This is a genomic window from Alphaproteobacteria bacterium (genome assembly GCA_005883305.1).
Lineage (GTDB): Bacteria > Pseudomonadota > Alphaproteobacteria > Sphingomonadales > Sphingomonadaceae > Allosphingosinicella.
Genome location: VBAC01000001.1, coordinates 564,015 through 671,130, shown reverse-complemented (window position 1 = coordinate 671,130; position 107,116 = coordinate 564,015). Strand labels below are relative to the sequence as shown.

Sequence of the window (107,116 nt, the reverse complement as noted above, 5' to 3'; positions counted from 1 at the left end):
GGATTTCGCTACGTCCCGAAACGCTCGCCATGCTACAGGAGCGCCATGGAGAAGCTCTCGACCAGCTCTGGCGAAGACATTTCGGTTACGGACTCGACTGCCTCACGGAAGCCGAGGCCCAAAACCTATGTCGTCAACCATCCGTTGTCGCCATCGAGGATTTCCTGGCTCAAGCGGCAATCGAAGCACGTGGCCGAGGTCTCGAAGCGGCGGTTGGGGACGGCAGCTAAGGGCTAAGCGCACTCCCGGCATTCCGGCGAAGGCCGGGTCGTCCCGGCGCAAGCCGGTAATTCCCCTCTTCGCGTCCTTCTTTGCGTCTTCGCGCCTTCGCGTGAACCAAATCACCTAGCGCTCTCCTCCGGCGCGGGCACGCCCGCATCGCGAAGGCACCTGGCAAGCTTCCTGTAGAGGTTCGGATGATAGCGGCGGCTCGCCGGGTCGTTGCTCGCGGTCGACGCGGTCAGCCCCGGGCCGGCCAGCTTGATCTGCTTCGAGACAGGATCGAACCAGACGCGCAGCTCCAGCGTGATCGATTTTCCCGCCATCCCGCCGACTCCCCAAACCTAGCCGTCATCCTGATTTCTCGGCAATTCGCTCCCCGAGAGTCTAAGGAACACCTGCCTGATCTGGCCGTCGGGACCTTGCACTGTCGCCATAATCCTCGTCAGGGCGGCCACTGCCCGATTCTTATTCCCGCCAGCGATGCGAGAAGATCGACAAGATGGTCGCTGGTTGCCAGCAACACTCCTTGCCGAACATGGCGGACGTCGAGCGCGTATTCCGCCTCAGCCGGGCCTAACTGTCGCCGCTCCCGCGTTAGGAAAGCGTCGAGCCTGGCGATCGCGTCGCGCGTCAGCCGCCGGTCGCGGATCGCCTGCTCGACCGCGGCGCGGGCTTCGAGCCAAGCCGACGTCCCCGGCGCGACAGGCACACTCGGCCGGGCTCGGTCCGGATAGATGGCGCGGCGAGCCACATCGACCGAGCGGCCAAACGCCGCATGGCTCTGCGCCACCTCGCGCTCAAGCCGCCAATATTGCGCATCGCGGGCGGGATCGGAGAAGTGGAAATCGGGACTTGGAAACGGCGTGGGGATCGGCGGCATGTCCGGCTGTTGGGGAGCCGCGGCGCAGGGCGTCATAACGAGTAGAATCGCGGTACAAGCTGCGAAGGTTGAACGCGCCGCGAACACAGAAAGTTTGCCCGTCATATTATTCGTCCCGATTGGCGAACCCGAATGTGCGGAGCTAGCCGTGCAGACCGGTATAGTCATATCCACCGGGCGGATGTGGAGGAGGATCGATGTGGACTAGATTCTCTAGAGCGGCAGCGATGTTGTTTGAATAGGACTCACTGCGCCACAGGGCGTCCGAACCATTGAACCCATTAGTTCCGATATAAGATTCTCTCGTATGGCCGCTGTCGAGCCAATTCTGGAACTGGGTATGAGTATAGCTCAACGCATTCGACAGCATATGGCCAACCTCGTGAAGAATTAGAAAATCCAGTTGATGGAACGCCGCCGTTTCATAGGCCACGAGCTGGGCACGATTGATCTCTGTGACCCAACCGCCGTTGCCATCCGAATGAACCATCCCCGCGCCGCCTGAAATGTTTGTATAGGTCCCGTTCGTGGCCACAATGTGATAATGGTCGAGGATATTGACCAGCTCGGCAAGATCGAAGGTTTCATTGCCATTAGGCCCCTTAAACGTAATGGTCGCGTGACCCCCACTCTGATCTAAGAGTTGGTGAAGCTGGGCAGAAAGGGCTTGGCGATGGGCTTCTGCCACGCCTTCCGGATTTGCCGCTGCCGTCGCCGCATCGGCGGAAGGATCGACCTGTGGCGCTGGAGGAGGTGGGGGATTTCCATTGTAATGTGATGCGTCGAAGCCGGTAAACTGGAACGTCCAGTGGCCACCCGTTACGACAATCGTCTGCCCGTCCATGGCCGTTGGCGCCCCGGCGTGCCAGGTACCGAAGACCGTGATGCCGTTCAGGGTCATGGCAAAGGTCGAGCCATCACTCAGTTTTTGAACGTCCACTTGGCCGTGGCCAAAGCTCGCCACAAAGTGGTTTCCGCCATAAGCGGTCAGCAGGAATTCTGGGTCGACATCGCTGGTAAGGTAATCGAAATAATGGACGCTAGGCTGGCTCTGAACGTGAGGCATCCACCCAAATTTCTCAAGCCACATTGAGTCCATGGGAGCTGTGTCGGAATGATCATCGTAATAGCTGTTCTGGTCGGCGCCGTGAGAGATAACGGGCGCCTCGAGATCATCGAAGAAGATGCTCAGGTCGTCTAGAACCGCCTGCCACAAAAGGGGAGGGCCAAACGGGGGGTCTTCATTCGGCGGAGGCGAGCCGCCGCCGTCGCCTGGATAGTTTGAATCCTGATAGTTCGAATCTTGGTAATTCGATTGCTGGTATGGCATTGGATCGCCCCCTATCCATTTGATTGCGATACAATACGCTACGAGACAATGACTTCAAGAACAGAATCGCACCCAACCTGGAACTGCCCGCCACTTCGTCCGATGACGTCGAATGAAGTAGCCGTCGCAGACGGATTCTACTCAAGCATCTCCGATAATGCGACATGGCCAAGTGGTGCGATGGAAACCGCTGGCCTCGAATTGAGAGTTGCTTTGATGCTTTTGGAGAAGGGAGGCTCATTCCCAGCCGCTGACAATCCGTTCTGGAAGAGGAAGTGCCGATCGCTTTTCTTGCGGCCGGCCATGGAACCGATTGCCAGCACCTATTGGGGGCGATTTGGTGTCCTTGATGTGGATGCATCAACTGCCCTAAAAATGGCATCAGCGCTGGCTGGTCGGCCGCTGGTATATCGAAAGGGGCCGGCCATTGGCCAATCGGCCACGGGGGACGTGCATTTCGGGCCCTTGGTGTCTGTCGATGATTGGCTTCAGAATATGCAGAGAGTCGCTCGAACGCCGGAGTTGCTTCCCGGGCTGCCCGTCTATTGCTTTGCCAACACGATAATGACCCACCCGTTTTCCGACGGCAACGGCCGGGTCGCAAGAGTGATGGTTCACGCGGCCCTGGCGCGTAATTTGGGTTTGGATTCTCCAAAGATTGCTCTTGCACCCGCCTTTTATCGACGGGGAGAAGCCCTGGCCTCGGCCCTCAATACGCTGAACGAACACGGCGATTGGTCTAAAATCAATCGCGTGTTTTTCTCCGTCCTTGATGAGGCCGCGCTGCTAACGCGCGCATTACACTCCCGTATCTGTCGCTGACGAATTGCGCGGCCACTTCTCTTGCCCCTCCCCTCTCTCTCCTCTATAGGCGCGCCCGTCCGGCGGGCAGTGGCCCGGCGGTAAGCCAAGAGGCGCAGGCGTTTTGGAGAAGGCTCGAAAGCCGGCTCCTACCCCGCGTTTCGGCCTGCCGCCCCACCGCCCCGATGGACGCCTCCCCGGCATTCGGCCGGGCGGGGCAACACCCTCTGGCCCGGCCCGCGCTCTCTCCTGAGTCCGCGGTGCGGTCCGGTAAGTTATCGAAGGACTCTCTACAAATGGCCACCACGGCAAACCCCACGCGCGACGATTTCGCCGCGATGCTCAACGACTCCCTCGGCGGCGAGGACCAGGGCTTCGAAGGCCGGGTCGTCAAAGGCATCGTCACCGCGATCGAGAACGATCTCGCGGTCATCGACGTCGGCCTCAAGTCGGAAGGCCGCGTGCCGCTGCGCGAATTCGCCATGCCCGGCCAGAAGGCCGAATTGAGCGTCGGCGACGAGGTCGAAGTGTTCGTCGACCGCATCGAGAACACCCATGGCGAGGCGATGCTGAGCCGCGACCGCGCCCGCCGCGAGGCCGCCTGGGACAAGCTCGAGACCGAGCACAATGCCGGCAACCGGGTCGAGGGCGTGATCTTCGGCCGGGTCAAGGGCGGCTTCACCGTCGATCTCGGCGGCGCCGTCGCCTTCCTTCCGGGTTCGCAGGTCGATATCCGCCCGGTCCGCGACGTCGGCCCGCTGATGGACCTCGCCCAGCCGTTCCAGATTTTGAAGATGGACCGCCGCCGCGGCAACATCGTCGTCTCGCGCCGGGCGATCCTCGAAGAGACCCGCGCCGAGCAGCGCTCGGGCCTCATCCAGAGCCTCGAAGAGGGCCAGATCGTCGACGGCGTGGTCAAGAACATCACCGATTACGGCGCCTTCGTCGATTTGGGCGGGATCGACGGCCTGCTCCACGTCACCGACATCAGCTACAAGCGCGTCGGCCACCCGAGCGAGGTCATCAACATCGGCGACACCGTCAAGGTGCAGATCATCCGCATCAACCGCGACACCCAGCGCATCAGCCTCGGCATGAAGCAGCTCGAGAGCGATCCGTGGGAGGGCGCGGGCGCCAAATATCCGGTCGGCGGCGTGTTCAAGGGCCGCGTGACCAACATCACCGAATATGGCGCCTTCGTCGAGCTCGAGGCCGGGATCGAGGGCCTCGTCCACGTCTCCGAGATGAGCTGGACCAAGAAGAACGTCCATCCGGGCAAGATCGTCTCCACCTCGCAGGAGGTCGACGTGGCGGTGATCGAGGTCGACGAGGAGAAGCGCCGAATCTCGCTCGGGCTCAAGCAGGCCCAGGCCAATCCGTGGCACGCCTTCGCCGACAAGCATCCCGTCGGCACCGAGGTCGAAGGCGAGGTCAAGAACGCGACCGAGTTCGGCCTGTTCATCGGCCTGGACGGCGACGTCGACGGCATGGTCCACATGTCGGACATCGCCTGGGGCGTGACCGGCGAGGAGGCGCTGAACCTTCACCGCAAGGGCGAGAGCGTCAAGGCCGTGGTGCTCGACGTGGACGTCGAGAAGGAGCGCATCTCGCTCGGCATGAAGCAGCTCGAGCGCGGCGGGGTCGCCAAGGGCGGCGGCGCGGGCGCGGGCGCGGGCTCGGGCGCGAACAAGGGCGAGACGGTCACCGTCACCGTGCTCGACGTCAAGGACGGCGGTTTGGACGTTCAGATCGGCGACGACGGGGCGACCGGCTTCATCAAGCGCACCGATCTCGGCCGCGACCGCGACGAGCAGCGCCCCGAGCGCTTCCAGGTCGGCCAGAAGTTCGACGCCCTGGTGATCGGCTTCGATCGCTCGAAGAAGCCCAATTTCTCGATCAAGGCGCTCCAGATCGCCGAGGAAAAGCAGGCCGTGGCGCAATACGGCTCCTCCGATTCCGGCGCCTCCCTCGGCGACATCCTCGGCGAGGCCTTAAAGCAGAAGAACAGCTAACCTGGCTTTGACGGGCGGGCGCCAGGGCGCGCCCGCCCCCTATTTTTTCGCGCTTGCCGGCTAGGTGTTTGAATTTGTCGGCTTTTCGCTTTCTCCCCGATATTGATTTTTGTTGCTTTCGGTGCGACTGTCGGTCCTACGAGTTGCGTGGGGGCGCGCTTAGGTATGCCGGCGCGCGCGGCCGGCCGTGATTTCCTGAGGAGGGGGACGACGTGATCCGATCAGAGCTGGTTCAGAAGCTATGCGACGACCATCCCGATTTGACCCTCAAGGAGGTTGAACGGGTCGTCACCGCATTCTTCGATTCGATCATCGAGCAGCTCCAGACCGGCGGCCGTGTCGAGTTGCGCGGCTTCGGCGCCTTCTCGACCCGCGGTCGCGACGCGCGCAAGGGCCGCAACCCCCGCACCGGCGAGGCGGTGGACGTCTCCGCCAAGAGCGTGCCCTATTTCAAGCCAGGCAAGGAAATGCGCGAGCGCTTAAACGTCTGAGCCGAGCCGGCGCGCGGCAAGGCGCGCAGAGCGGAGCGAGCGCGACTTACCGCGAGACTCGGCGAAGGCCGGCCCGCCTCAACTGGTTGAGGACCGACGTCACGCGATTCACTCGCGTGACGGCACGACGCTGATATGATGCACACCGTGCGGACGTGGCGGAACCGGTAGACGCTGGAGACTTAAAATCTTCTGCCCCATGGGCGTGCGGGTTCGAGTCCCGCCGTCCGCACCAACGAACGGCTCACCAACCCTTCCTACCGCTTCGGCGAAGGCGCTCGTCGGCCATCGCGCCACGCGGGCGGATCGCCGCAGAGGGCGCAGCCATTTCTGAAACGGGCGGTTCAGCGCTGCGGAGTCAATTCGTCAGCGGGAAGGAAAAATCTCCATGTTGCGTAAGAGTATAGCATTCGGCGCCGCGCTCGCCCTTTCGGCCAGCCCGGTCGTGGCCCAGCCGTCCGCTCAGCCTTTGTCGATCCAGCCATCGGTTCAGCGCGCCGGCGCGCCGGGAGGCGGAAGTCAATTGGAAGGCGGCAGCTGGTTTCCGCCGGCCTTGTTCGCGCTGATCGTCATCGGCGGAATCCTGATGGCCACGGGCGTCCTGTTCGACGACGACGACGACCAGCCCTTCAGCCCGTAAGCAGCCGCGGCTCAGGCGGGAGCCTTTTCCCCGGTCCATTCGCATCGCGCAAGAGTGATGGGATCGAGGAACATGCCTCCCAGCCGGCTGCCGATCTGCCAGCGCACCTGCGCCTCGACCGTTCCGATGCCGGGGATATCGAGGTTGATGTAGGATCCGATCCGAACCGGTTCGGCGCATTCCGCCATGAAACCGGCGCTGGACATGTTGCGCACGGTGACGGCGATTCCACCGCGGTTTTCGTCGGCCAGGCTCGCCTGTCCTCCACCCTCGACCCGCCGGGCGCGGCGCGGCGTCAGGTCGTGGCCGAGCTCGTGGGCGGGGCGGTCTTCGGGGTTACGGTCCATCCTACGGAGGTAATCGAGGTTGGTGAAGGAGGGGTAAAAGCGGAGGAGATTTTGGGGGGCGGCATAGGGTATCGTCGTGCCTATGGCGATTCGCGTAGTGGCCCGTGCGGCGCTCATGGCGACCGCGCTGGCGCTTGCCGGCTGCGGCGGGGAAGAGGCGGGTCCGGTCCGGATCAGCGCGATCGGGGCGCCCCCCGCCCTGGCCAACGCCAACCTCCAGCCGCTCGACGCCCCGTCCGCTTTCCTCGCCGAGGCGGTGGCCCAGGGCCTCGTCCATTTCGACGCCCAAGGCGAGATCGAGCCGGCGCTGGCGCAAAGCTGGGTCGTGTCCAACGACGGCCTGCGCTACACCTTCCGAATTCGCCGGGCCTCCTGGGCCGACGGAACGCCGGTCACCGCCGAGCAGGTCGCCAGCCGCCTGCGGGCGGCGCTTAGCCGGGCCAGCCGCAACCCGCTCAAGCCCGTCCTGGGCGCGGTCGAGAATGTCGTGGCGATGACCGATTTCGTGCTCGAGATCACGCTTCGCGGGCCGCGCCCGAACTTCCTCCAGCTCCTCGCCCAGCCCGAAATGGCGATCCTGCGCAGCAATGGCGGAACCGGGCCCTACCGGCTGGCCCGGATGGAGGGGGCTGCGGCGCGGCTGGAGCTTCCGCGGGGCGAGGACGAAGAGGCCGCGCGCGAGGGTCCGGACATTCTCCTGCGCGGCGAGCGCGGCGCCCTCGCGGTGGCCCGCTTCGCCCAGGCCCAGGCCGACATGGTCGTCGGCGGCACCGCGGGAGACCTGCCGATCGCCCGCGCCGCCGACCTTGCCGCCAGCCAGCTCATCTTCGATCCCGTCAACGGCCTGTTCGGCCTCGCCTTCACCCTTTCGCCGGCGCTCGCCGACCCGGCCATTCGGCGGGCGCTGGCGATGGCAGTGGATCGCGACGCGCTGGCGGCGGCGATCGGCGCTCCGCGACTTGCCCCCCGCGCGGCGATCGTCCCGCCCGGCATCCAGGAGCTCGTCGCCCCTTCGCAGCCGGATTGGGCGGCGCTGCCGCTCGACGCCCGACGGGCCGCGGCGGCGCAGGCGATCGCGGCCATGCCGGAGCCGCTGCGGCTGCGCGTGGCCATGCCCGCTGGCCCCGGCTACCGCCTCGTTTTCGCGCATCTCAGGCGCGACTGGCGAATGATCGGGGTCGAGGCCGAGGCCGTGATGCCTGGAGCGCCTGCCGACCTCATCCTCATCGACCAGGTCGCGCCGGCCAATCTCGCCAGCTGGTACCTGCGCCATTTCGCCTGCGACGCGAGCGCGATCTGCGACCCCGCGGCCGATCAGGCGCTTCTCGCCGCCCGGGCGGCACCCAACCCGGCGGAGCGCCAGGCCCGCTTCGCCGAGGCCGACCGCATCCTTAGCGCCCTTGCGCCGTTCATAGCGCTGACCGCGCCGGTGCGTTGGTCCCTGGTGTCGCCGCGGTTGACGGGCTTTCGCCCCAATCCCTTCGCGCGCCACCCGGCCACCACCCTGATCGCGGAGCGCGAATGATGCCGATCAATCCCCAGGACTTCCAGGCCGGAATGAACAGGCTGCCGCTCGGCCGCGACGCCGCCTCCGTGCGCCGCCGGGTCGAGGCGATGGAGAAGCTGCTCGAGCGCGGCTTCACCATCCCCGGCACCAACCAGAATTTCGGGCTCGACGTATTGCTCGATCTCGTTCCGGTGGTCGGCGACGTGATCGGGGCCGGCCTGGGCGCGTGGATCGTCTGGGAGGCGAGCAACCTCGGCATGTCGAAGTGGCAGATCGCGCGGATGAGCGGCAATGTCGGAGTCGATTTCCTGCTCGGCGCGATCCCGTGGATCGGCGCGATCCCCGATCTCTTCTTCCGTTCCAACAGCCGCAACGTGAAGATCGTGCGCAAATGGCTCGACAAGCATCACCCGGAAACGGCGGTGATCGAGGGCCAGGTGATCGGGCGGAGGGAGCTTTAGAGGTAGAGCCGTTCCCCGGCGAAGGCCGGGGTCCAGGAGCCGGAGGCTTTTCTTTCGCGTTCGAGCCCGGCGAGTGCCGGGCCTGGACCCCGGCCTTCGCCGGGGAACGTCAAAGCGACGGATGGCTCAACTCGAAGTCCAGCCCGATGTCCGCCGCGGGCGCGGACTGGGTGAGGCGGCCGACCGAGACGTAGGTCACGCCGGTCTCGGCGATGCCGCGGATCGTCTCCAGCGTGACGCCGCCGCTCGCCTCGGTCGGAACGCGCCCCGCCACTTCGGCGACCGCCTCGCGCAGTGCCGCTTGGCCCATATTGTCGAGCAGCAAATGGGTGGCTCCGGCCTCGAGTGCGGGCGCGATCTGGTCGAAGCGGTCGACCTCGACGATGATCCGCTCGATCCCCGCCGCGGCGGCGCGACGAACCGCCTCCCCCACCGATCCGGCGACCGCGACATGATTGTCCTTGATCATCGCCGAATCCCACAGGCCCATCCGGTGGTTCCGCGCGCCGCCCGTGCGTGTCGCGTATTTCTCGAGCGCGCGAAGGCCCGGGATCGTCTTGCGCGTGTCGAGCAGGATGGCGCCGGTGCCTTCGATGGCATCGACATAGCGGCGGGTTAGGGTGGCGATACCGGAGAGGTGCTGGAGCGTATTCAGCGCGGAACGCTCGGCAGTGAGCAGGGCGCGAGCATTGCCGTGCAGGGTCAGGAGGACCTCGCCGCTCTCCGCATGGGCGCCGTCCTCAATCGCACGTTCGAGCCTTACCTCCGGATCGAGCGCGCGAAAGAAGGCCTCGGCGACGGGAAGGCCGGCAAGCACGATCGCCTCGCGAGTCCGCATGACCCCGTCGAAGCGCGCGTCATCGGGGATGACGGCCGCGGAGGTGATGTCCCCGCCCTCGCCGAGGTCTTCCGCCAGAGTGGCGGCGACGAAGCGGTCGAGATCGAAGGCGTCGAGCTGGAAGGCCATGACGGCGGCTTGTTCCCGAAACCGCGCCGCGGCTCAAGCGCTTGTTTCCCATTCGGAACGACGCCGCCGCCTCGGGGTTGAGCGTGCATGCCACGCGCCTTCCCCGCCCTGATCGTCCTGGCTTTGGCCGCTGCGTGCAGCGACTCGAAACGCGAGCTCGGGCAGGCGAGGACGAGCCGCTCCGTGCTCGCCGAATGGGCCCTGCTCGCCGAGATGAACGGCACGCTGCCGGGCACCTACGCCCGGCAAATGCGCGATGAGGCCCGAAGCGAGCTCGACGCGACGGCGGCGGCCGCGCGGCGCTCACCGAGTCCCAATTCCGCAGCCATCCTCGCCCTCGCCGAAGTGAAGGGCGATCCGCCCGCCGCAGCGCTGCGGGCCCGGGTTCGCCGGGCGCAAGCGCTCGAGCAACGCCTTGAAGCCCGCTGAGCTTGCCCTCGGCATCCTGACGGCGGTCGGCGGCTTCGTCGACGTCAGCGAGCTGGTCTTCGTCTCTCAGGCCGGATCGCAGTTCGGCTATGCGCTCGTCTGGGTGATCGCTCTCGCCACGGTCGGGATCATGGTCTTCGGCGAGATGAGCGGCCGGGTCGCGGCGATCGCCAAGCAGCCGGTGTTCAACCTGATGCGCCACCGGCTCGGCCTCAAATGGGGGCTGATCACCCTCGCCGCCTCGCTCTTCGCCAACACGGTCACCTGCGCGGCCGAGATCGGCGGAGTGGCCCTGCTCGCCCATCTCTTTACCGGGCTTCCGACGGCCCTGCTGGCGGTGGCCGTCACTCTGGTCTTCGTCGCCTCGATCTGGTTCCTGCCCTTCAAATGGATCGAGCGGGTCTACGGGCTGCTGGGATTGTTCATGCTCGTGTTCGGCGCCGCTCTGGTGGCGATAAATCCACCGTGGGCGGAGATCGCCGGCGGGCTTGTCCCGCAAGTCCCGCAGGGCAGCCCCTCGCACCAATTGGCCTATGCCTATTTCGCCGTGGCGATCATCAGCGCGGTCATGTTTCCCTACGAAACCTATTTCTACTCCTCGGGCGCGATCGAGGACGAATGGGGCGAGAAGGATCTCGGCACCAACCGGGTGACCGCGATCATGGGCTTCGCGCTCGGCTCGCTGCTGGCCGTTTCGCTCCTGGCGCTTTCGGCCCAATTGTTCGGCCCGCGGGGCATCTCCCCGGAGATGCTCGGCACCGTGGCTCTCGAATCCGCGATCCCGTTCGGATCCACCGGCCTGTTCATCGCCCTGCTCGGAATGCTGTTCGCGATCAGCGGCGCGGCGATCGAGACGTGTCTCGCCAACGCCTATTCGGTCAGCCAGTTCTTCGGCTGGCGCTGGGGCCGGCATCGCCCGCCGAGGGAGGCGCCGCGCTTCACCTTGTGCTGGATCGCCGTCTTCGCGGTGGCGCTCGTTCTGGTCCTCACCGGAATCGAGCCGATCCAGCTGGCCGAATATGCGGTCGTCAGCTCGATCCTCGTCCTGCCCCTCACCTATTTGCCGCTGCTTCTTCTCGCCGGCGACCGGCGCTACATGCGCCGGCACGCCAACGGGGCGCTGAGCAAGGTCCTGGGCTGGGGCTATTACGCGCTGATCGTCGCCGCAGCGCTCGCCGCGCTTCCGCTCTACCTGATCACCTCGGGGGGCCAATCGTGAAGCCCGGCGGCGACATGGATCTGGCGGCGGACGTCCGCGACCTGCAGATCGTCGATTGCGACGGCGAATATTGCGGTGTCGTCGACGACCTCGAATTCGACGGCGGCCCCGGCAAGGCGGCGAAGGTCGCCGCGATCCTGGTCGGCCCGGGCGCCTATCGCGCGCGCCTGCCGGGGTGGATGGCCTGGATCGCCCGGCTGGTCGCCGGAGACAGGATCGTCAAGGTCGACTGGAAGGAGGTCGACAGCATCTCCAGCGCCGTTCACCTCAAGTGCAGCGCCGGCGCCGCGGGCCTCGGCTGGGCCGAGCGCCGCGCGCAGAAGATATTGGACCGGACGGGAATGCCCGATGCGGTTGTCTGATCTCCACAATGCCCGAGTGCGCGCCGATGACGGCAAGATCCTGGGGCGCGTTCGCGAGGTGCATTGCGCGAAGGGCAGGATCACCGCCCTCGGCATCGGCCCGGGCGCCCTGCGTCGCCATTTCACCGGGCACGGCGGCGGGCGGCGCATTGCGTGGGAGAAGGTGGTGGCGGTGAAGGCCGGGGAGGTGATAGTCGAGGGGGTCAAGCAGACTTCGAAACGATCACGCTCATCCTGAGGAGGGACTGAGTTTGTCCTTCGAGACGGGCCTTCGAAGGGTGCTTCAGAATCGTTCCCCGGCGAAGGCCGGGGCCCAGGAGCCGGAGGCTTTTCTTCGCGTCCCAAACCCGGCGAGCGCCGGGCCTGGACCCCGGCCTTCGCCGGGGAACAAGTTAACGCGGCGGATGGCTCAACTCGAAACCCAGCCCGATATCCGCCGCCGGGGCCGATTGGGTGAGGCGGCCGGGCGAGCGGTTATTACTCGATCCCCCCTGATCAGCGGCTTGCCGACGTCGCCCTTGCCGACCGTGCTTGCCGCCATCTCAAGCATCCGGTCGAGCGACGCCTTCGCCCGGAGGCGCAGGCCCTCCTCGATCTCGATCCTCGGCTGGAGGTCGCGAAGCGCGACGTAGAGCTTCTCCAGCGTGTTGAGTGCCATATAGGGGCACGCATTGCAGTTGCAGTTGCCGTCCGCTCCGGGCGCTCCGATGAACGTCTTGTGCGGGGCGTCCTTCTCCATCTGGTGGATGATGTGCGGCTCGGTGGCGACGATCAGCAGGTCGGCTGGCGATTCCAGCGCATATTTGAGGATTCCCGAGGTCGCGCCGACATAATCGGCATGGTCGACGATGTGCGGCGGGCATTCGGGGTGGGCGAGGACCGGAGCGCCCGGATGCTTCGCCTTGAGCTTCAGCAGCTCCGTCTCCGAAAAGGCCTCGTGGACGATGCACACGCCCGGCCAGAGCAGCATCTCGCGCCCGAGCGTCCGCGCGAGATAGCCGCCGAGATGCTTGTCGGGGCCGAAGATGATCTTCTGCTCCTTCGGGATCTGGTCGAGGATCGTCTGCGCCGACGAGCTGGTGACGATAATGTCGCTGAGCGCTTTCACCTCCGCCGAGCTGTTGATGTAGGTCAGCGCGATATGGTCCGGATGCTGGGCGCGGAAAGCCGCGAACTGATCGGGCGGGCAGCTGTCCTCCAGGCTGCAGCCGGCGTTCATATCGGGCAGAACGACGATCTTGTCGGGCGACAGGATCTTCGCCGTCTCGGCCATGAAGCGAACGCCGCAAAAGGCGATGACGTCGGCGTCGGTCGCCTGCGCCTTGCGCGAAAGATCGAGGCTGTCGCCGACGAAATCGGCGAGGTCCTGGATCTCCGGCGCCTGGTAATAATGGGCGAGGATCACCGCGTTGCGCTCCGTGCGCAGGCGATCGAGCTCGGCGCGCAGGTCGAGGCCCTTGAGGCTGATATTCGGTGCGTTCATCTCACTCCCCGGGGGCTCAGCGTGTGGCTTGCCGGTCGCGCACGGCTTCGTCGATCCGCCGCGGCCGATCAAGGAAATAGGCTTCCTCCCGGCCGTTGGGCCCAAGGAATTCCACCGCCACGCTGGCGTCGATGCCGCTTGCGCGAAGCGGCATGGCGAAGCTCCTCGCCACGCTGCGCATCGCCGCGCCCCGCGCCAGAGTCATCGGAGCCGGCTCGCGCGCCTGGCGCATGAGATCGTCCTGCGCGCTTCGTGAATTGGCCTGGTCGATCGTCCGCTCGGCGCCGGTGAGAGCCATCACGATGCCCCCTTCCGAATATTGCTGCACATTGCCCAAATCGATCTCGGGGCCGGCGATTTCAAGGGGCGGCATAGTCACGGTCAGCGTGCGCATCGCGCCGTCCCAGGCGAGGCTTCGGCGCGTGAGCCGGGAGAGGTCGACGCCGTAGCGGACGCTCCCCGGCATGATCAGGGTCTTGCGCGCGGTGAGGCCGAGGCGGGTCTCGCTGGCGGTGACCACGGCGACGAAGCGGCCGACGAAAACCGTCATCCGCCCCTCGTCGCGGATCGAGAGCATAGCGGAATTGGCGATCGCCTCGGCGTCCGACCCGGGCGCGGTCGCCGCCGGCCGGAGCAGGAGCGCGATCAGGCCGCCGACCGCCAGAGCGAGCAGCAGCGGGCCGACCAGCAGCGCGAGCTTCAGGCGGCGAGAGTCCATCGCCCCTCCTCGGTGCGGACCAGGCCGCGCGCCTCCATGTCGATCAAATGGGCGAGAACCGAGCGGCCGGCGGCGGGATAGAGCCTCGGATCGGTGCCGGCATACATCGCCTCGACCATCGCCGGGATCCGCCCCTCCCCTTGGCCCAGCAGCTTCGTGATCTGCTTCTCGCGCATCCGGCGGTGGACGATCAGGGCGCGCACGTGCGCCTTGGGCTTCTCGACCGCCGGGCCGTGGGCGGGAAAATAGATCCGGTCGTCCCGGGCCAGGAGCAGGTCGAGGCTCTTCATGTAGGCGGCCATGTCGCCGTCGGGCGGGGCGATGACCGTCGTCGACCAGCCCATGACATGGTCGCCGGTGAAGAGCACGCCCGATCCTTCGAGCGCGAAGCAGAGATGGTTGGAGGTGTGGCCCGGGGTGGCGACCGCGCGCAGAGTCCAGCCGTCGCCATTCAGGGTCTCGCCGTCGGCGAGCACCCGATCCGGCCGATAATCGAAATCGAACGCCGCGTCCGCGCGCGGGCCGTCGTCCTCGAGCGCGAGCGGGGCGCAGCCAACGATCGGAGCGCCGGTCGCGGCGGCCAGGGCGCGGCTCGCCGGGCTGTGGTCGCGGTGGGTGTGGGTACAGAGGATGGCGACCACCTCGGCCCCGCCGACCGCTGCCGTCAGCGCCGCGACATGCTCGGGCGAATCGGGTCCGGGATCGATGACCGCCACGGGACCGGCGCCGACGATATAGGTCTGCGTGCCGGTATAGGTGAAGGGCGACGGATTGGGCGCCAGAACGCGGCGAACGCCCGGCCCGGCCTGTTCGACAATTCCCGTCGGAAAATCCTCCATGGCCGGCATGTGGCACTGCCGGCCATGGAAGTGAAGGCGGCGGCTTTATTGGCCCCTCAGCCGGGCGATCTCGCGGTCGAGCGCGGCGGTGACCCGCGCCTTGGCCTCGGCGCTGAGCTCGCTGTTTCCGGCCAGCCGGTGGCGAGCGCTCTGGAGCCGCTCGGCGCGCTCGGCCGGAGTGGCGTTGCCGCGGCTGCAGAGCACGACCCGAGTGCGGTCGTGGGCGTCGCCTTCGTTGACTTCGGTCGCCTGGCCGCCGGCGCAGTCCGCCATCGCCATATGTTCGGCATGGATGCCGGCCGAGTCGCCGCCTTCGCCCCGGTGCAGGGTGAAGGTGTGGACCTGCGGATGATCGCCCTGGGCCGCATGGCCGCCTGCGCGATCATGATCGTCGGTCATGATGACGATCCGGCGCTCGTGATGGTCGCCGTCGGCGTGGGTCCCGGAGGCGGCGCCCGGGGCACGATCGCCATGCTCGATACGGTGGACGATGACGCGCTCCTCGCGCCGCTCGGCCGGCGGCGCGGCTTCGCCCTGCCCGGGCGCGGCCTGCGGGGCCGTCTGCTCCGCGGCGAGGCCCGGAGCACCCAGCGCGAGGCTGATCGCGGCGAGGCTCCCTACGGCCGCCGCGCCGCCAAGCAGGCGCAGCCGGCTCGCTTTGTGGGTCTTCATCATCTTCAATCTCCGTTTCAGTTGGTCTGCATGGTTGAGCGGGCAGGTGGCGATGAGCCCCGGCCGGCTCGCGGATTTGATCAGCGCCCGGGCGTAATCGAGCCGGGCGTCGGGCGTTGCGGAGGCGGCGACCGCGGCGTCGCAGGCCAGCTCCTGGTCGGCGCGGAAGGCGCGGAAGGCGAGCCATGCGACCGGGTTGAACCAGTTGGCGGCGAGCACCAGCAGTCCGAGATGGTTCCACCACAGGTCGCCGCGGTGGTGATGGATCGCCTCGTGATCGAGCGCCAGGCGCTGCTCCTCGGCCGTGTAGCGGGCACCGAAATCGGGCGGCACGACGATCCGCCGATCGAGGAGGCCCAGAGCGACGGGGCCCTGCACCGCGGCGCTCTCGATCAGTTGGAGCCCGCGATGCAGGCCGAGCGGGCGCGCGCTGCCGTCGATCTCGGCGCGGAAGCGCAGGTAGGCGAGGAATTGCCAGGCGAGCAAGGCGAGCGCCCCGGCGGCCCACAGGCCGATCGCCATCGGCATCCAGGGCGAAGGGCCGGAGGCGCCGGGGAGCGGCGAGGCGTCGCCGGCCCAGACGATCAATGTCTCCGGCGGCGCGAGCGCGGGCAGGTCCGGCGCGAAGGACGGCAAAGGCGGAACGACCAGCCGAAGCGCCGGCAGAAGCCACAAGGCATAGGCGGCGCCGGCGCCGAACCAGGCCGCGACCGGCCGGCGGACCGCCAGGACCAGCAGCATGACGAGGCTTGCCCAGCCGAGATTGGCGAAGAACCAGCCGGTCACGACTTGAGCGCCTTCAACAGCGCCTCGATCTCGGCGATGTCCGCCTCGCTCAGCCGGTCCCGCTCGGCGAGATGGGCGACCAGCGGCGTGACCCGCCCGCCGAACATGCGGTCGATCAGCCGGCCCGATTCCTGAGCGACATAATCGGCGCGCGCGATGGCAGGGCGGTAGAGGTAGCGGCGTCCGTCCTCCTCGTGGGTGAGGACGTTCTTGGCCAGCAGCCGGGCGAGCATCGTCTTGACCGTGCGGATGCTCCAGCCGCGCTCGCCGGGGACTCGCTCGGCGACCTCCGCGGCGGTCAGTGGCGCGTCCTTCCAGAGCACCTCCATCACCGCATATTCGGCCTCGCCGATCCGCTCCATTCCGATCGCTCCCGATGTGTGACTACACGAGTAGTCATTCCGGTGCTGAATGGAATATGAACGACAGCCCAGTCTGTCGGCCCGCTTTACATCGAGGGTGGCTGGTTAATTCCCGTTCACCGTGGAGAATGACGGAATTCCGCGCTTTTCGCGCTCTGGCACGGAGAGTGAAAGGATAGATGCGTCCACACGGTTCCACTCTCGAGGGCGGGCCTGGCGCACTTTCCGGTCGCGCTGCCCGCCCTTTCCTTTTGGCGAAACCTCACGGCGCCGGCGAAGGCCGCCTCAGGCGCGGGCGACCTGCTTCTCCTCGACCAGCTGCTGGAGCTCGCCGGCCTCGTACATTTCCATCATGATGTCGGAGCCGCCGACGAATTCGCCCTTGAGGTAGAGCTGGGGCACGGTCGGCCAGTCCGAATAATCCTTGATGCCCTGGCGGATCTCCGGGTCCTGGAGCACGTCGACGGTATCGAACTTCACGCCGAGATGATCGAGGATCGCGACCGCCCGGCTGGAGAAGCCGCATTGCGGGAAGAGCGGCGTGCCCTTCATGAACAGGACGATGTCGTTTTTCTTTACAATGGCGTCGATGCGCTCGCGGACGTCGGTCATGGTGTAGCTCCTTATTCGGGCGCGGCGGTGCTGAGCTTCAGCGCGTGCAGCTCGGTCCCCATCCGCCCGCCGAGCGCCTGATAGACGCGCTGGTGCTGGCGGACGAGCGGCAGGCCGCGAAAGCTCTCGGACACGACCCGCGCCTCGTAATGATCGCCGTCGCCGGCCAGATCGACGATCTCCACCCGCGCGTCGGGAATGCCCTCGCGGATCAGCGTCTCGATCTGTTCAGCCGGCATGGGCATCAGCCCTGGGCCTCGATGAAGTGGCGGCGGGCCTCGACCGTCTTGTGGTCGAGCGCGGCGCGGATGGCGGCCTCGTCGATCTCGACGCCCGCCGAGGTCAGATCGCCGAGGAGCTTGCGCACCACGTCGTGATCGCCCGCCTCCTCGAAGTCGGAGCGGATCACGTCCCTTGCATAGGCGTCGGCCTCGGCCTCGGTCAGCCCCATCTTCTTCGCGGCCCACTGGCCGAGCAGGCGGTTGCGCCGAGCGACGATCTTGAACTGCATTTCCTGATCGCGGGCATACATATTCTCGAATGCCTTCTCGCGGTCGTCGAACTGGGTCATGGCGGTCCTAGCTGCTGAGGGTTCGCGCTCCAGATAGGCCGCGGCAAGGATGGGCGCAACCGATCCTCCCCTGCATTTGCAGGGGAGGGGGACCGCACGACGTGCGGTGAAGGGGGCCCCCTTCCGGGGCGAGAGGCCCCTCCACCAGGCTTCGCCTGGTCCCCCTCCCCTCGAAATCGAGGAGAGGAAAAATCACTCCATCGTCACGACCAGCTTGCCCACCGCTTGGCGCGCGGCCATGTGAGCGATCGCCTCGCCGCCCCGCGCGAGCGGCCAGGTGCGGCTGATCCGGGGGGAAATCCTGCCCTCCTCCCACAGGCGGAACAGGGTCTGCACGTGCGCCGCATTGGCGGCGGGATCGCGCGCGGCGAAGGCGCCCCAGAAGACTCCGCGAACGTCGCAGCTCTTGAGCAAGGTGAGGTTGAGCGGAAGCTTCGGGATGCCGGCGGGGAAGCCGACCACAAGCAGCCGCCCCTCCCATGCGATCGCTCGAAGCGCCGCCTCGGTATAATCGCCGCCGACGGGATCGTAGATCAGGTCGGCGCCCCCCGGCCCCACAGCATCCTTGAATTGCTGCGCGAGGGCCTTGCTCCCCTCCTTGTCGAACGGGCCGCGCGGATAGACGATCGTCGAGTCCGCCCCCGCCTCACGCGCCGCTTCGGCTTTCTCCTCCGAGGAGACGGCAGCGACCACGCGCGCTCCGAAGGCCTTGCCGAGCTCGATCGCCGCAATGCCGACGCCCCCTGCCGCGCCGAGCACGAGAAGGGTCTCCCCTTCCCTGATCCGGCCGCGGTCGAGCAAGGCGTGGATGGTGGTGCCATAGGTCAGGATCAGGCCCGATCCTTCCTCGAAGCTGCGCCCCTCGGGCAGCCGAAGTGCTGTCGCGGCCGGCACCGCGACCTTCTCGGCAAGCCCGCCATGGCCGAGCATGGCGATGATCCTGTCGCCCTCCCGCCAGCCGGAGACGCCCTCCCCGACGGCCTCGACGGTCCCGGCGATCTCCCCGCCCGGGGCGAAGGGCCGCTCGGGCCGGAACTGGTATTTGTCCTCGATGATCAGCACGTCGGGATAGTTGATCGCGCAGGCCTTGACCCGGACGAGCAGCTGGCCCGGTGCGGCAACGGGATCGTCGATTTCCGCCAATTCGAGCGTGGCGGGACCGCCCGGCGCACGGGAAAGCAAGGCTTTCATGTTAATCCCTTCCGATAACGGCGATGCCGACCGACGCCGCCGCTTTCGCCAAGGCATTGTCGAGCGTTGCGAGAGGGACGCCCCGGCGTTCGGCAAGCTCGAGGTAGAGCGCGTCGTAGATGGTCAGCCGGTGCGCTCGCGCGAGCGGGAGCACCCGTGCAAACACAGCGGTCGCGCCATCCTCGTCGACCTCCATTTCAAGCGTGTCTAGAAGATCGAACAGCCGGCTGATCTGTGCTGCCGCGGCCCGCCCACGCCTTTCGGCGACCAAAATCCCGTTGCCTACCTCAGCTTGCCAGTGAACGGGAACGAGGATCTTCTGGTCAACCAGTTCGCGCAGAATAAGCGTGCCTGCCTCGTCTTCATCTTCGAAATACCAGTTGAGAATGACCGAAGCGTCGACGACGGCCCCCATCAGGGCCGCCCCTCGTTGATCCATTGCTTCAGATCGTCTCCGGGCTGGAGCCGAGGACCGTGCTCCTTACGCCAGGCGAAAAACTCTTCGAGCTTTCGCCGCCGCTCCTCAACGCTGAGGACTGGTTTGACCGGCGTCAGCTTGGCTATCGCATTGCCATGCCGGCGAATGGTGATGGTTTCGCCCGCTTCGACTCTGGCAAGCAGCTCGGAAAAGCGGGCTTTGGCTTCGGCGGAGCCAAATTCGGTGGCGCGAGCGTCCATTCTGACCTCTTTTCCCAGCTTTCAGGTCATAATAACCCATGCGCCCGGAGAGGACAAGTCACCGCGCCGAGGCCGGAAAAGCGGGCAGCTTGGCGACGTCGGCCGGCTCGTGCTGGATGATCACCCGCGCGTGGAGGTTCCGCCCGAGCCGGTCGAACCGGTCCATCGAGGCCAGCGAATCGGCGCGATCGGTGTTGAACGGCGGCACGCCGCGATGCGCGACCTGCTCGGCGAAATGATAGACGTCGCCGGAGAGCAGGACTAGTCCCGAGGCCAGGCGGACGAGAAGGCCGTGATGGCCGGGCGTGTGGCCGGGGAGGCCCAGCATCGTCACGCTGCCGTCGCCGAACACGTCATGATCGCCCCGCACCTCCGTCACCTGCCCTCCGCCGCTCAACCAGTGAGCGAGATCGGCCTGCCCTTCCGCGGGCCGGGTACGCATCGCGGCGATGTCCTCTGCGCCCATCAACAAGCGCGCGCCCGGAAATGCGCGCGCCTGACCGGTATGATCGCCGTGATAGTGGCTGATGCCGATCATCGCGACCTGCTCCGGGCGGACACCGATCCGGGCCAGCTGGTCGATGATGCTCGAACGCAAGCTGACGGTCATCGTCGGATTGACGTCGGGATGGCCGACGAGCGCAGCGGGCATGCCCGAGTCCCAAAGCAAATACTGGTCCCCATGCCTGATGAGGTAGCAGCTGCCCACAAGGCGCTTCGGCCGCGCCGGATATTCCGATGTGTCCGACATGAAGGCATTGATGTCGTTGATCTGGAAATCGCCGCAATCGAGCCGCCACATCTCCAGCCGAGGCGCCGGCGCCGCCTGCATGCCCGTCAGTGTGGCCCAGCCCAGAACGATCGCCAATGCCCGTTTCAGCATGTTGCCCTCCTCAGCGTTCCTTGGGCGAGACATAGGAGGGATCGTGGACGAAGGGCAATTGCTGCCCGCCGGCCAGCGCCGCCAGGATCGCGGCGAAGTCCGTCCGGCAACGGAAGCCGAGCCGCCGCTCGGCCTTCGCCGGATCGTAAACCCGGTCGATCCGGGCCGGCAGCGACCAGCCGGCCTCCGCGTAGAGGGCCGCGGCCGCCGGATAATGGCGCGAGATGACGGCGCGCGCGTCGCGCGCCAGCTCCCCGCATTCCTCCCGCAAGAACGGCGTCGGCGCCGAGAGAATGAAGGTCTCGCAGCCGAGGCCCGGCGCCTTGTCGAGCGCCACGACATGCGCTTCCGCAGCGTCCTCCACGGTCAGACGGCGGTTCAGGAACTCGTTGGCCTTCCTGTTCGGCCCGGAAAGGTCGCGATGCGTGTCGTCGTCTTCGGGAAAGAACCGGCCGGTGCGCAGAATCGCGATATCGAGCCCGTGGGCGCGGTTGGCCTCCCGACACAGCGCCTCGGCGGCGAGCTTGGTCAGGCCGTAAATGTTGCGCGGCGCCGGCGGCGAATCCTCGTCGAGCCAGGCGGCTTGCGCGAGCGCGCCGGAGCGGAGCGATTCCGAGATCATCAGCGAAGTGGTCGAGGTAAAGACGAAGCGGTCGTTGCCCGCCGCGACCGCGGCGTCGAGCAGGTTTCGTGTCCCCTCGACGTTGACCGCCTCGAACGCGCTTTCGGGGTAGCGGACGATGTCCGGCTTGTGCAGAGCGCCGGAGTGAATCACCGCTTCGATGCCGTTCTCGCCGAACGTGCGCTCGACCAGCGCCTTGTCGGCGACCGATCCGATCACTGCCGTGTCCGCGCCCGCCGCGACGTCCAGGCCGGTCACCTCATGACCCACCGCACGCAGCCGCGGCGCGAGAAAGCGGCCAAGCCACCCGGATGAGCCGGTCAGGAGGATGCGCATGGCGGCCGGCTCAGGCCGCGGCCCGGACCGGCGAGGCGAGCGGCTCGGCGGGATCCGCGGCGTCGGCCCATTGGGTGCGCCGCTTCAGCCGCGGGTTGAGGAAGAGGACCGGCAGCTTCAGCACCAGCAATTCCGAATGGATGAACGAGTCGATCGCCCGCTCCCACCATCTCGGCTCGCGCCGCCCGTGCGCCTTCAGCCAGCGATCGTAGGGGGCCCAATGGCCGGGCTCGTCCTTCTCGATCACCCGGAAGATCTTGATCAGAATCTTGTCGCGCTTGACGATCGGATGGTCGAGCAGGACTTCGACCATCTTGTAGCCGCGCTTCTCGGTGAGCGAGATCACCCGGCAGAGCCGCTCGAACAAACGGTCGTCACAGATCACCTTGTCGGTGTCCAGATCGTCGATGCCGCGGCGGAACATGATCTCGACGAAGCGGTCGATATGCCCGCACGTGCGGCCGACCTCGAGCGGCATCTTGCCCTGAAGCTCGAACCAGCGCTTGAACATCACATAATGCTTGCGCTCGTCGGCGCGGTGGCGCTCGATCGCCGCGATGAACGCGGTGTCCTCGGGCGTGCGCCTGCGGACGGCGTCGAGGATACGATCGATGCTCGTATAGCCGCGATGCTCGTTATAGATGTAGATCGACCCAAGCAGGTCGAGATAGCGGCGCCGAAACCACTCCCTCATTGCCGTCCGATTTCCGACCCTTGGCGCGCCCCGTCAAGCTTTTTGAGGGGGTGCGCGTCGAACCGGACGGATCCGGTGCCCGGTGGAACGCGGCGTCGACAGTCGTCCTTCCCGCTCAGATCGAGGGCACGGTGGCGGGAATGGGCAAAAAAAGGCCGGGCTGCCCGATACGCTGGCGGCCCGGCCGTAATTTTCCGCGGCGCCCGTCCGGTGGAGGCGGGGGCCGCGGGCGAATGTCGGCGCGTTACAATCGCGCCTCGACTCGTCGGGCATCAGGAGAGCAAGGGCCGTGCCAGAACGGATTCCCGCGGCTTTCGATGGTTAACGGCCGTTCCTCGCTGTTCCAGGGAGGGACTGGCGGGTCATTTGAGCCTGGTTTGGGACACCCACCAGCCGGGCCTGCCGGCGGCGATGCGTTTCGCGGCGGAGTTTCGCGCCCCCTCGTCGTCATAGAGCCCGAAGCAGGTCGCGCCGGAGCCCGACATGCGCGCGATGCGGGCATCGCCGAGGGCGCCGAGCACATCGGCAATGATCGGGACCAGGGCGATGGCCGGCGCCTCGAGGTCGTTGCGGCCTTCCTCCCACCGCTCCAGCGGACCGCGGTCGTTGCCGTCCCAGGCCGAAAAAACTGCGCCGGTGGAGAGAGGGACGCCGGGATTGACGAGCAGGATCGGCGCTCCCGAGAGCCCCTCGATCTCGACCGGCTCGATGTCGTCGCCCCTTCCCTCTCCCCGAGTGGTGCGGCTCAGCAGGCAGGCGGGGACGTCGGCGCCGAGCGCGCGGGCGACGGCCTCGCCGCCGCCGTAGAGACGCAGAAGCGCCGCCGCGTCGGCCGAGCCGCCGCCGAGGCCGGCGGCGACCGGGAGGCGCTTGTCGAGCGTAAGCGCCGCCGACAGGCCGAGCGCGCGGGCGGCCTTCAGCACCAGATTGTCGGTTTCGCCGGCCAGCCGCCCGGCGAACGGACCGGTCACCTCCAGCGTGAGCTCCTCCGCAGGACGCGCGGTCAGGATATCGCCCTCCTCGCAGAAGGCGAAGATCGTCTCGATCCGGTGATAGCCGTCCGCCTCCCGCGCCCGCACGTGAAGCGCGAGGTTGAGCTTGGCGTAGGCGGTTTCGCCGCGGGTCATATTCCTCCCCGGAACGGGGAGGGGGACCGTCCGCCAGGACGGTGGAGGGGCCGAGGAGGTGGACGCGCTTCGGCCCCTCCACCACGCGCTTCGCGCGCGGTCCCCCTCCCCGTTCCGGGGAGGATTTTCACCGCGCCGCCAGTTGCGGCGTGAGTCCCGTTTCGATCTTGGCCGCGATCCGGGTCGCCGCATCCCCCTCGGCGTAGACCGAGGCGGCCATCCAGGCGAAGCGGGCCTCGACCCGGCGGCCGGCGGCGAAATAGGCGTCGCCGAGATGTTCGTTGATCTCCACGTCGGCCGGCTCTCCTTGGGCAGCCTGCTCCAGCAGGGTGATCGCTTCGGGAAGCTCGCCCTTCAGATAGAGCGCCCACCCCAGCGAATCGGTGATCGCGTTGCTGTCCGGCGCGCGACGGTGCGCCTCACGGATCAGCCGCTCGGCCCCCGCCACGTCTTCTCGCCGGACGAGCTGGGCGTAGCCGAGGTAATTGAGCACGAACGGCTGTTCGGGCGCGAGGGCGTAGGCCTTGCGCAAGGCCGTCCGCGCCTCGGGCCAGTTGCCCGCCTCGTCGAGCGCGCCGCCGCGCATCAGCCACAGCACCCATTCGGCCTCGGCGCCGTCGCCGTCGCGGCGGATTTCGATCGCGCGCGCGAAGGCGGAGGCCGCCTCGTTCTGCCGGTGCATCGCGGCATAGACCTCGCCGAGGCGAACCCAATCGGTCGCTCCCGCCCCGCCCGCGCCGGTTGCGGCAAGCGCCTCGGCCAGCGCCGCCTCGCGGTCGCCGCCGTCGAGCAGGATCCGGATGCGCTGGTCGCGCGCGGCGATCGCGAAGGGATCGCCGGCGGGCACGTTGGCCAGCATCGGAACGGCGATCCGCTCCTTGTCCTGAAGCGCGAGAAGCTCAGCGGTGACCATCCAGGTCTCGCTGTTGTCGGGCGCGAGCCAGGTCGCGACCCGGGCGAACATCGAAGCCAAGCCGGTCAGCTCCTGCTGCTGGAGATCGAGCGAGAGGCGAACGAGCAATTCGGCCATCGCCGAATCCGCGCCGTCGATCGCGCCGGGCAAGGGCTGGCCCGCGCCGACCAGAGCGCGCGCGGCGACGATCGGCGCGCCATTGCCTTCGAGCAGGGCGAGCGCCGCTTCCCGCTCGCCGCGCTTCGCGAGCAAGGCGGCGCCGGCGATTCGCAGGCGCTGCCCGCGCGCTCCGGCCGAGGCGGCGGCGCGGACCAGCTCGGCGGTGGCGCCGGGACGATTGAGCGCGAGCATCAGCAGCGGGCGGTGCTCGGCGGCATAAGCGGCGGCGACGCCCTGCCCTCCGGGCGCCGGCAGAGCGGCGAGCGGGTCGCCCTGGCGCGAGCCGTAGGCCAGCCAGGCGCGCAGCACCGGTACCATGAAGGCGAACAGCTGATCGCTCTGCACGGCATCGATCCGGGACTTGGCCGCCGTCCAGTCGCGCTCCCGGAAAGCCTCGGCGACGAGCAGCAGCCGGGCGTCGGGAGGCAGGACCCGGCGGCTCTCGAGCCGGTGGGCGGCATCCAGCGCAAGGCGCCAATCGCCGGCGGTGACCGCGTGGGAGAGCGCCTGGGTGGCGATCATGTCGTTTTCGGGCGCCGCGGCGAGCGCGGCGACATAGCCCTGGCTGGCCCGGTCGAACGCGCCTGCGGAGGAAGCGGCGCGCGCCTCGACATAGGACTGGAGCGGGGAGCGCTCGACCCGGGCCTGCGCGGCGGAAGAGAGCACGAGCGCGCCGAGCAACAGCGCGCCGAGGCTGAGCTTACATGTTGGGGTAATTGGGGCCTCCTCCGCCTTCCGGCACGACCCAGTTGATGTTCTGGGTGGGATCCTTGATGTCGCACGTCTTGCAGTGGACGCAATTCTGCGCGTTGATCTGCAGCCGCGGTCGGGCCGCCTCCTCGACGAACTCGTACACGCCGGCCGGGCAGTAGCGCTGCTCGGGCCCGGCATATTGGGCGAGATTGACCGCTACGGGAACGTCCGCGTCCTTCAGCGTCAGGTGGACCGGCTGGTCCTCCTCGTGATTGGTATTCGAAAGGAACACCGAGGAGAGCCGGTCGAAGCTGATCGCGCCGTCGGGCTTGGGATAGGCGATAGGCTCCGCCAAATCCTTGCGCCAGAGCGTCCCGCTGTCGGGATGGTGGCGCATCGTGAACGGCAGGCCGATGCGCAGCTGGCGCATCCACATATCGGCGCCGGCGAGCAAGGTGCCGAGCGTTCCGCCCCATTTGGCGACCAACGGCTCGACGTTGCGAACCATCTTCAATTCACTTGCGATCCAGGAGCTTCTGAGCGAAGGTTCATAATCGCTGAGAAGATCGCCGGAGCGCTCCGCGGCGATCGCGGCGAAGGCGGATTCGGCGGCGAGCATGCCGGACTTCATCGCCGTATGGCTGCCCTTGATCCGCGGCACGTTGACGAATCCGGCGGCGCATCCGATCAGCGCGCCGCCCGGGAAGGCCAGCTTCGGCACCGCTTGCCAGCCGCCCTCGTTGATCGCGCGAGCGCCGTAGGAAACGCGGCGGCCGCCCTCGAGGAAGTGGCGGATCGCCGGGTGCTGCTTCCAGCGCTGGAACTCCTCGAACGGCGACAGATACGGGTTCTTGTAGTTGAGCGCGACGACGAAGCCCAAGGCGACCTGGCCGCTCGCCTGGTGATAGAGGAAGCCGCCCCCCCAGGCGTCGTCGAGCGGCCAGCCCTGGGTGTGGATCACCCGGCCGGGCTCGTGCTTCTCCGGGGCGATGTCCCACAGCTCCTTGAGGCCGATGCCGTAGACCTGGGGCTCGCTCCCCGCCTCGAGCTCGAAGATGCGCTTGAGCTCCTTGGTCAGGTGACCGCGCGCGCCTTCGGCAAAGAAAGTGTAGCGGCCGTGAAGCTCCATTCCGGGCTGGTAGTCGGCCTTGTGCGTGCCGTCGCGGGCAACGCCCATGTCGCCGGTCGCCACCCCCTTCACCGACCCGTCCTCGTTGAACAGCACTTCGGCGGCGGCGAAGCCCGGGAAGATCTCGACTCCGAGCGCCTCGGCCTGCCCGGCGAGCCAGCGGCACAGATTGCCGAGGCTCAGCGTGTACGTGCCCTTGTTGGACATGAAGGGCGGCATCAGGATGTGCGGGAAGCCGTATTTCTTTCGCTCCGTCAGCACCCAATGCTCGTTGCTGGCGACCGGGACGGTGAGCGGGCTGTCGAGCTGCTTCCAGTTCGGCAGCAGCTCGTCGAGCGCACGCGGATCGACCACCGCTCCGGAGAGGATGTGAGCGCCGACCTCGGAGCCCTTTTCGAGGATGCAGACGGAGAGCTCGCGCCCGGCATCATTGGCTAGTTGCTTGAGCCGGATCGCAGCGGCAAGCCCCGCGGGTCCCGCTCCGACGATCACCACGTCGTAGGGCATGGACTCGCGTTCAGCCATTCACCGCTCTCCCCTCGTCGCAAAGCGCCAACGACTGGCAGATAAACAGCCGATAAGTGATTGACCAGCCCGGCGGACCCTGACTCAAAGGCCGGGGCAGAACGGGGAAAAGACGGCATGGCCGTAAGCTGGGCGGCGAGCACGCTCTTATGGTGGAAAGAGGCCGGCGTCGACACGATCGTCGGCGAGGAGCCGCGCGACTGGCTCAGCGCGAAGACTCCCGTCGCCGCGCCGACCGCACAGGCGGCCGAGGCATTGCCGGTCGATCTCGATGCTTTCCAGTCCTGGCTGCTCACCAGCGAATCCTTTCCCGCCGGCCCGCGCGTCGGCCCCTCGGGCGATCCGGCTTCAGGGCTGATGATGCTGATCGACATGCCCGCGCAGGAGGATGCGCAGGCAGGCACGTTGCTCTCGGGCGAGCTCGGGGCGATGTTCGACCGGATGCTGGGCAGGATCGATCGGAACCGCGAATCCATCTACCTCGCCTCGATCCTGCCGGTCAGGAACCCCGCCGGCCGCTTGCCGGCCACCGATATTTCGCGGCTCGCCGAGATTACGCGACGGCATATCGGCCTGGTCGCCCCGCGCGCGATGCTCGTGTTCGGCGACGAATGCTCCAAGGCCCTGCTAGGGATGCCGATGACGGCTGCCCGCAAGCGCGTCCACACGATCGATACGCCCGCCGGGCCGGTCCGGGCGATCGCCACGATGAGCCTCCAGTTCCTGCTCGGCCAGCCCAAGCGGCGGAACGACGCGATGGAAGACCTCAATTTGCTGAAAGAGGAGCTGAAGCCATGAAAAGGCTGAAAGCGAGCCTTCTGGGCCTGGCTCTGGCGCTGGGCGCGGCTCCGGCCGCCGCGCAGGGCATTTCGGCCCCGGCCCAGCTCACCGCGTCGGAGCGCGAAAATTATCGCGCCGTCTTCGCCGCCCTGCGCGCCCAGGATTGGGCCGGAGCGGCGGGACGGCTGGACGGCATGCGGCAGGGGCCGCTGCACGACATCGCCCGGGCGATGCTCTACACCATGCCCGGCTCGCCCCGGGTCGAGACCCAGCCGCTCGTCGAGCTGATCGGGCGCGCGCCCGAGCTGCCCCAGGCCGACGACCTCGCCCGAATCGCCCGCGCCCGCGGCGCCGAGAGCCTGCCCGCTTTCCCGCAGGAGCACAGCCTCTACGGCCTCTCCGGCCAGCCGCGCCGGGCCCGGCCGCGCCCGATCCGCGGCGATACCGTGGCCGACCAGCTCGAGCCTTTGATCAATCCCCTGCTCGTCGCCGACCAGCCCCATGAGGCGGAAGCCCTTCTGGGCACGCGCATCCAGGAGCTTTCCGACGAGGCGCGGACGGCCTTCCAGCAGCGCATCGCCTGGGTGTTCTACCTCAACGGCCAGGATGCGGAGGCGCGGCGGATCGGCGACCTCGCGCGGCGCGGCCCGACCGAACATGCGATCCACGCCGAATGGGTCTCAGGCCTCGCCGCCTGGCGGATGGGCGATTACGCCGCGGCCGCCGAGCATTTCGCAGGAGTCGCTCAGCGATCGAGCGACGTCGAGCTCGCCGCGGCGGGCCATTATTGGGCGGCGCGCGCGGACACCGCCGCGGGCCATCCGGAACGCGTCCAGGCCCGCCTTCGCACCGCCGCCCGGGCCGGGGAGACGTTCTACGGCCTTCTCGCCCAGAGCGCGCTCGGAGTCAGGACCGCGCCCGCCGACATGACCACGCTGACCGACGCGGACTGGCGCGCGCTGGAGGGGCTGAAGAACGCCCGAACCGCGGTCGCGCTGAGCGAGATCGGCGAGGACGACCTGGCCGCTTCGGTGATCCGCCACCAGGCCCTGATCGGCGCGCCTTCCGGCCACGAGGCGCTGATCCATCTCGCCGCCCGGCTGAACCTCACCGCCACCCAGATGTACCTCGCCCATAACGGCCCGCGCGGGGCGCGCTTCGGGCCGGAGGAGCGCTATCCCACGCCAAGCTGGCGGCCGATCCGCGGCTGGCGGGTCGATTCCTCGCTGGCCTTCGCCCACGCGCTCCAGGAATCGCAGTTCCGTGCCGACGCGGTGAGCCCGGCCGGCGCACGAGGGCTGATGCAGGTGCGCCCCGGCACGGCGGGCGACATGGCCCGGGCGCGCGGCGAGCCGTTCAGCGCCGCCGCGCTCAACATCCCCCAGGTCAATATCGAATACGGCCAGACCTATCTCGAGCAGCTTCGCGACATGCAGAGCACCGGCGGGCTGCTGCCCAAGGTGATCGCTTCCTACAACGCCGGCCCGGCCCCGATCGCCGAGTGGAACACACGCTACGACCAGAGCGATCCTTTGCTCTACATCGAATCGATCCCCTATTGGGAGACTCGCGGCTACGTCCCGATCATCCTTCGCAATTACTGGATCTACGAGGCGCGCGGGGCCGACCGTTCGGCGAGCCGGCGCGCGCTCGCGCAAGGCATGTGGCCGCGTTTCCCCGGCCTTCCGGGACCGAGTGCGGTGCGCATCCCTTCGCGCACGCGCCAGACGGCGATGGGTCAGGACTGATCGTTCGTTCTTGATCTGTTCTCATCGGCGCATTATGTTGCGCCGATGCGACCCGATGCCCGACCAGGCCGCGGCGCGCCGGAGAACCGGACGCCGACCCGGTTCAACCTGCCCGAGCGCGAGGCGGACGGCGACTGGCTCGACGAGCGCGAGGCGCTGGACGACGGCCCGCGCCCGCTACGCACGACGGTAACCGTCGAGCATCCCAAGACGATCATCACCCGCAACCGATCGCCGGACATCGGCTTCGACCGTTCGATCAACGCCTATCGCGGCTGCGAGCACGGCTGCATCTACTGCTTCGCGCGGCCGAGCCACGCCTTCCACGATTTGTCCCCGGGTCTCGACTTCGAATCGAAGCTGTTCGCCAAGCCCGACGCCGCCAGGCTGCTGCGCGCCGAGCTGGGCAAAAAGGGCTACCAAGTCCGCCCGATCGCGATGGGCACCAACACCGACCCCTACCAGCCGATCGAGGCCAAGTGGCGGATCACCCGATCGGTGCTGGAGGTGCTCGCCGAGACCAGGCATCCGGCCACGATCACCACCAAGTCGGACCGGGTGCTGGCGGACCTCGATCTGCTAAGCGAGATGGCCAGGCTGAACCTGGTCAGCGTCGCCCTCTCGGTCACGTCACTGGAGCCCAAAATCTCGCGCACGCTGGAGCCGCGGGCGCCGGCCGCGCGCAAGCGGCTGGCAGCGGTGAAGCGGCTGAGCGAAGCGGGCGTCCCCGCCTGGGTGGCGATCGCTCCGGTCGTTCCGGGGATCACCGACCACGAGCTCGAGCATATCGTCGAGGCGGCGGCCGAGGCCGGCGCGATCGGCTGCTTCTATTTGCCGGTCCGCCTGCCCCACGAGGTCGCGCCCTTGTTCCGCGCCTGGCTCGACGAGCATTATCCCGAGCGCGCGGCGAAGGTGATGCACATCATCAACGACATGCGCGGCGGCAAGGACAACGACCCGCACTGGTTCAGCCGGATGCGCGGCCAGGGCGCCTGGGCGGACCTGCTCAAGGCGCGGTTCGAGCGCGCGATGAGGAGGCACGGTCTCAATGTCGAGAAGCGGCCGCTGCGGCGGGATTTGTTCGAGCCCCCGCAGGGCACGCAGATGCGCCTGCTTTAGCCCAGCGCCTTCCTCAGCAGTTCGTTGACCACCGCCGGGTTAGCCTTGCCGCCCATCGCCTTCATCGTCTGGCCGATGAAGAAGCCGAACAGGGCCTCCTTGCCGCCGCGATATTGTCCGAGCTGGCCCGGATTGGCGGCAAGCACCCCGGCGATCACCACCTCGATCGCGCCAGTGTCGCTGGTCTGTTTGAGGCCGCGCTCCTCGACGATCGCGGCGGCGCCCCGGCCGGTTTCGAGCATGATCTCGAACACCTGCTTGGCCAGCGTTCCGGAGAGCGTTCCGTCGGCAACGAGGCCAAGCAGCTCGGCCGCGCCCTCGGGCGTGACAGGACTGTCCTCCAGGGTGCGGCCGAGGCGATTGAGGGCGCCGAACAGCTCGGAAGCGACCCAGTTGGAGGCGCGCTGGGCGTGCTCAGGGCCGAGCTTCTCGAGCAGGACCTCGAACCAGCGGGCGGTGGTGACGTCGGCGGTCAGCACCGAGGCATTGTAGGCGGAGAGGCCGAGCTCGCTCTCGTAGCGGGCGCGCTTGGCGTCGGGCAGCTCGGGCAAGGAGGCGCGGCACTCCTCCAGGAAGGCGTCGGTCAATTCGAGCGGCAGCAGGTCCGGATCGGGGAAATAGCGGTAATCGTGCGCATCCTCCTTGGACCGCAGGCTGCGCGTTTCGCCCTTGTCGGGATCGAACAGGCGGGTCTCCTGGACGATTGTGCCGCCATCCTCGATCAGATCGACCTGGCGGCGCGCCTCATGCTCGATCACCGCCTGAATGAAGCGCACCGAATTGACGTTCTTGGTCTCGGTGCGGGTGCCGAACTCCGCCCCGGGCCTGCGCACGCTGACATTGACGTCGGCGCGCATCGAGCCCTGTTCCATATTGCCGTCGCAGCTTCCGACATAGCGTAGAATCGCTCTGAGCTTGCGCACATAAGCGCCTGCTTCCTCGGGAGAACCCATGTCGGGCTTTGATACGATCTCCATCAGGGCGACGCCGCTGCGGTTGAGGTCGACATAGGAGAAAGACGGGTGCTGATCGTGCATCAGCTTGCCCGCATCCTGCTCGACATGGATTCGCTCGACGCCGACGGTCTTGGTCGCCCCGCCTTCGAGATCGAGGTGGATCTCGCCCGCGCCGACCAGCGGGTGATAGAGCTGGCTGATCTGATAGCCCTGCGGCAGATCGGCATAGAAATAATTCTTGCGGTCGAAGCGCGACCATTTGTTGATCTTCGCCTCGAGCGCGATGCCGGTGCGCACCGCCTGGCGGATGCATTCGCCGTTGAGCACCGGCAGCATTCCCGGGAAGGCGGCGTCGACCAGGGCGACCTGAGTGTTCGGCTCGGCGCCGAATTCGGTCGAGGCGCCCGAGAAGAGCTTGGCGTTGGACGTCACCTGTGCGTGGACCTCGAGGCCGATCACGACCTCCCATTCGCCGGTGGCGCCGTGGATTCGATAGTCAGACACCCGACGACCTCCCGACCGTTCGTCCCGAGCGAGGTCGAGGGACCCCGCCGAGCGTAGCCGAGGCTCTTGATCTCGACTTCGCTCGATAGGGTGTCTCGACTTCGCTCGACACGAACGGGTTTGTTTCGTTGTCCAGGGCGCTCACCACCACGCCTCCGGTCTGGCGACGAAGCCGGCCCGCTCCTCGAAGGCGAGGGCCGCGTTGAGCACGCCCTGCTCGTCGAGCGCCTTGCCGATGATCTGGAGGCCCAGCGGCAGGCCCTGGCCGTCGAGGCCCGCCGGGACCGAGATTGCGGGGAGGCCGGCGAGGCTTGCCGGGACGGCGAAGACGTCGTTCAAATACATGGCCAGCGGATCGGCCATCTTCTCGCCGAGGCCGAAGGCGGCGCTCGGCGCGGTCGGGGTGAGGATGAGGTCGCACTCGGACCAGACCCGCTCGAAATCGCGGGCGATCAGCGCGCGGACCTTCTGCGCCTGGTTGAAATAGGCGTCGTAGAAGCCCGCCGAGAGGACGTAGGTGCCGATCATAATCCGGCGCTTGACCTCCGGGCCGAAGCCAGCGGCGCGGGTCGCCTCGTACATGTCCTGCAGTCCGCCTTGCTCGGGCTGGACGCGAAGGCCGTAGCGCACGCCGTCGTAGCGGGCGAGGTTGGACGAAGCCTCGGCCGGGGCGATGATGTAATAAGCCGGCAGCGCGTATCTGGTGTGCGGTAGCGAGACCTCGACGATCTCGGCGCCCGCATCGCGCATCCAGGCGATACCCTGCTCCCAAACCGCGTCGACCTCGGCGGGAACGCCGTCGATGCGGTATTCCTTGGGGATGCCGATCCTCTTGCCGCGAACGTCGGCGTCGAGATTCTCCTCCCACTTGGGCACGTCGATCTGGAGCGAGGTCGAATCCTTGGGATCGAAGCCGGCCATCGCCTCCAGCAGGATCGCGCAATCGCGCACGTCGCGGGCCATCGGCCCGGCCTGGTCGAGCGAGGAGGCGAAGGCGACCATGCCGTAGCGCGAGCAGCGCCCGTAGGTCGGCTTGATGCCGGTGATTCCGGTGAAGGCCGCGGGCTGGCGGATCGAGCCCCCGGTGTCGGTGCCGGTGACTCCAGGGGCGAGCCGCGCTGACACCGCCGTAGCCGAACCGCCCGACGATCCGCCAGGCGTCAGCGCGACATTGCCGCCGTCGTTGCGCCGCCAGGGCGAGAGGACGCTGCCATAGGCGCTGGTCTCGTTCGACGAGCCCATCGCGAATTCGTCCATGTTGAGCTTGCCGAGCATTCCTGCGCCGGCGGCGAGGAGGTTGCCGGAGACGGTGCTTTCGTAGACCGGCTCGTAGCCTTCGAGCATCTTCGATCCGGCAGTGGTCTGCACGCCCTTGGTGCAGAACAGGTCCTTGATCCCGAGCGGAACGCCTGAGAGCGGCTTGAGGCCGCCCGAGGCGCGCGCAGCGTCGGCCGCGTCGGCGGCGGCGAGGGCGTGCTCCGGAGTTTCGACGACGAACGCGTTGAGCGCCCGGCCTTTTTCGACATTCCCGATATAGGCCTCGGCAACCTCCCGCGCCTTGAACTCGCCTGCGGCGATTCCATCGCGGATCGCCGCCACGCCGAGATCGGTCAGCGCGCTCATTCGATCACCTTCGGAACGGCGAAGAAGCCGTGCTCGGGCACCGGCGCGTTGGCGAGGATGTCGTCGCGGATGCCGCCGGCGGTCACCTCGTCTTCGCGCAGGCGCAGAATGTTGGGGATCACCGCGGTCATCGGCTCGACGCCGGAGACGTCGACCTCGCCGAGCTGCTCGATCCAGCCGAGGATGTTGGAAAGCTCCGGCGCGAGCGCCTCCACCTCGGCGTTGCTGACCGCGATGCGGGCGAGCTTTGCGATATGACGGACTGTGGCAGTGTCGACGGACATGGGGCGCGGCTAGCAGCCTCGCTGCACTGCATCAACTCCGCTTGCATGGGACCCGCGCTTCGGCTTGAGGAGCGCGGTGGCGAAGAAGCGATCTCATCCGGCGGTGAAGTTCCTGTGGGTCGTGGCGGGGCTCACCGTCCTGTTTCTTGCCGGGGCGATCGCCTACCGCCTGTTCGAGAAGGATCTGATGCGCTGGGCGATGGTCCCGACCGTGGCGTTCAAGGCCGTGCCGATGCCTTCGGGAGCCGATTACCGGCAGGCGCGCATGTGGATCGCGCGCCCGGACATCGCCGGCAACCCGTCTTTGTGGGCGCCGCCCGGCTTCGCCCCAACGAACAGCCCGCGAGCGGCGGTCTTCTTCGTTCACCCCACCAGCTTCCTCGAATCCGGCGCCTGGAACGCCTCGATCGACGACCGGGAATCGCAGGATCGGGCGGCGCTCTTCGTCCGCAGCCAGGCGAGCGCGTTCAACGGGATCGGCGCGGTCTGGGCGCCCAAATACCGCCAGGCGACGTTCGGCGCCTTCCTGACCGGCAAGGAGAATGCGCGGCGGGCGCTCGACTTCGCCTATCGCGACGTGATCGCCGCCTGGGAGGAGTTCCTTCGCCAGGCCCCCGCAGACAGGCCGATCGTCCTCGCCGCCCACAGCCAGGGGAGCCTTCACCTGATGCGGCTGCTCCAGGACCATATGAGCGGAACGCCGGCGGCGCAGCGAGTCGCCGCGGTCTACATCATCGGCTGGCCGGTTTCCGTCACCGCCGACCTGCCCGCCATCCCCTTCCCGGCCTGCGAGCAGCCCGGCGATTCGGGGTGCGTCGTTTCCTGGCAGAGCTTCTCCGAGCCCGCCGACCCGAGCCAGGTCACCGACGCTTACGACTCCAGCGCCGGGCCGGGCGGCGTGCCGCGCGCGGGATCGCCGATGCTCTGCACCAACCCCCTCACCGGCGCGCGCGGCGGCGCCGCGCCGGCCGCGCGCAACCTAGGAACGCTGGTTCCGAACGAAGACATGAGCGCCGCCGAATTGCGCCGCGGCGCCGTGCCCGCGCGCTGCGACATTCGCGGCTTCCTTTTGGTCGGCGACAACGACGCCCTGCCGAACATGGGGCCCTATGCCCTGCCGGGGAACAACTATCACGTCTACGATTACGCCCTGTTCTGGGCCAATCTTCGGGCGGATGTCGAGCGGCGGCTGGCGGCGTTCGAGGGCCGCCGGTGATCGCCGCGAGCACGGCGGAGTTCCGCGCCGCCTTGCCCGGCGGCGGCCGGCTGCTCGGGCTGGACGTCGGCACCAAGACGATCGGCACAGCGCTTTGCGACTCAGGCTGGACGATCGCCAGCGCCGCCGAGCTGATCAGGCGCACCAGATTCGGCGCCGACCTCGCGAAGATCGAGGCGTTGATCGCGACTCAGGCAGTGAAGGGGGTGGTCGTCGGCCTGCCGCTCAATCTCGACGGCAGCGACAGCCCGCGCACCCAATCGATCCGCGCCTTCGCCCGCAACCTCGACCCGCTCGGCCTGCCGGTGCTGCTGTGGGACGAGCGCTGGTCGACCCAGGCGGTGACCCGGGCGCTGATCGCCGCCGACGCCAGCCGCGCCCGCCGGTTCGAGCTGGTCGACAAGATGGCCGCGGCCTACATCCTCCAGGGCGCGATCGACGCCCTGACGATGGCCTGAATCGGCACGGCGCCCGCGCCGCGCGGGGATTGCCAGCCCGCGAAAAGCCTTTAAGTCCCTACGCTCCAACAAAACGGGGGAAATCATGAAGAAGCTTTACCTGACCGGCGCGATGCTTGCGTCGGCGCTGGCGATCGCCGGCTGCAACAAGGCGGCGGACACCGCGCCGGCCAACACGACCTCGAACGCGACCGCTCCCGCGGCTCCGGCCGAGGGCAACGCCGCCGGCGGCGAAGAGGGCGCCGCTCCGGCCGCTCCGGCCGGCGACCAGACCAACCAGAACTTCACGCTCAACAACAACACCGGCCACACGGTCGTCACCCTGAACGTCTCGCCGTCCAACTCGAACGAGTGGGGCGAGGACATTCTCGGCCGCGACACGCTCGCCAACGGCGAATCGGCGCAGATCAGCTTCCCGCGCGCCGAGACCCAGTGCCAGTGGGACATCCGCGCCACCTATGACGACGGCGACACGACCGACGCGCGCGGCGTCAACCTGTGCGAGCTGAGCACGGTCAACCTGACCGCCGAATAAGCCTTCGGGTCTCATGCGAGCGGAGGGCTCCGTCGCCATGTGCGGCGGAGCCCTTTGCTTTGGCGGGGCCGCTCGCTAGAGGCGGGCCTCGATGACCGCTCCCTTCCCGCACCGCCATTTGCTCGGGATCGAGGGGCTTTCGGCGTCCGACATCCTCGCCGTCCTCGATGCCGCCGAGCCGTGGATCGCCTTCAACCGGGGGGCGCGCAAGGCGGACGACCGGCTGGCCGGCCTCACCCAGATCAACGCCTTCTTCGAGAACAGCACGCGCACCCTATTTTCCTTTGAAATCGCAGGGAAAAGACTCGGCGCGCAGGTCTCCAACTTCCACCCCGCCGCCTCCAGCGTGCGCAAGGGCGAGAGCCTGACCGACACCGCGCTCACCCTGAACGCGATGCGCCCCGACATCCTGGTCATCCGCCACGAAGCCGAGGGCGCGGCGGCCGATGTGGCGGCGATCATGGATTGCCCGGTGATCAACGCCGGCGACGGCACGGGAGAGCACCCGACCCAGGCGCTGCTCGACGCCTTGACGATCCGAAGGCGGCTGGGGCGGATCGAAGGGCTGAAAATCGCCATTTGCGGAGACGTCAAGCACAGCAGGGTGGCGGGTTCGAACCTGCGGAGCCTCTCATTATTGGGCGCACAGGTACGCCTGGTAGGCCCGCACACTATGCTTCCAAACAGCGCACACACCCCTATTTTCACCGACATGGACGAGGGGATTTCGGGCTGCGATGTGGTGATGATGCTGCGGATCCAGCGCGAGCGGATGGCCGAGCAGGTCGAGATCGAGGATTACCACGCCGCCTACGGCCTGACCCGCGCGCGATTGGATAAATATGCACCGAATGCGATCGTTATGCATCCCGGGCCGATGAACCGGGGGGTCGAGATCGATGGCGCGCTGGCGGACGACCCGACCCGTTCGGCGATCGTCGAGCAGGTCGAGCTCGGAGTCGCGGTCCGCATGGCCTGCCTCGACCTGCTGACGCGCGGCCGGCGCTGAAACGAAAAAGGCGGCGGGCCTTGGCCGACCCGCCGCCCCTCAGAGGGAGACTGGAACGTCTCCGATTCAGACGTCGCGCTGGCGAGGATTGGCGTAGCGGGCGGCCCAGCGGATCGAGGCGTCGCCGGCGGTGCCGCGAACGAAGCAGGCGCCGCCGCGCTCGCGGATCCGGCCGCAGAGGCGCTGGGCGTCGCCGGCCGAGGCGAAGCCCGAGACGGAGACCCGGTGGAACTGGCGGCCATTGACGGTGATCGTCGCCGTCAGCGGCGCGCGCGCGATGTCGTAGCGGCTCGAAACCTGGAGCCAGGCGCGCTCGGCGTTGCGCTCGCTGGAGAAGGCGCCGAGCTGGACCACGACCGGCGCCTGGCCGTCGCGAATCGCGACATGCGGCCGCTCGCGATGGAAGACGGTAGCCGGAGCGCGAGTCGTGGCGGCGGCGCGGATGAGGGTCGGCTCGGGCGCGGTGAGCGTGCGCGCGGCGGAAGCATATTGCACCTGCACCTCGGGCGCGGGCGCGGGCTGCTCGGCCGGCGCCTGGCCGGCCTCGACGGGCACTTCGGCCGGAGCCTGATAGGCTTGCGCGGTCGGCACCCAGAAAGCGGGCGCTTCCGCCGGCTCGGCGGCGGCGACCTGGACCGGCGCGGGCGCCGGTTCCGGAGCGGCTCCGGCGCCGGCGACGACGGTTTCGGGCACCGCGGCCTCGGCGAATGCCGGAGCATTCTCAGCCGAAAGCGCGAGGCGGACCGGCTGGCCGGGATCCTCGGCGGGCGTGACGCCCAATATGCCGGCGACCTGCACCGGGCCGGAGCCCGGGCGGGCGAAGGCGGCCCATTGCACCATGCGCACCGGAACCTCGGCGGGCGAGAGATCCTGAGCGGCGATGGCCTGGGCGCGCCGCCAATCGCCGGACATGGCGTAAGCGAGCGCGAGATTCTGGCGGATCCGGGCGGTCGCGCCCGGACGGCGGGCGGCGCGCTCGAGCAGCCGGATGGAGCGCTCATGCTCGCCGGCCAGCGCGTAGGCGAGACCGACATCGGCATCCGGCGCCCGGCCGGCGATGTCGTCGAGCCTCGTGACCGCGGCGCGCGGATTGCCCTGGGCGATCTGGATCAGGGCGACGCTGAGCGCGGCGCGGTCGTTCGAAGGATCGAGCTCCAGGACGTCGGCATAGGTGGTCCGGGCCGAGGTGAAGCGGCCGCTCTTGAGGTAGATGTCGGCGAGAAGCTGGCGATAGCCGGTGTCGCGCGGGCTGAGCGCGACGGCCTGCTCCATCGCCTCGCGGGCGGCGTCGAACTGGCCGGCCTGGAGCGCCCGGGCGCCTTCTTCATGGAGCGCCTCGGCGCGGCGGTCGTCGGGCGAAGTCGCTCGAACGGGCTCGTTCCCGCGCCGCATCGCCGACGACGGACCGCTGAAGCCCGCCATCGTCATCGCGACGATGCAGGTGGACGCTGCGGCTTTGAAAACGGACCTCTTCATGGCGTACTGGCCTTTCAGTTTCGCTTGCCGCCCGAGGCGGGAACGCGCTCGGCCAGCGACTCGACTTCGGGAATGGACGCGAGGAACTGATCGAGCGCGGCAGTGACGATATGCTGCGCCGACCGGCGGGTGACCGCCGTCGCCAGGCGCAGGCGAAGATGCCGCTCGGCGTCCAGGCGCAGAGTGAACGCCGCCTTCTTGCCCGGCGCCACCGACGGCACCGGAAGGCTGGCGCGGGGGCGCTTCGGAAGCTTGACGATCGGAGTCGGCGCCTTGGCGACGACCGGTTCGGGGGCCTCGGCCTCCTGTTCGATCTCCTCGGGCTCGTCATAGTCCTCGGATTCGAAATTCTCGGCGATCGCGCGCTGCTGAGCGACGACTTCGGGCTCGTCCGGCTCGGCGACGCCGCCGCCGCGCGGCGAGGGCGTGAGCGCCGCGATCGAGCTCGGGATGTGCTCGGGAAGCTCCTCCTCGACGGGGGGCTCCGGATTGTAGCCCATGTCGTTCCAGCCGAGATCCTCGAAGCCGCCGACATAGCCTTGCGGCCGCATGGCCGGGCGAGCCGTGCCCTTGCGCGCCAGGAGGCCGGAGGAGAGGGAAGCGAAGGGTCGTGCCTCGTTCATCACATGCCTCCCCTTACTGGCCGATCACGCGCCGGCCGAAGCCGGACTGCGGACGCTGGGCCATCGGGTGCGGCATCTGGCCGGGCGCGGAGAAGATGGTGCGCCGGAAGTTCTTCTCGAGCCGGTCGGCGATATATTCCCAAAGCTCGGTGACTTCCTGGGCCGAGCGTCCCTTCGGATCGACCTCCATCACCGTTCGGCCGTCGATCATCGAGGCGGCGAAATCGGTTCGGTGGTGAATGGTGACCGGTGCGACGGTGCCGTGCTGCGACAGCGCGACGGCGGCCTCGTAGGTGATCTTGGCCTTGGGCGTGGCGCCGTTGACGACGAAGATGAGCGGCTTTCCGGCGCGCTCGCAAAGATCGACCGTGGCGCCGACGGCGCGCAGATCGTGCGGGCTCGGGCGGGTCGGGATGACGATCAGCTCGGCGACCTGGATCACGCTCTGGATGGCCATGGTGATCGCCGGCGGCGTATCGACCACCGCGAGGCGGAAGCCCTGCTGGCGAAGAACCTCGAGGTCCGCGCCCAAACGGGCGACCGTGGTCTGGGCGAAGGCCGGCATCTCGTCCTCGCGCTCGTTCCACCAATCGGCCAGCGACCCTTGCGGATCGATGTCGATCAGGCAGACGGGACCGTAACCGGCCCGTTGCGCCTGCACGGCGAGATGGCCGGAGAGAGTGGTCTTCCCCGATCCGCCCTTCTGAGAGGACAATGCCAGCACCCGCATCTACGTTTCCCCGCTTTCGCCAAGCTTTCGGCAGGGGTTTTGGTCCCCAAGCATCTAAGATCTGGTTAACGGCGCATACGGAAATCCGGGCCGGGCGGGCGGCGGCCGGCGCATGGTGAAGCCGTTGATATCCATGCTAAGACGGCGTTAAACTCTCCTTGCTAAGGCCGGGACAAGGCCGTCCGGTGGAGGGATGATTTTCCGATGAGCATGAAGATGCGCGCATGGCTGCTCGCCACTTCGCTGGGCGCAGCCGCGGGGGCCGCCCAGGTCCCCACCACGCCCAACGCCCTTCCCCCTTCTTCGCCCGCGCAGAGCGGAGCGCCGGTCACCGTGGCCGCGCCCAACGTGCGCTCGGGCATCGAGGCGTGGCAGGCCGGAAACTACGCGCTGGCCATCGGCAATTGGCGCCCGCTCGCCGACCGCGGCGACGCCGATGCGCAATATAATATCGCCCAGGCCTATTTCCTCGGCCGCGGCGTGCCTCAGAACGCCAACCTCGCCGAGCAATGGTATGCCCGCGCGGCGCGCCAGGGCCACGAGCAGGCGCAGGCCAATTACGGGCTTCTGCTGTTCCAGAACGGCCGCCGCCGCGAGGCGATGCCGTGGATCGAGCAGGCGGCGAACCGCGGCGACCCGCGCGCCCAATATGTGCTCGGCACCGCGCTCTACAACGGCGACCTGGTCGGCCAGGACCTGCCCCGCGCCTACGCCTTGATGACCAAGGCCGCTCAGACCGGCCTGCCGCCGGCGGTGACCCAGCTCGAGACGATGAACCGGCTGATCTCCGCCGAGGACCGCGCCCGCGGGACCGATTTGGCGGCGAGCCTGCCGAGCCTCGCCCCGTCCGGCGCCCCGGCGCCCACCGTGCGCACGGCCCAGGCCGCGCCGCCCCTCCAAGGTTCGGCACCGGCCTCGGGCCCGGTCCGAATGACCCCGGTTCCCGGCCAGCCGCGGATCGCCCAGGCCCAGCCGCCGGTCCAGTCCCGGCCGCAGCCCCAGCCTCCGGCGGAACGGCCGGCGCAGCCGCCGGCCGCGCAGACTCTGGCCAGCAGCGGCGGACGGTGGCGGATCCAGCTCGGCGCCTTCTCGAACGAGGCCAATGCGCGCCGCGCCTGGAGCGCCGTGAGCGGCCGCCTCGGCGGGCTCCAGCCCTATTTCGTCCACGCCGGCGCGGTCTACCGGCTGCAGGCCGGCCCGCTCGCCAGCCGGGCAGCGGCGGAGCGCGCCTGCGCTTCGGCGCGGCAGGCCTGCCTGCCGGTCGCTCCCTAGAGAATGCGGTCGACAGCAAGCCTCGACCGCCGCGGCGGGATGGCGACGCGCTGGCGGCGGCGCCGGATGTGCGTGCTGATCGCCGAAAGCCCCTCGCCCGCAGCGCTGCGCGACGTTTCGGGCTCCGGCGCGTTCGTCGAGACCAACGCAAGGCCCCCGCTCGGCGCCCATGTCGAGCTTCGCCACCCCGAAGCGGGAACGATCATGGGCGAGGTGCGAACGCTCGCGCATGACGGCATCGGCATCCGCTTCGACTGCGGCGAACGCTCGGTCGCCTTCGCGCTGGCCGCCATCGCCGCCGACATGAGCCGGCCGGAGAATTAGGGCCGTTCAGTTCCCCGGCGAAGGCCGGGGTCCAGGAGCCGGAGGCTTTCGGCAAGGCGTTCACCCAGAAACCCGGCGCGCGCCGGGCCTGGGCCCCGGCCTTCGCCGGGGAGCAGACTGGGCCGAATTCCAGTCTAGATTTCCACCCACTCCGCGCGCGAATAGCCCTGAGCGAACAGCAGGGCCGTCAGGTCGTTGTTCTCGATCCTCGCGTCGGCGGCCTCCGCAACCACGGGCTTGGCGTGGTAGGCGATGCCGAGGCCGGCGGCGCGGATCATCGGGATGTCGTTGGCGCCGTCGCCCACCGCCAGAATCTCGTCGAGGGGAATCTGGCGCGCGGCCGCGGCGTCGAGCAGGGCCTGGCGCTTGGCTTCGGCGCCGACGATCGGCTTGCGTACCGCGCCGCTTAGACGCCCGCCTTCGATCGCCAGCGCGTTGGAGATCGCCGCGTCGAAGCCGATCTCGGCGGCGACGCGGTCGGCGAAGCGGCTGAAGCCGCCGGAGACGAGCAGGCAATAGGCGCCGTTCTCGCGCATCGTCCGGACCAGGGCTTCCGCGCCCGGCGTGGCGCGCACGCGTTGCTGGTAGCAATGGTCGATCACACGTTCGTCGAGATCGCGCAGCAAAGCGACGCGCGCATCCAGCGCCGCCTCGAAATCGAGCTCGCCGCGCATCGCCCGCTCGGTGACCGCAGCGACCTCGGCACGGAGCCCCGCATAATCGGCCAGCTCGTCGATGCATTCGACCGAGATCATCGTCGAATCCATGTCGGCGACGAGGAGCAGCTTGCGCCGTCCCGCCTGGGGTTGGACCACCACGTCGCCGGAAATCGCGCCCTCCAGCGCGGAGCGCGCCGCGGCCGGATCGCCGATGAGGGTGAGATCGCAGGCGCTCCCCTCCTCGACCCAGCGATGGCCGCCGGTGCCGCCGAGCGCGTCCCCGGCCGCGGAAATATCGCCGCGCGTCAGCCGATCCGCTGCTATCAGGGTTGCGATGAACATGAACGCCCAAACGAGGAAACCAGTCGCGCTTATCGCGGGGCCGACCGCCAGCGGCAAGTCGTCGCTGGCGCTCGGGCTTGCCGAGCGCGCGGACGGCGTGGTGATCAACGCCGACAGCGCCCAGGTCTATCGCGACCTCAGAATCGTCAGCGCGCGGCCAGGGCCGGATGAGGAGGCGCGCGCTCCGCACCGGCTCTACGGCCATCGCGACGGCGCCGACCCCTGCTCCGCGGCGGACTGGGCGGCGGAGGCCAAGGCGGAGATCGCGGCGGCGCACGAAGCGGGCAGGCTGCCGATCCTCGCCGGCGGAACCGGCCTCTATCTGCGCACCCTGATCGAGGGCATCGCCCCGGTGCCGGAGATCGATCCCGCAATTCGCAAAACGGTGCGGGCGCTGCCGGCCGGCGAGGCCCACGAGGCGCTCCAGCGCGAAGACCCGGAAGCGGCGTCGCGAATCCGCCGGAGCGACACGACCCGGGCAGCTCGGGCGCTGGAGGTGATCCGCTCCACCGGGCGGCCGCTCAAGGCGTGGCAGGCCGAAAAGACGGGCGGGATCGGGGATTCGGTGGCGCTCGCCCCGCTGATCCTGCTGCCGCCGCGCGAGTGGCTGAGCGAGCGCTGCGATGCGCGGTTCGAAGCGATTTTCGGGGATGAAGGCGTCGCCGAGGTGCGCGCCCTGCTCGACCGCCACCTCCCGCCGCTCGCCCCGGTGATGCGGGCAATCGGAGTCCCGGAGATCGCCGCCTGCCTGCGCGGCGAGGCGACGCGCGAGCAGGCGCTGGCAGCGGGCCGGATCGCGACCCGCCAATATGCCAAGCGGCAATATACCTGGTTCCGCAGGCAGCCGCCGGCGGACTGGCGAAGGTTCGAGGAGCCGCTGGTTGAGGGCGCGTTGGCAAAGGCTCTCGACCTGCTGCTATAGTCCGGGCGATGCGGGTCTATCGCGACGAGGATTGCGACCTTTCGGTCGTCCGCTCCAAGCGGGTGGCGATCCTTGGCTATGGCAATCAGGGGCGCGCCCAGGCGCTGAACCTCAGGGATAGCGGGGTTCAGGTGACGATCGCCCTGGCCGAAGCCTCACGACGGCGGGAGCAGGCGCGCGCGGAGGGCTTCCCAGTGATGACGGCAGCCGAGGCCGCCGCCGGCGCGGGTCTGGTCGTCATGCTTGCCGCCGACGAGGATCACGGGCGAATCTATGACGAGGAGGTTGCCCCGAACCTGCGCGAGGGTGCCGCGCTAGGCTTCGCCCACGGCCTCAGCATCCGCTTCGGCCTGGTCGCGCCGCGGGAGGATCTCGACGTCTTCCTGGTCGCGCCCAAGGGCCCGGGGACGGCGCTTAGGCAGGATTATCTGGAAGGCTCGGGCCTGATCTCGCTGTTCGCCGTTCATCAGGATTCGAGCGGCGGCGCGGAGGCGCTCGCTTTGTCCTACGCGGCGGCGATCGGAAGCGGGCGGGTCGGGATATTGCCGACGAGCTTCGCCGAGGAATGCGAGGCCGATTTGTTCAACGAGCAGGCGGTGCTGTGGGGAGCGATCCCCGAGCTGATCCATGCCGGCTACGAGACCCTGGTCGAGGCCGGCTTCTCGCCCGAAATCGCCTATTTCGAGTGCCTGACCGAGGTGAAGCTGCTCGCCGACCTGATCCACCAACGCGGAATCGCCGGGATGCGCGAGGCGATCTCCAACACCGCCGAGTTCGGCGCGCTCGAGGGGGGGAAGCGGATCGTCACCGCCGGGACTCGGGCCGAGATGCGCAAGATCCTGGCCGAGGTCCGCTCAGGCACCTTCACCGCGAAGCTGATCGCCGACGCGAAGGCCGGCTATCCCCGGCTCAGGGCGTCGCGCGCCGGGGCCGCGGCGCACCCGATCGAGGCGACGAGGCGCAGGATCGCCGACCTGAAGGGCTAGCCACAAGGCGCTGGCGCATCCGCCAACCCATGTTAAGCTCCCCTCGCTCAGGCGCGAGGGGGAAACGCTTGGACGACGGGGACATCTGGAACCAATATTGGCGTTTCGACCGGATCGCGTCCTGCTTCGACGGGGCCGGGGCGGGCAATTACGACGAGTGCGTCGCCGCCGGATGGCGCGACTGGTTCCAGGCCCTGCCGAAGGGCGCGCGGATTCTCGACCTGTGCACCGGCAACGGCGCCGCCGCGTTGATCGCCGCCGCGGCCGGGCGGGCCGGGGGCAAGGACTTCGAAATCGTCGCGGTGGACCGCGCGGAGATCGATCCGCCCGCCTTCGTCACCCGCCACGCCGACGATTATGCCGCGATCCGCTTCGTTCCCGGCACCGACATCGAGGCCCTCCCCTTCCCCGATGCGGGATTCGACGCGGTGATCAGCCAGTACGGCGTGGAATATGCCCATGCCGGGCGGGCGATCCCGGAAGCGCTGAGGATGATCGCGCCCGGCGGCTCGGCGCGATTCGTCGTCCATGCCGCCGACGGCGCGATCGCCGAGGGTTCGCGGGCGATCGTCGCCGAGGCCGATTTGCTGCTCGGCGAGATCGACCTCCCGGGCAACGCCGCGCGCTGCTTCGCGGCTCTGTGGGCGGTCGAGCGCGACGGCGGGCAGGACCGTGCCGACGCGGACCGTGCCTTCGCCGCCTTCCAGGAGGCGCTGGTCCTGACCGCGCGGCAGGTCCCACACGCGCGCGACCGGGCGATGTTCAAGAATTCGGGCGCGGTCCTGTTCGACACCTTCCGGCGCCGCGGCCATTTCGACCTCGACCAGCTGCTCGCCAAGGCCGGCGAGATCGAAGGCGAAATCCACGCCCACCAGGGGCGGCTGATCGCTCTGATCGAGGCCGCGCTGGACCATGAAGGCGCGAAGGCTCTGGCGGCGCAGATCGGCGGCGCCTGCCAGCCGCTGACGAACCAGAGCGAGCTGATCGGCTACGTCGTCGAGGCGCGACGCTAGCCTTCGCGGCGAACGACATGCAATCTCGCGGCGCGAGCGATGCAGACGATTTGCATCCAGCCCGGCCGTTCGCGGGTGAAGGGGCAGACCTCGAAATCTCCATAGACTTCGGTCCTGAAGGGCTGATCGGGGAGAGCGGCCTGCAAGTTCGCGGGCAAACCCTCCACCCCCTCGCCGCCGGCGGCCGGCCGCTCCGAAACGCCGAGGATGCGCCGCGTGCCGACCACCCAGATCCGCTTGCTCGGCGTACCGTTGGCGAAGAAGAAACGGCCATGGACCGTACGGCAAGAGCCGACCCGGTCCGGATTCGCGCGGCAGGGCGGGATCGCCGCGCCGGCCTGTGCCGTCTCGGCCAATAGCAGCGCAAGCGCCGGGAGGAAGATCCAGCCTCTCATTTCCGCCCGAACAATTTCTCGACATCGCCCATGGACAGCTTCACCCAGGTCGGGCGGCCGTGGTTGCACTGGCCGCTATGGGGCGTGACCTCCATCTCGCGCAGAAGCGCGTTCATCTCGGCGACCGAGAGGATTCGCCCCGCGCGGACCGAGCCGTGGCAGGCCATGGTCGCGGCGACGAGATCGATTTTCTCCTTGAGGCTGAGCGCGCCGTCATAGGCGGCGAGCTCGTCGGCGAGGTCGGTGACCAGCCCTTTGACGTCACCCGCGCCGAGCATCGCCGGAGTCGCGCGCACGAGCATCGCGCGCGGGCCGAATCGCTCCAGCTCGAGGCCCATCTCGCCAAGCTCGGCGATCCGCGCCTCGATCCGGTCGCAGGCGGGCTCGTCGAGCTCGACCACCTCGGGCAGCAACAGCGCCTGGGTGGCGACTCCGCCATCGGCCATGGCGCGGCGCATCCGCTCGAGCACGAGGCGCTCGTGGGCGGCGTGCTGGTCGACGAGGACCAGACCGTCCTCGGCCTCGGCGACGATATAGGTTGCGGCGACCTGGCCGCGGGCGACTCCGAGGGGGTGGGAAAGGGCTTGAGGGACGGCTTCGGTTGCCGGTTCGGCGCGGGCCTGAGGGGTGTAATCGAGCGCCCGGTCCCGAACCTCCCCCGTCACCCCCGCGGAAGCGGGGGTCCAGCTTCCTTGTCTCGGCGTGAAGAAGGGAGCGGGATTCCCGCTTTCGCGGGAATGACGAAGATAATCCTGCTCGCTCCGCCAATTCCCCAGCGCCGCGGCATTCGGGCGCTGGGCGCTGCGGTGGCCGGCTTCGTCGAGCGCGTGCCTGAGGCCGCCGACGATCAGGCCGCGGATTCCGCCGGGGTCGCGGAAGCGGACCTCGGTCTTGGCCGGGTGGACGTTGACGTCGACTTCCTCAGGGGGGACTTCGATGAACAAGGCGAGCACCGGGTGGCGGTCGCGCGCCAGCAGATCCTGATAGGCGGCGCGCACGGCGCCGATCAGCAGCCGGTCGCGCACCGGGCGCCCGTTGACGAACAGATATTGGTGATCGGCGACTCCGCGGTTGAAGGTCGGAAGGCCGGCCACTCCGCCGAGGTGCGCGGGACCCCGGACATAATCGATCGCCAGGCTGTTTTCGGCCAGCGCGCGGTCGGTCAGCGCCGCCACCCGCGCGGGCCGGTCCTCGCCCGGCTGGACCGCCAGCGAGCGGCGGCCCTCGTGCTCGAGCGTGAAGCCGATGTCCGGCCGGGCCATTGCCAGCCGTTTCACCACGTCGAGACAGGCGGCATATTCGCTGCGCTCCGAGCGAAGGAACTTGCGCCGCGCCGGCACCTTGCCGAACAGGTCCTCGACCGTGACCCGAGTGCCGGGCGGAAGCGCGACGGGCCCCTCCCCCTCCAGCCGGCCATTGTCGACCGTCCTGGACCAGCCGTCGGCGCCGCGCAGGCGGCTCTCGATGGTCAGCCGGGCGACGCTGGCGATCGAGGGAAGCGCTTCGCCGCGGAAGCCCAAGGTCGCGACCTGATCGATCGCGTCGCCGGGAAGCTTGGAGGTGGCGTGCCGCTCCAGCGCGAGCGCGATCTCTTCGCTCGCCATGCCGCTGCCGTCGTCGGCGACCTCGATCCGCCCTATGCCCCCCTGCGCCAGGACGATCGAGATTCGCCTCGCGCCCGCGTCGATCGCGTTTTCGACCAGCTCTTTCAACGCATTGGCCGGTCTTTCCACCACTTCACCGGCGGCGATGCGGTTGACGAGGTGCTCGGGCAGGCGGCGTATTGACATGATTCTGCCTCTAGCCGATGCCGGGCGCACCCGCGAGGATAGTCTCACTCTTTGGTGGACCGGGGGCGCGGGCCCATCCTATAGGAAATGCATCGGGGTAAGGCCGGGCTCAATCCGGCCGCCCGCTCAGCCCAAGCGAGAGCCCAACCAGCAATGTCCCTTTTCAACTTCCTCAGATTTCCCTCCCACGACATGGCCATCGACCTCGGCACCGCCAATACGGTGGTCTACGTGCGCGGCCGCGGCGTGGTCCTCAACGAGCCTTCGGTGGTCGCGATCGAGACGATCAACGGCGTCAAAAGGGTCAAGGCCGTCGGCGACGACGCCAAGCTGATGATGGGCAAGACCCCCGACCAGATCGAGGCCATCCGGCCGCTTCGCGACGGCGTGATCGCCGACATCGACGTCGCCGAGCAGATGATCAAGCACTTCATCCACAAGGTCCACGGCAAGCGCCGCTTCCCGCGCTGGCCGGAGATCGTGATCTGCGTGCCCTCCGGTTCCACCTCGGTCGAAAGGCGCGCGATCCGCGACGCCGCGTCCAACGCCGGCGCCCGCCAGGTGTGGCTGATCGAGGAGCCGATGGCCGCAGCGATCGGCGCCGACATGCCGGTGACGGAGCCGATCGGTTCCATGGTCGTCGACATCGGCGGCGGCACCACCGAGGTCGCCGTGCTCTCGCTTCGCGGCCTCGCCTACACGACTTCGGTGCGCGTCGGCGGCGACAAGATGGACGAGGCGATCAGCTCCTACGTCCGCCGCAACCACAACCTCCTGATCGGCGAGGCAACGGCCGAGCGGATCAAGAAGCAGGTCGGAGTGGCCAAGGCGCCGCCCAACGGGACCGACGGCGAGACGGTGCACATCAAGGGCCGCGACCTCGTCAACGGCGTTCCCAAGGAGATCACGATCAACCAGCGGCAGATCGCCGAGGCGCTCAGCGAGCCCGTCGGAACGATCGTCGAGGGCGTCCGGATCGCGCTCGAGAACACCGCGCCGGAGCTCGCCGCCGACATCGTCGACCAGGGCATCGTGCTTACCGGCGGCGGGGCGCTTCTGAAGAGTCTCGACGAAGTCCTGCGCGACGAAACGGGCCTTCCGGTCACCGTCGCCGACGATCCGCTCACCTGCGTCGCGATCGGCACCGGCCGGGCCATGGAAGAGGAGATCTTCCGCGGCGTGCTCCAGACGGCCTAAGGCGGGGACGGTCGAATGGCGCCGCCGATGAACCGGCGCCCCGGTTTCTCCAGGCGGGCGCAATTCGGGCTGTTCCTCGGCTATGTCATCGCCGTGGGCGGGGTGCTGGCCGCCGTGCTTTTGCTCGCCGTCTCGATCCTCGATCCGCGCGGATTCGCGGCTTTGCGCGGCGCATCGGCCGATGCGACCGCGCCTGTCGCGGGCGCGGGCCGGTCCGTCGTCGGCTTCTTCAGCGGCATCGGCGACAGCGTCTCCGCTTATTGGCGGGCCGGATCGCAGAATGCCGAGCTCAACGCCCAATTGACCGCGGCCCGGCGCGAGCTGGTCCGCCGCCAGGCGCTCGACTATGAAAACCGGCGGCTCCACGCCCTGCTCGGCCTCGCCCGCGAGGCGCAGGACGAGGTGACGATCGCCCGGATCGTCGGCTCCTCCTACGAATCGCCGCGCCGGCTCGCCACGCTTTCGGCGGGAACCACCTCCGGCGTGGCGATCGGCCAGCCCGTCCGCTCGCCCGACGGCCTGATCGGGCGGGTGCTGGAAACGGGGCGCTGGGCCTCGCGCGTCCTGATGATCACCGACGGCGCCAGCAACGTGCCTGTACGCCTCGTCCGAGACGGCACCCCTGCCCTCGCCGTCGGCCGCGGCGACGGGACGATGGAGCTTCGAACGCTCGAGGTCGGCCAGAACCCGTTCCGCCGGGGCGACGTCCTGGTCACGTCGGGAGTCGGCGGCCTCTATCCGCCCAACATTCCGGTCGCCCTGGTCGTCTCCTCGCAAGGCGACACCGCGATCGCCCGCCCGGTCGCCGATCCGGCGCGGATGGATTATGCGATCGTCGAGCGCATCTACCAGCCGGCCGCGGGCGGGCCGCTCGATTTGGCTCCGGCCGTGGCCCCGGCGCCGCCGGTCGCCGGGCCGCCACCCGTGGCGACGCCCCATCCCGGGCAGCAAAACAACCCCCGCTACCAGCCGGGCCTCCAGCAACCCCAGCCGGGGATGATCACGGCCCCGCCCGCGCCGCGCCCCGCGGAGCCGCCGCGATGAACCGGATCGCCGGATCCGAGACCGAGGTCGCGATCCGCGACATCCGCCGGCGCTACGTTCCGATGCTCTCGACCCTGGCGGCGATCCTGCTCGGCTCGATCCTGCCGATCGTCGCCACCTCGCCCTGGATGCCCAATCTCGGTTTCCTCGTCCTGATCACCTGGCGGCTGATGCGGCCCGAAATCTGGCCGGCGCAGGTGGCTATCGGCTTCGGCCTCGCCGCCGACCTGATCTCCGGAGCGCCGCTCGGCCAGTCGGTCCTGCTCTGGGCGCTCACCTTCCTCGCCCTCGATTCGCTCGACAATCTGGCGGGAGTCAGGGATTATTGGCTGGACTGGATCGCGGCCGCCGCAGCGATCGCCTTCCACACGCTCGGCGCGTGGTACATCGCGCTTCTGATGGGCAGCGAGACTCGTTTCTGGATCATGATCCCGCAGCTCGCCCTCAGCATTCTCGCTTATCCCCTCGCCGCGCGCCTCGTGCTCGGGCTCGACCGCTGGCGGCTGATGCGATGAAGCTGTGGAAGGGCCGCCCGCGCCCGCTCGTCAGCGAAAGCACCCAGACGGCGATCTTCACCCGCCGAACCTTCGTTCTCGGAGCCGCCCAGGCCGGGGTCGCGACTTTGCTCGCCGGACGGATGGGCTATATCGCCATCGCCCAGAACCAGCGCTACCGCGACATGGCCGAGGAGAACCGGGTCCAGATGCGGCTCATCCCGCCGCGGCGCGGCTGGATTTTGGACCGCTACGGCAACCCGATCGCGATCAACCGCGGCGACGTTCGGATCGACATCATTCCGGACCTGTTGCAGGACGAGGAACGGGTGCTCCGCGAGCTCACCGAGATCCTCGAGCTTCCGCCCGAGGAGGTTCAGCGGATCCGCGAGGGGATCGCCCGCTCGTCGGGCTACCAGCCGGTGCCGGTCGCCGAGCACGTCCCGCCCGACAAATATTTCGCCGTCTCGGTGCGCCAGCCGGAGCTTCCCGGAGTCGCCCCGCTGCGGGCCTTCACCCGCTATTATCCCGAAGGCGCCGCGGTCGGCCATCTGGTCGGCTATGTCGGCGTTCCGAACCAGCAGGAATATGAGGCCGAGAACCGCAACCCGCTGCTGATCACTCCGGGCTTCAAGGTCGGCAAGCAGGGGCTCGAGCAGACGCTCGAGCAGCGCCTGCGCGGCCGGCCCGGCGCGGCGCGGGTCGAGGTGACCGCGCGCGGACGGCTGGTGCGCGAGCTCCAGACCCTGCCCGACGTGCGCGGGGCGCCGCTCAGGACGACGATCGACGCCGGCCTGCAAAGCTACGCCGCGCGCCGCGCGGGCGATCAATCGGCGGCGGTGGTGGTGATCGACGTTCGGAGCGGCGACCTCCTGTGCATGGTTTCGATGCCCTGCTACGATCCCAACAACTTCTCGGACGGGATCAGCCACAGCGAATGGGACATGATGGCGCAGGACGAGCGCCATCCGATGATCAACAAGGTGCTCCAGGGGCTCTATCCGCCCGGATCGACCTGCAAGCCGATGAACGCTCTGGCCCTGCTCGAAGCCGGAGTCGACCCGGACGAGCGGGTGGTCTGCGCCCATTCCTACCCGGTCGGAAACCACGTCTTCCACTGCGACACCACGCATGGCCCGATCGCGATGAAGGACGCGGTGTCGCGCAGCTGCGACATCTATTTCTACCATATGTGCCGCCGGGTCGGAGTCCAGGCGGTCGCGCCGATGATGCGCCACATGGGCTATGGCGAGCGCTTCGACCTTCCCTTCGCCAGCCAGCGCTACGGCACGGTGCCCGATGCCGCATGGCTGCAGCGGCGCGAGCACCGCGCCTGGCAGGAATATGACACGATCAACATGTCGATCGGCCAGGGCTATGTGCTGGTCAATCCGCTTCAGCAGGCGATGCAAGTGGCGCGGATCGCGAGCGGGCGGATGCTCCACCCGCGCCTTCTCGCCGACCGGCCGGTCAATCTCGGCGAGCCCTTGCCGATCGCGCCCGACCATCTCGCCTTCATCCGATCGGCGATGGAGGCGACCGTCAACGGCAACGGCACGGCGCGCGGCGCCAAGCTCCCGCTCGACAATGTGCTGATGGGCGGCAAGACCGGAACCGCGCAGGTCCGCCGGATCACCATGGGCGAGCGCGCCGGGGGCGTGCGCTCCAACGAAAGCCTCGCGTGGCGGATGCGCGACCATTCGCACTTCGTCGCCTTCGCTCCGACCAACGCCCCGCGCTACGCCTGCGCCGCCCTGGTCGAGCATGGCGGCTTCGGCGCCCAGGCCGCCGCGCCTTTGGTGCGCGACGTGATGACCTATTTGTTCGACAAGGACCGGGCGATGGCCGCCCTCCTTCCGCTCGAGGAGCAATGGGGCGGCTCGATCGCCCAGCGGATGGAGCGCGAGGCGCGCGAATGGGCCGCGCGAACGCCGGCGGCTGCGCCCCGGGCGGAGCCGACCTGATGGCCCTCGCCTTCATGCCCAGGCCGATCCGCGAGCTACCCTGGATCACGCTCGGACTGGTCATCGCCATCGCCGGCTTCAGCGATCTCGTCCTTTATTCGGCCGCGGGCGGCAAGCTGACCTGGGCGCTGCCCCAGGCCCTGCGCTTCGTCGTCTTCCTCGGCATGGCGATCGCCCTTTCCTGGGTGCGGATGGAATGGGTCAAGCAGGCCGCCTTCCCGGCCTATGTGCTGACCCTGCTGCTGCTGATCTTCGTCGAGGCGATCGGCTTCGTCGGCGGCGGCGCCCAGCGCTGGATCAGCCTCGGCTTCATCAACCTCCAGCCGAGCGAGCTGATGAAGCCGGTGATCGTGCTCGCGGCCGCCCATTTCTACGCCCTCCTGCCCTCGCGCGAGATCCGCGGCTGGAGCGCGATCTGGCCGGCCGCCGTGCTGATCGGAATCCCGGCGGCTCTGATCCTCGTGCAGCCCGACCTCGGCACGGCGACGATGGTCGTGCTGGGCGGGCTGACGGTGATGTTCCTCGCCGGCCTGCCGCTTCGCCTGTTCCTCGGCGGCGCGGCCGTGCTGGCGGTGGTCGGGCCGGTCGCCTTCAGCTTCCTCCACGATTACCAGCAGCAGCGAGTCCTGATCTTCATGAACCCCGAGGCCGATCCGCTCGGCGCGGGCTATCACATCACCCAGTCGAAGATCGCGATCGGCTCGGGCGGGCTCACCGGCAACGGCTACCTCCAGGGCACGCAGAGCCACTTCGCCTTCCTGCCCGAGCCGCACACCGATTTCATCTTCGCCACCATGGCCGAGGAATGGGGGCTGATGGGCGGGCTGTTCCTGATCGTCTCCTTCACCCTGATCCTGCGCTGGGGAATGCGGGTCGCGAGCGAATCGCGCGACCGCTTCTCCCGCCTCGCGGCAGGGGGGCTGACCATGACGATATTCTTCTACGTGGCGATAAACCTGATGATGGTCATGGGCCTGGCGCCGGTCGTCGGCGTCCCGCTGCCGCTCTTTTCCTACGGCGGATCGGCGATGATGACGGTGATGATCTGCCTCGGCATCCTGATGGCGGTGGAGCGCCAGAACCGCACCGACACGCGGCGCGGCTGAACGGTTGCAATCCGCGAGGCGGCCCACTAGATGCCCCCTTCGCCCAAGCGAGCGGACGCATAGCTCAGTTGGTAGAGCAGCTGACTCTTAATCAGCGGGTCCCAGGTTCGAGCCCTGGTGCGTCCACCATTTCCCGGATGTCCGGACAAAAAGCTGGGGGGCGACCTCGCGCCCCCCCATGTTCGTGAGCCGTGCGCGGCGATCAGACGAACACGTAGCCCGGATCGGCCAGGGCCGTGTAGTTCGGGTTGATGACGTAGCCGAGATCGGCGAACTGGGCCTCGCTCATCGCGGTGAAATAATTTTCGCCGTTGTTGATGTAGCCGGTCATCAGCTCGTTGCCGAACGTCTCCTCGTCCCAGTGCGAGCCGGCCGTGCCGGAGCCGCCGTCCTGCTCGACGGGAATGCCGGAGCCCGAGCCGCCCATGTCCAGATATTCCTGGAGCGCGTGGGACCCGGTGAACAGGCCGTTGGTGACCAGGCCCAGCCTGCTCCAGATCGAGCCGAAGCCGAGGCTGTGCGACATTTCGTGGAGCACGACCTCGGTGAACACCGCCAGGCCCATATTGTTCACGTCGACGATGTCGAACTGCATCTGCGCCGTGGCGGGAAGCGAGCTGGAGGTGCGGACCGCTGTCGGGCCCGCTTGACCGAGGATTCCGCCGGCGCCGTCGATAGGGCCGAGCTCGGCGGTGATGTAGATGTCGTCGACCACCGTCGAGCCGCCCTTGCCCTTCACCGTCACGTTGGGAATTTCGCCGACGATCAGGTCGGTCAGCCGGTCGGCCGCGGTGACGAAGATGTCGTGCAGCGCCTGGGTCCAGCTCGTGCCCTTGAACTCGATGGTGATGTTGTAGCCCGAGGCCGCGTTGGCCGGGCCGCTGACATAATTGGCGAAGGTCAGACCGCCGCCCCCTCCACCGCCACCGCCGCCGCCCGGACCGCCCCTGGCCGCGGCGACGTCGAACGCGTGGATGGTGTGCGTCAGGTCGACTCCGATCAGCTCGTGCGTGGTGGCCGGCAGATCGGGCCGCAGGTCGAGTCCGCGCGGATGGCCGAGGCCGAAGCCCGAATAGCCGTTTCCGCTGTCCACGCCCGAGTAATCGAATTCCGATCGGGTAAGTTCGAACCTCCCTTTAGGCATAACATACTCTCCTTATAGCGCCCTTCACTTGGCGAGAGCGCAGTTGTTGGTAAGCGGCAGCCTAGACCGGATGTTCGGATTAGCAACCCGTTGTTTATACGGTCATAAATCCGTCCGAGGCCTTTCAGGGGGGGGCCTGGCGCGCCGATCGACCACTCGCGGAGGTTCCGGCCTTCTTGCGGGTTGCGCCGCCACGCTTGCGCTGCCTAGAGTGACCGCAGGGGAGCCAGTCGAGAGCATGAACGTCAAGCCGCCTGCGATGCCGGCGCCGAACGGGGGCGGGGCGTTTGCCGATGCCCACCGCGAGATGCTCGGCGACAGCGCGATCCAGTTCGATTTCCCGTCGGCCAGGGCGCCCGAGGCCCAGACCGATTTCGCCAGCCTCGGGCCGATCCTCCAAATCGTCTTCTGGCTCGCGGTCGCGGGGATCGTGGCTTTCCTGCTCTACCTGATCGTCCCCAGGCTGATGGAGGCCAAATGGCCGCTGAGGCACAAGGGCGACGAGGCGGACGCCGATGAGACGTGGCGCCCCGAAGCGGCCGAGGCGCGCGAGCTGCTGGGCGAGGCCGACGCGCTGGCGGCCGCCGGACGCTATTCGGAAGCCGCCCATCTCATCCTCTTCCGAAGCATCGAGGATATCGACGAGAAGCGCCCCGATCTGGTCCGCCCGGCGCTGACCAGCCGGGACATCGCCGCGCTGGACGCGATCCCGGGCGGACCCCGCTCGGCCTTCGCCCGCATCGCGATGATGGTCGAGCGGAGCCTGTTCGCCCAGCGCCCGCTGGGGGCCGGCGAGTGGAGCGACTGCCGCGACGCCTATCGGGAATTCGCCTTCGCCGAAGGATGGCGCGGTTGAGCGAGAGGCAGCATCCGTTCAACGTCAGGCTGGTCGCGGGACTGGTCGTGGCCGGCTTCGTCGGCTTCGTCGCGCTCGTACTGCTGGTCGCCTACGGCTCGCGGATCATGCCGATCCACGGCGGGGAGGCTTCGACGCTGTCGGTCAGCGCCACCGGCTACAAGGGGCTGACCACCCTGGTCGGGCGGCTTCGGCGGACGAACATGGTCCGCTACCCCAGCGAGCTCGACGCGGAGGGGCTGGTGATCGTCACGCTCGAGCCCGAGAACCGGCCCGAGGACGTCGCCCGGCTCCTGCGCCTGCGGCGCGATAAGGCGACTCTGATCATCCTGCCCAAATGGGTCACGATGCCCGATTTCGGTCACCCCGGCTGGGTCAGGGTATTGGGGGCCGGGGCCGGCGAGGCAGCGGGCTCTTTGCTGGGCGAGAAGATCGCGGTCCGCGCCTCCTCGGACGATCGGCCATCCGTCCCCTATGCGGGAGGGCGCGACTTTCTGGAAACGCTTGCGATTCCGGTGCCGCGGCATGTGCAGACGATCGCGGGTGCGAACCTCACGCCGCTCGTCGCGCTGCCGAATGGCGACGCGCTCGTCGCCCGGCTCGGGGAGCAGCCGCACTACATCGCCGCCGATCCGGACCTGTTCAACAATCACGGCCTCAAGAACCCGGCACAGGCGCGCGCGGCGCTGGCGCTGATCGACGCGCTCAATTCGGAGGCGAACGGGCCGATCGCCTTCGATCTCACCGTCAACGGCCTTGCAGGGGACAAGTCGCGGAGCCTGCTCCGCACCGTCCTCGAGCCGCCTTTCCTGGCGATGACCCTCGCGCTTCTGTTCGCGGCGATCCTCGCCGGGCTGCACGGCGCCTTCCGGTTCGGCGAGCCGCGGGCCGAGGCGCGGGCGATCGCGTTCGGCAAGGCCGCTTTGGTCGAGAACAGCGCGGGCCTGATCCGCCTCGCCCGGCGCGAGGCGCGGCTCGGCGGGGCCTATGCCGACGTCGTCCGGCAGGAGGCGGCCCGGCTCTCGGGAGCGCCGCAGGCGCTGCAGGGCGAGGCGCTCGACGCCTACCTCGATCGCCTGACCAAGGACGATCGCTCCCCGTTCAGCGCGCTCGCCGCGCGCCTTGCCCACGCCCGCGACCGGCACGAGCTGGTCGCCGCGGCGCGGGCGCTCTTTTCATGGAAGAAGGACATCATCCGGTGAACGTAACCGACGTCAAATCCCTCGCTGACGGAATCAGGCAGGACGTTGCGAAAGCGATCGTCGGGCAGGACGAGGCGGTCGAGCTGATGCTGATCGCCCTGCTCTCCTCGGGCCACATCCTGCTCGAAGGGCCGCCCGGCACCGCGAAGACCTTCCTCGCCCAGTGTTTCGCCCGGGCGCTCGGCCTCGATTTCGGCCGAATCCAGTTCACCCCGGACCTGATGCCGGGCGACATCCTCGGCTCGAACCTGTTCAACTTCCAGACCAGCGCCTTCACCCTCACCCGCGGCCCGGTCTTCTGCGACCTGCTGCTCGCCGACGAGATCAACCGCACGCCGCCCAAGACCCAGGCGGCGCTGCTGGAGGCGATGCAGGAGCGATCGGTGACGATCGACGGCGAGACCTACGCCTTGCCCGACCGCTTCATGGTCATCGCCACTCAGAACCCGATCGAGCAGCAGGGCGTCTACCCGCTGCCAGAGGCGCAGCTGGACCGGTTCCTGTTCAAGCACCTGATGGGCTATCCCACGGCCGAGGAGGAGAAGAAGATCGTCGCCGGCCACGGCGCGCGCTTCGGCGCTCCGAAAGCCGCCGACTGGGGAATCGAGGCGCGCGTGACTCCCGACCAGCTCGCCGAGGCCATCGCCGCGGTCGAAGCGATCCCGATGGTCGGCGACGTCACCGACTATGTCGTGGCGCTGGTTCGCGCGACCCGCGAGGCGCCCGATCTCGAGGGCGGCGCCTCCCCGCGCGCCGCGGCCATGCTCGCCGGCGCGGCGCGGGCGCGGGCGGCCCTCGACGGGCGCGACTACGTCATTCCGGACGACGTGAAGGCGCTCGCTCCCTCGGTGCTTCGCCACCGGGTCCTCCTCTCCGCAGCGGCCGAGATCGAGGGGCGGCCGGTGGAGAGCGTGATCGCCCGGCTGATCGAGGAAGTCGGAGCGCCGCGTTGATCTACCCGACCCGACGAACCGTGCTTGCAGCGGCGGCCATCGGGCCGGCGGCGCTGGTCGTCGGCCTTCTCGCCCCGGCCTATTGGACCGGCGGGCTCGCCTTGCTCGCGCTGCTGGCAGCCTTGTGCCTGGTCGATGCCGTTAGCGGCGCGCCGACGCGCAGCGCCGTGGGCGAGTGTTCCGGCCCCAAAGCGGTCGGCGTCGGCGAGACCTTCGCCGTGACCGCCCGCGCCCGCTTCCCGGGACGCGCGCCCGGCGGCGTTCAGTTCGCGCTCGGTCTGTCCGGCCCGGTCGGCGCGCCGTTCGGCCTGCGCGCCTCGGCCCAGCTCGACGGCGGCCTTCCCTCCGCAGCGGTGGTGCTGAAGGCGGAGCGGCGCGGAACGGCGCGGCTCGACTGCCTGTGGATCCGCTGGCCCGGGCCGCTCGGCCTCGTCTTGAAGCAGCGCCAGCTCGCGCTCGGCCAGGCAATCGCCATCACGCCCGACATCAGATCGCTCGGCAACAAGGGCATCGACATGCTGAACCGCGAGGCGATGTTCGGAATCAAGGCCCAGCTCCAGGTCGGCGAGGGCGCGGAGTTCGAGGCGCTTGCCGACTACCGCCAGGGGATGGACCGGCGGGCGATCGACTGGAAGACCTCGGCCCGCCACACGACCCTCGTCGCCAAGGAATATCGCACCGAGCGCAACAACAACATCGTCATGGCGGTGGATTCGGGGCGGGCGATGTGCGAGCCGGTCGCCGGCGTTCCGCGGGTCGATCGCGCCGTCTCCGCCGCCTTGCTCGCCGCCTATGTCGCTCTGAAGGACGGCGACCGGGTCGGCCTGTTCGCGTTCGACTCCAAGCCCCGTGCGGCCAGCCAGCCGATCTCGGGCGCGCGCGCCTTCGCCATGCTCCAGAGGGTCGCGGCGGGAATCGAATATTCGCAGAGCGAGACCAACTACACGTTGGCGCTGGCGACTCTGGCGAGCGACCTCAGCCGGCGCTCGCTGATCGTCGTCTTCACCGAATTCGCGGACACGACCAGCGCCGAGCTGATGATGAACGCGGTCGGCACGTTGCTCAAGCGCCACGTCATCCTGTTCGTCGTGCTCAAGGACGAGGAGCTTGAGGGCCTGTCGTCGGCCGAGCCGGTCGAGGCCGACGATATCGGCCGCGCCGTCACCGCCGCCTCGCTGCTTCGCGAGCGGCGGCTGGTGATCACCCGCCTGCGCCATCTCGGCGCCCACGTGCTCGAGGCGGCCTCGGCCGAGGCAGGGCCGGCGCTGGTCCGCGCCTATCTCGACTTCAAGCGGAGGGCATTGATTTGAACGCGCCGATCGGCTCCCGCCAGTTCCGCGCCGCGCGCGAGGGCGAATGGCAGCGGCTCGAGGAGATCATCCGCCGCTGCGAGCGCCGATCGGTCCGCGCGCTCAGCGACGACGACCTGCTCGCGCTACCCGTCCTCTACCGCGGCGCCCTCTCCTCGCTGTCGGTGGCGCGCGAGACGTCGCTCGACCTCGAGCTGATCACCTATCTCGAGAACCTCTGCGCCCGGGCCTATTTCTTCGTCTACGGCGTGCGCACCTCTCCCGGCAGCCGGCTGGTCGATTTCTTCGCCCGCGATTGGCCGCTGGCGATCCAGAGTCTGTGGCGCGAAACCCTGGCGTCGCTGGCGGTCACCATGATCGGCGTGCTCGCCGGCTACCTGCTGGTCGTCAACGATCCGGGCTGGTATTCCAGCTTCGTCGCCCCGGAGCTCGCCGGCGGGCGCGACTTCTCGGCTTCGGCCGAAGCCCTGCGGGCCACGCTCTACGATCGCCCGCAGGGCGGCGGCCTCGCGGTCTTCGCCACTTTCCTGTTCAACCACAACAGCCAGATCTCGATCCTGTGCTTCGCGCTCGGCTTCGCGTTCGGCGTTCCGACCCTGCTGGTGCTGGTCGCCAACGGGGCAACGCTCGGCGCGATCCTCGCGCTCTTCTCGTCGCGCGGGCTTGGCGAGGAGCTCGGCGGCTGGCTGATCATCCACGGCTCGACCGAGATTTTCGCCATCGTCCTAGCCGGCGCCGCGGGTTTCCGGATCGGCTGGAGCGTGGTCTTTCCCGGCGAGGAATCGCGGCTCGATTCGGCGGCCCGCGCCGGACGGACGGCAGCGGCTGCGATGGCCGGCGTGGTGATCATGCTCGCCGTCGCCGGCCTGCTCGAAGGTATCGGCCGCCAGACGATCAACGTCGATTCCACCCGCTACGCGATCGGGCTGACGATGCTCGCTTTGTGGCTTGCCTATTTCTACCTCCCGAGGCGGATCGATGTCTGACCTTGCCCTGCGACACCGCGAGGAGGCGAAGAAAAGGCGCAGCCTGGTAACTCCGGAGGGCGTCGACCTCAGCCTCAAGCTCGCCGACGTCAGCCAGCGCGCCGCGGCCTTCCTGGTCGACTTGGTCATCATGATCGTGATCCTCGTCGCGCTGACCTTTCTCGCCGGGGCCACCGCCTACACGCTTGGCAGCGAGCGGGCCGAGCTCGCTTTCGTCATCTGGCTGCTCGGCTTCTTCCTGCTCCGGAACGGCTATTTCATCCTGATGGAAATGGGCCCGCGCGCCGCGACCTTCGGCAAGCGCAGCGCCGGCCTGCGGGTCGTGGCCCGAAGCGGCGAAAGGCTCACCGCCGACCGGGTCATCGCCCGCAACCTGATGCGCGAGATCGAATTCTATCTGCCGCTCTCCTTCCTCTTCTACAACGCGGCGGAAGGATCGGCCGAGGGCGTCACGGCGCTGGCCGGGCTGCTGTGGACCGCGATCTTCCTGTTCTTCCCGATGTTCAACAAGGACAAGATGCGGGTCGGCGACCTGCTCGCGGGCACCTGGGTGATCAGCGCGCCGAAGAAGAAACTGACCTTCGAGCTGCTCGGCGCCTACGGGCCGGACGAGGCCTATCGCTTCACCGACGCCCAACTCGACGTCTACGGCGTGTTCGAGCTGCAGACGCTGGAGCGGGTGCTTCGCGAAGGGCAGGCCGAAGCGGTCTCGACCGTTTCGCGCACCATCCAGGCCAAGATCGGATACGAGGACCGAAGCGGCCACGATTACGATTTCCTGCTCGCCTACTACAAAGCGAGCCGGGCGCGGATGGAGCGCGGCCTGCTGTTCGGCAAGAGGCGCGCGGACAAGTTCGACCGCGGAGGAGAAGGGCCGTCGGCGCCCGACAAACGGAATTCGCAATCCTAGCGCGGAACGCGCGGGTCGTTGCGGATCGCGCCGAGCGGGATCAGCGGCGGACCGGGCAGGACCCAGACGACCGCACTGCGAACGGTGTCGGACGTCGGGCGGCCCTCGGCGTCGTGCGCGGGCGTGAAGCGGGGCCGCTCGCCCATGATCCGGCACGTCGCTTCGTCGAGCGTGGCGCTGCCGCTCGAGGCGAGGATACGACAGGCGCTGGGGACGCCTTCGGGCGAGATCGTCAGCTCGAACGCGACCCTGCCCTGCTCATGGCGCCGGATCGCCTCCCGCGGATAATCGGCCGAGCGGATATAGGTCGCGAGCCCCAGGCCCGGCGGCAAAGTCCAGCGAACCCGCGAAACCACGACGTCCGCGACGGGAGTCCCGTCACGGTCGCGCGCCGGCGTGAAGCGGGCGTCGTGGAGCAATGTTCCGCAGGTCGCCTCGTCCAGCCTTTGCGAGCCGCTCGATTGAGTCACGTCGCAGCGGCTGACCCGGCCCTCCGGGTCGATCACCAGACGAAAGCCGACATCGCCTTGCTCGCCCCGCTGCAGCGCTGCGCGCGGATAGCCGGCCGCGCGAAACAGGGCGCCGAGGTCGGCGCGCGGCCTTACAGGGGGGACTGGCCCTGAAGGCAGAGGCGCAGGATCGGCAGCAATGATGAAGAGAAGGGCGACTGGCGTCATAGAGTGTTGTTAAAGCGTGGAAATCCTGCGCGCGTCAATGGGGAAGCGTCCGCCGCGAAGGGGTGACTTGGCCCTCCCGCTCCGTTACGCAGGCGGCATGAGCCTGCCCCCCCTGTTCAACCGCCTGCGCCTGCCCGCGATCGGCGCGCCCTTGTTCATCATCTCCAATCCCGATCTGGTCATCGCCCAGTGCAAGGCGGGGATCGTCGGCTCCTTTCCGGCGCTCAACGCCCGGCCACAGAGCCTGCTCGACGAATGGCTTCACCGGATCACCGAGGAACTGGCCGCGTGGGACCGCGACCATCCCGAAGCGCCCGCCGCGCCCTTCGCCGTCAACCAGATCGTCCACCGCTCCAACGCCCGGCTGCAGGAGGACATGGCGACCTGCGCCAAGTGGAAGGTGCCGGTCGTCATCACCTCGCTGGGCGCGCTGGTGGAGGTCAACCAGGCGGTTCACTCCTGGGGCGGGATCACGCTCCACGACATCATCAACGACCGCTTCGCCCGCAAGGCGATCGAGAAAGGCGCGGACGGGATCATCGCCGTCGCCGCGGGCGCAGGCGGCCATGCCGGGCGGCTTTCGCCCTTCGCCCTGGTCCAGGAGATACGCGACTGGTTCGACGGGCCGCTGATCCTGTCGGGCGCGATCGCCACCGGCCGCGCGATCCTCGCCGCTCAGGCGATGGGCGCGGACCTGGGCTATATCGGCTCGCCCTTCATCGCCACCGCCGAGGCCAATGCCCCCGACGCCTACAAGCAGGGAATCTGCGAAGGCCGCGCCGACGACATCGTCTATTCGAGCCTGTTCACCGGCGTTCACGGCAATTACCTGAAGGCATCGATCATGGCCGCGGGGCTGGACCCGAACAACCTGCCCGAAGGGGACCTCAGCACGATGGATTTCGGCACCGGCGAGGGATCCAAGGCCAAGGCCTGGCGGGACATCTGGGGCTCGGGCCAGGGCATAGGGGCGATCGACAGGGTGCGCCCGGCGGCGGACTATGTCGCCCAGCTGATCGCGGAATATGCCGAGGCGAGAGCGGAGCTGACGAGCCGATAATCCTCCCCGCGATTTCGCGGGGAGGGGGACCGCGCGTAGCGCGGTGGAGGGGGTTCTTCCACGGCAAGAGGCCCCTCCACCATGCTTCGCATGGTCCCCCTCCCCTGCAAATGCAGGGGAGGAAAGGCTCAGGCCGCCTTCTTGAGGTGCTTGCGGCCGAGCAGCTCGGCGATCTGGACCGCGTTGAGCGCCGCGCCCTTCCGAAGATTGTCCGAGACGCACCAGAGCGACAGGCCGTTGTCGACCGTGCTGTCCTCGCGCACGCGGCTGATGAAGGTGGCGTAATCGCCGACGCATTCGACCGGGGTCACGTATCCGCCGTCCTCGCGCTTGTCGACGAGCATGATTCCGGGCGCCTCGCGAAGGATCGAGCGCGCCTCGTCGGCCGAAATCTCGTTTTCGAACTCGATGTTGATCGCCTCCGAATGGCCGACGAAGACCGGAACGCGAACGCAGGTCGCGGTGACCTTGATCTTGGGATCGAGGATCTTCTTGGTCTCGACCACCATCTTCCACTCCTCCTTCGTCGAGCCGTCGTCGAGGAAGTCGTCGATGTGCGGGATCACGTTGAAGGCGATCTGCTTGGTGAATTTCGCCGGCTCGTTGGAATCGCCGACGAAGATGTTGCGGCTCTGCTCGAACAGCTCGTCCATCCCCGCTTTGCCGGCGCCCGAGACCGACTGGTACGTGGCGACCACCACGCGCTTGATCTTCGCCGCGTCGTGAAGCGGCTTTAAGGCCACCACCATCTGGGCAGTCGAGCAGTTCGGATTGGCGATGATGCCCCGCTTCGCATAGCCGGCGATCGCCTCGGGATTCACCTCGGGCACGATCAGCGGAACGTCCGGATCCATCCGGAAATAGGAGCTGTTGTCGATCACCGTGCAGCCCGCCGCGGCGGCGATCGGCGCATATTTCATCGAAACCGCGCTCCCCGCGGCGAACAAAGCGATGTCCCAGCCGGCGAAATCGAAATGCTCGATGTTGCGGACCTTCAATTCCTGGCCGCTGTCGCCGAAATCGATGATGTCGCCGGTCGAGCGCGGCGAGGCGACCGCAGCGATCTCGTCGATCGGAAACTGGCGTTCGGCGAGGATGTTGAGCATCTCGCGGCCGACATTGCCGGTCGCGCCGACCACGACCATCCGGTAACCCATTTCGTCTCTCCGATTTCGAGGCAGCGCCGCCCTATCGCAAGATGGCCGCGGAAGCGATATGGCCCTAAGAGGGACGGGAAAAAAGGGGCGGGCACATGAGGCGGGCGGGGCTGATGCTGATCGCGGCGCTCGCCTTGCTGGCGGCGATGGCGCTCAAGGGCTCGCTGATCGCCCTTCCCTCTCCCGGCGGTCCCGGCTTCAACGCCGACCGAGCGGCGGAGCGGCTGGCGCGCATTTTGGGCGACGAGCGGCCGCACCCGGCGGACAGCGCCGCGGGCGACGCCGTCCGCGAGCGGCTGATCGCCGAGATGCGCGCGGTGGGCCTGAACCCGCGCGTGACCGACGATTTCGCCTGCAACGGCTTCCGCCGCAACCGCAATGTGAGCTGCGCCCGGGTGCGCAACCTGGTGGCCACGATCGGCCCGGCGCAAGGAAAGCACCTGCTGCTCGTCTCCCACTATGATTCCACCTTCGCCGGCCCCGGCGCGTCGGACGACGGGATCGGAGTCGCGGCCATGCTGGAAATCGCCGTCAATTTGCGCGGGAAGCGCCTCGCCCGGCCCGTCACCTTCCTGTTCGACGAAGGCGAGGAGATGGGGCTGCTCGGCGCTCGCGCCTTCCTCGACCGCGATCCCCTGGCGGCCCGGGTCGACACCGCGATCAACCTCGAATCGCGCGGGGTGAACGGCCCGGCGATCATGTTCGAGACCAGCCGGCCCAACGGCGCCGCGATCGCTCTCTACCGCGCCTCCGCGGCCCGCCCGATGGCCAATTCGCTCTCGACCGGCCTCTACGCGCTGATCCCCAATTCCACCGACGTCGCGGTGTTCGACGCGCGTCCCTGGACGATCCTCAACTTCGCGGTAATCGGCAACGAGACCCGCTATCACAGCGCCGGAGACACGCTCGCCGCGCTCGACCATCGCAGCTTGCAGCATATGGGCGACCAGGCGCTCGCCGTCGCCGAGCTCGCCGCTTCGGGCGCGGTGCCGGCGGCGAGCGGCGAGCGGCTCTACACCGACATTCTGGGGCGCGGCTTCGTCGTCCTGCCGATGATGTTCGGACTGGTAATGCTTGGCATTCTGATCCTTTTTTTCCTGATCGAAGGATGGCGTCGGCGAGCGCTCGGCCGGCCGCTCCTTGCGATGGCGGCGGCGCTCGCCGGATCTGCCGGGCTCGCCTTGGCCGGCCAGTGGATCGTCCAGCTGCTTCGCCCCGGCGACTATTGGCGCGCCTTTCCCCCGGCGACGACCACGGCGGTCTATGCGACCGCGCTGGCCGCCTGTGCCCTTTCCCTGCTCCTCGTCGCCGGAACGCCGGAGCGGACAAGGCTGCGCCCCGCCTTCTGGCTGGTCTTCACCCTTTTGGGCGCGGCGCTCAGCTTCGTCGCGCCGGGCGGGGCGATCTACTTCCTCCTCCCGCCGCTCGTCGCCGCCCTCGGAATGGCCGGAAAGCGATGGCTCCGCCGGGCGGAAAAGGCCGGAGCGATCCTCGCCGCGCTCCTGCTCTACCTCACTTTCGGGCCGGCGCTCGGCCTGTTCGAGGAGCTGATGAACGGCGGCCCCTTCTGGGCCTTCGCCCCACTGGGCGCGCTGATCCTTCTGCCGGCTTTGATCGAACTTCGGCCGCTCCTCCGCGCGCGGGCGGCGGCCGCGGTCGCGCTCGCCGCCTGGCTCGGCGCCGGGCTCGCCCCGGCCTACAGCGCCGAGAGGCAGCAGCTCTTCACCATCGAATATGCCTGGGACGAGGCGGCCCATACGGGCCGCTTCGCAGTCAACAATGACGGCGCGCCGGTGCCGTTCGACGCCGCCTGGGAGCGCACCGAGATGCCCTACACGGCCCGCCGCCGCTGGGCCACCCCCGCGCCGCCCATAGCCGTCGCGGTCCCATCGGTGACGCTCGTTGGCCAGGCTCCCATACCGGGCGGACGGCGGATCCGGCTTCGGCTCGCGATGAACGGCGCGCAGAGCTTCTCGCTGATCGCTCCGGCCGAGGCGCGTCTTCGGGCGGCGGGAGCGGCCGCTTTCCTGCAGCGCTTTGGCGAGGGGGCGGACGCGGACAAATATGCCGTTCGCTGCGTCGGGCGCGCCTGCGAGGGGGCCGAGATCGACGTCCTCCTCGGCACGGCCGGTCCCGTCGATTTCACCATCGTCGGCACGCGCAGCGGCCTTCCGCCCGCCGCCGCGCCGCTGGTGCGCGCCCGCCCGGCGACGGCCCGGCCGCAATATGGGCCGGACGCGACGATTGCGATCGGCCGGGCGCGGTTCTAAGCGGCTCCGGTGGCTGACCTTTTTCAGAACGAGCCGGCCCAGCCCGACGCCCCCGAGGCGCCGAGCGACGACGCGCCGCTCGCCGACCGCCTCCGGCCCCAGCGGCTCGACGACGTCGTCGGCCAAGAGCATCTGACCGGGCCGGACGGCGCGATCGGGCGCATGGTCGCGGCCGGCAAGCTTTCGTCGATGATCCTGTGGGGGCCGCCGGGCACCGGCAAGACCACCATCGCCCGGCTGCTCGCCGACGCGGTGGGCATGCGTTTCGTCGCCATCTCCGCGGTCTTCTCGGGCGTCGCCGATTTGAAGAAAGTGTTCGCCGAGGCGCGCGAGCACCGCAAGCTCGGCCGGCAGACCTTGCTCTTCGTGGACGAGATCCACCGCTTCAACCGCGCCCAGCAGGACGGCTTCCTCCCCTATGTCGAGGACGGCACGGTCGTCCTGGTCGGAGCGACGACCGAGAATCCCAGCTTCGAGCTCAACGCCGCCTTGCTCTCGCGCGGGCAGGTGCTGATCCTCAACCGGCTCGACGCCCCGGCTCTCTGCAAGCTGCTCGACCGCGCCGAAGAGCTGATGGGCCGTCCGCTGCCGCTGACTCCGGAGGCCCGCGACGCGCTCGTCGCAACGGCCGACGGGGATGGCCGCTTCCTGCTAAACCAGGCCGAGACCTTGTTCTCGATCGAGCTCGCCGAGCCGCTGGCGCCGGCCGAGCTGGCCGCTTTGCTTCACCGCCGGGTCGCGGTCTACGACAAGGACCGCGAGGGCCATTACAACCTCATCTCCGCGCTTCACAAAGCGATCCGCGGCTCGGACCCGCAGGCCGCGCTCTACTATCTCGCGCGGATGCTGACGGCCGGCGAGGAGCCGCTCTATCTGCTGCGCCGACTGACCCGCGCGGCGAGCGAGGATATCGGCCTCGCCGACCCCAATGCCCTGGCCCAGTGCATCGCCGCCAAGGACGCTTACGATTTCCTCGGCTCTCCCGAGGGCGAGCTGGCGATCGTCCAGGCCTGCCTCTATCTCGCCACAGCGCCCAAATCGAACGCGGTCTACGTGGCGCAGAAGGCGGCCTGGCGAAGCGCGAAGGAGACCGGGTCGCTGATGCCGCCGAAGAACATCCTCAACGCGCCGACCAAGCTGATGAAGCAGATCGGCTACGGCAAGGGCTATCAGTACGACCACGATTCCGAGGGCGGCTTTTCGGGCGACGATTACTGGCCCGAGGAGATGGAGCCGCAGACCTTCTACACGCCGACCGACCGCGGGCTCGAAAAGCGAATCGCCGAGCGAATGGCCTGGTGGGAGGAGCAGCGCAAGGCGATCCGCGATGGCGAATGAGCCGATCCGAAGCTTCGACGACGCCGTCGCCTTTGCGCTGACCCTGCCGGACACCGAGCTTTCGACGAGCTACGGCAAGCCGGCGGTCAAGGTCGCCTCGAACGGCCGCGCCTTCCTCTACACGGGCCACGAAGTAGAGACCTCGTTCGGCATCGCGATCGACATGGATACGGTCGAGATATTGAAGGAGACCGATCCGGGCACATTCTGGCAAAGCCCGCATTACGAAGGCTGGCCCGCGGTGTTGATCCGCTTCGACAGCCCGGATCAGGAGCGGGTCCGCGAGACGATCCGCCGCTCGCGCGACTGGACCGCCGCCAGGCCGAAGGCGACGCCGCGGAAGAAGAAGTGACGCGGTTCGAACGCTACGCCGCGATCGACTGGTCCGGCGCCAAGGGGAGGAAGCACAAGGGCATCGCCGTCGCGATGGCGGGCGCCGGCGATTCTCCGCCCCGCCTCGTGCGCCCGGGCCATATCTGGTCGCGCACCGAAGTGCTCGATTGGCTGATCGGGGCCGCGGCCGAGGCGCCGACCCTGTTCGGCTTCGATTTCAGCTTCGCTCCGCCGATCGCCGAGCGCGGCGAATATCTGCCGGGCGAAGCGGGGGTGCCCGCCGAGGCCAGGGCCTTCTGGGCCTATGTCGACGCTTTGAGCGAGGACGAGGATCTGGGCGCCGCGAGCTTCCTCGAGCGATCGCATCGCCGCCATTTCTATTTCGGCGCCGCCGACGGCGAGAAGGCCCGCTTCATGCATTTCCGTGCCTGCGACCGGCGGCTCAACGCCCTGGGCGGCCGCAAGACCGCGAGCGCCTATGACGCGATCGGAGCCGCCCAGGTCGCCAAGGCCAGCTTTTCGGGAATGCGGCTGCTCCATCGCCTGAATGGCAAGGTCGCGATCTGGCCGATGGACCCGCTGCCGGCGCGGGGCAGCGTCGTGGTCGAGATCTACACGCGAATCTATCTCCGCCGCGCCGGAATGCCGGGAACCAAGCTGAGGTCGCGGGCCGAGCTAAATCGCGCGCTGCAAGGCCTCGCAAGCGCGCCCGCCCGGCTGCGCTTCGAGCCCAACGATCACCAGACGGATGCGCTTGTGACCGCGGCCGGGATGCGGGCGCTGGCGACCGGGGGGCCCAAGGCTTTCGCCCCGCCGGGCCTCACCGCCCAGCTCGCGCGAACCGAGGGCTGGACGTTCGGCATCGCTTAGCCCATTTGGGCGGCGTGCGTAGGCCGGATTAGCTCAGCTGGTAGAGCAGCGGTTTTGTAAACCGAAGGTCGCGGGTTCGATTCCTGCATCCGGCACCAGCCCCCGCGAACTCCTTCGGCCCTGTCGAAGGCTCAGGGGCTATGGGGACCGTCGTCGTCGTCGAGCAGGACGATGAGGAGGATGATCACCGCGACCACCCCGACTCCGACCAGGATATAGCCGGTCTCATCCATCTGGTTCGGATTCGTCATGCCCGCCTGGGCCCGTACCGCCGGATTGTGGGCGACCGACAGCGCCGATGCACTCCCGGACGTGGCGGCGATCGCGGCCGTTGGCGCAGCGACGAGGCTGATGGCGGCAAGCGCCGATACGAAGGAGGAACGCATCATTGAGTCCTTTCTCTTTTCGATGAGGCCCTAATGGCCACCGGCGGCACCCCCCTCCATCGGGATTAATCCCGAGGAGCGCCCGGAATTTTCTCGGGCCGAGGCGGCCGGGCCTTCATCCGGCTCGATTCGCGGCCCTTAGGGACGGATACCCGCCATTTTTGCCGCAAGATTCGGTTCAAAGCGGCTCGGCTCCGGCCTTTCCCCGATGGACCGTCCCGCGGATCGGCCCGAGGTCTCGGCGGACTTTCCAACACCGAACGACGGCGGGATCGACGCAACTTCCGAGCAGCCGGGGCCCAAGATGAAGCAATCCGAGTTCGCCATATCCGTAGCCGAGGTCGAGACGAACCCCGCCGAGCCGCCGAACGCGCCGTCTCCGCGGAGCGGGGAAGGGCCGCAAGGAACCGCCGCCGGACGCGACATGGTGTGGATCGAAGGCGGCGCCTTCCTGATGGGCTCGGACCGCCATTATGTCGAGGAACGCCCTCGCCGGCGGGTGCGGACCGAGGGTTTCTGGATCGACCGCTCGCCGGTCACCAATAGCGAGTTCGCGCGCTTCGTGGCCGCATCCGGCTATGTGACGTTCGCGGAACGCGCGCCGCGCGCGGAGGATTTCCCCGACGCGCCGGCGGAAAATCTGGCTGCCGGCTCGATGGTCTTCATTCCGAGCGTTCGCGCGATCCCCCTCGAGCAGCCCCATTTGTGGTGGGCGTTCGTGCGCGGCGCCGACTGGCGCCATCCGACCGGGCCCAGCAGTTCGATCGACGGGCTCGAAAACCACCCCGTCGTCCACGTCGCGCTGGTCGACGTCGAGGCTTATGCGGCGTGGGCGGGAGCGGAGCTGCCGAGCGAGAAGGAGTGGGAGTTCGCCGCCAAAGGCGGAGCGAACGAAGCCGAATATGCGTGGGGCGAGGAACTCGAGCCGGACGGCGCGCCGCAAGCGAATATCTGGCAAGGGACGTTTCCGTTCCACAATAGCGGCCGGGACGGGTGGCCCAGGACTTCGCCGGTCGGCGCCTTTCCGGCCAACGGCTATGGTCTCTCCGACATGATTGGCAACGTCTGGGAATGGACCGCCGACTGGTGGGCGTTCCATCCGCCGAACGAGCCGAGCAAGGTCTGCTGCACGGTCAAGCGCTGGGCGAGCGTCGCGCCCGAGGACCCGCTGCAGATCCCGCGGCGCGTGCTGAAGGGCGGCTCGCATTTGTGCGCCCCCAATTATTGCCGGCGCTATCGGCCGGCCGCCCGCCACGCCCATCCGATCGACACCTCCACCTCGCACATCGGCTTCCGCTGCGTGCTGAGGCCTCCGAAGGCGTGACGGTACGTGGCGGATCGGGGACCGATGCGGGCGCCCTCAGTAATTATCCCGATACCGCGCACCGCGCCCCAACCCCATTCTGCGCTCTCCCTGCCAAGGGAAGGCTGAACCTGGCGCCGCCTTGCTGACAGCGCTTGGCGGTGCAGGCGACGGGAGGGGTCCTCAGCCCCCTGAGGGCCCCTCTTCGTCGTCCGGGCGGCGGGGCTGGCCGCGCCGGTGCCGGCCGGGACCATTAATGCGTGCCGATGGCATTTCCCGTCATGCTGAACCCTTTGGCGGGCTCAGGACATGCTTGCTTCAGCATTCAGCGACGAGCCACCGCGACGGTGGTGAGCTGGACCGTGAAACAAGTTCAGGCTGAGGGTATCGGTGCCGGGAACTTCGGGCCCGGACCGGCCGGCTGCCAATCGTGCGCGATCCCGGGCGGGTGGGGCGCCGTCCGCCGGGAGTGAACAGCAAGACGACGCCCCGAGCGGTCCAGCCTCAAGCTGCCGCCCACGCCCCATTGAAGCGCCGAAGGCGCCGTGCGCCTATCGGGGTTTCACCGGGTGGCCGTCTCGGGCGATCCCAGAGGAAGATCGTGCTCGGTCCCGAGCTGAGTCGAGGGCGACGGCAATCGGACCGCCGAGTCGAGTCCGGATTTATCACCAGAGGGCGGATTGGGTCTCTCCCTGATCCGAAAAGCAAGGAAATCTGCGGTTTCTCCATGCAAATACCGATATCGAGGAACGCCCGTCTGAAGTGAATTGAGGTCTGGCGGCGCAGCCGACTGAGCACCCTCCCCCCACCCCCTGCTCAGGCGTCGTCGGCGCGGCGGGACGTATGTGCAGCACGTCCTGCCGCGCCTAATTTTTTCTGACGGAGGTTGGTTGCGGGGGCGACGCGGCAATCAGTCGCGTGCCGGGACGCGCTTCATCGCCCAGGCCTGGTAGATCGCCGAGAGTATCAAGCTCACGAACAGGAACAGCAGGACGGCGAGGACCACCCGGCGATCGTCCAGCGCGCTGCGGGCGATCATTACCGCTATGCCGGGGTGGCGCGTTGCCGCGGCGATGCCCAGCGCCATCTTGTTGAGCGGTCCCGGCCCGCCGAGCAAATGCCCGCCCGCGAGCGCCGCGGAGACGGTAACGATGCAGGCGAGCAATGTGCCGTCCTCAGCGAGACCGACGATCTGCCCGCCCGCCAAATAAAGGATGGCGGCGACGAACAGCAGCAGCATGAGATTGCCGAGCAACCCGGCGATCTTCGCCAGCATCGGCGCCTGGCGAGGCAGGAAAGCGGCGATCGCCATTCCCGCGACCAGCGGCGCCAGCACCGAGGCGAAGACGAGCCGGGCGATCTCTCCCGCTGGCAGGAAGACGTCCACCGCGGTGACCGCGCCAAGCAACGCGACGGTGAGCGGGACGATGGCCACCGCCAGAACCAGAAGCCAGAAATAGAGCCCGACCGCGACGGAAGCATCCGCGCCGGCCTTGAGCAGCCGGCCCGGAATCAGCGGAGCAAGCGGCGAGACCGCCATGATCACGATCCCCTGCTTGACCGGCTGGTCGATAGGCAGGACAAGCACGATGAGGATCGCGGCGAGGGGCACGACGAGGTTGACCGCCACGATTCCGCGCAGGAGCCGGCGAGGCTGCCCCAAAGCAAGCCGGAGGTCGCGCCACTCGCTCCTCATGCCCACCGAGCCGACGATCAGCGTCAGGCTGATTTGGATGAACAACGGCACCAGGGCTTTGACGTCCATGATCGGCCTCCACGCTCGCCGGCACGTTGCTAGGCGCGGGCCGCCGGTGCCTCCATCGGGGACAACCCCGATAGGAGCCCGATCGCCAGTCGGCCGTGCCGTTCGTGGCGCTCGGGCCCGAAAGCCGCGGCTTTCCGCCGGAAATCAGGGAGGACATTGCCGGCCACAGAGAGAGAGCCCCTCCGAAAAAGCGCATGAGGCAGGGTTTGTCCCGATATGCACTTCCCCCGCCCTCGGGGATGACGGAGGGAAGCCGGATCGATCGGCGGCGAGACGGCCAATGATCGTTTAGAGAATGTTGAGGCCGAAGGCGGTAATTACCGCATGGCGCAGGGGAATGCGGGGGCGAGTTCGAAGAAGTCACCGCGGATCGTTGGGCTGAACAGAAGAACGGGGCGATATGTCTGGACCGGTAAAGCGCATATTGATCGCGGACGACCACGATGTCATCCGCCGCGGCGTTCGGGCACTGCTCGAGACACGGCCCAACCTTCAGGTCGTCGCCGAAGCCGCCAACGGGCGCACCGCCCTTGCCCTGGCGCGCGAGACGGTGCCGGACATCGCCATCGTCGATTATTCGCTGCCGGAGCTCAACGGCTACGAGCTGACGGTCTCGCTGAAGCGCGAACTGCCGCGGGTCGAGATCCTCATCTATACGATGTACGACCGCGAGACGATGATCCTGGACGTTCTTCGGGCGGGCGCTCGGGGCTTCATCCTGAAGTCGGAGACCGAAGAGCATCTGTTCGCGGCGATCAACGCCTTGTCGATCCACCGGCCCTATTTCTCGGGCGGCGTTTCGGAGACCCTGCTCGAGCAATTCCTCAAGACCAAGCCGCAGACGGCGCTTTCCGCCCTCACCCACCGCGAGCGCGAGGTCGTCCAGCTGATCGCCGAAGGAAAGATCAACAAGGAGATCGCCCGCCAGCTCGAGATCAGCGTCAAGACGGTCGAGACCCATCGCGCGACGGCGATGCACAAGCTGAAGCTCAGGACGACCGCCGAGCTGGTCCGCTACGCCGTCCGCAATTCCATCATCGAAGCCTAGACGTCAGCGCGTGCGGCCGCTCTGAAAGCGGTCGCGGAGGGCCTTGGCGAAATCGCGCGCGATCGCCCGCGCCGTCTCGGTCGTGCCCAGGGTCGCCGGAATGTCGAGCGCGTCGGGTTCGCGGCGCCTGACGATCGCCGCCTGGAGCTGACCGCCGCCGTCGAACATTTCGAGCGCGATCAGCATCGATCCGGTGAGGCGGCCTCCGCGCCCCGTGACGCTGCGTACGACGCTTGAAGCCATGCCGAGCGGCGTGGCCCGGGTCGCCGTCGCGACGCCGCCCATCGTCTTTTCCATGCCGATCAGGGTGACCCGCAAACGCGCCGTTCCCGCGGCGGCGCGACGGACGATCGGCCGAGCGCCCGCAAGCTCGCGGCGCAGCGCCTCGTCGATGATCCGGGCGTAGGTGCGGCGGTCGGCGGAATCGATATCCTCGAACTGCGAATCCGGCCCGCTGTAAACGACGACGGGCTCGATCATGATGTTGCGGAAAGCGCCCAGATCCAGGCCCGGCCTGATGTAGGTCCAGGATTCGCCGCGATCGTGGCTCATCCGCGAGGCGGAAGAGAGGGCAGTGGGCGCATGATCCTCGGCTTGAGCAAAAGCGACGGTTGCGGGCAGCGCCAGCAAGAGGGCGGCGATTCGAAGGCGCTTCATGCTTCCCTCCTCTCGAACAGCATCCGCCACAGCATCGCCCCCAAAGCCGCGCCGAGCAGCGGCGCCGCCCAGAACAGCCACAGCTGGTCGAGCGCAGTGCCGCCGACCATCAGCGCCGGGCCGGTGCTGCGCGCCGGGTTCACCGACGTGTTGGTGACCGGGATGCTGATCAGATGGATCAAGGTGAGCGCGAGGCCGATGGCGATCGGCTGGAAACCGGCCTCGTTGCACTCGGCCGTGGCGCCGAGGATGACGATCAGGAAGAAGGCCGTCAGCACCACCTCGATGAGGAAGCCGGACATCATTGAATAGCCGCCGGGCGACGCGCTCCCATAGCCGTTCTGAGCGAGCCCGGAGGCGGCGAGATCGAAGCCCGGCGCGCCGCTGGCGATGGTCAGCAGCAGCAAGGAGGCGAGAATGGCGCCGATCACCTGAGCGACGGCGTAGGGCGCGAGCTCGCGGGCTGGGAAGCGGCCGCCGACCCACAGGCCGAGGCTTACCGCCGGATTGAAGTGGCCGCCCGAAATGGGACAGAAAGCATAGGCGGCGGTCAGGACGGTCAAGCCGAAGGCCAACGACACGCCGAGCAGGCCGATGCCCACTTCGGGAAAGCCGGCCGCGATGACCGCGCTGCCGCAGCCGCCGAACACCAGCCAGAATGTGCCCGCGCACTCGGCGAGCATCTTTTGCCACAGCTTCATGATCGCCTCCCGCAATTGCGGCTTTGCGTTTGAACGCGATCCGGAGACTTGCGAATCGGGATAAACCCGCAAGCGCGGCGGCTTGGCTGCCCAAGGCCCTAGCCTGCGTCTGCCGTCTCGGTCGGCGGCCGCTCCGCGGCTCGGCGGGCGGCGGGCAAGGAGAAGGCGACGCAAGCGCCGCCCTCGGGGAGGTCCTCGATCCAGATCCTTCCCCCGTGCGCTTCGATGATCGTGCGCGAGATGGAGAGGCCGAGGCCGAGCCCGCTCTTCTTGGTGGTAGCGAACGGTGAGAAGCGGATGCTGTCCGGCTGGCTGAAGCCGGGGCCGTTGTCCGACACCGAAATCACCACGCTCGTCGGACCCTCCCGACGGGTCGCGATGACGATCTCGGGATGATCGACCTTCCCGGTCGCATCGCACGCGTTGCGCAGGACGTTCAGCATCACCTGCTGAACCTGGATCCGGTCGCCCTTCACGCTTTTCGCGTCGGCGGCGAGGTGCCTGCTCACCTTCAGCCGCGGATAGGCGCTGGTGACGGAGAGCAGCGAGAGCGAATCGTCGACGATGCGCGAAACCGACACCGAGGCGACCGCCTTGGGCTGGTTGGAGACCATCTCGCGCACCTGCCTTATGATGTCGGCGGCGAGGTGGACCTGCTGCGCGGCATCGGCGATGGCGCGCTCGAGCTCGTCCGGCTCCATGCTGCCCAATCGAAGCCGGCGCTTGCTTCCCGCCAAATAGTTCGAGGCCGCCGTCAGGGGCTGGTTGAGCTCGTGCGCGAGCGTAGCGGCCATGGCGTTCATCGCCTCGACCCTGGAAAGATGGGCGACCTGGGTCTGTAGTTGATTGAGCAACTTGCGAGCGCTCACATTCTGATCGGTGCCGTGCAGCCGAACCACGTTTCCGGCGCCGTCGAACGTCGGCATGATCACGCTTTGGTGGAGCGTCTCGATCCCGCTCGGCAGGCGAACCTCATATTCGACCTCCTGGGTCTCGCCGGTGGCGAGCGCCTGCTGGTGAGCGTGGAGCACGGCGGCCCTGCCGTCCTCGTCGAGATAGGAAAGAAACCCTTCGAAGCTCGGGCTCCCGTCCTCCGGGCGGCGCTCGAACTGGGCGCAAAGCTGCGGCGACCAGTAAACCGCGCCGGTGGCGATATCGTAGTCCCAGTCACCGATCTGGCCGATCCGCTGCGCCTCGCGCAGCCGTTCGTTGGCGCGTGCCAGCTCGCCCTCGCGCCGGTCGCGCCGGCTGAGCGAAAAGGTCAGGAACGCCGCGAGCGCCCCCAGGACGACCGAAACCAGGGCCGCGCCGCCGAAAAGGATCGAGGCGCGATGGCGGGAGGGAGCGAGCACCTTCGCCTCGGTAATGCCGTAGGTGACGAACAGCGGATAATCGCGCAGCCGGCGATGGCTGAAGATTCGCACCTGGCCGTCGAAGATGCTGGGCCCGATGTGCGTGCCGTTCGGATTGGCCAGCTGGTTGCGCATGACCACGCTGCCGCGCATGTCCTCGCCCGAGGTTTCGACCCCGCCGGACCGGCGCGCCCGGGCGATCCCGTCGAGGCCGATCACCGACATCACGTCCGTCGCGTCCACCTGGGCGTCGCGATAGAAAGCGGTGAACTGGTCCGGCAGGATGTTGATCGCGATCACTCCCGCGAACGAGCCGTCGCCATGATTGAGGCGGCGGGTCAGCCAGATGATGTTCTGGCCGGCGAGGCGGGAATGGATCGGCGGGCTGACGAAGAGCGCTCCGGTGTCGCGCGCGACGTGGACTCGGAAGGCCGGATGATCGGCGACGCTGTAACGCGGCAAAACCCGGCGCAGCGAGGTGCCGACAATCTCGCCGCGGGCATTGGCGATGCTGATGCCGAGAAAGGTGCCGCTCTGGACGATTTGCCCGGCGATCAGAGCGGGCCTGTCCGGCGTTCCGGCGAATTCGAGGCCTTCCGCCCCAAGCTGGAATCGCCGCGCCGCGTAGCGGGTCACCAGATCGGCGGCTTCGAGCGTCCGCCTCACATAGATTTCGAAGGCGATCGTCCGGTTTTCGTTCTGGCGGATGGCATCGGTGATCGCCTGGCTCCGCTCGAATGCCACCTGGCTCGCCGCGAACCACCAGATGCCGGCGATCAGCAGCGCGCAAAAACCCCAGACGAGCGCGCGCATGGGGCGCGAGCTCAATGGGCGGCCCCCTTCGGCGACGGGCTGGGCGATTGCGGAGGACATTCGCCCCGCTTATGGCTGGGCCTCGCGCGCGGTTCAACGGCGCAGGCAGTGGGAGCGAAATGATCGGCGCAAGCGGTACCATGATGTCGGGCTTCGGCAGCCATTTCGCCAGCGAAGCCGTGCCGGGCGCGCTTCCGCAGGGGCGCAATTCGCCGCAGCGTCCGGCCTTCGGCCTCTATGCCGAGCAGCTTTCCGGCACCGCCTTTACCGCGCCGCGCGCCGAGAACCGGCGATCGTGGCTCTACCGGATGCGGCCGAGCGCGGCTCATCCGCCCTATCGGCGGTACGAGGGTGCGCCCCTTTTCGCCCCCGGCACTTCCGATGCGGCGCTTGCGCCCAATCGGCTGCGTTGGGATCCGCTCGCCTATCCGGAAGAAAGCGTGGATTTCGTCGATGGCCTGGCGACGATGATGGCCAATCGCGATCCGGCCGATCTCGAAGGGGTCGCGGTTCACGTCTACGCCGCCAACGCCGACATGGCGGACCGCTATTTCTTCGACGCCGACGGCGAGATGCTGATCGTTCCGCAGGAGGGGCGGCTGGACCTGATTACCGAGATGGGGCGTCTCGAGATCGAGCCCGGCGAGGTGGCGCTGGTCCCGCGCGGCGTGCGCTTTCGCGTTCTGCTGCCCGACGGCAAAGCGCGGGGCTATGTCGCGGAAAATCACGGCAGCCTGTTCCGCCTGCCCGAGCTCGGGCCGATCGGCTCAAACGGCCTCGCCAATCCCCGCGACTTCCTGACGCCCGCGGCGGCCCATGAGGAGCGGGATGGGCGCTTCGCGCTGGTCCAGAAGCATCTCGGCTCCCTGTGGGTCACCGAGATCGGCCACAGCCCGCTCGACGTCGTCGCCTGGCACGGCAACCTGGCGCCGTGGAAATACGATTTGCGCCTGTTCAACACGATCGGATCGATCAGCTACGATCATCCCGATCCCTCGATCTTCACCGTCCTGACCAGCCCCAGCGACGTCCCCGGCCGCGCCAACGCCGATTTCGTCATCTTCCCGCCGCGCTGGATGGTGGCCGAGGACACGTTCCGCCCGCCCTGGTTCCACCGCAACGTGATGAGCGAGTGCATGGGGCTGATCGCCGGCGCCTACGACGCCAAGGCCGAGGGCTTCGCGCCCGGCGGCATGAGCCTTCACAACCTCATGGCCGGCCACGGCCCCGACGCGGCGAGCTGGAAGGCGGCGAGCGAGGCGGAGCTGAAGCCCCACAGGATCGCCGACACGATGGCCTTCATGGTCGAAAGCTGCTGGCCCTACCGGCCCACGCAATTCGCGCTGGACCATGCCCAGCCCGATTACGATTCCGCCTGGGACGGCTTCCCAAAGGCGACACTTCCCTAGTTACCCTGATTGCCGCGGGGGCCGCCGAGGCGTAGAAACGGGGCATGATCGCAGCCTTGCTCGCCGCGCTCGCGGCCTCCTCGGGGCCATCGGCCCTCCCCGAACCCTCGCTCCGGCAGCAGGCCGAAACGCGGCGCGCCCTCACCCGCTTCATCAGCGTCCGCGATTATCCGCGCGAGGCTCTGCGCCGGCGCGCCGAAGGCCGCGTGGAGTTCGAGGTGGAGACGACCGGGGAAGGCCGGGTGAGCGATTGCAGGATCCTCTACTCCAGCGGGCACGCGCTGCTCGACGAGAGAACCTGCGCGATCATGCGCGAACGGGCGCGGATCGCTCCGCGGCGCGATGCCCAGGGTCGGCCGGTCTCGGGCAGGGTTCGCACGGCCTACAATTGGATCATGCCAGGCGCCCGGCTGACCCCGGTGGACTCGCGAGCCTACGGGCCACGCCGGGTCGTGGCGCGAGGCTACGACCCCTCGCTGCGTTGAACGCGCTCAGGGTTCTTTAAAGGGAGCGCCTTCACGCCCGTCGCCCCCTATCGCAGGCGTTGCTCGTTCGCGACCAGGGCAATGCGGACATAGTCTTGCCGTCCTCGCCTCACGTCGGCGGGTCTCTAGCCGCCTTGCAACTCGTGCCTGCGCATCGCGTGCCGGAGTTGGTCGTAGGTCAGGCTGAGCGCGGCGGCCGCGGCGCGCTGGTTCCAGCGGCAGCGTTCGAGCGCGGTGGCAAGGATCGCTTTCTCATATTCGGCGACGGCCAGGCGCAAGTCGGCGCACTCCTCCGGATTGTGCTTCGCGGGCATCGGCAGAGCGGCCGCCGCCTCGCCGGGCGCGGCCAACGCCGGCGGGGCCTTCACGCGCGTCGAGGTGAGCGGGCGCCATGGGCTTTCGAAGGGATCGAACTGGATGTCGTCGATCGGGCCCTCGCGGCCGGCCCAGCGATAGACGGCGCGCTCGACGACGTTGCGAAGCTCGCGCACGTTGCCGGGCCAGTCGTAGGTCTTGAGCCGCTCCATCCCGCTCTCGCTGAAGCCCGGCCAGGCGTCCATCTCGATGTCCATCGCCATCTTGCGGCCGAAAAATTCGGCGAGGACCGCGATGTCGCTGAGCCTGTGGCGCAGCGGCGGCAGGGTGACCACCTCGAAGCTCAGCCGGTCGAGCAGGTCGGCGCGGAACCGCCCTTCGTCGACCAGCCGCGGCAGATGCTCGTTGGTCGCCGCGACGATCCGAACGTCGACGGTGAGCGGCCGGCTCGAGCCGATCCGGGTCACCTCGCCATATTCGATCGCGCGGAGCAGCCGGTCCTGCGCCGGGCTGGAGAGCGTCGCCAGCTCGTCGAGGAACAACGTGCCGCCATTGGCCTCCTCGAACCGGCCCGGGCGGGCCTTGGTCGCGCCGGTGAAGGCGCCCGCCTCGTGCCCGAAAAGCTCGGCCTCGATCAGCGTCTCGGGCAAGGCTGCGCAGTTCATGACGATGAGCGGGCCGTCCCAGCGGGAGGAAAGGTGGTGGAGCCGCTCGGCGATCAGCTCCTTGCCGGTTCCGCGCTCGCCGATCACCAATACCGGACGGTCGAGCGGCGCCGCGCGGCTTGCGCGCTCCACCGCGTCGAGGAAGGAGGTGGATTGGCCGACGAGGTGGGTATTGCGCTCCATTCCCGACTATTGGCGTATTCCGCCACCTGTTGGCAAGAACTATCGTCCTGGCTGGCGCAGTTTTTGGCGGTTTTCCGGGCTTTTCCGCGGTTGGCACGCCCCGTGCTTAGAAATTCGCGTCACGCCGATGGTCGGCAAGGACGAGAATGCAAACCAGTCAGGGAGACCGACATGTTCACCTTCGATCGCTTCGCTCGCGTCGCCACGGCCACGGTCGGCGCTATCGCCCTTTCCACCGTTTCGATCAGCGCCGCCTCGGGCGGGACGATGCGTCCAGTCGACCGGACGCTGATCGCTTCGGTCCAGACCGGGACCGTCGCGAATGGTTAAGGCCCGCCCGGCACGGATCACGATCGGACCCGGGGAGCTGATGCGCATCACCGCTCCCCTCCGGCCCGGCCAATCCACGCCCGGCGGCGCCTCTGTTTCATACAAGGAGTTCATCCCCATGGGCATCTTTTCGCGGACGCGCGATATCATTGCCGCCAACGTCACCGATCTCCTCGACAAGGCCGAGGACCCCGCCAAGATGATCCGGATGATCATCATGGAGATGGAGGAAACCCTCGTCGAGGTCCGCGCCTCCGCCGCGCGCACGATCGCCGACCAGAAGGAGATGCGGCGCCAGATTTCCAAGCTCGACCGGCTCCAGGACAGCTGGGTCGAGCGTGCCGAGCTCGCCCTTTCCAAGGGCCGCGAGGATCTCGCCAAGCAGGCTTTGTTCGAAAAGCAGAAGTCGGCCGACATGGCCGATCAGCTCAACAGCGAGATCGAGGTGCTGAACGACGCGCTTCGCGCCAGCGAGGCGGACATCGCCAAGCTTCAGAACAAGCTGCGCGAGGCCCGCGCCCGGCAGAATGCGGTGATGACCCGAATGGAGAGCGCTCAGAACCGAACCCGGCTTCGCGAGATGTATTCGGGGCCGAAGGTCGACGACGCCTTCTCGCGCTTCGACGTGCTCGAACGCCACGCCGATCTCGCCGAGGGCGAGGCCGACGCGCTCAGCCTCGGCGCCGCGCCGAAGACGCTGGAGGAAGAGATTTCCGAGCTTCGCAACGCCGACAAGGTCGACGCCGAGCTCGAGGCGCTGAAGGCGTCGCTCGCAAAACGCACCAATGGCGGCGAAGCCGCGAACAAGGGGGAATAAATGGAACTCGAAGGCCCGATCCTCGCCCTGCCGATCATGGCGATATTGTTCATCGGCTTCCCGTGGGTGCTGTTTCACTACATCACGAGGTGGAAGACCGCGAAGACGATCACGATGCAGGACGAGGATCTGCTCGACGAGCTTTACGAGCTGGCGCGCCGGCTCGACGACCGGATGGTGACGATCGAGCGCATCGTGCAGGCGGAAAATCCCAACTGGCGCGCGCTCAGCCACGATCCGGTCGAGACGGCGCTCGAGGACCGCTCCGAGCGGCTCTACGAGACCGCCGAGCGCAGCAACCGTTCCAGCCGGAGGCCGAAATGAACGCACCGCGCACCCGCTTCTACCTCGACAAGCAGAACGCCAAGTGGAAGGGCGTCTGCGCGGGGATCGCCGATTATACCGGAGTCGACGTCACCATCGTCCGAATCGGCTTCGTCATCGGCACTTTGATCGGACAGGGCGCGCCGCTGCTCGCTTACTGGGTCATCGCCTGGATGGCGCCGCTCAAGCCAAGCGAGCTCTATCGGCAGGATCCGGAGCAGAAGAAATTCTGGCAGGGCGTGCGCCGCAACCCGCACATGATGGCGCGCGAAGTGCGCGGCCGGCTGCGCGACATCGACCGGCGGCTCGCCGACATGGAAACCTACGTCACCAGCTCGAACGGCCGGCTCGCCCGCGAGATCGAGCAGCTTCGCTAACCGCCGGCCAAAGGGGAACCCGAGACTATGGACGATACCGTCGCGATGTTCGTCACGATCATGACCGCAATGGTTCTGACCGCGACCCTCATTCATGCCTGGATCCGAAGCCGCGGCCGGATCAAGGCGTCCACGGCCGGCCTCGAGGCGAAGCGCGAGATCGAGCTGCTTTCGGGCGAGAATAGCGGCCTCAAGGGCCAGGTGAGCCGGCTCGAAGAGCGGATCGCGGTGCTCGAGCGGATCGCCACCGATCCAGCCCAGCGCACCGCCGCCGCGATCGAAGACCTGCGCCACGCGGGCTAGAGGGGAATCGTCATGAGTTTCGCCGGACCCAATTTCGTCATCGCGATCATCTTCATTTCGACCATGGGTTGGGTGCTGACCAGCTGGATCCGCGCCCGCCACGGCTACCCGCTCGAGAATGAGTGGTCGGGAACCGCCTCCAGGGAGGATCCGTCGGCCGAGCGCAAGATCGAGCTGCTTACCAGCGAGAACGAGCGGCTGACCGGCCAGATCGGGCGGCTCGAGGAGCGCCTTTCGGTGCTCGAGCGGATCGCCACCGACCCCGCCGAGCGCACCGCGCGCGAAATCGAAAACCTGCGCTAGGGAGAACGACTCATGAGCCCCGAAAAGCTCCAATTCTTTTACATCCTGTTCCCGTTCATGGCCGTCGGCTGCGGCATCGCCGTCCTCGGCTGGGTGGTGACCACGTGGATGCGGATCAAGCATGGCTATCCGCTCGACGGAGCCTGGGGCCAGGCGGTCTATCCCAAGAAGAGCGACGAGGCGATGGAGCGGATCAAGCTCCTGAGCCAAGAGAATGCCCAGCTCCGCGCCGAAATGGGCGCGGTCAAGGATCGCCTCGCCAACGTCGAACGGATCGTCACCGACGACAGCCACCGCCTGACGCAGGAAATCGAAGCCCTGCGCCTGCCGAGGAATTGAGATGATGGGACTTGGCGAGGCCCTCGTCGCCTTCGTGGTGATCGGGCTCCCGACGATCGCGCTGTTCGGCCTCGTCAGCCGCGTCTTGCGTCACCGCGAGAAGCGGATGGAGCTCGAAGCGCAGATCGAGGCGGCCAAGGCCGCGGCGGTCAATCCGCGCGGCGACCTGCTCGAGCAGCGCGTGCGCGTGCTGGAGCGGATCGTAACCGACAAGGGCATGAACATGGCCGACGAGATCGAGCGGCTGCGCGACTTGCCGGTGGATTGAGAGGCGGGGAAGGAACCGAAGCAATGAACCAATTCGAAATGGTCGCCATGATCGTGGTGGCGGTGATGGTCGCAAGCGTCATACGGTCGATCTACGGCGGCCGCCGCGGCCGCAGCCGCGGCGATCTGCCGGAGCGCGACGATGCCGAGACCCAGCGGCTGCGCGATGAGGTCAAGCAGCTCAAGGAGCGCCTTCAGGTGATCGAGCGAATCACGGTCGAGAAGGAAAACAGCCTCGAACGCGAGATCGAGCGGCTGCGGGACCGATAGGAGGCATGGAGATGGGCGATCCGGGAACCCTGACGGCGCTATTCGCCGGGATCGTCATCGCGATGGCGATGGTCAGCCTTGCCGCTCTCCGCGGCTTCGACGGCTGGCTCGACTTGCGCCGGATGGAGATCAGCCAGCGCCAGCGCTTCGCCGAACCCTCGACTCCGGCCGCCGCCCGCCTTGAGCTCGCCGACCTCAAGGACAGGATCCGCCGTCTCGAAGCGATCGCCAGCGGCAACGAAGGATGACGCGCCGCGCTTGCCGAGCTAAGCGGGCGCCATGCCTTTCCAATCCATCGACGACGTCCATGCCGATTACGAGCTGCTCGACGCCGACGACCGCTACCGCCTGCTGATCGACCTCGGCCGCGACCTCGAAGCGATGCCCGACGCGCTCAAGACCGACGCCACCTTGGTGCGGGGATGCTCGGCTTCGGTCTGGCTCTATCCTGTGCCGCAAGGCGACGGACGGCTTCATTTCCTCGCCGACAGCAACGCCGCGATCACCAAGGGGATCGTCGCCCTGGTCCTGCTCGCCGTGCAGGACCGGACGCCGAAGGAAATCCTCGCCCTCGACATCGACGCGGCGCTCGAGCCCTTCGATCTCAGGAACCAGCTGAGCTCGAACCGCACCCAAGGCATCCCGAACATGATCGCCCTGATCCGCGAAACCGCGGGGCGGCTGGCGGCGTGAGCGATCCGCGCGCGCCGGGCGAAGCATTCGATCCCGAGCGCTTCATGTCCTACGTCCGCACGCTCGGCCATGGCGGCGCCCTTGGAATCGCCTATCGCGGCCATGGCGAGGACTGGGTCGAGCTCGATCTTCCCTACGACCCAAAGCTGATCGGCATGCCGGAGAGCGGAATCGTCGCCTCCGGCCCGATCGTCAGCCTGATGGACATGGCCACCAGCCTCGCCATCTGGATCAAACTCGGCCATTTCCGGCCCCAGGCAACGCTCGACCTTCGCGTCGACTATCTGAGGCCGGCGACGCCGGGCAGGACGATCGTCGGCCGCGCCACCTGCTTCGCAGTCACCCGAAGCGTCGCCTTCGCCCGCGGCACCGCCTATGAGGAAGACGAAGGCGATCCGATCGCCAGCGTCACCGGCACATTCATGTTCACGGGCTAGAACCGCCGACGGCGGCGCCGGTCGTCATAAGGCTCGGGATCGTCCAGGGTCATCCAGCTGTGGTCCTCGACGATTTGAGAGCGAACCGGGCGGCCGGAAGGGTCGAGCGAGGGCCGGAAGCGGTAGCGTTGCTGGATCAGGCGGCAGGTCGTGTCGTCGAGGAGCCGGTTGCCGCTCGAGCGGTCGACCACACAGCGGCCGACATGGCCGTCGACCTCGACGGTGAAGCGGACCGAGACCGTCCCGCCCCCGCCCGCCTCGCCGACCACCGAGGGGAAATCGCGGTCGCTGAGCCGGCCGCTGACGTGGCGCGGCGGGGTGAAGCCGCCGTCGCCCTCGCCATAGCCCCCGCCGTCGCCATTGCCGCCCCGACCACTGCCCGTCCCGACCCCGATACCGCCGCTGCCGAAGCCGGGGCCGCGCACGTTCGCCGCGCCGGCCGAAGGCGCTGCGCCCTGCCGCGCGACGGGGGCGGCGATCACCGGGGGAGGAGTTGGAAGCGGAACGACGGGCTTTGGGGCGACCACCTCGGTCGCCTGCGCGCGCAGGTTCGCGGGCGAGGCCGCGCCTTCCCGGCGCCGGCTGCCCGTATCCCGCGGCCGCGGCGGCGGAACCGGCGGCGGCGGGGGCGGCGCGAGGATGTCGATCAGCTTCATCCGGTCCTCGCGCACGGCCGGCAAGGTCAGCGCGAAGCCGAAGATCATCGCGTAGAGGATCAGCCCCTCCAGCGCCACGGCGCCAAAGGCGGCGGTAGCCCGGCGACTCACGCTCGGCCGTTCGACCCACATGAAGCCATGTTACGCCCGATCACGCGGAAAATACAGGCCGCTCAAACGGATAAGGCGACCTCGACTCGGCTACGACGTGAGATTGGCGCGCCGCTCCTCGGCCCGCCGCAGAACCTCGTAGCTCGCCTGGATCAACTGGAAGCGCTCGGCGGCTTTCGCGTCTCCCGGCTTCACGTCGGGATGGTGGGCCTTGGCCAGGCGGCGATAGGCGATCCGGATCGCCTCGAAATCCGCGTCGGCCTCGAGCTCGAGCACGTCGAGCGCGCGCATCTCGTCGCGGCTTCGGCTGCCGTCTCCCGGGCCGCCCCAGCCATAATGGGTGGCGCTGGTGAAGGCGTCGGCGCCCTGGCGCTCGCCCGCCTCCCGCTGCGCCGCCTCCTCGGCCGTCAGCCCTTCGAAATAATTCCAGTTGCGGTTGTATTCGGCGGCATGGCGTTCGCAGAAATACCAGCGCTCGCGGCTGTTCGGCGATTTGGGCGCGGGCCGATCCCCCGGCTCCTCGCAGCCATGGCGGTCGCACTGGCGCACCGGCTCCGCGTCGCGCGCCGACCCGTAAGCGCGCCAGCGCGGGAAACCCCAGTCGTTCGATCGTTTTGCCTTGGCCATAGATACGGGCCAGATAGCGGCACCGGACCCCGAGCGCACGCCCCGGCTCGGAAAATATTTCTCCGCCCCTCATCCAAAGCCGGGCCGGGCGGCGTCTAGGCAGTGAATTCAGCATGAAGGATATTGCCAATGCCCAACGATATCGATGTCGTACTCGTGGTCGCAGCGCTTACTACCGGCGCCGTCCTGATCGTGATCCAGCTGGGCAGGCTGTGGCGGGCCGGGATGCAGCACAAGACCATTCGCGAGGCGATCAGCCGGGACAGCTCGATCGTGCCGGAGCTGCTCGCCCGCGTGCAACCGGAGCAGCGCCCGGCGGGAGGCAATGACGATCGCACCGCGATGGTCCTGATCGCGCTCGGCCTCGCCCTCGTCGTCTTCGCGCTCATTGAGGGAGACGCGGACGATATCGGCACCATGGTCGGCGCTTCTCTCTTTCCGATCTTCGTCGGCATCGCGCTATTGTTGCGCCAGCACCTCGCAAGAAGGCGAGAACGGCAGGACTGAACCCTGCAGGCAGGACACGGCGCGATGGACGACGAGCTCGGTCTGGCCCGGCGGGCGGCGGCAGGCGATGCCGCCGCCTTCGCCGCGCTCGTCCGCACGCATGAAGCGGCGGTGCGGCGGTTTCTCGCCCGCCTCACCCGGGGCGCCAATAGTAGCGGGGGGGGCGCCGACGACCTGGCGCAGGAGGTATTCCTCAAGGCCTGGCGGAGCGCGGCCGCCTTTCGTGGGGAAGGAAGCTACCGGGCGTGGCTGATGCGGATCGCCTGGACCCTGTTCCTTTCCGCGCAGCGAGCCAAAGGTCGGCGCGAAGCGCGCGAACAGGCCGCGCCGGAGCCTGGGCGCCATGACGACCGGAATACGGCCATCGACCTCCAGCGCGCGTTGGCCGGCCTCGGCGAGCGCGAGCGCGCCGCGAGTCTCCTCTGCTTCGGTGAAGGCTGCTCGCATGGCGAGGCGGCACGGATCATGGGAATCCCGCTCGGCACCCTGAAATCCATCCTGGCACGGGCGCGGGCCGCGCTCGTCCAACGACTGGAGGCCTGAAATGAACGATGACCAAAAGATCGCCGTCTTGTTCGCCGCGTCGGAGCGCGCGCCCGACGAGGCGTTCGTCGGCCGGGTCGAGCGCGCCGTCTTGGCCGAGCAGAGGATGGGGGCCGCACGGGCAGCAACCTGGCGGCGCTTCGCGGTCGAGTGCGCGTCCAGCGCCGCGATCATCAGCGCCTTTTACCTGCTCTGGCGGCTCGCGCCGGCCGAGCTTCCGCTGGACCAGCTCCCCGTAGGGCCGGCCGCTGCCGCGATCCTCACACTCGGCCTGTGGTTCGCGATCGAGCTGCGGCCGTCGGCGACCGGGCGGTGAGAAAAAATGCCAGAGGGTCTGTAAGCCGGGTTCTGTCCTCCGCCATAGCTCGAAGAGCGCAGGTGGATGGGCGGCCATTCCTCTAGGAGGCGGATCGCTCCGCCCCTCAAGCAACCAACCCGGGCGACGAGCCGGAACGAAGCCCATGTGCCGCCCCTATTCGGTCTTGCTCCCGGTGGGGTTTACCGTGCCGTCTCCGTTGCCGGAGACGCGGTGCGCTCTTACCGCACCCTTTCGACCTTGCCGCGCCGAGACGCGGTGGATTGCTTTCTGTGGCACTTTCCCTGGGGTCGCCCCCGCCGGCCGTTAGCCGGCACCGTCGTTCCATGGAGCCCGGACTTTCCTCGCCCCCGCTTGCGCGGGGCCGCGGCCGCCCGACCCTCTGGCGCGGCCTATATACCGATCCCGCGCTCGCGGTCCAAGAGGAGCTGAAGCAGCACCGCCCGGCACTCGCCGTCGATCGTTCCGTCGATCAGCTCGGGGCGGAAGCGGCGCTGGAAGGCGATCACCGCCTTGTCGGGATCGCGAACGTCATAGCCATAGCGCTCGAGCGCCAGCAGGAACCCGCCGTCGGTCCAGTGCGGGTCGACGAGGTTCCTCGCCGGCCGGGCGACGGCGAGCCCGTGCCGGGCAAGCCGGCCCCAGTCGAACAGCTCGCCCGGATCCTCCTTGCGCGCCGGCGCGACGTCGGAATGGCCGACGACGTTGGCGGGCGGGACCTGGTGGCGCTCCACGATCCCCGCGAGCAGGGGCAGAAGCGCCTCCATCTGCGCCTCGGTGAAGGGGCGGTAGCCGAATTCGTGGCCCGGATTGACGATCTCGATGCCGATCGAGCAGGCGTTCACGCCCTGGACTCCGCGCCACCAGGAAAGCCCCGCGTGCCAGGCGCGCTTGTCCTCGGCGACCATGCGAACGATCGTGCCGTCTTCGGCGATCAGATAATGGGCGGACACTCTTGCTTCCGGGTCGCACAGCCGGGCGATCGCCGACTCCGCGTCCTTCATCCCGGTATAGTGGAGCACGACCATCGAGACCGCGGCATTGCGCTCGTCGAAGTTCGGCGAGGGGGTGTCGATGATCCCGTCCACGCCCCTTTAGCGCGCCAAAAGGGCCGATGCGTCAAGCCCTAGGCGACCCGGGCCTGAGCCTCCCGAGGCTGGGCGGGAAGATACAGCCCGCGGCATTCGGGATCGGAGACGAAGCGGTCGGTCTGGCCGATCACCGTCTCTCCGGCCCCGAGCATCAGCGTTCCATCCGCGTGGCAGGCGTCGGCCAGCCGGCTGAACGCCAGCCGCCGCATATCCGGCGCGAAATAGAGCAGGACGTTGCGGCACAAAACGATGTCGAACTTGCCCGGGTGGGGCGGCGGCTCGATAAGGTTGCGAACCTCGAAGCGGACCTTGTCGCGAAGCTTCTGGCTGGCCTGCCAGTCGCCGCCGCCGAGCTCGGCGAACCAGCGGATCATCTGCATCACCGGAAGCCCGCGCTGGACCTCGAACTGCGAATAGACCCCCTTGCGCGCGCGCTCGATCGCCGAGCCCGAAAGGTCGGTGCCGACGATCTCGATCGTCCAGCCCTGCCAGCGCGCCGCTTCGTCGGCGAAGGCCATGGCCAGCGAATAGGCTTCCTGCCCGGTCGAGCAGCCGGCGCTCCAGATCGAAAGTTTGCGCTCGCGGCGGCGGGCATGTTCGAGCCGCTTCACCGGGCCCGCAAGCAGCATGTCGAAGGGCAGCCGATCGCGGAAGAAATAGGTCTCGTTGTTGAGCAGCGCCTCGATCACCTGCTGCGAAAGGGCTGAGTCCGCGCCGGATACGAGCCGCGCGACGAGCTGGTCGATCGACGTGAAGCCGCGCTCGCGCATGATCGCGGCGAGCGCGGTGTCGATCCGCCAACGGCGGTTCATCGACAGCTGCTGCCCGGTCCGCGCCTCGAGGAGGCTGGCGAGAATGCGACGGGAGGAATCACTTATTTCCACTTATTGGTCTCCAGTCGCTGGGCAATTCGCCGGGCGAGATCGGCGGGCGGCATGACGGCCGAAGCGAGCCCGGATTCGGCGACTCCGCGCGGCATGCCCCAGATGGCGGCGCTATGGCGGTCCTGAGCGAGCATCGCGCCGCCCGAATCCACGATCCGGCGCGAACCGATCAGGCCGTCGCGGCCCATCCCGCTCAGCATCACGCCGATGCCGGCGGCGCCGAAAATCTCGGCCACCGATTCGAGCATGGGATCGGCGGAAGGGAGGCAGCCGCTCGACGCGCGGCGCCGGTCGAGCTTCACCCTGACGCCGTCGCTGGTTTGATTGAGGCACAGGTGCGCGTCGCCGGGCGCGACGTGGATGACGTCGTTCTCGAGCGGATCGCCGTCGTCCACCACCACCGCCTTGCGGCCCGAGGCGTTGGCGAGCTGGCGGGCGAAGTGGATCATGAAGATCGGCGGCAAATGCTGGGTGACGAGGATCGGCGCTCCGATCGGCCTCGGTAGCGGCCGGAGGAACTCGAATAGGGCGTGGAGGCCACCGGTCGACGCAGCGAGCGCAACGCAGCCGATCGGGCCTTCGCTCATCTCGATCAGGCGGATCGCGCCTTGGTCGGACGCCGCTCCGCCCGCGGGGTCGCGGGTGGCGGCGCCGATGCGGCGAAGGCGATCGGCCAGGATCTCGCTGAAGCGCCCGGCGAAATTGCCGACGCCCGGCTTTGGGAGCGCGTCGGCGGCCCCCAGCGCAAGCGCCTTGACGGTTACCTCCGCGCCCTCCTCGGCCATCGAGGAAACGATCAGGACACGCGCCCCCCGTCCCTTGCGGATGATTTCCGGAAGCGCGTCGATCCCGCTCGCCCCGGGCATTTCGACGTCGAGCAGGATGATGTCCACCCGCACCGATTTGAGCGCCTCGAGCGCCTCATGCGCGCTCCCCGCCAGAGCGGCGATTTCGAAACCCTCATGCGCACCGATCATCCGCGACAGCACCGCCCGCGCGACCGTCGAATCGTCGACGATCATCACGCGAAGCGGCGGCTCGGAAACCTTGTCCGGCGGCCGGCGCGCGAATGTCGTGCCGAGGTTCACGCGACTCCGACGATCTGCAGCTTGGATTGGAGCGTGTCGCGGTCGAAAGGCTTCATCACATATTCGTCGGCGCCGGCTTCGATCGCCGCGCGGATATGGGCGATGTCGTTCTCGGTGGTGCAAAAGACGACCTTCGGCTGGACGGTGGGGCCGCCGCGCAGCGCCCGAAGGAACTCCATCCCGCTCATCACCGGCATGTTCCAGTCGAGGAGGATCACGTCCGGCATCCCCGCCTCGCAGCGGGTCAGCGCATCGCGGCCGTCCTCGGCCTCCTCCACGTTGAAATCGAGCGTTTCGAGGATGTGCCGGGCGACCTTTCGTATCACCTTGCTATCGTCGACGACCAGGCATGTCTTCATCACGCATTCCCCCTTACGCAGAACCCGGGCCTAGCGGCGGAGTCGTAAGCATCGGATTAAGGCCTCATGCCGCATGGGCGGCCGCGGGACCGGCGATCAGCGAATAAGGGTCGACGAGCAGGAACAGCTCGCCGCCCGCCTCGACGGTGCCCATCGCGACCCGGTCCCAGCCGGCGCCGACCGGCGCGGCGATGGGCGAGCGCTGTCCGTCCGCTTCCACCACGTCCTCGACGTCGTCGACGAGCAGCGCGTAATTGTGGCCGTCGCACGGAACGACGATCGCATCGCGCGCGGCCTCGTTTTCGCGCTTGCCGAGATCGAGCGCGGCCAAAGCGTCGATCACGGTGAGGACCCGGCTGCGCAGCGCCGACAGGCCCGCGACGTGCGGCGCGGCGCCCGGTGCCGGAGTGATCCCTTCGAGCTCCACGACGGCTTCGACGGCGGCGGCCGGAAAGGCGATTCGCCGCCCGGCGAGGCTGGCGATCAACAACAGCTCAGACATTGGCCTTCCCCCTCGCGGCGCCCCTGCTCAGCGCGCCGATCAAGGCGGCCCGGTCGTAGCGGTAGATGCTATCTTTCTCTGCCGGCTCGAGCCTCGAGCGCAGCCGAACCACCTGGCCGGCGGATAGCGGCGCCTCCGCGCCGCTATCCTCGGAGAGGATGAGGATGTCGGCGCTCACGCCCTCCCGCGCGGCGACGATTCGATAGCCGAGGTTCTCGACCAGCGGGCGCAGCATGGCGTCGATCCACGGGTCGCCCTCGGGCAACGCGCAGACCGGCTGCTCGCCCTCCGCCGCTTCGCGCCCGACATGCGTGGCGAACAGCCAGTGCGGATCGATCAGCTCGATCTGCTCGCCGTCGATCAGCGCCACGCCGCCAACCTCGCCGGGCGCCGGCGCGGGCTGGGATTCCAGGCGCAGCGCGCGAATGTCGATCACCTCGGCGAAGCCGTAGGCGATCTCGCTCACTCCGTCGGTCAGGCGCAGGATTCGAAGCTTGCCCTCGGAAGGGACACCGTCGCAGCCCGCCAGCGGCAGGATCCGATCGCCGATCGAGACTCGCAGCCGCCCGGCGCTGTGGGCAACGGCGGCGCAGGGCACGTCCTCGATCCGCTCGACCAGCGACACGGGAACGGCACGCCGGGCGCCTTCGAGCGTCCGGAACAGGAGCAGGCTCGTCTCGCGGACCGTCTCGGCCTCGGCGGTCGCGGCGAGCAAGGCGCGGTTGATCTCGCTCTCGGTGAAGTCGACTCCGGCGCGCTTGGCGACGCCCGAGGGGTCGAGCAGCAAGATCGGGCTTCCGTCGTCGGCAAGCGTCGTTCCGGCATAGAGGCCCGCGACCATCACCGCCGGGGCGGCGGGCTTGACCACGAGCTCCTCGTGATCGTGCACGGCATCCACGGCGAGCGCATAGACTTCGCCGCCGGCCGGCTTGAGCAGGACGAGACGGCCCTGGTCGCGCGGCGCGTCGCTCTCGATGCCTAGCAGGGCGGCGAGGCCGATCAGGGGCACCCTCCGGCCGCGGACGGTCGCGACCTCGGCGTCGCCGACCCGCTCGATCGTGACCGGTCCGGTCCTCAGGATTTCGTCGATCGCCGAGCGCGGCACGGCGAAGACCTGGCGGCCAGCGCTAACCGTGAGGGCGGGGATGATGGTGAGCGTCAGCGGGACGCGGATGATCAGGCGAACGCCCTGGTTGAGCCGGCTGTCGATGTCCACCACGCCGCCGATCCGCTCGATATTGGCGCGCACCACGTCCATGCCGACACCGCGGCCGGAAATGGCGGTGACCTCCTGTGCCGTCGACAGGCTGGGCAGGAAGACGAGCGCGATCTTCTGCGCCGGAGTGAGCTTCTCGGCCTGCTCGGCGGTGATCAGGCCGGCGCCGCGCGCCTTGCGGACGAGCGCCTCGCCGTCGATTCCGCGACCGTCGTCCGCGATCTCGATCAAAATCTGGTTGCCGGCCTGGCGGGCCGAGACCTTGAGCGTGCCGAAGCCGCTCTTGCCCGCGGCCGAACGCTCCTGCGCATTCTCGATGCCGTGATCGATCGCATTGCGCACCATGTGCGTCAGCGGATCGCGGATCATCTCCAGCATTTCGCGGTCGAGCTCGACGTCGCCGCCGTCCGCCTCGAGCCGGACCTGCTTGCCGAGCTCGGCCGAGAGATCGCGGACCAGGCGCGGCAGGCCGGAGAAGAGCGCGTCGATGCGCTGCATCCGTGTGCGGGTGATTCCGTCGCGGATTTCGGCGATGCAGGCCGAGACTCGCTCGAACGCCGCCTCGACGGCGACGTCGCGCGGCGCGTCGCGCAGGCGCCGGGCAAGCTCGTTGCGCGCCAGCACCGCGTCGGAAACGCCGCTCATCATCCGGTCGAGCAGGTCGACCGACAGGCGGATCGAGCGGAGCGCTTTCTTGCCCTCCATCTCGGGGGACGGCATCACCTCGGCGACGATCGTTGCCGGGGCCTGCTCGGAAAGCGCGGCGATCAACGGCTCGTCGTCCTCGCTCGCCAGCGATTCCCCGGTTTCGAGCGCAAGCACCAGCTCTCCGATCCGGTCGATGATCGCGAGCACGGCGTTGACCAGCCTGGTGTCGGCGACTCGCTTGCCGGCGCGAACCTCCGCCAAAGCGCCCTCGGCCGCGTGGCTCAGCGCCTCGAGCCGGGCGAGGTCGAAGAAGCCGCAATTGCCCTTGACGGTGTGGACGAAGCGGAAAATCTCGTCGAGCCGGTCCCGGTCTTGGGGCGCGGCCTCCCACGCGACGATGGCGCCCGACAAGGCCTGGGCCATGTCGCGCGTTTCGGCGATGAAGTCGTTGATCAGGTCGTTCATGCTCCCCGGCTTATGCCGAGGCTCTGGTAAAGAAGCCGTTTACCCGCTCACGGCTCCACACGGCCTTAGGATCAGGCCGGAAGGCTCGCGCCGACGATCAATATGCCTTCCTCGCCATCGGCGACCTGGATCTTGCCGCCACCCTCCTGGACGAGGCTGTGGGCGAGCCAGGCGGCGGCGGCGCGCGGCGCCACCTCGTCCTCGCCCGTCTCGCCGACCAGCACGCGGCGAAGCTCGGGATCGAGCACGATCCGGCTGCCGGCCGCCCGGACGACGATGTCGAGCCCGTCGCCATGCCTTTCGGCGCCGACGTCGAGCGTTCCGCCGCGAACGAGCGCGTCGCCGGCGATCAGCACGAGATTGAGCAACACCTTCAGCGCCGCCTTGCTCATCGTCGGCTCGTCGACCATCCAGCCGAGCTCGATCCGTCCGTCCCCGCCGAACAGGCCCTCGATCGCCGAGCGCGCCTCGCGCGTGTCGACCACATCGGCGAAGCCGCCGGCGGCGCCGAAGGCCAAGCGGAAGAATTTGAGCTTGTTGGCCGAAGCGCGAGCGCTCTCGCCGAGCAACTCCAGGCAGCGCGCGCGCATCTCCGGGTCGTGCTCGTCGGCGAGCAGCTCGATCCCGTTATTGAGCGCGCCGACGGGAGAAAGCAGGTCGTGGCACAGGCGCGAGCAAAGCAGCGAAGCGAATTCGTGGGATTTCATGCGGCTAGGCCCCTGAGAATCATGACCTCTATTGGCCCCGGCGAATCGGGGATGCAAGGGCGGCGCTAGTCATCGCTTTCCACGCTCCATCGGACCGGCGTCACATACTGAGCCGCGACTGGCTGGGCCTGGGCGTTCAATGCGGGCTCGAACCGGGCCACTCTTTGGACCTGATCGCAGATCGTGCTGTCGAAACGTGGGTTGCGGGTGGACACCAGAATCCTGCATCCCGTGGCCCTCCCCGCTTCGGATATGTCTGCCGCCAGGATGACGTAGGTGCTGGCCCTCGGCATGAGATTGAAAGCCCAATCGTAATTCCGCATCCGTGCCTTGCGGCTGAGCGCGCGGCGCGCGGCGACGTCGATGCCCCAGGATTGCAGCAGGTCGTCATTGCAGTGGAGCAGCGCCTCGACCGCCTCCCGTGGATTTGGCAGGGATAGGGTGACCACGCCTTGGCCATCCTTGCTGACGGTCAACTGACGGGCGCCGGCGATGCGATCGAGAAAATCTTCGGGCATCGACGCCATGTGCGAAATCGTTCGGCCGTTGCGCTGGTCGCGCCACGCCCGCGCGGTGATGACAGGCGTATCGCCGGCCCTGACCTGTACTTCGCCGGTCAAGCGGTCTTGCAGATCATTTCCGGCTTCAAGCACGACGAGTTCGCCGGGTTCCGAACCATAGGGCGCGTTGAACGCGACGATCGGTGAACCTTCACCGCCCACGCGCCGCGCGAGCGTGCAGGCCGTTCGGCTGTAATCGACGATCCACTGGTTCGCGGGAACCGCGAGCGGCGCCGAAGCCGATTGCGCCAGGCCAAGCGCAAGAAAACGCGCAAAAAACATCGGAAAATCCCCCTTCCGGCCGCGCGATCTAGAGAGGATCGCCGCACGAAACGCAAGGGCGGGGACCTTGAAATTACGTGCCGGATGCCCATCTCGCCTCTCCAATGCCGGGGGGCCATTCCACCATCATCGCCACGATCGCCGAGGACAGCGCCGGATGGCGGCTCGACCGGGCGCTGGCGGCGGTCGTGCCGACGCTGTCGCGCGAGCGGCTGAAGGCGCTGATCTCCGCCGGAAACGTGACCGGGCCAAAAGGACCGGTGCGCGATCCGGCGGCCAAGGCTCTGGCCGGCCTCTACGAGGTCTCGGTTCCGGACCCGACGCCGGCCCACAACGAAGCGCAGGACATCGCGCTCGAGATCGTGTTCGAGGACGATCATCTGCTGATCGTCGACAAGCCGGCCGGCATGGTCGTCCATCCCGCGGCGGGCAATTTCGACGGGACTTTGGTGAACGCCCTGCTCCACCACTGCGCCGGGCGCCTCTCCGGCATCGGCGGGGTGGCGCGGCCTGGGATCGTCCACCGGATCGACAAGGACACGTCGGGGCTGCTGGCGGTCGCCAAGACCGACGTGGCGCACGAGGGCCTCGCCGCCCAATTCGCAAAGCACCGCATCGATCGGGTCTATCTGGCGATCACCGGCGGCGTGCCGATCCCGCCAAAGGGCACGATCGACGCCCCGCTCGCCCGCTCGCCGGTCAACCGCAAGAAGATCGCGGTCTGCGAAAAAGGCCAGGGCAGACGGGCGGTGACCCATTATCGCCTGGTCGAGCCGCTCGCCGACGCCGCGCTCGTCGAATGCCGGCTCGAAACGGGCCGGACCCACCAGGTTCGGGTCCACATGGCCTCGATCGGCCATCCCCTGCTCGGCGATCCGGCCTATGGCCGGCCGCGAGGCGCGCACCGCGAGATATTGAAAAGGCTGAACTTTCACCGCCAGGCGCTTCACGCAGCGGAGCTTGGCTTCATCCATCCGGTGACCCGGGAACGCTTATCCTTCAAATCCGCGCTCCCATCGGATATTCAGGAACTGTACGGGGCGCTTACCGTATAGATACCGAGTGCCAGGATAAGGGTCTCGGCCCATAGAAGCGCCCAGGGAGAATGTGAGTTTATGGCAGGCAGAAACGTCCCGGCGACGATACCCGCAAGTAGCGGCGAGGTCGGGCTCAACCGCTATCTGGCCGAGATCAAGAAATTCCCGATCCTGACGCCGGAAGAGGAATATATGCTGGCCAAGCGCTGGACCGAGCATCAGGACACCGATGCGGCGGCCCGGCTGGTCAACTCGCACCTGCGCCTCGTGGCCAAGATCGCCATGGGCTATCGCGGCTACGGCCTGCCCACGTCGGAGCTGATCTCCGAGGGGAATATCGGCCTGATGCAGGGCGTAAAGAAGTTCGAGCCCGAAAGGGGCTTCCGCCTCGCCACCTACGCGATGTGGTGGATCCGCGCTTCGATCCAGGAATATATCCTGCGCAGCTGGTCGCTCGTGAAGATGGGGACGACGGCGGCGCAGAAGAAGTTGTTCTTCAACCTGAGGCGGATGAAGAACCGGATCGAGGCGTTCGAGGACGGCGACCTGAAGCCCGAGGACGTGAAGAAGATCGCCACCGATCTCGGCGTTTCCGAGGAGGACGTGGTGTCGATGAACCGGCGCATGGCGATGGGCGGCGACACGTCGCTCAACGTGCCCCTGCGCGACGATTCGGAAGGCAGCTGGCAGGATTTCCTGGTCGACAACGAGCCGCTCCAGGACGAGCGCGTCGCCGACGCCGAGGAGACCCGGATCCGCCACGATCTGCTGGTCGAGGCGATGGACAGCCTCAACGATCGCGAACGGCACATCCTGACGGAGCGGCGCCTCACCGACGAGCCCAAGACGCTCGAGGAGTTGAGCCAGGTCTACGACGTCAGCCGCGAGCGCATCCGCCAGATCGAGGTGCGCGCGTTCGAGAAGCTGCAGAAGGCGCTGATGAACCTCGCCGGAGAGCGCAGGCTGCTGACCGCCGCCTAGCGGCTCGCGGCGGTGGTGCCCGCGGCCGTTTGGCCGCCGCTTCCGCTCGTCGCCGACGAAGTCTGGCCATCGCTCCGAGCGGCCGGCTGCGGTGCCGCCGCCGGCGCCGACGGATCCCAACGGTAGCGCACGCCCTGAAGCTCGCGCGGCTGCTCGGCGCCCTCCCTGCGGCGGCCCAGCGAGGCCTGAGCGGCGGGGCCGGTGTCGGTGCCGGTCAGTGCCCAGCGCTGGCTGGCCGTCAGCGTGCTGTCGGCGCGGGCGCGGTCGGCGATCATCGCGTTGGCGCTTTCGCGCTGCAACGGCTCGTAGCGGCGAAGCACCGCGCGCTGGAAGCTGTCGACGCTCGCGCTGGTCCCGGCCGCCGAATTGCCCTGAAGCGCCGCCTGCGCGGCCAGCGCGTCGCGCGCGCTCTGGGCCAGCTGCTCGGCGCGCGAGGGCTGTCCGAAGCCGCCGCGCCAGGCGATCGCCGGCTCGGCGCCCGAATAGCGGTTGAGGAAGGCGCCCGGCCGCCCCCAGCCGCCGCGCCAGCGATAGAAGATGTGCAGCCCGACATTGGCGGACTTGACCAGGGTCGGCGCCCAATAGGGCATGACGTAATTGGCGTGGTAATGCGTCGCCCAGCCCACCGGAGCGTAGACGTAGCCGTTGAGCGCGGCGGCGGCGACCGCCTTGGCCCGGTCCCAATAGCCGGCCATCGGCCCGCTCCTGAGCGAGCCGTCGCAGGTGAAGCTGAACTGGCATCCGGTATTGCGCCGGGCGCCCTCGAACACCACGCCGCAGACCGACGCCGGGTAAGCGGGGTGGCGGACTCGGTTGAGCACGACCTGGGCGACCGCACGCTGGCCGTCGAGCGGCTCGCGCGCGGCTTCGTAATAGATCGCGGCCGTCAGGCAATCGAGCGAGCGGGCGCGGTCGGCGGCGGTTCCGCTCAGATGGAAGGGCCGCGCCGCGGGATTGGCCTGCTGCGACACCGGAATGGCGGCGTTCATCGCCAGCGCGGTCAGCGGATTGACCTGGCGCAGGGCGGTCGCGCTGGTCTGCACGGCCACCGCCTGGATTTGGGCGATTTCGGGCGAGGTCGCCTCGGCCTTTTCGAGCTGCGGGCGTGGATTGGCGCTCTCGGCGGTGATCCCGGCCACCGCGGCCAGCCACAACACGGCCATCGCGCCGAGCAAGGCCCAGGCGCGCCAATGCGCCCGGAAGGCATCCGCCAGGCGCAAGTCGGTCCGTTCGAGGGCCAGAGCCGTCATCAACACTCCATCTTCACGGTTCAAAGGTGCATTATATAGATAATACACCTGATATGCAACGGGGAGATTCCCCCAGACCGGGGCGCGGTCAACACCGAGTCGGCGGAGCGCGCCCATTACGAGACAGAAAATCCAAGCTTTTCACATCGCTGGAGCATGTTATTCTGCGGGCTTCACATGGGGGTTTGAATGACGAAATCAAGGCTTCTCACCGGCATCGCCTTCATCGCCGGCACAGTCGCAACGGCCACAGCCCTGGCCCAGCCGGGACGCGGCGGCGGCGGGACCGCCACATACTGGATGTCGGCCGAAACGACCAGCGGCATGGCCGCCATGGCCGGAGCAGGCGCAGGCCAGCCGCCGAGCCGCGGCTCGATGCTCGGCGCGATGCTTGCCGGGCGCGGCCCGGGCGGAGCGAACAACCCCGGCTACGTCCACAATCTCAAGCTCGAGCTCGGCAGCCCCCGGCGCCCCGCCGGACCTCCCAGGGCCGACCACTTCATCCCGCCCGCGCTCAATGCCGGCGCCTCGCTTCCGCTCGTCTCGCCGGTGCGCAGCCAGCCCGTGGCGCCGACCGGCCCGATGCCCAATTACGGCGACGGCGGCATGAATGGACGGATCCTCATCTATTGGGGCTGCGGCGACCATGCCCGTCCCGGCCAGCCGATCGAGATCGATTTCGCCCGGTTGCGCTCGGGCCAGGTGCCGCCGGGGGTGAGCGGCCCCGGGCTCAGGCCGATGATTCCGCCGAGCCAGGCGACCTGGGCGACCTTCGGAGAATGGCCCAACCCGCGCTCCAACGCGACCATTCCCGCGAACGGCTCGCTGGTCGGCGCCCACCGGGTCGCCGGCAATTACAGCCCGGAGATCGACTTCACCCTCGCTCCGGGCCAGGACTTCCTGCCCCCGATCCGCCTTACCTCGAACACGCGAGGTCCCTCGGGTGCCGTCCCGCTCGCCTGGAGCCCGGTGACCAATGCCCGGGCCTATTTCGTGATGGCGATGGGCTCGGCCGGGGACAACACGATGATCATGTGGACGTCGAGCGAGGTCCAGATCGGGATGATGGCCGCGATGGATTATCTCGCGCCTGAGGAGATCACCCGCCTGCTCGCCCAGCGGGTCCTGCTGGCCCCCACGGCGATCCAGTGCACCGTCCCCGCCGAGGTGGCCGGCCGGGTCCAGGCGGCCTCGCTGATGATGACGGCCTTCGGGCCGGAGGCGAATTTCAGCTCGCCCGAACGACCGGCACGGCCCCCGCGCGGCTGGGCGCCCGACTGGACGGTGAAGCTGCGCACGCGCTCGGCCTATTTGGGAATGCTCGGCCAGGACATCGAGGCGATGATGCGCGGAGAAAGCTGGGACGAGCCGCAGCGCGAACAGCCGCGGCGCCGCCGCAACCCGCTGGGGCGCATCCTCGGGCAGTAGCGCCGGCGGGTCCTCGCCCCCCACGCACCGAATAGCGATTCAGGCGCCCTTGAGCTCGTCGTCGTCGTCGAGAATCTCTCGCGCTGGCTTCTCGAGCCGGGCCAGCAGCTCGGCGAGAGGCATGGGCTCGAACAAAGGCACGCCTTCCTGCGGGGAGCGGATCGGCACGGCGACCGCGCTCTCGCCTTCGCCGACGACCACTGCCTCGGTGTAGAGAGCCGGAATGCGAAGCAGCCGCAAATCGGTTTCCGAGTCGTCGTCGTCCACCTGCTTCGACAGCGCTGCGAGCCCGCGTTCGAACAAGCGGCCATAATCGTTGTCGGCCGAGGCCATCTGCAGCACCTCCGGCGTTCCGCCGCCTGCCGACACGTCGTAGAAGCCGCCGAACTCGCCGTCCCGTGTCTCGATCACTCGGATCGCGGACGGCTCGGGGGCCATCGCTGCGTAACTGACTTCGGCCGCGGCACCGCCTGCCGCGCGGGCGAGATCGCTGAGGCCCAGTATCTGGACAGGATGGGCGAGGCCGAGTGAGACCGATGCCGTCCCTGCCGCCGCACCACCCGCCTCGTCGCCGCCATGAGGCACAAGCAGCGGCCGGACTTCCCAGATGCGCTTCAGCAACTCCGGCGCCAACTCGCGAATCCTGATGTTCACCATCGGAGGGCCCGCCTTCGTGAAATAGGTGTGGGTCCAGGTGCCGGAGCCCTGATAGCTGCTGGAAAAGGTGGCGACACTCGGATTGCTCTTGCCATAGATCGGATCGTCGATGTTGAAATACTGCACGCCGCCGACGGTGCTGCAACCATAGATCACCATGAAATGCCCGCCACCGCCTGCCCAACCGACCCGCGCGCCGAGCACGCGGCCGGCATTGATCTCGGCCTGCACCGCGGCGAAGCTTGCCGGGCCCGATACCGACACGAAATTCTGGGTGACCTGAAGAGCGCGGTCCAGATACCACGCCACGTTGCACGCGCCCGGCACCGGACTGCCGCAACACGTCGTGAGTGCGAGTGCGCTGTTCGCGACTCGGCACTGCGTCCACGTACTAGCCGGCCGATAGAAGAGGGACGTGCTCGTGGAGGTGGCGGCCCAACACCAGTTCGATTGAGTCTGGTGCTGCATATTAAACGGGAGGCTTACCGCCGTATAAAGCAGGTCTTTCAGCTTGAACCTACGATAGTCGATCGGGCTGATCGCGATGGAGCTCAAAAAAGCGGAATTTTCTCCGAGAGCCATGATCGCATCCTCTCAAATTTATCGGTCACTCGACTAGCGACTCGCTCCAACAATCCTATGGGGTAATGCCTCCATTACTCGATAATCAAGAAAATGACTCCTTTTGCTTGATCCATTTAGGAGGGATCGGCCGTCGTCAGGCCGGGGGACAGGCATTGAGCCGGAAGTGGCGTCGGATTGGGGGAGGCGCTAGGAAACGATCATGGCCGAACGCATCCCTCCCCCCGCCGCCGCGACCGCCGACACGCACTGCACCGCCGAGCAATATGAGGCGCTCTACGCCCGCTCGCTGAGCGATCCCGACGGCTTCTGGGCCGATCAGGCGCGGCGCATCGACTGGATCGAGCCGCCGCGGACGATCGCCAACTGGTCGTTCGATCCCGTCGACATCAAATGGTTCGAGGACGGAATCCTCAACCTCTGCCACAATTGCGTCGACCGGCATCTCGAAGCGCGCTCGGCCGAGCGGGCGATCGTCTGGGAGGGCGACGAGCCCGGCGTCACCCGCACGCTTACCTATGGCGAGCTTCACGCCGAGGCGGTGAGGATGGCGAACAGCCTGAAGGCGCTCGGCGCGGGCAAGGGCGACCGGGTGACCCTCTACATGCCGATGATCCCCGAGGCGGCGGTGGCGATGCTCGCCTGCGCGCGGATCGGCGCGGTCCACAGCGTCGTCTTCGGCGGCTTCTCGCCCGAGGCCCTGCACGGCCGGATCGAGGATTGCGCGAGCCGTTTCGTCATCACCGCCGACGGCGGCAAGCGCGGCGGCAAGCTGGTCCCGCTCAAGGACAATGTCGATGCAGCGCTGGATCGCGGCGGGATCGACGTCGCAGGCGTGATCGTCGTCCGCCACCTCGGCAACGGGATCGCGATGCGCGAGGGCCGCGACCATTGGTACGATGAGATCGGCGCGACGGTCCCGGACGAATGCCGCTGCGAGCCGATGGGCGCGGAGGATCCGCTGTTCATCCTCTACACCTCGGGATCGACCGGGAAGCCCAAGGGCGTGCTGCACACGACCGGCGGCTATGCGGTGTGGACCGCGACGACCTTTCACTATGTCTTCGATTACAAGCCGGGCGAGCTCTTTTGGTGCACCGCCGACGTGGGCTGGGTGACCGGCCACAGCTACGTCGTCTACGGCCCGCTCGCCAACGGGGCGACGACCTTCATGTTCGAGGGTGTGCCCAACTACCCGGACTTCAGTCGTTTCTGGGACGTGGTCGAGCGGCACGAGGTCGACATCTTCTACACCGCGCCGACCGCGATCCGCGCGCTGATGCGCGAGGGCGAGGGCCCGGTGAAGAAGCATGACCTTTCCTCGATCCGCCTGCTCGGCACGGTCGGCGAACCGATCAACCCCGAGGCGTGGCTGTGGTATTGGCGGGTCGTCGGCGAGGAGCGCGTGCCGATCATCGACACCTGGTGGCAGACCGAGACTGGCGGGGTGATGATCACCACCCTGCCCGGCGCTCACGACATGAAGCCGGGATCGGCCGGCAAGCCGTTCTTCGGAGTAGAGCCGGAACTGATCGACGCCGAAGGCCGGACGATCGAGGGCGCCGGATCGGGCAACCTCTGCATCACCCGTTCCTGGCCCGGCCAGATGCGCACGGTCTACGGCGACCACGAGCGTTTCGTGCAGACCTATTTCAGCGCCTACGAAGGCAGATATTTCACCGGCGACGGCTGCCGCCGCGACGAGGACGGCTATTACTGGATCACGGGGCGGGTCGACGACGTGCTCAACGTGTCGGGCCACCGCCTCGGCACCGCCGAGATCGAGAGCGCCTTGGTTTCCCACCCGCTCGTCGCCGAAGCGGCGGTGGTCGGCTATCCGCACGACATCAAGGGCACCGGCATCTACGCCTATGTGACGCTCAATGCCGGCGTGGAGGGCTCGGCGGCGCTCGAAACCGAGCTTCGCAACCAGGTCCGCAGCGAGATCAGCGCGATCGCCAACCCCGATTTGATCCATTTCACCCCGGCTTTGCCCAAGACCCGCTCAGGCAAGATCATGCGCCGCATCCTGAGGAAGATCGCCGAGAACGACTATGGCGCGCTCGGCGACACGAGCACGCTCGCCGACCCGAGCCTGGTCGACGATTTGATCGCGGGGCGGCAGGGCGGCTGACCGACATAAATGTCGAATCCCCCTCCATTCTTGCCTAGACCAGCTGGAGCTCCACCCGCCTACCGACGACCATCGCCGCCCTTTGCAAGGTTTCGATCGTCACATTTCCGTTTTCCGGGTCGAGCACCCGATCGACCTGCGTCCGGCTGGTGTGCATCAGCCGCGCGAGCCCGCTCTTGCTGAGCCCGCGCTGGCGCATCGCTTCGGCGAGCTGCCACGCGATCACTTCCTTAATCGCTTTCGCCTGCACCTCGGCGAGCACGCCTTCCTCATCGAGAAAGCTGTCGAGCGTCGAACCCCGGTGTCTGTTGTCAGCCATTCTCCACCTCTTTCTTGCGGTCGCCAGCGAGCTTCAGGTCTGCGAGCGGCGTTTTCTGCGACTTCTTCACGAACCCGTGCAGCGCGTAGAGCTCGCCGCCGTGGAAGCAGATCAAAACCCGCGCGATCTTCTTGTCCGGTAGGCCGGTACGAACCTCAAACAGACCTTTTCCCATCGGCCGGACCAGCGGCATGCCAACGGGCCATCGATATTGAACCCGCTGCAAATCCATGCCGATGGCGCGCCGATTGCCCTCGGCGAGTCCAGCGAGCCAATCCCGTACCGGCTCATTGCCGGTCGCCGACCGGTAGAAGACCAATTCGATCTTGCGGGCAGCCGCAACCATGCCTGACCCACTATGCACCTTTTAAGGTGCAGGTCAAATTTTGGAGCAGAGGACAATCCTTCGTCTGTATTGCGAGGGGCCGGACCGCCGGAGCTTGCTGGCAAGCGGCCGCCCCGCCTAGGAGAGCGCAATGCAGATCGTCGCGGCCGACATCGGGGGCACCCATGCCCGCTTCGCCCTGGCCGAGATCGCCGGGGCCGCGCGGCCCAAGCTCGGCGCCATGCGCAAGTACCGGACTCGCGAATATAAGGGAATCGGCGCGGCCTGGGCCCAGTTTGCGCGAGAGTGCGGCCCCCTTCCCCGCGCCGCCGCGATCGCCGTCGCCGCGCCGATCGAGGGCGACACGCTGACCTTCATGAACTCGGACTGGCGGATCGACCGGCACGGCCTGGCCGCCGAGCTCGGCGTCGACAGGATGACGCTGCTGAACGACTTTGGCGCCGTGGCTCACGCGGTTTCCATCATGCCGCCCGAGGAATTGGTTCCGCTCTGCGGCCCCGGCGATCTGCCTGCGGAGGGCGTGGTCAGCGTCATCGGGCCCGGCACCGGGCTCGGCGTCGCCATCCTCGACCGCCGCCGCGGCATCGAGGTGATCGAGACCGAGGCGGCACATGTCGGCTTTTGCCCTCTCGACGCGGACGAGGAGACGGTCGCCCGGTCCGTCGCCGAACGCTATGGCCGCGCGTCGGTCGAGCGGGTCGTCTCGGGCCCCGGGCTGATCGATATCTACCGCGCGCTCGGCGGCGAGGGAGAATGGGACGCGACCAATGCCGGCGCATTGTGGGAGGCGGCGATCGAAGGTCGCGATTCGCTCGCGGTCCGTGCTCTCGCCCTTCTGGTCCGCAGCTTCGGTGCCGCGGCCGGCGATATCGCGCTGGCCCACGGTGCGATGGGCGTCGCGATCACCGGCAGCCTCGCGGGCCGCATCGCGCACCTGCTCCGCGGACCCGACTTCGCCGCCCGCTTCACCGCCAAGGGCCGCTACAGAGAACGGATGATGCGCACGCCCGCCCGGCTGGTGACCTATGCGGAGCCCGGCCTGCTCGGCGCCGCGATCGCCTTCCAGCGCGAATTCGGCTGATCGGCGATCAGCGCGGCGCCATCCGGATCGCGCCGTCCAGCCTCACATATTCGCCGTTGAGATAGGTGTTCTCGGCCATGAAGATGGCGAGCCGCGCATATTCCGCCGCCTGGCCGAGCCGCTTCGGAAAGGGCACTTGCGCCGCGAGCGCGTCCTTCACGTTCTGCGGCATCATCGCGACCATCGGCGTTTCGAACACGCCGGGGAGGATGGTGTTGACCCTGATCCCTTCGCCCATCAGGTCGCGGGCGATGGGCAGCGCCATGCCGAGCACCCCGGCCTTGGACGCCGAATAGGCCGCCTGGCCGATCTGCCCGTCCTGCGCGGCGACCGAGGCGGTGTTGACGATGCACCCCTTCTCGCCGTCCTCGAGCGGATCGAGGGTGGCCATTCCGGCGGCCGAGGCGGCGAGCACACGGAAGGTGCCGATCAGGTTGATCTGGATGGCGAGCTCGAACTGGTGGACCGGGTAGCGCTTGACCGCGCCCGTCTCCTTGTCGCGGCCGACGGTCTTCACGGCGTTGGCGACCCCCGCGCAGTTGACGCAGATCCGCTCCTGGCCGTGCGCCTCGCGCGCTTTGGCGAAGCCGGCGTCGACCGCCTCGTCGGAAGTCACGTCGACGAGGGCGAAGATTCCGCCGATCTCGCCCGCCACCTTCTCGCCGCGCTCGGCGTCGCGGTCGAACACGGCGACCTTGACGCCCCTGGCGGCGAGCGCCCGCGCCGTCGCCTCGCCGAGGCCCGAAGCGCCGCCGGTGACCACCGCGGCGATGTTGCTGTCCAGCTTCATGTCCGTCCCTTTCGCTTTGCGCGCTCCTTGCGGCAGAGCGGACGATTCGACAAGTTGTGGGAGCGGCGCAAATGACGTAGGCCATGCGAAGCCGCGGGCAAAAGGAGTTGCGTGAGATGAAGCCTGGAAGAGGGATAAGCCGCCGTTCGTTCCTGACGCGCGTCGCCGGCGGCGCGGTCGTTGCGGGCGGCGCGATGGTTGCCATGACGGGCACCGCGCAGGCGCAAGTCACCGACCGGGACCAGGGACCCAATTCCGATCCGCCGGGCCGGGGGCGCGGCAACAATCACATCGCTCGTTGCACCGACGCCGATCAGGGTCCCAACGCCGATCAGGCCGGCAACGGGCGCGGGAACGGCCGCAGCGACAGCGACAGCGGAGCGAACTCCGATCCGGCCAGTTGCGCGCGCCGCCGCTGAGCCGAGCCCCTGGCGCGGGACCCGCGCCGGACGCCCCGGCGCGGGTATTTTTTGCGCTCCGGAAAGCGTAAGGGCGCGCCATGGCCGACAATCCCTTTACCAGGCATCCGCGCGAGGTCGGCGAAAGCTACGGCCACCATTTCGTCAACGCATCCGCCTTCGGACTCAGGATGCTCGCGGGCGGGACCGCGGTGCTGGTCCACGCGGTCTTTCCATTCCTGTTCGTCAAGACCGGCAGCCGAACGATGGACAAGCTCCACCGCCGGATGACCGGGCGCGCCGGCAAGGCTGACTGGGAACGCCACCCGATCATCTGATCAGAAGCTGTAGCTGATCCCCACCGCCGCGATGCCCTGGTCGCGCCGCCTGACGTCGGCCGGACGGCGTTCCGGCTCGGTGTGATTTCGCGGCCGGGCGAGCTCGGGCACGCTGAACCGTCCGACTCCCAGCCGGAGCCGTTCGGCCAGGTCGACCGTCCCGATCAGCCCTCTCGGCAGCGCCGGGCCCGCTTCACGCAGAACGGCCTGTCCGATTCGAAAATCGCTCGTACCTGAAGCGCGCTGCGCCGCGGGCCCGGTCGCTCGATCCTGCCCCCGGGCCGCAACCGGAAGCGAAAGCAGGATCAGGCACCAGACCGCCGCACGAGGCATCGCAGAACCCCTGTGTTCCGCCCCGTCTCGAAAGCGTTTCTGACATGGATTAGGTTCCCATTGTTGGGCTGCCGCGTTCGGTCTAGGCTCGGACGACCGATCGAGGAGGCAAGATGAAACAGCTTCTGCTCATTGGCGCCGCGCTGGCCGCCATCCCGCTGACCGCGCTTCTCGCCCAGCCGCAGCCCGCCGCCCCCGGCCTGACGCCCGAGCAGATCGTCGCTGCCCGCCAATCCTCCTACGTCCTGTCCGGCGGGAGCTTCGCGGCGATGAAGGCCGCGGCGGATTCGGGCGCCGACGTTCGAACCCTCGCCTTTCCGGCCCGCTCGCTGGCGCGCTGGGCGCGGACCCTTCCGACCCTTTTCCCCGCCGGGACCAATCTTCCGGGCAGCCATGCCCTTCCGGCGGTGTGGAGCGACCGGGCCGGCTTCGAGGCCCGCGCGGCGGCCTACGCCACCGCGGCCCAGGCGCTCGCCCAGGCCGCCCAGTCCGGAGACCGCGCCGCGTTCCTGACTCAATGGGCCGCGGTGCGGCAGACCTGCTCGGCCTGCCACGAGACGTACAAGGCGTCCGACTAGAGTTTGATCAGCTTTATGCTGACCCGCTCATCCTGAGGAGACCGAGCTTGTCGAGGGCCCGTCTCGAAGGACCGTCCTTCGAGAGCCGTTTCGACAAGCTCGTAGTTTACCGTGAGCGCCCGCCTTGGCAGGCAGTCGAAGGGGCTCCTCAGGATGAGCGGGAGCGAGGCAGTCAAAGGCGATCACGCTCTAAAGCTTCAGCTTCCTGCGGTCGGCGATCACCGCGCGGGCTGCATTGTGCCCGGGCGCTCCGGTGACTCCGCCGCCGGGATGCGCGCCGGCGCCGCAGAGGTAGAGGCCGGGGAGCGGCATGCGGTAATCGGCGTGGCCCAGCATCGGCCGGTTCGAGAAGAGCTGGTCGAGCCCCATCTTGCCGTGGAAGATGTCGCCGCCGATCAGGCCGAAGCGGCGCTCGAGATCGAGCGGCGACAAGGCCAGCCGGCCGATCACCGAGGCCTTGAAGC

Annotated in this window: 122 protein-coding genes, 3 tRNA genes and 1 other RNA gene (2 of these 126 only partly in view); 68 read left to right on the top strand and 58 right to left on the bottom strand. The window is 68.1% G+C overall.

The window, feature by feature from the left end:
* Positions 1 to 230 carry the end of a hypothetical protein gene (locus tag E6G92_03280; protein TMJ18863.1) on the top strand. It extends 550 nt beyond the left edge of the window, so 230 of the gene's 780 nt are visible here — the last part of the coding sequence; the start codon falls outside the window, past its left edge; its stop codon occupies positions 228 to 230.
* 111 nt (positions 231 to 341) lie between these two features.
* Here E6G92_03280 and E6G92_03275 read toward each other — a convergent pair whose 3' ends face one another.
* The 3 genes from E6G92_03275 to E6G92_03265 form a co-directional block, all read right to left on the bottom strand.
* A complete protein-coding gene (locus tag E6G92_03275) occupies positions 342 to 545 on the bottom strand; it encodes a hypothetical protein (protein ID TMJ18862.1) in 204 nt (67 codons plus the stop codon).
* 119 nt (positions 546 to 664) lie between these two features.
* A complete protein-coding gene (locus E6G92_03270) occupies positions 665 to 1,207 on the bottom strand; it encodes a hypothetical protein (GenBank protein TMJ18861.1) in 543 nt (180 codons plus the stop codon).
* A 37-nt stretch (positions 1,208 to 1,244) separates the two neighbouring features.
* On the bottom strand, positions 1,245 to 2,432 hold the full coding sequence (locus tag E6G92_03265; GenBank protein ID TMJ18860.1) for a hypothetical protein: 1,188 nt from the start codon (positions 2,430 to 2,432) through the stop codon (positions 1,245 to 1,247).
* A 48-nt stretch (positions 2,433 to 2,480) separates the two neighbouring features.
* On the opposite strand from E6G92_03265, the gene E6G92_03260 reads away from it, so the two are divergent.
* The 5 genes from E6G92_03260 to E6G92_03240 all read left to right on the top strand — a co-directional run bounded on the left by E6G92_03260 (position 2,481) and on the right by E6G92_03240 (position 6,376).
* Positions 2,481 to 3,254 carry a hypothetical protein gene (locus E6G92_03260; GenBank protein ID TMJ18859.1) on the top strand — a complete coding sequence of 258 codons (774 nt, stop codon included), beginning with the start codon at positions 2,481 to 2,483 and terminating at the stop codon, positions 3,252 to 3,254.
* Positions 3,255 to 3,529: 275 nt separating this feature from the next.
* A complete protein-coding gene (locus tag E6G92_03255; protein TMJ18858.1) occupies positions 3,530 to 5,245 on the top strand; it encodes a 30S ribosomal protein S1 in 1,716 nt (571 codons plus the stop codon).
* Positions 5,246 to 5,457: 212 nt separating this feature from the next.
* Positions 5,458 to 5,736: an integration host factor subunit beta gene (locus tag E6G92_03250; GenBank protein ID TMJ18857.1), complete on the top strand. Its 279-nt coding sequence runs from the start codon at positions 5,458 to 5,460 to the stop codon at positions 5,734 to 5,736.
* A 149-nt stretch (positions 5,737 to 5,885) separates the two neighbouring features.
* Positions 5,886 to 5,971 (top strand) — tRNA-Leu (locus tag E6G92_03245).
* Between the two features lie 153 nt (positions 5,972 to 6,124).
* Entirely contained in the window at positions 6,125 to 6,376 is a 252-nt protein-coding gene (locus E6G92_03240) for a hypothetical protein (protein TMJ18856.1), read from the top strand.
* Positions 6,377 to 6,387: 11 nt separating this feature from the next.
* Here E6G92_03240 and E6G92_03235 read toward each other — a convergent pair whose 3' ends face one another.
* A complete protein-coding gene (locus tag E6G92_03235; GenBank protein TMJ18855.1) occupies positions 6,388 to 6,723 on the bottom strand; it encodes a hypothetical protein in 336 nt (111 codons plus the stop codon).
* A gap of 82 nt (positions 6,724 to 6,805) precedes the next feature.
* Between E6G92_03235 and E6G92_03230 the strand changes: the two genes are divergently transcribed.
* Both E6G92_03230 and E6G92_03225 read left to right on the top strand, forming a co-directional pair.
* On the top strand, positions 6,806 to 8,248 hold the full coding sequence (locus tag E6G92_03230) for an ABC transporter substrate-binding protein (GenBank protein ID TMJ18854.1): 1,443 nt from the start codon (positions 6,806 to 6,808) through the stop codon (positions 8,246 to 8,248).
* Positions 8,248 to 8,691 (top strand): DUF4112 domain-containing protein, encoded by a 444-nt coding sequence (locus tag E6G92_03225; GenBank protein ID TMJ20682.1) that lies wholly within the window; start codon positions 8,248 to 8,250, stop codon positions 8,689 to 8,691. Before E6G92_03230 ends, E6G92_03225 begins: the two co-directional genes overlap by 1 nt.
* A gap of 109 nt (positions 8,692 to 8,800) precedes the next feature.
* Here the strand turns inward: E6G92_03225 and nadC are convergent, their stop codons facing one another.
* Positions 8,801 to 9,658, bottom strand: a complete 858-nt coding sequence (gene nadC / locus E6G92_03220; protein TMJ18853.1) for a carboxylating nicotinate-nucleotide diphosphorylase — start codon at positions 9,656 to 9,658, stop codon at positions 8,801 to 8,803.
* 87 nt (positions 9,659 to 9,745) lie between these two features.
* Here nadC and E6G92_03215 point away from each other — a divergent pair, with 87 nt between their 5' ends.
* The 4 genes from E6G92_03215 to E6G92_03200 are packed head-to-tail and all read left to right on the top strand — an operon-like array spanning position 9,746 to position 11,906.
* Positions 9,746 to 10,087 carry a hypothetical protein gene (locus tag E6G92_03215; protein TMJ18852.1) on the top strand — a complete coding sequence of 114 codons (342 nt, stop codon included), beginning with the start codon at positions 9,746 to 9,748 and terminating at the stop codon, positions 10,085 to 10,087.
* A complete protein-coding gene (locus E6G92_03210; protein TMJ18851.1) occupies positions 10,014 to 11,306 on the top strand; it encodes a divalent metal cation transporter in 1,293 nt (430 codons plus the stop codon). Before E6G92_03215 ends, E6G92_03210 begins: the two co-directional genes overlap by 74 nt.
* Positions 11,303 to 11,668 carry a PRC-barrel domain containing protein gene (locus E6G92_03205; protein TMJ18850.1) on the top strand — a complete coding sequence of 122 codons (366 nt, stop codon included), beginning with the start codon at positions 11,303 to 11,305 and terminating at the stop codon, positions 11,666 to 11,668. The genes E6G92_03210 and E6G92_03205 overlap by 4 nt, the downstream gene beginning before the upstream one ends.
* Positions 11,655 to 11,906 carry a hypothetical protein gene (locus E6G92_03200; protein TMJ18849.1) on the top strand — a complete coding sequence of 84 codons (252 nt, stop codon included), beginning with the start codon at positions 11,655 to 11,657 and terminating at the stop codon, positions 11,904 to 11,906. The genes E6G92_03205 and E6G92_03200 overlap by 14 nt, the downstream gene beginning before the upstream one ends.
* A 171-nt stretch (positions 11,907 to 12,077) precedes the next feature.
* Here E6G92_03200 and nadA read toward each other — a convergent pair whose 3' ends face one another.
* The 17 genes from nadA to E6G92_03115 all read right to left on the bottom strand — a co-directional run bounded on the left by nadA (position 12,078) and on the right by E6G92_03115 (position 26,661).
* Positions 12,078 to 13,151, bottom strand: coding sequence for a quinolinate synthase NadA (gene nadA, locus E6G92_03195; protein TMJ18848.1), 1,074 nt, complete (start codon positions 13,149 to 13,151; stop codon positions 12,078 to 12,080).
* A 16-nt stretch (positions 13,152 to 13,167) separates the two neighbouring features.
* On the bottom strand, positions 13,168 to 13,869 hold the full coding sequence (locus tag E6G92_03190; protein ID TMJ18847.1) for a DUF4230 domain-containing protein: 702 nt from the start codon (positions 13,867 to 13,869) through the stop codon (positions 13,168 to 13,170).
* A complete protein-coding gene (locus E6G92_03185) occupies positions 13,851 to 14,717 on the bottom strand; it encodes an MBL fold metallo-hydrolase (GenBank protein TMJ18846.1) in 867 nt (288 codons plus the stop codon). Before E6G92_03185 ends, E6G92_03190 begins: the two co-directional genes overlap by 19 nt.
* Before the next feature lie 36 nt (positions 14,718 to 14,753).
* A complete protein-coding gene (locus E6G92_03180; GenBank protein TMJ18845.1) occupies positions 14,754 to 16,166 on the bottom strand; it encodes a hypothetical protein in 1,413 nt (470 codons plus the stop codon).
* Entirely contained in the window at positions 16,163 to 16,528 is a 366-nt protein-coding gene (locus E6G92_03175; protein TMJ18844.1) for a BlaI/MecI/CopY family transcriptional regulator, read from the bottom strand. Before E6G92_03175 ends, E6G92_03180 begins: the two co-directional genes overlap by 4 nt.
* Positions 16,529 to 16,813: 285 nt before the next feature.
* On the bottom strand, positions 16,814 to 17,140 hold the full coding sequence (grxD, locus tag E6G92_03170) for a Grx4 family monothiol glutaredoxin (GenBank protein TMJ18843.1): 327 nt from the start codon (positions 17,138 to 17,140) through the stop codon (positions 16,814 to 16,816).
* Between the two features lie 11 nt (positions 17,141 to 17,151).
* Positions 17,152 to 17,385, bottom strand: a complete 234-nt coding sequence (locus tag E6G92_03165; protein TMJ18842.1) for a BolA family transcriptional regulator — start codon at positions 17,383 to 17,385, stop codon at positions 17,152 to 17,154.
* On the bottom strand, positions 17,385 to 17,711 hold the full coding sequence (locus tag E6G92_03160) for a DUF1476 domain-containing protein (protein TMJ18841.1): 327 nt from the start codon (positions 17,709 to 17,711) through the stop codon (positions 17,385 to 17,387). The genes E6G92_03165 and E6G92_03160 overlap by 1 nt, the downstream gene beginning before the upstream one ends.
* Positions 17,712 to 17,903: 192 nt before the next feature.
* Positions 17,904 to 18,893, bottom strand: coding sequence for an NADPH:quinone oxidoreductase family protein (locus E6G92_03155; protein ID TMJ20681.1), 990 nt, complete (start codon positions 18,891 to 18,893; stop codon positions 17,904 to 17,906).
* A gap of 10 nt (positions 18,894 to 18,903) precedes the next feature.
* Complete coding sequence (locus E6G92_03150; GenBank protein TMJ18840.1) at positions 18,904 to 19,317, bottom strand: type II toxin-antitoxin system VapC family toxin; 414 nt, start codon at positions 19,315 to 19,317, stop codon at positions 18,904 to 18,906.
* A complete protein-coding gene (locus E6G92_03145) occupies positions 19,317 to 19,580 on the bottom strand; it encodes a type II toxin-antitoxin system prevent-host-death family antitoxin (protein TMJ18839.1) in 264 nt (87 codons plus the stop codon). The genes E6G92_03150 and E6G92_03145 overlap by 1 nt, the downstream gene beginning before the upstream one ends.
* A 58-nt stretch (positions 19,581 to 19,638) precedes the next feature.
* Positions 19,639 to 20,412 (bottom strand): N-acyl homoserine lactonase family protein, encoded by a 774-nt coding sequence (locus E6G92_03140; protein ID TMJ20680.1) that lies wholly within the window; start codon positions 20,410 to 20,412, stop codon positions 19,639 to 19,641.
* Between the two features lie 61 nt (positions 20,413 to 20,473).
* Positions 20,474 to 21,421 (bottom strand): NAD(P)-dependent oxidoreductase, encoded by a 948-nt coding sequence (locus E6G92_03135; GenBank protein TMJ18838.1) that lies wholly within the window; start codon positions 21,419 to 21,421, stop codon positions 20,474 to 20,476.
* A 10-nt stretch (positions 21,422 to 21,431) separates the two neighbouring features.
* Entirely contained in the window at positions 21,432 to 22,115 is a 684-nt protein-coding gene (locus E6G92_03130; protein TMJ18837.1) for a ferritin-like domain-containing protein, read from the bottom strand.
* Positions 22,116 to 22,477: 362 nt separating this feature from the next.
* A complete protein-coding gene (locus tag E6G92_03125) occupies positions 22,478 to 23,242 on the bottom strand; it encodes a 4-(cytidine 5'-diphospho)-2-C-methyl-D-erythritol kinase (GenBank protein TMJ18836.1) in 765 nt (254 codons plus the stop codon).
* Between the two features lie 127 nt (positions 23,243 to 23,369).
* Positions 23,370 to 24,995: a tetratricopeptide repeat protein gene (locus E6G92_03120; GenBank protein TMJ18835.1), complete on the bottom strand. Its 1,626-nt coding sequence runs from the start codon at positions 24,993 to 24,995 to the stop codon at positions 23,370 to 23,372.
* Between the two features lie 19 nt (positions 24,996 to 25,014).
* Positions 25,015 to 26,661 carry an electron transfer flavoprotein-ubiquinone oxidoreductase gene (locus E6G92_03115; GenBank protein TMJ18834.1) on the bottom strand — a complete coding sequence of 549 codons (1,647 nt, stop codon included), beginning with the start codon at positions 26,659 to 26,661 and terminating at the stop codon, positions 25,015 to 25,017.
* Between the two features lie 117 nt (positions 26,662 to 26,778).
* Here E6G92_03115 and E6G92_03110 point away from each other — a divergent pair, with 117 nt between their 5' ends.
* The 3 genes from E6G92_03110 to E6G92_03100 are packed head-to-tail and all read left to right on the top strand — an operon-like array spanning position 26,779 to position 30,308.
* The gene (locus tag E6G92_03110; GenBank protein TMJ18833.1) at positions 26,779 to 27,459 is read left to right on the top strand and encodes a uracil-DNA glycosylase; all 681 of its coding nucleotides are present in this window, start codon (positions 26,779 to 26,781) and stop codon (positions 27,457 to 27,459) included.
* A complete protein-coding gene (locus tag E6G92_03105; GenBank protein TMJ18832.1) occupies positions 27,456 to 29,189 on the top strand; it encodes a lytic transglycosylase domain-containing protein in 1,734 nt (577 codons plus the stop codon). Before E6G92_03110 ends, E6G92_03105 begins: the two co-directional genes overlap by 4 nt.
* Positions 29,190 to 29,234: 45 nt before the next feature.
* Positions 29,235 to 30,308: a PA0069 family radical SAM protein gene (locus E6G92_03100; GenBank protein TMJ18831.1), complete on the top strand. Its 1,074-nt coding sequence runs from the start codon at positions 29,235 to 29,237 to the stop codon at positions 30,306 to 30,308.
* On the opposite strand, the gene gatB is transcribed toward E6G92_03100, so the two are convergent.
* From gatB to gatC, 3 genes are all read right to left on the bottom strand, one after another.
* Positions 30,305 to 31,768 (bottom strand): Asp-tRNA(Asn)/Glu-tRNA(Gln) amidotransferase subunit GatB, encoded by a 1,464-nt coding sequence (gatB, locus tag E6G92_03095; protein ID TMJ18830.1) that lies wholly within the window; start codon positions 31,766 to 31,768, stop codon positions 30,305 to 30,307. The genes E6G92_03100 and gatB overlap by 4 nt on opposite strands.
* Positions 31,769 to 31,909: 141 nt before the next feature.
* A complete protein-coding gene (gene gatA, locus E6G92_03090; protein TMJ18829.1) occupies positions 31,910 to 33,391 on the bottom strand; it encodes an Asp-tRNA(Asn)/Glu-tRNA(Gln) amidotransferase subunit GatA in 1,482 nt (493 codons plus the stop codon).
* Positions 33,388 to 33,675 carry an Asp-tRNA(Asn)/Glu-tRNA(Gln) amidotransferase subunit GatC gene (gene gatC, locus E6G92_03085; GenBank protein TMJ18828.1) on the bottom strand — a complete coding sequence of 96 codons (288 nt, stop codon included), beginning with the start codon at positions 33,673 to 33,675 and terminating at the stop codon, positions 33,388 to 33,390. Before gatC ends, gatA begins: the two co-directional genes overlap by 4 nt.
* A 187-nt stretch (positions 33,676 to 33,862) precedes the next feature.
* Here gatC and E6G92_03080 point away from each other — a divergent pair, with 187 nt between their 5' ends.
* The 4 genes from E6G92_03080 to E6G92_03065 all read left to right on the top strand — a co-directional run bounded on the left by E6G92_03080 (position 33,863) and on the right by E6G92_03065 (position 36,893).
* Positions 33,863 to 34,891 carry a DUF3089 domain-containing protein gene (locus E6G92_03080; GenBank protein TMJ20679.1) on the top strand — a complete coding sequence of 343 codons (1,029 nt, stop codon included), beginning with the start codon at positions 33,863 to 33,865 and terminating at the stop codon, positions 34,889 to 34,891.
* Complete coding sequence (gene ruvX / locus E6G92_03075) at positions 34,888 to 35,349, top strand: Holliday junction resolvase RuvX (protein ID TMJ18827.1); 462 nt, start codon at positions 34,888 to 34,890, stop codon at positions 35,347 to 35,349. Before E6G92_03080 ends, ruvX begins: the two co-directional genes overlap by 4 nt.
* An 85-nt stretch (positions 35,350 to 35,434) precedes the next feature.
* The gene (locus E6G92_03070) at positions 35,435 to 35,884 is read left to right on the top strand and encodes a hypothetical protein (GenBank protein TMJ18826.1); all 450 of its coding nucleotides are present in this window, start codon (positions 35,435 to 35,437) and stop codon (positions 35,882 to 35,884) included.
* A gap of 91 nt (positions 35,885 to 35,975) precedes the next feature.
* Entirely contained in the window at positions 35,976 to 36,893 is a 918-nt protein-coding gene (locus E6G92_03065; protein TMJ18825.1) for an aspartate carbamoyltransferase catalytic subunit, read from the top strand.
* Positions 36,894 to 36,959: 66 nt separating this feature from the next.
* On the opposite strand, the gene E6G92_03060 is transcribed toward E6G92_03065, so the two are convergent.
* From E6G92_03060 to E6G92_03050, 3 genes are read right to left on the bottom strand one after another with little or no spacing between them, the layout of a single operon-like run.
* On the bottom strand, positions 36,960 to 38,369 hold the full coding sequence (locus E6G92_03060) for a tetratricopeptide repeat protein (protein TMJ18824.1): 1,410 nt from the start codon (positions 38,367 to 38,369) through the stop codon (positions 36,960 to 36,962).
* Positions 38,370 to 38,383: 14 nt separating this feature from the next.
* Positions 38,384 to 38,992: a hypothetical protein gene (locus E6G92_03055; protein ID TMJ18823.1), complete on the bottom strand. Its 609-nt coding sequence runs from the start codon at positions 38,990 to 38,992 to the stop codon at positions 38,384 to 38,386.
* 13 nt (positions 38,993 to 39,005) lie between these two features.
* Positions 39,006 to 39,722, bottom strand: a complete 717-nt coding sequence (locus E6G92_03050) for a ParA family protein (GenBank protein TMJ18822.1) — start codon at positions 39,720 to 39,722, stop codon at positions 39,006 to 39,008.
* A 216-nt stretch (positions 39,723 to 39,938) separates the two neighbouring features.
* Here E6G92_03050 and E6G92_03045 point away from each other — a divergent pair, with 216 nt between their 5' ends.
* A complete protein-coding gene (locus E6G92_03045; protein ID TMJ20678.1) occupies positions 39,939 to 40,994 on the top strand; it encodes a hypothetical protein in 1,056 nt (351 codons plus the stop codon).
* Between the two features lie 3 nt (positions 40,995 to 40,997).
* Complete coding sequence (locus E6G92_03040; protein ID TMJ18821.1) at positions 40,998 to 41,318, top strand: hypothetical protein; 321 nt, start codon at positions 40,998 to 41,000, stop codon at positions 41,316 to 41,318.
* 134 nt (positions 41,319 to 41,452) lie between these two features.
* Here E6G92_03040 and serB read toward each other — a convergent pair whose 3' ends face one another.
* Positions 41,453 to 42,319, bottom strand: coding sequence for a phosphoserine phosphatase SerB (serB, locus tag E6G92_03035; GenBank protein TMJ18820.1), 867 nt, complete (start codon positions 42,317 to 42,319; stop codon positions 41,453 to 41,455).
* On the opposite strand from serB, the gene miaA reads away from it, so the two are divergent.
* Genes miaA through E6G92_03020 form a run of 3 tightly spaced genes read left to right on the top strand, consistent with a single transcriptional unit; the run spans position 42,318 to position 45,240 of the window.
* On the top strand, positions 42,318 to 43,241 hold the full coding sequence (gene miaA, locus E6G92_03030; protein ID TMJ18819.1) for a tRNA (adenosine(37)-N6)-dimethylallyltransferase MiaA: 924 nt from the start codon (positions 42,318 to 42,320) through the stop codon (positions 43,239 to 43,241). The genes serB and miaA overlap by 2 nt on opposite strands.
* Before the next feature lie 8 nt (positions 43,242 to 43,249).
* Complete coding sequence (gene ilvC / locus E6G92_03025) at positions 43,250 to 44,227, top strand: ketol-acid reductoisomerase (GenBank protein TMJ18818.1); 978 nt, start codon at positions 43,250 to 43,252, stop codon at positions 44,225 to 44,227.
* Between the two features lie 29 nt (positions 44,228 to 44,256).
* Entirely contained in the window at positions 44,257 to 45,240 is a 984-nt protein-coding gene (locus tag E6G92_03020; protein TMJ18817.1) for a class I SAM-dependent methyltransferase, read from the top strand.
* Here the strand turns inward: E6G92_03020 and E6G92_03015 are convergent.
* Together E6G92_03015 and mutL are read right to left on the bottom strand one after the other, a co-directional pair.
* A complete protein-coding gene (locus tag E6G92_03015; protein TMJ18816.1) occupies positions 45,237 to 45,635 on the bottom strand; it encodes a hypothetical protein in 399 nt (132 codons plus the stop codon). The genes E6G92_03020 and E6G92_03015 overlap by 4 nt on opposite strands.
* Positions 45,632 to 47,425 carry a DNA mismatch repair endonuclease MutL gene (gene mutL, locus E6G92_03010; GenBank protein ID TMJ18815.1) on the bottom strand — a complete coding sequence of 598 codons (1,794 nt, stop codon included), beginning with the start codon at positions 47,423 to 47,425 and terminating at the stop codon, positions 45,632 to 45,634. Before mutL ends, E6G92_03015 begins: the two co-directional genes overlap by 4 nt.
* Positions 47,426 to 47,578: 153 nt before the next feature.
* Between mutL and E6G92_03005 the strand changes: the two genes are divergently transcribed.
* The 6 genes from E6G92_03005 (at position 47,579) to E6G92_02980 (ending at position 53,359) form a co-directional block, all read left to right on the top strand.
* Positions 47,579 to 48,622, top strand: a complete 1,044-nt coding sequence (locus E6G92_03005) for a rod shape-determining protein (protein TMJ18814.1) — start codon at positions 47,579 to 47,581, stop codon at positions 48,620 to 48,622.
* 15 nt (positions 48,623 to 48,637) lie between these two features.
* Positions 48,638 to 49,666: a rod shape-determining protein MreC gene (gene mreC / locus E6G92_03000; protein TMJ18813.1), complete on the top strand. Its 1,029-nt coding sequence runs from the start codon at positions 48,638 to 48,640 to the stop codon at positions 49,664 to 49,666.
* A complete protein-coding gene (locus E6G92_02995) occupies positions 49,663 to 50,181 on the top strand; it encodes a rod shape-determining protein MreD (GenBank protein TMJ18812.1) in 519 nt (172 codons plus the stop codon). The genes mreC and E6G92_02995 overlap by 4 nt, the downstream gene beginning before the upstream one ends.
* Entirely contained in the window at positions 50,178 to 52,124 is a 1,947-nt protein-coding gene (gene mrdA / locus E6G92_02990) for a penicillin-binding protein 2 (protein ID TMJ18811.1), read from the top strand. The genes E6G92_02995 and mrdA overlap by 4 nt, the downstream gene beginning before the upstream one ends.
* Entirely contained in the window at positions 52,124 to 53,230 is a 1,107-nt protein-coding gene (rodA, locus tag E6G92_02985) for a rod shape-determining protein RodA (protein ID TMJ20677.1), read from the top strand. Before mrdA ends, rodA begins: the two co-directional genes overlap by 1 nt.
* A gap of 53 nt (positions 53,231 to 53,283) precedes the next feature.
* Positions 53,284 to 53,359: transfer RNA gene (locus E6G92_02980), tRNA-Lys, on the top strand.
* A gap of 73 nt (positions 53,360 to 53,432) precedes the next feature.
* On the opposite strand, the gene E6G92_02975 is transcribed toward E6G92_02980, so the two are convergent.
* A complete protein-coding gene (locus E6G92_02975; GenBank protein TMJ18810.1) occupies positions 53,433 to 54,374 on the bottom strand; it encodes a hypothetical protein in 942 nt (313 codons plus the stop codon).
* 238 nt (positions 54,375 to 54,612) lie between these two features.
* Between E6G92_02975 and E6G92_02970 the strand changes: the two genes are divergently transcribed.
* Genes E6G92_02970 through E6G92_02945 form a run of 6 tightly spaced genes read left to right on the top strand, consistent with a single transcriptional unit; the run spans position 54,613 to position 60,591 of the window.
* The gene (locus E6G92_02970) at positions 54,613 to 55,230 is read left to right on the top strand and encodes a DUF4129 domain-containing protein (GenBank protein ID TMJ18809.1); all 618 of its coding nucleotides are present in this window, start codon (positions 54,613 to 54,615) and stop codon (positions 55,228 to 55,230) included.
* Positions 55,227 to 56,432 (top strand): hypothetical protein, encoded by a 1,206-nt coding sequence (locus E6G92_02965; protein TMJ18808.1) that lies wholly within the window; start codon positions 55,227 to 55,229, stop codon positions 56,430 to 56,432. Before E6G92_02970 ends, E6G92_02965 begins: the two co-directional genes overlap by 4 nt.
* Positions 56,429 to 57,385: a MoxR family ATPase gene (locus E6G92_02960; GenBank protein ID TMJ18807.1), complete on the top strand. Its 957-nt coding sequence runs from the start codon at positions 56,429 to 56,431 to the stop codon at positions 57,383 to 57,385. Before E6G92_02965 ends, E6G92_02960 begins: the two co-directional genes overlap by 4 nt.
* The gene (locus tag E6G92_02955; GenBank protein TMJ18806.1) at positions 57,382 to 58,695 is read left to right on the top strand and encodes a DUF58 domain-containing protein; all 1,314 of its coding nucleotides are present in this window, start codon (positions 57,382 to 57,384) and stop codon (positions 58,693 to 58,695) included. The genes E6G92_02960 and E6G92_02955 overlap by 4 nt, the downstream gene beginning before the upstream one ends.
* The gene (locus E6G92_02950; GenBank protein TMJ18805.1) at positions 58,686 to 59,681 is read left to right on the top strand and encodes a stage II sporulation protein M; all 996 of its coding nucleotides are present in this window, start codon (positions 58,686 to 58,688) and stop codon (positions 59,679 to 59,681) included. Before E6G92_02955 ends, E6G92_02950 begins: the two co-directional genes overlap by 10 nt.
* Positions 59,674 to 60,591 (top strand): RDD family protein, encoded by a 918-nt coding sequence (locus tag E6G92_02945; protein ID TMJ18804.1) that lies wholly within the window; start codon positions 59,674 to 59,676, stop codon positions 60,589 to 60,591. Before E6G92_02950 ends, E6G92_02945 begins: the two co-directional genes overlap by 8 nt.
* On the opposite strand, the gene E6G92_02940 is transcribed toward E6G92_02945, so the two are convergent.
* Positions 60,588 to 61,268, bottom strand: coding sequence for an energy transducer TonB (locus E6G92_02940; GenBank protein ID TMJ18803.1), 681 nt, complete (start codon positions 61,266 to 61,268; stop codon positions 60,588 to 60,590). The genes E6G92_02945 and E6G92_02940 overlap by 4 nt on opposite strands.
* Positions 61,269 to 61,365: 97 nt before the next feature.
* Between E6G92_02940 and E6G92_02935 the strand changes: the two genes are divergently transcribed.
* Positions 61,366 to 62,328, top strand: coding sequence for a nitronate monooxygenase (locus E6G92_02935; GenBank protein ID TMJ18802.1), 963 nt, complete (start codon positions 61,366 to 61,368; stop codon positions 62,326 to 62,328).
* 128 nt (positions 62,329 to 62,456) lie between these two features.
* Here the strand turns inward: E6G92_02935 and E6G92_02930 are convergent, their stop codons facing one another.
* Entirely contained in the window at positions 62,457 to 63,485 is a 1,029-nt protein-coding gene (locus E6G92_02930) for an aspartate-semialdehyde dehydrogenase (protein ID TMJ18801.1), read from the bottom strand.
* Positions 63,486 to 63,580: 95 nt separating this feature from the next.
* Between E6G92_02930 and E6G92_02925 the strand changes: the two genes are divergently transcribed.
* From E6G92_02925 to E6G92_02905, 5 genes are all read left to right on the top strand, one after another.
* On the top strand, positions 63,581 to 65,755 hold the full coding sequence (locus tag E6G92_02925; protein ID TMJ18800.1) for a M20/M25/M40 family metallo-hydrolase: 2,175 nt from the start codon (positions 63,581 to 63,583) through the stop codon (positions 65,753 to 65,755).
* Between the two features lie 9 nt (positions 65,756 to 65,764).
* Positions 65,765 to 67,093, top strand: coding sequence for a replication-associated recombination protein A (locus E6G92_02920; protein TMJ18799.1), 1,329 nt, complete (start codon positions 65,765 to 65,767; stop codon positions 67,091 to 67,093).
* Positions 67,083 to 67,445, top strand: a complete 363-nt coding sequence (locus tag E6G92_02915) for a hypothetical protein (protein ID TMJ18798.1) — start codon at positions 67,083 to 67,085, stop codon at positions 67,443 to 67,445. Before E6G92_02920 ends, E6G92_02915 begins: the two co-directional genes overlap by 11 nt.
* Positions 67,442 to 68,296, top strand: a complete 855-nt coding sequence (locus tag E6G92_02910) for a hypothetical protein (GenBank protein ID TMJ18797.1) — start codon at positions 67,442 to 67,444, stop codon at positions 68,294 to 68,296. Before E6G92_02915 ends, E6G92_02910 begins: the two co-directional genes overlap by 4 nt.
* Positions 68,297 to 68,318: 22 nt before the next feature.
* Positions 68,319 to 68,394, top strand: a tRNA-Thr gene (locus E6G92_02905).
* Positions 68,395 to 68,427: 33 nt separating this feature from the next.
* Here the strand turns inward: E6G92_02905 and E6G92_02900 are convergent.
* Complete coding sequence (locus E6G92_02900) at positions 68,428 to 68,685, bottom strand: hypothetical protein (protein TMJ18796.1); 258 nt, start codon at positions 68,683 to 68,685, stop codon at positions 68,428 to 68,430.
* Between the two features lie 421 nt (positions 68,686 to 69,106).
* On the opposite strand from E6G92_02900, the gene E6G92_02895 reads away from it, so the two are divergent.
* Positions 69,107 to 70,006 carry a formylglycine-generating enzyme family protein gene (locus tag E6G92_02895; protein TMJ20676.1) on the top strand — a complete coding sequence of 300 codons (900 nt, stop codon included), beginning with the start codon at positions 69,107 to 69,109 and terminating at the stop codon, positions 70,004 to 70,006.
* Positions 70,007 to 70,895: 889 nt separating this feature from the next.
* Here E6G92_02895 and E6G92_02890 read toward each other — a convergent pair.
* On the bottom strand, positions 70,896 to 71,750 hold the full coding sequence (locus E6G92_02890) for a hypothetical protein (protein TMJ18795.1): 855 nt from the start codon (positions 71,748 to 71,750) through the stop codon (positions 70,896 to 70,898).
* A gap of 400 nt (positions 71,751 to 72,150) precedes the next feature.
* Here E6G92_02890 and E6G92_02885 point away from each other — a divergent pair, with 400 nt between their 5' ends.
* On the top strand, positions 72,151 to 72,798 hold the full coding sequence (locus tag E6G92_02885; protein ID TMJ18794.1) for a response regulator transcription factor: 648 nt from the start codon (positions 72,151 to 72,153) through the stop codon (positions 72,796 to 72,798).
* 3 nt (positions 72,799 to 72,801) lie between these two features.
* On the opposite strand, the gene E6G92_02880 is transcribed toward E6G92_02885, so the two are convergent.
* The 3 genes from E6G92_02880 to E6G92_02870 form a co-directional block, all read right to left on the bottom strand.
* Positions 72,802 to 73,455 (bottom strand): DUF3313 domain-containing protein, encoded by a 654-nt coding sequence (locus E6G92_02880; GenBank protein TMJ18793.1) that lies wholly within the window; start codon positions 73,453 to 73,455, stop codon positions 72,802 to 72,804.
* On the bottom strand, positions 73,452 to 74,150 hold the full coding sequence (gene aqpZ, locus E6G92_02875) for an aquaporin Z (protein TMJ20675.1): 699 nt from the start codon (positions 74,148 to 74,150) through the stop codon (positions 73,452 to 73,454). Before aqpZ ends, E6G92_02880 begins: the two co-directional genes overlap by 4 nt.
* Before the next feature lie 104 nt (positions 74,151 to 74,254).
* Positions 74,255 to 76,336, bottom strand: coding sequence for a hypothetical protein (locus tag E6G92_02870; GenBank protein TMJ18792.1), 2,082 nt, complete (start codon positions 76,334 to 76,336; stop codon positions 74,255 to 74,257).
* Positions 76,337 to 76,461: 125 nt separating this feature from the next.
* On the opposite strand from E6G92_02870, the gene E6G92_02865 reads away from it, so the two are divergent.
* Both E6G92_02865 and E6G92_02860 read left to right on the top strand, forming a co-directional pair.
* Positions 76,462 to 77,730: a homogentisate 1,2-dioxygenase gene (locus E6G92_02865; GenBank protein TMJ20674.1), complete on the top strand. Its 1,269-nt coding sequence runs from the start codon at positions 76,462 to 76,464 to the stop codon at positions 77,728 to 77,730.
* Between the two features lie 44 nt (positions 77,731 to 77,774).
* Entirely contained in the window at positions 77,775 to 78,215 is a 441-nt protein-coding gene (locus E6G92_02860; protein ID TMJ18791.1) for a TonB family protein, read from the top strand.
* A 125-nt stretch (positions 78,216 to 78,340) separates the two neighbouring features.
* Here the strand turns inward: E6G92_02860 and pspF are convergent, their stop codons facing one another.
* Complete coding sequence (pspF, locus tag E6G92_02855) at positions 78,341 to 79,378, bottom strand: phage shock protein operon transcriptional activator (protein ID TMJ18790.1); 1,038 nt, start codon at positions 79,376 to 79,378, stop codon at positions 78,341 to 78,343.
* A 448-nt stretch (positions 79,379 to 79,826) separates the two neighbouring features.
* Between pspF and pspA the strand changes: the two genes are divergently transcribed.
* The 11 genes from pspA to E6G92_02800 are packed head-to-tail and all read left to right on the top strand — an operon-like array spanning position 79,827 to position 83,838.
* Complete coding sequence (gene pspA, locus E6G92_02850; protein ID TMJ18789.1) at positions 79,827 to 80,525, top strand: phage shock protein PspA; 699 nt, start codon at positions 79,827 to 79,829, stop codon at positions 80,523 to 80,525.
* Positions 80,526 to 80,849, top strand: coding sequence for an envelope stress response membrane protein PspB (gene pspB / locus E6G92_02845; protein ID TMJ18788.1), 324 nt, complete (start codon positions 80,526 to 80,528; stop codon positions 80,847 to 80,849).
* On the top strand, positions 80,846 to 81,226 hold the full coding sequence (gene pspC / locus E6G92_02840) for an envelope stress response membrane protein PspC (GenBank protein ID TMJ18787.1): 381 nt from the start codon (positions 80,846 to 80,848) through the stop codon (positions 81,224 to 81,226). The genes pspB and pspC overlap by 4 nt, the downstream gene beginning before the upstream one ends.
* Positions 81,227 to 81,271: 45 nt before the next feature.
* Entirely contained in the window at positions 81,272 to 81,529 is a 258-nt protein-coding gene (locus E6G92_02835; GenBank protein ID TMJ20673.1) for a hypothetical protein, read from the top strand.
* 12 nt (positions 81,530 to 81,541) lie between these two features.
* Positions 81,542 to 81,832 carry a hypothetical protein gene (locus tag E6G92_02830; protein TMJ18786.1) on the top strand — a complete coding sequence of 97 codons (291 nt, stop codon included), beginning with the start codon at positions 81,542 to 81,544 and terminating at the stop codon, positions 81,830 to 81,832.
* Positions 81,833 to 81,889: 57 nt separating this feature from the next.
* Positions 81,890 to 82,171: a hypothetical protein gene (locus tag E6G92_02825; protein ID TMJ20672.1), complete on the top strand. Its 282-nt coding sequence runs from the start codon at positions 81,890 to 81,892 to the stop codon at positions 82,169 to 82,171.
* 4 nt (positions 82,172 to 82,175) lie between these two features.
* Positions 82,176 to 82,439: a hypothetical protein gene (locus E6G92_02820; protein ID TMJ20671.1), complete on the top strand. Its 264-nt coding sequence runs from the start codon at positions 82,176 to 82,178 to the stop codon at positions 82,437 to 82,439.
* Positions 82,440 to 82,462: 23 nt separating this feature from the next.
* Positions 82,463 to 82,708: a hypothetical protein gene (locus E6G92_02815; GenBank protein ID TMJ18785.1), complete on the top strand. Its 246-nt coding sequence runs from the start codon at positions 82,463 to 82,465 to the stop codon at positions 82,706 to 82,708.
* 11 nt (positions 82,709 to 82,719) lie between these two features.
* Positions 82,720 to 82,956 carry a hypothetical protein gene (locus tag E6G92_02810; GenBank protein TMJ18784.1) on the top strand — a complete coding sequence of 79 codons (237 nt, stop codon included), beginning with the start codon at positions 82,720 to 82,722 and terminating at the stop codon, positions 82,954 to 82,956.
* Positions 82,957 to 82,987: 31 nt separating this feature from the next.
* A complete protein-coding gene (locus tag E6G92_02805; protein TMJ18783.1) occupies positions 82,988 to 83,401 on the top strand; it encodes a SufE family protein in 414 nt (137 codons plus the stop codon).
* A 44-nt stretch (positions 83,402 to 83,445) separates the two neighbouring features.
* On the top strand, positions 83,446 to 83,838 hold the full coding sequence (locus E6G92_02800; GenBank protein TMJ20670.1) for a PaaI family thioesterase: 393 nt from the start codon (positions 83,446 to 83,448) through the stop codon (positions 83,836 to 83,838).
* On the opposite strand, the gene E6G92_02795 is transcribed toward E6G92_02800, so the two are convergent.
* Both E6G92_02795 and E6G92_02790 read right to left on the bottom strand, forming a co-directional pair.
* The gene (locus E6G92_02795; GenBank protein ID TMJ20669.1) at positions 83,835 to 84,494 is read right to left on the bottom strand and encodes a TonB family protein; all 660 of its coding nucleotides are present in this window, start codon (positions 84,492 to 84,494) and stop codon (positions 83,835 to 83,837) included. The two genes, E6G92_02800 and E6G92_02795, sit on opposite strands and share 4 nt — an antisense overlap.
* A 201-nt stretch (positions 84,495 to 84,695) precedes the next feature.
* Complete coding sequence (locus E6G92_02790; protein TMJ18782.1) at positions 84,696 to 85,232, bottom strand: J domain-containing protein; 537 nt, start codon at positions 85,230 to 85,232, stop codon at positions 84,696 to 84,698.
* 129 nt (positions 85,233 to 85,361) lie between these two features.
* Here E6G92_02790 and E6G92_02785 point away from each other — a divergent pair, with 129 nt between their 5' ends.
* Genes E6G92_02785 through E6G92_02775 form a run of 3 tightly spaced genes read left to right on the top strand, consistent with a single transcriptional unit; the run spans position 85,362 to position 86,598 of the window.
* Positions 85,362 to 85,739 (top strand): hypothetical protein, encoded by a 378-nt coding sequence (locus E6G92_02785; protein ID TMJ18781.1) that lies wholly within the window; start codon positions 85,362 to 85,364, stop codon positions 85,737 to 85,739.
* 24 nt (positions 85,740 to 85,763) lie between these two features.
* Positions 85,764 to 86,282, top strand: coding sequence for a sigma-70 family RNA polymerase sigma factor (locus E6G92_02780; GenBank protein ID TMJ18780.1), 519 nt, complete (start codon positions 85,764 to 85,766; stop codon positions 86,280 to 86,282).
* Between the two features lies 1 nt (position 86,283).
* Positions 86,284 to 86,598: a hypothetical protein gene (locus tag E6G92_02775; protein ID TMJ18779.1), complete on the top strand. Its 315-nt coding sequence runs from the start codon at positions 86,284 to 86,286 to the stop codon at positions 86,596 to 86,598.
* A gap of 5 nt (positions 86,599 to 86,603) precedes the next feature.
* Here E6G92_02775 and rnpB read toward each other — a convergent pair.
* From rnpB to E6G92_02730, 9 genes are all read right to left on the bottom strand, one after another.
* Positions 86,604 to 86,984, bottom strand: an RNA gene (gene rnpB / locus E6G92_02770) — RNase P RNA component class A.
* Between the two features lie 6 nt (positions 86,985 to 86,990).
* A complete protein-coding gene (locus E6G92_02765) occupies positions 86,991 to 87,626 on the bottom strand; it encodes an N-acetylmuramoyl-L-alanine amidase (GenBank protein TMJ20668.1) in 636 nt (211 codons plus the stop codon).
* 98 nt (positions 87,627 to 87,724) lie between these two features.
* Positions 87,725 to 88,501: a protein-glutamate O-methyltransferase CheR gene (locus E6G92_02760; GenBank protein ID TMJ20667.1), complete on the bottom strand. Its 777-nt coding sequence runs from the start codon at positions 88,499 to 88,501 to the stop codon at positions 87,725 to 87,727.
* Between the two features lie 62 nt (positions 88,502 to 88,563).
* Positions 88,564 to 89,595: a response regulator gene (locus E6G92_02755; protein TMJ20666.1), complete on the bottom strand. Its 1,032-nt coding sequence runs from the start codon at positions 89,593 to 89,595 to the stop codon at positions 88,564 to 88,566.
* 62 nt (positions 89,596 to 89,657) lie between these two features.
* Positions 89,658 to 90,020, bottom strand: coding sequence for a response regulator (locus E6G92_02750; GenBank protein ID TMJ20665.1), 363 nt, complete (start codon positions 90,018 to 90,020; stop codon positions 89,658 to 89,660).
* A 64-nt stretch (positions 90,021 to 90,084) separates the two neighbouring features.
* The gene (locus E6G92_02745; protein TMJ18778.1) at positions 90,085 to 90,522 is read right to left on the bottom strand and encodes a chemotaxis protein CheW; all 438 of its coding nucleotides are present in this window, start codon (positions 90,520 to 90,522) and stop codon (positions 90,085 to 90,087) included.
* Positions 90,515 to 92,851: a chemotaxis protein CheA gene (locus E6G92_02740; protein ID TMJ18777.1), complete on the bottom strand. Its 2,337-nt coding sequence runs from the start codon at positions 92,849 to 92,851 to the stop codon at positions 90,515 to 90,517. Before E6G92_02740 ends, E6G92_02745 begins: the two co-directional genes overlap by 8 nt.
* A gap of 71 nt (positions 92,852 to 92,922) precedes the next feature.
* On the bottom strand, positions 92,923 to 93,558 hold the full coding sequence (locus E6G92_02735) for a histidine phosphotransferase (protein TMJ18776.1): 636 nt from the start codon (positions 93,556 to 93,558) through the stop codon (positions 92,923 to 92,925).
* A 65-nt stretch (positions 93,559 to 93,623) separates the two neighbouring features.
* The gene (locus E6G92_02730) at positions 93,624 to 94,400 is read right to left on the bottom strand and encodes a hypothetical protein (GenBank protein TMJ18775.1); all 777 of its coding nucleotides are present in this window, start codon (positions 94,398 to 94,400) and stop codon (positions 93,624 to 93,626) included.
* A 104-nt stretch (positions 94,401 to 94,504) separates the two neighbouring features.
* Here E6G92_02730 and E6G92_02725 point away from each other — a divergent pair, with 104 nt between their 5' ends.
* Together E6G92_02725 and rpoH are read left to right on the top strand one after the other, a co-directional pair.
* Complete coding sequence (locus E6G92_02725; protein ID TMJ18774.1) at positions 94,505 to 95,455, top strand: RluA family pseudouridine synthase; 951 nt, start codon at positions 94,505 to 94,507, stop codon at positions 95,453 to 95,455.
* 60 nt (positions 95,456 to 95,515) lie between these two features.
* Positions 95,516 to 96,418, top strand: a complete 903-nt coding sequence (gene rpoH / locus E6G92_02720) for an RNA polymerase sigma factor RpoH (GenBank protein ID TMJ18773.1) — start codon at positions 95,516 to 95,518, stop codon at positions 96,416 to 96,418.
* On the opposite strand, the gene E6G92_02715 is transcribed toward rpoH, so the two are convergent.
* Positions 96,415 to 97,668 (bottom strand): hypothetical protein, encoded by a 1,254-nt coding sequence (locus tag E6G92_02715; GenBank protein TMJ18772.1) that lies wholly within the window; start codon positions 97,666 to 97,668, stop codon positions 96,415 to 96,417. The two genes, rpoH and E6G92_02715, sit on opposite strands and share 4 nt — an antisense overlap.
* A 189-nt stretch (positions 97,669 to 97,857) precedes the next feature.
* Between E6G92_02715 and E6G92_02710 the strand changes: the two genes are divergently transcribed.
* Positions 97,858 to 99,096 carry a hypothetical protein gene (locus E6G92_02710; protein TMJ18771.1) on the top strand — a complete coding sequence of 413 codons (1,239 nt, stop codon included), beginning with the start codon at positions 97,858 to 97,860 and terminating at the stop codon, positions 99,094 to 99,096.
* A 39-nt stretch (positions 99,097 to 99,135) separates the two neighbouring features.
* Here the strand turns inward: E6G92_02710 and E6G92_02705 are convergent, their stop codons facing one another.
* Positions 99,136 to 100,335 carry a hypothetical protein gene (locus tag E6G92_02705; GenBank protein TMJ18770.1) on the bottom strand — a complete coding sequence of 400 codons (1,200 nt, stop codon included), beginning with the start codon at positions 100,333 to 100,335 and terminating at the stop codon, positions 99,136 to 99,138.
* 202 nt (positions 100,336 to 100,537) lie between these two features.
* On the opposite strand from E6G92_02705, the gene acs reads away from it, so the two are divergent.
* Entirely contained in the window at positions 100,538 to 102,469 is a 1,932-nt protein-coding gene (gene acs / locus E6G92_02700) for an acetate--CoA ligase (protein ID TMJ18769.1), read from the top strand.
* Between the two features lie 34 nt (positions 102,470 to 102,503).
* On the opposite strand, the gene E6G92_02695 is transcribed toward acs, so the two are convergent.
* The gene (locus tag E6G92_02695) at positions 102,504 to 102,788 is read right to left on the bottom strand and encodes a Fis family transcriptional regulator (GenBank protein TMJ18768.1); all 285 of its coding nucleotides are present in this window, start codon (positions 102,786 to 102,788) and stop codon (positions 102,504 to 102,506) included.
* Positions 102,781 to 103,134 (bottom strand): type II toxin-antitoxin system RelE/ParE family toxin, encoded by a 354-nt coding sequence (locus E6G92_02690; protein TMJ18767.1) that lies wholly within the window; start codon positions 103,132 to 103,134, stop codon positions 102,781 to 102,783. The genes E6G92_02695 and E6G92_02690 overlap by 8 nt, the downstream gene beginning before the upstream one ends.
* A 130-nt stretch (positions 103,135 to 103,264) precedes the next feature.
* Between E6G92_02690 and E6G92_02685 the strand changes: the two genes are divergently transcribed.
* On the top strand, positions 103,265 to 104,215 hold the full coding sequence (locus E6G92_02685; protein TMJ18766.1) for a glucokinase: 951 nt from the start codon (positions 103,265 to 103,267) through the stop codon (positions 104,213 to 104,215).
* Positions 104,216 to 104,222: 7 nt separating this feature from the next.
* Here E6G92_02685 and E6G92_02680 read toward each other — a convergent pair whose 3' ends face one another.
* Positions 104,223 to 105,005 (bottom strand): SDR family NAD(P)-dependent oxidoreductase, encoded by a 783-nt coding sequence (locus tag E6G92_02680; GenBank protein TMJ18765.1) that lies wholly within the window; start codon positions 105,003 to 105,005, stop codon positions 104,223 to 104,225.
* 116 nt (positions 105,006 to 105,121) lie between these two features.
* Between E6G92_02680 and E6G92_02675 the strand changes: the two genes are divergently transcribed.
* On the top strand, positions 105,122 to 105,424 hold the full coding sequence (locus E6G92_02675; protein TMJ18764.1) for a hypothetical protein: 303 nt from the start codon (positions 105,122 to 105,124) through the stop codon (positions 105,422 to 105,424).
* 80 nt (positions 105,425 to 105,504) lie between these two features.
* The gene (locus E6G92_02670) at positions 105,505 to 105,741 is read left to right on the top strand and encodes a hypothetical protein (GenBank protein ID TMJ18763.1); all 237 of its coding nucleotides are present in this window, start codon (positions 105,505 to 105,507) and stop codon (positions 105,739 to 105,741) included.
* Here E6G92_02670 and E6G92_02665 read toward each other — a convergent pair whose 3' ends face one another.
* A complete protein-coding gene (locus tag E6G92_02665; protein ID TMJ18762.1) occupies positions 105,742 to 106,074 on the bottom strand; it encodes a hypothetical protein in 333 nt (110 codons plus the stop codon).
* A gap of 113 nt (positions 106,075 to 106,187) precedes the next feature.
* On the opposite strand from E6G92_02665, the gene E6G92_02660 reads away from it, so the two are divergent.
* Positions 106,188 to 106,652, top strand: coding sequence for a cytochrome c (locus E6G92_02660; GenBank protein ID TMJ18761.1), 465 nt, complete (start codon positions 106,188 to 106,190; stop codon positions 106,650 to 106,652).
* 189 nt (positions 106,653 to 106,841) lie between these two features.
* Here the strand turns inward: E6G92_02660 and E6G92_02655 are convergent, their stop codons facing one another.
* A protein-coding gene (locus E6G92_02655) for an NAD(P)/FAD-dependent oxidoreductase (protein TMJ18760.1) crosses the window boundary here: on the bottom strand, positions 106,842 to 107,116 show its end. 1,315 nt of this gene lie beyond the right edge of the window; only the last 275 of its 1,590 coding nucleotides appear in the window; the start codon falls outside the window, past its right edge; its stop codon occupies positions 106,842 to 106,844.

Excerpts from the sequence above, each read along its gene's own strand:
- E6G92_03275 (TMJ18862.1), bottom strand. The coding sequence starts at position 545 with ATGGCGGGAAAATCGATCACGCTGGAGCTGCGCGTCTGGTTCGATCCT.
- E6G92_03270 (TMJ18861.1), bottom strand. The coding sequence starts at position 1,207 with ATGACGGGCAAACTTTCTGTGTTCGCGGCGCGTTCAACCTTCGCAGCT.
- E6G92_03265 (TMJ18860.1), bottom strand. The coding sequence starts at position 2,432 with ATGCCATACCAGCAATCGAATTACCAAGATTCGAACTATCAGGATTCA.
- E6G92_03260 (TMJ18859.1), top strand. The coding sequence starts at position 2,481 with ATGACTTCAAGAACAGAATCGCACCCAACCTGGAACTGCCCGCCACTT.
- E6G92_03255 (TMJ18858.1), top strand. The coding sequence starts at position 3,530 with ATGGCCACCACGGCAAACCCCACGCGCGACGATTTCGCCGCGATGCTC.
- E6G92_03240 (TMJ18856.1), top strand. The coding sequence starts at position 6,125 with ATGTTGCGTAAGAGTATAGCATTCGGCGCCGCGCTCGCCCTTTCGGCC.
- E6G92_03235 (TMJ18855.1), bottom strand. The coding sequence starts at position 6,723 with ATGGACCGTAACCCCGAAGACCGCCCCGCCCACGAGCTCGGCCACGAC.
- E6G92_03230 (TMJ18854.1), top strand. The coding sequence starts at position 6,806 with ATGGCGATTCGCGTAGTGGCCCGTGCGGCGCTCATGGCGACCGCGCTG.
- E6G92_03225 (TMJ20682.1), top strand. The coding sequence starts at position 8,248 with ATGCCGATCAATCCCCAGGACTTCCAGGCCGGAATGAACAGGCTGCCG.
- nadC (TMJ18853.1), bottom strand. The coding sequence starts at position 9,658 with ATGGCCTTCCAGCTCGACGCCTTCGATCTCGACCGCTTCGTCGCCGCC.
- E6G92_03215 (TMJ18852.1), top strand. The coding sequence starts at position 9,746 with ATGCCACGCGCCTTCCCCGCCCTGATCGTCCTGGCTTTGGCCGCTGCG.
- E6G92_03200 (TMJ18849.1), top strand. The coding sequence starts at position 11,655 with ATGCGGTTGTCTGATCTCCACAATGCCCGAGTGCGCGCCGATGACGGC.
- nadA (TMJ18848.1), bottom strand. The coding sequence starts at position 13,151 with ATGAACGCACCGAATATCAGCCTCAAGGGCCTCGACCTGCGCGCCGAG.
- E6G92_03190 (TMJ18847.1), bottom strand. The coding sequence starts at position 13,869 with ATGGACTCTCGCCGCCTGAAGCTCGCGCTGCTGGTCGGCCCGCTGCTG.
- E6G92_03185 (TMJ18846.1), bottom strand. The coding sequence starts at position 14,717 with ATGCCGGCCATGGAGGATTTTCCGACGGGAATTGTCGAACAGGCCGGG.
- E6G92_03175 (TMJ18844.1), bottom strand. The coding sequence starts at position 16,528 with ATGGAGCGGATCGGCGAGGCCGAATATGCGGTGATGGAGGTGCTCTGG.
- grxD (TMJ18843.1), bottom strand. The coding sequence starts at position 17,140 with ATGACCGACGTCCGCGAGCGCATCGACGCCATTGTAAAGAAAAACGAC.
- E6G92_03165 (TMJ18842.1), bottom strand. The coding sequence starts at position 17,385 with ATGCCCATGCCGGCTGAACAGATCGAGACGCTGATCCGCGAGGGCATT.
- E6G92_03160 (TMJ18841.1), bottom strand. The coding sequence starts at position 17,711 with ATGACCCAGTTCGACGACCGCGAGAAGGCATTCGAGAATATGTATGCC.
- E6G92_03150 (TMJ18840.1), bottom strand. The coding sequence starts at position 19,317 with ATGGGGGCCGTCGTCGACGCTTCGGTCATTCTCAACTGGTATTTCGAA.
- E6G92_03145 (TMJ18839.1), bottom strand. The coding sequence starts at position 19,580 with ATGGACGCTCGCGCCACCGAATTTGGCTCCGCCGAAGCCAAAGCCCGC.
- E6G92_03140 (TMJ20680.1), bottom strand. The coding sequence starts at position 20,412 with ATGCAGGCGGCGCCGGCGCCTCGGCTGGAGATGTGGCGGCTCGATTGC.
- E6G92_03135 (TMJ18838.1), bottom strand. The coding sequence starts at position 21,421 with ATGCGCATCCTCCTGACCGGCTCATCCGGGTGGCTTGGCCGCTTTCTC.
- E6G92_03130 (TMJ18837.1), bottom strand. The coding sequence starts at position 22,115 with ATGAGGGAGTGGTTTCGGCGCCGCTATCTCGACCTGCTTGGGTCGATC.
- E6G92_03125 (TMJ18836.1), bottom strand. The coding sequence starts at position 23,242 with ATGACCCGCGGCGAAACCGCCTACGCCAAGCTCAACCTCGCGCTTCAC.
- E6G92_03115 (TMJ18834.1), bottom strand. The coding sequence starts at position 26,661 with ATGGCTGAACGCGAGTCCATGCCCTACGACGTGGTGATCGTCGGAGCG.
- E6G92_03110 (TMJ18833.1), top strand. The coding sequence starts at position 26,779 with ATGGCCGTAAGCTGGGCGGCGAGCACGCTCTTATGGTGGAAAGAGGCC.
- E6G92_03105 (TMJ18832.1), top strand. The coding sequence starts at position 27,456 with ATGAAAAGGCTGAAAGCGAGCCTTCTGGGCCTGGCTCTGGCGCTGGGC.
- E6G92_03100 (TMJ18831.1), top strand. The coding sequence starts at position 29,235 with ATGCGACCCGATGCCCGACCAGGCCGCGGCGCGCCGGAGAACCGGACG.
- gatA (TMJ18829.1), bottom strand. The coding sequence starts at position 33,391 with ATGAGCGCGCTGACCGATCTCGGCGTGGCGGCGATCCGCGATGGAATC.
- gatC (TMJ18828.1), bottom strand. The coding sequence starts at position 33,675 with ATGTCCGTCGACACTGCCACAGTCCGTCATATCGCAAAGCTCGCCCGC.
- E6G92_03080 (TMJ20679.1), top strand. The coding sequence starts at position 33,863 with ATGCGCTGGGCGATGGTCCCGACCGTGGCGTTCAAGGCCGTGCCGATG.
- E6G92_03070 (TMJ18826.1), top strand. The coding sequence starts at position 35,435 with ATGAAGAAGCTTTACCTGACCGGCGCGATGCTTGCGTCGGCGCTGGCG.
- E6G92_03065 (TMJ18825.1), top strand. The coding sequence starts at position 35,976 with ATGACCGCTCCCTTCCCGCACCGCCATTTGCTCGGGATCGAGGGGCTT.
- E6G92_03060 (TMJ18824.1), bottom strand. The coding sequence starts at position 38,369 with ATGAAGAGGTCCGTTTTCAAAGCCGCAGCGTCCACCTGCATCGTCGCG.
- E6G92_03055 (TMJ18823.1), bottom strand. The coding sequence starts at position 38,992 with ATGAACGAGGCACGACCCTTCGCTTCCCTCTCCTCCGGCCTCCTGGCG.
- E6G92_03050 (TMJ18822.1), bottom strand. The coding sequence starts at position 39,722 with ATGCGGGTGCTGGCATTGTCCTCTCAGAAGGGCGGATCGGGGAAGACC.
- E6G92_03045 (TMJ20678.1), top strand. The coding sequence starts at position 39,939 with ATGCGCGCATGGCTGCTCGCCACTTCGCTGGGCGCAGCCGCGGGGGCC.
- E6G92_03040 (TMJ18821.1), top strand. The coding sequence starts at position 40,998 with ATGCGGTCGACAGCAAGCCTCGACCGCCGCGGCGGGATGGCGACGCGC.
- miaA (TMJ18819.1), top strand. The coding sequence starts at position 42,318 with ATGAACGCCCAAACGAGGAAACCAGTCGCGCTTATCGCGGGGCCGACC.
- serB (TMJ18820.1), bottom strand. The coding sequence starts at position 42,319 with ATGTTCATCGCAACCCTGATAGCAGCGGATCGGCTGACGCGCGGCGAT.
- ilvC (TMJ18818.1), top strand. The coding sequence starts at position 43,250 with ATGCGGGTCTATCGCGACGAGGATTGCGACCTTTCGGTCGTCCGCTCC.
- E6G92_03020 (TMJ18817.1), top strand. The coding sequence starts at position 44,257 with ATGTTAAGCTCCCCTCGCTCAGGCGCGAGGGGGAAACGCTTGGACGAC.
- E6G92_03015 (TMJ18816.1), bottom strand. The coding sequence starts at position 45,635 with ATGAGAGGCTGGATCTTCCTCCCGGCGCTTGCGCTGCTATTGGCCGAG.
- mutL (TMJ18815.1), bottom strand. The coding sequence starts at position 47,425 with ATGTCAATACGCCGCCTGCCCGAGCACCTCGTCAACCGCATCGCCGCC.
- E6G92_03005 (TMJ18814.1), top strand. The coding sequence starts at position 47,579 with ATGTCCCTTTTCAACTTCCTCAGATTTCCCTCCCACGACATGGCCATC.
- mreC (TMJ18813.1), top strand. The coding sequence starts at position 48,638 with ATGGCGCCGCCGATGAACCGGCGCCCCGGTTTCTCCAGGCGGGCGCAA.
- E6G92_02995 (TMJ18812.1), top strand. The coding sequence starts at position 49,663 with ATGAACCGGATCGCCGGATCCGAGACCGAGGTCGCGATCCGCGACATC.
- mrdA (TMJ18811.1), top strand. The coding sequence starts at position 50,178 with ATGAAGCTGTGGAAGGGCCGCCCGCGCCCGCTCGTCAGCGAAAGCACC.
- rodA (TMJ20677.1), top strand. The coding sequence starts at position 52,124 with ATGGCCCTCGCCTTCATGCCCAGGCCGATCCGCGAGCTACCCTGGATC.
- E6G92_02975 (TMJ18810.1), bottom strand. The coding sequence starts at position 54,374 with ATGCCTAAAGGGAGGTTCGAACTTACCCGATCGGAATTCGATTACTCG.
- E6G92_02970 (TMJ18809.1), top strand. The coding sequence starts at position 54,613 with ATGAACGTCAAGCCGCCTGCGATGCCGGCGCCGAACGGGGGCGGGGCG.
- E6G92_02945 (TMJ18804.1), top strand. The coding sequence starts at position 59,674 with ATGTCTGACCTTGCCCTGCGACACCGCGAGGAGGCGAAGAAAAGGCGC.
- E6G92_02940 (TMJ18803.1), bottom strand. The coding sequence starts at position 61,268 with ATGACGCCAGTCGCCCTTCTCTTCATCATTGCTGCCGATCCTGCGCCT.
- E6G92_02935 (TMJ18802.1), top strand. The coding sequence starts at position 61,366 with ATGAGCCTGCCCCCCCTGTTCAACCGCCTGCGCCTGCCCGCGATCGGC.
- E6G92_02930 (TMJ18801.1), bottom strand. The coding sequence starts at position 63,485 with ATGGGTTACCGGATGGTCGTGGTCGGCGCGACCGGCAATGTCGGCCGC.
- E6G92_02925 (TMJ18800.1), top strand. The coding sequence starts at position 63,581 with ATGAGGCGGGCGGGGCTGATGCTGATCGCGGCGCTCGCCTTGCTGGCG.
- E6G92_02915 (TMJ18798.1), top strand. The coding sequence starts at position 67,083 with ATGGCGAATGAGCCGATCCGAAGCTTCGACGACGCCGTCGCCTTTGCG.
- E6G92_02900 (TMJ18796.1), bottom strand. The coding sequence starts at position 68,685 with ATGATGCGTTCCTCCTTCGTATCGGCGCTTGCCGCCATCAGCCTCGTC.
- E6G92_02895 (TMJ20676.1), top strand. The coding sequence starts at position 69,107 with ATGGTGTGGATCGAAGGCGGCGCCTTCCTGATGGGCTCGGACCGCCAT.
- E6G92_02890 (TMJ18795.1), bottom strand. The coding sequence starts at position 71,750 with ATGGACGTCAAAGCCCTGGTGCCGTTGTTCATCCAAATCAGCCTGACG.
- E6G92_02885 (TMJ18794.1), top strand. The coding sequence starts at position 72,151 with ATGTCTGGACCGGTAAAGCGCATATTGATCGCGGACGACCACGATGTC.
- E6G92_02880 (TMJ18793.1), bottom strand. The coding sequence starts at position 73,455 with ATGAAGCGCCTTCGAATCGCCGCCCTCTTGCTGGCGCTGCCCGCAACC.
- E6G92_02865 (TMJ20674.1), top strand. The coding sequence starts at position 76,462 with ATGATGTCGGGCTTCGGCAGCCATTTCGCCAGCGAAGCCGTGCCGGGC.
- E6G92_02860 (TMJ18791.1), top strand. The coding sequence starts at position 77,775 with ATGATCGCAGCCTTGCTCGCCGCGCTCGCGGCCTCCTCGGGGCCATCG.
- pspF (TMJ18790.1), bottom strand. The coding sequence starts at position 79,378 with ATGGAGCGCAATACCCACCTCGTCGGCCAATCCACCTCCTTCCTCGAC.
- pspA (TMJ18789.1), top strand. The coding sequence starts at position 79,827 with ATGGGCATCTTTTCGCGGACGCGCGATATCATTGCCGCCAACGTCACC.
- pspB (TMJ18788.1), top strand. The coding sequence starts at position 80,526 with ATGGAACTCGAAGGCCCGATCCTCGCCCTGCCGATCATGGCGATATTG.
- pspC (TMJ18787.1), top strand. The coding sequence starts at position 80,846 with ATGAACGCACCGCGCACCCGCTTCTACCTCGACAAGCAGAACGCCAAG.
- E6G92_02835 (TMJ20673.1), top strand. The coding sequence starts at position 81,272 with ATGTTCGTCACGATCATGACCGCAATGGTTCTGACCGCGACCCTCATT.
- E6G92_02830 (TMJ18786.1), top strand. The coding sequence starts at position 81,542 with ATGAGTTTCGCCGGACCCAATTTCGTCATCGCGATCATCTTCATTTCG.
- E6G92_02825 (TMJ20672.1), top strand. The coding sequence starts at position 81,890 with ATGGCCGTCGGCTGCGGCATCGCCGTCCTCGGCTGGGTGGTGACCACG.
- E6G92_02820 (TMJ20671.1), top strand. The coding sequence starts at position 82,176 with ATGGGACTTGGCGAGGCCCTCGTCGCCTTCGTGGTGATCGGGCTCCCG.
- E6G92_02815 (TMJ18785.1), top strand. The coding sequence starts at position 82,463 with ATGAACCAATTCGAAATGGTCGCCATGATCGTGGTGGCGGTGATGGTC.
- E6G92_02810 (TMJ18784.1), top strand. The coding sequence starts at position 82,720 with ATGGGCGATCCGGGAACCCTGACGGCGCTATTCGCCGGGATCGTCATC.
- E6G92_02805 (TMJ18783.1), top strand. The coding sequence starts at position 82,988 with ATGCCTTTCCAATCCATCGACGACGTCCATGCCGATTACGAGCTGCTC.
- E6G92_02800 (TMJ20670.1), top strand. The coding sequence starts at position 83,446 with ATGTCCTACGTCCGCACGCTCGGCCATGGCGGCGCCCTTGGAATCGCC.
- E6G92_02795 (TMJ20669.1), bottom strand. The coding sequence starts at position 84,494 with ATGAAGCTGATCGACATCCTCGCGCCGCCCCCGCCGCCGCCGGTTCCG.
- E6G92_02790 (TMJ18782.1), bottom strand. The coding sequence starts at position 85,232 with ATGGCCAAGGCAAAACGATCGAACGACTGGGGTTTCCCGCGCTGGCGC.
- E6G92_02785 (TMJ18781.1), top strand. The coding sequence starts at position 85,362 with ATGCCCAACGATATCGATGTCGTACTCGTGGTCGCAGCGCTTACTACC.
- E6G92_02780 (TMJ18780.1), top strand. The coding sequence starts at position 85,764 with ATGGACGACGAGCTCGGTCTGGCCCGGCGGGCGGCGGCAGGCGATGCC.
- E6G92_02775 (TMJ18779.1), top strand. The coding sequence starts at position 86,284 with ATGAACGATGACCAAAAGATCGCCGTCTTGTTCGCCGCGTCGGAGCGC.
- E6G92_02765 (TMJ20668.1), bottom strand. The coding sequence starts at position 87,626 with ATGGTCGTGCTCCACTATACCGGGATGAAGGACGCGGAGTCGGCGATC.
- E6G92_02760 (TMJ20667.1), bottom strand. The coding sequence starts at position 88,501 with ATGAACCGCCGTTGGCGGATCGACACCGCGCTCGCCGCGATCATGCGC.
- E6G92_02755 (TMJ20666.1), bottom strand. The coding sequence starts at position 89,595 with ATGATCGTCGACGATTCGACGGTCGCGCGGGCGGTGCTGTCGCGGATG.
- E6G92_02750 (TMJ20665.1), bottom strand. The coding sequence starts at position 90,020 with ATGAAGACATGCCTGGTCGTCGACGATAGCAAGGTGATACGAAAGGTC.
- E6G92_02745 (TMJ18778.1), bottom strand. The coding sequence starts at position 90,522 with ATGTCTGAGCTGTTGTTGATCGCCAGCCTCGCCGGGCGGCGAATCGCC.
- E6G92_02740 (TMJ18777.1), bottom strand. The coding sequence starts at position 92,851 with ATGAACGACCTGATCAACGACTTCATCGCCGAAACGCGCGACATGGCC.
- E6G92_02735 (TMJ18776.1), bottom strand. The coding sequence starts at position 93,558 with ATGAAATCCCACGAATTCGCTTCGCTGCTTTGCTCGCGCCTGTGCCAC.
- E6G92_02730 (TMJ18775.1), bottom strand. The coding sequence starts at position 94,400 with ATGTTTTTTGCGCGTTTTCTTGCGCTTGGCCTGGCGCAATCGGCTTCG.
- E6G92_02725 (TMJ18774.1), top strand. The coding sequence starts at position 94,505 with ATGCCGGGGGGCCATTCCACCATCATCGCCACGATCGCCGAGGACAGC.
- rpoH (TMJ18773.1), top strand. The coding sequence starts at position 95,516 with ATGGCAGGCAGAAACGTCCCGGCGACGATACCCGCAAGTAGCGGCGAG.
- E6G92_02715 (TMJ18772.1), bottom strand. The coding sequence starts at position 97,668 with ATGACGGCTCTGGCCCTCGAACGGACCGACTTGCGCCTGGCGGATGCC.
- E6G92_02710 (TMJ18771.1), top strand. The coding sequence starts at position 97,858 with ATGACGAAATCAAGGCTTCTCACCGGCATCGCCTTCATCGCCGGCACA.
- E6G92_02705 (TMJ18770.1), bottom strand. The coding sequence starts at position 100,335 with ATGGCTCTCGGAGAAAATTCCGCTTTTTTGAGCTCCATCGCGATCAGC.
- acs (TMJ18769.1), top strand. The coding sequence starts at position 100,538 with ATGGCCGAACGCATCCCTCCCCCCGCCGCCGCGACCGCCGACACGCAC.
- E6G92_02695 (TMJ18768.1), bottom strand. The coding sequence starts at position 102,788 with ATGGCTGACAACAGACACCGGGGTTCGACGCTCGACAGCTTTCTCGAT.
- E6G92_02690 (TMJ18767.1), bottom strand. The coding sequence starts at position 103,134 with ATGGTTGCGGCTGCCCGCAAGATCGAATTGGTCTTCTACCGGTCGGCG.
- E6G92_02685 (TMJ18766.1), top strand. The coding sequence starts at position 103,265 with ATGCAGATCGTCGCGGCCGACATCGGGGGCACCCATGCCCGCTTCGCC.
- E6G92_02680 (TMJ18765.1), bottom strand. The coding sequence starts at position 105,005 with ATGAAGCTGGACAGCAACATCGCCGCGGTGGTCACCGGCGGCGCTTCG.
- E6G92_02675 (TMJ18764.1), top strand. The coding sequence starts at position 105,122 with ATGAAGCCTGGAAGAGGGATAAGCCGCCGTTCGTTCCTGACGCGCGTC.
- E6G92_02670 (TMJ18763.1), top strand. The coding sequence starts at position 105,505 with ATGGCCGACAATCCCTTTACCAGGCATCCGCGCGAGGTCGGCGAAAGC.
- E6G92_02665 (TMJ18762.1), bottom strand. The coding sequence starts at position 106,074 with ATGCCTCGTGCGGCGGTCTGGTGCCTGATCCTGCTTTCGCTTCCGGTT.
- E6G92_02660 (TMJ18761.1), top strand. The coding sequence starts at position 106,188 with ATGAAACAGCTTCTGCTCATTGGCGCCGCGCTGGCCGCCATCCCGCTG.